Raw genomic sequence first — 113576 nt, 5'->3', positions numbered from 1 at the left:
CGCGATCGTGGACTGCAGGGGAGCACCCATTACGGATACTGCGTTCATGGGACTCACCTCCTGCTGATGGATCACGATCGCCGCAACGCTAGCACGCCCGCTTGCGGTGCGCAATCGTCGGCACGTCAGTTCCAATGAATCCATAGCAGGCCGCTTTCCCGAAATCTCACTGTTCGACGTAACCTTTTGGCCCGTCGCGGACAATACAGTGCATGGGGAACGTTGAATCGGAGGATCGGTCGCTCTGGGCGGAAAGCTTACAGGGCAACGGCGACGCTTTTGGGAAATTGTTCGACCGATACCGTGAGAGAGTCTTCCGTCACGCCTATCGGCTGACCGCCGACCGTCACGATGCTGAAGACGTTCTTGCCGCAGCGTTCCTGGAATTGTGGCGGAAGAGGCACCGGGTGCGCATCGTCGATGGTTCGGTTCTTCCATGGCTGCTTGTGACCACTACCAACGCGGCCAGGAACACGGCGAGATCTACCGCCCGGTACCGGAAGCTCTTGGCGTCAATCGAGCGAACACCGGAGCCCGCTGAGTCCAGTGAGTCGGCGTACTTGCAGAAGACCATCTCCGGGGATGCAGCCAAAGCCTTGGGAACGCTGGGCAAAGTCGATTTGCAACTGGTCAGTCTGGTGATTTTAGAGGGGTATTCGGTTGTTGCCGCTGCAGGGATCCTCAAAATGACTCCTGGGACAGCCAAAGTTCGGATGCACCGGGCGCGTCAGCGGATGAAAAGTGCGATTACCGGACCAGCTGATGCGAAATCCATTCCAGCCTTCGAAGGAGGCAAACGATGAACGGACTCCCTCTCGACGAAGCGTTCAGCAAAGCATTGCGTGCAGAACTGGTTTGCCGAGCGCAGACTGCATCCCCCGTCCGCTCGCGGAAACGAACGCGGCGGCTGTGGATCGGGGGAGTAGCGTTGGCTGGCGCAGGAGTCCTGGGCGGCGTCGGTGCTGCGGCCGCCGGATTCCTCACCATTCCCGGCGGAGACCGCATCACCACACTCGCCCCTGCCGTGACCGAAACGCACACCGGAACGGCATCCGTGACACTTGGCGTTCCACCGGTCGGAGCCAATGCAGTTGGGCTGGAACTAACCTGCCTGACGCCGGGAAGATTTGAATACGACGACGGAGCAAGCAGCACTTGTACGGCCCCCGACGTCGGAACAAGCGCCAGCTGGTCCGGCTACACGATCAAGCTCCTTCCCGGCCAACGCAGCGTGACGATCAAGACAGATCCGGCAAACAGCTGGCGCCTCACAGCCAAATACATTAAGCGGGAAGCAACAGCGTGGGGCGTGAACCTTGGCGGGAATACCTTGGGTGCGGAGAACCAGAACGGCAGTCCTGACCTTGTTGCCGTGATGGCAAGCAATGGTCAGTCCGGGTACGCCTACAAAACGGACCTCGACGAAGCCGACGGGACGGCGGCCATGAAGACCTTCAAGAGCCCGGAGGATGCACTCGCCTGGCAAGCGGCCCGACGGGGAAAGTCATTTGCCGTACCTGTTTACGAGTCCGACGGCAAGACCATCATCGGGGAGTTCGTGATCAAGTGAAGGCACCATCGGGTCCCATGGTGGCGTCGGCATTAGGCGGATTCCTAACCCTCCACAGGGAACGCCACGCCTTCGCCCACCACGCGGAGGCACAGTTCAGTGCCTGGCCTGGTGATGGAAGCGTTCCAGTGGCGGATGGTAATGACTTCGCCACCTCCCGGGTAGGTCCGGGCTGCACCCTCAGTGGCAACGCGCGGAGCGAGCTTGATCCGCACTGTGGTCTCGGGGCCGAAGTAGTCGGTATCGACCACCACTCCGCGGATGGGACCGTCGGGGGCAATCCGGATCTGCTCCGGGCGGAGCATCAATTGGACGAGGCCTTGTGCCGGGGGACGGCGCACGGGTATGCCGCCCAGGGAACACGTGGCCAGGGAGCCCTCCATCCAAGCGTCCAGGATGACGGCATCACCGAGGAACTCGGCCGTCGCCCGGTCGGCGGGACGAGTGTAGACAACGAACGGATTGCCGATCTGCGCCAGTTTCCCGCCGCGCATGATCGCCACTTGATCCGCGAAGGACAAGGCCTCGGCTTGATCGTGCGTCACCAGGATGGTGGTGACTCCGGCTTCGTTCAGGACCTTCGCCACGGCGCGCCGCGTGGCTACGCGGAGGCCGGCGTCGAGCGCTGAGAACGGCTCGTCGAGCAGCATGAGTTGCGGTTCGCGGGCCAGGGCGCGGGCGAGTGCCACCCGTTGCTGCTGGCCGCCTGAGAGCTGGTGTGGTCGCCGCTTTGCCATGTCCGCATCGAGGGAAACCATCTCGAGCAGCTCCTGGACGCGGGTCTTCACGGCGCGGCGGCCGCCGTCGAGCGCTGACTTGTCCAGCCCGAATGCGATGTTCTGCCCCACCGTGAGGTGCGGGAAAAGCGCGCCGTCCTGGGCAACATAGCCGACGTGCCGCTTGTGGGCAGGTACCCAGATCCCGTTTCCGGCTACCTTGTTTCCGTTGAGGCTGATGGAACCGGTGTCCGGGTGTTCAAAGCCGGCGATGAGGCGCAATAGTGTGGTCTTGCCGGAACCGGAGGGACCGACGATGGCGGTTGTTCCGCCCCTGGCCACCGAGAGGTTCACGCCCTTCAGCACGGCCTGCGAGCCGAAGTTCTTGGTGACCTCGGCGATGTCCAGATGTGTGTTGGTGGTGGGAGCCACCGAAGCCGCTACGCGGGGTGACGGAAGCCTTGAGGGGGATTGTTCGGTCACTGTCCGGCTACTTTCTTGGACTGTTGGAAAAGCAAGTACGTCATGGGGGCAGACAACAGGATCATGAGCAGGGCGTAGGGTGCCGCGCCCGAATAGTCGATCTCGCTGCTCTTGCTCCAGAATTCGGTGGCCAGGGTGTGCGTGCCGTTGGGGGAGAGCAGCAGTGTTGCCGTCAGCTCGTTGACGATGGCGAGGAACACCAGCGCTGCCCCGCCGGCGGCGGCCGGAGCTGTGAGGCGCAGCGTCACCTTCAGGAAGGACACCAGTGGGGCCTTGCCGAGCGATTGCGCGGCCTCGTCGAGTTCCTTGGGAGCCTGGGCCAGTCCGGAGCGGATGTTGACCAGGGCCCGCGGCAGGAACAACAGTACGTAGGCGGCAATCAGGACCCCGGACGTCTGGTACACGCCTGGAACCATGCGGATGCTCACGGTCACGAAGGCGAGGCCCACCACGATGCCGGGAAGGGAGCTGGTGACGTAATTGGAGAGTTCAAGCATCTTGCTGAACCAGCTGGGGTGCCGCACGGCCAGATAGGCCATGGGGAAGCCGACGACGATTGTCGCCGCGGCGCCTACGGTGCCATAAGCGAGGGTCTGGAGCAGTGCCGGAAGGAATTCGTCGGCTGACCAGACGCGGGCGCCACCGGCCACCACCCAGCGCAGGACAAAAAAGATCGGCAATCCGAAGGCCAATACGGTGAGGGCGAGCAGCGCGAGCTGGGACGGAAGCTGATAGTGGTGCAGGGGAAGCTTGGTTGGCTTGGCCTGGGCGCCGGAACCGATGCGGGCGTAGCGTGCGTTACCGCGGCTCCTGACTTCGGCCAGGAGCAGGATGAGGCAGAAGAACACCAGGACGCTTGCCAACATGTTTCCGGCCGTGCCGTTGAACGTGGATTGGAACTGGGTCATGATCGCGGTGGTGAACGTGTCGAAGCGGATCATCGCGAACGCGCCGTATTCGGCCAGCAGGTGCAGCGACACCAGGAGTGCGCCACCCGTCATGGCGATCCGCAGTTGTGGCAGGACAACCCGGAAGAAGATGGCCCATGGTCCCAAACCGAGGGAGGCCGCGGACTGCTCAATCGCGGGGTCGAGACGCCCCAGCGTCGCCGCCGCGGGAATGTAGACGAGGGGGAAATAGGACAGGGTGGCGATAAGTACGCCGGACCAGATGCCCTCCAGCGAGGGGACTGCGGTCACCCATGCATAGCTGTTGACGAACGCCGGGATGGCCAGTGGGGCTGCGAGTGCCACGGCCCACCAGCGATGCCCCCGCAGCTTGGTCCGCTCCACGAGCCACGCGCCACCGACTCCCAATACCAGGCAGATGGGGACCGTGAAGACCACCAGCATGACGGTGTTGAGGAGCAGTTCGCCAACGCGGGGCCGGACGATGAGCGCGACGGCGGTGTCCCACCCGGTCGCGGCCGTCATGTAAGCGACGTACCCGAGCGGGATGAGCGAAAACAGCGCGATCAGCACGGCCAGGAGGGATATTGCAGAAACGCCGAAAGGCGGGCGGGGGCGCTTGCCCCTGCCCGCCGTCGTCGTGCTCGCCGAAGCCCCGGGAATTTCCGGGGAGATGCGGGCCGATAGATCAGTGGTCACAGAATTACAGCAGTCCTGCCTTGGTCATCAGGTCGGTGACCTTTGCGGAGTTCAATTTGGCCGGATCCACGGTGGGAGCTTGCAGATCCTTGATGGGAACGAGTTTAGCGTTCGAGTCCACGTTGGAGGCGATGGCGTATTCGTAGGAGGTACCGTTCTTGAGGAGTTCCTGGCCCTGCTTGCCGGTGATGAACTTGATGAAGGCCTGGGCAGCTGCGGAGTTCTTGGAGGATTTCAGCACGCCGCCGCCTGAGACGGACAGGAAGGCGCCCGGGTCCTGGTTCTTGAAGAAGTACGGCGTGACCTTGTTGGAGTTCTCGCCGGTTTTGGCCTGGTCGCCGTAATAGTAATAGTGGTAGATCAACGCGGCGTCGACTTCGCCGGCGTTGACTGCCTTCATGGCGGTGCTGTTGCCCTTGTATGCCTTGAAGTTGTCCTTCATGCCCTTGAGCCACTCCGTGGTGGCGGCCTCGCCCTTCTGCTCGAGGAGGGCCGCAACGATGGCCTGGAAGTCAGCGCCAGACGGCGAAGCGGCCCACCGGCCCTTCCACTCCGGCTTGGCCAGGTCCAGCATGGACTTGGGCAGCTTGTCGTCGCTGATCTTGGTCTTGTCGTACACCAGGACGGTGGAGCGGGCGGCGATGCCGGTCCACTTGTTGGTGGACGGGCGGTACGCGGCCGGGACCTGGTCCACGGTGGCCTTGTCGATGTCCGCGAAGAGGCCGGCGTTCTCAACCTGGGCCATGGCCGGGGAGTTCTCCGTCAGGAAGACGTCGGCCGGGGATGCCGCGCCTTCTTGGATGATCTGGTTGGAGAGCTCGGTGTCGGAACCCTGGCGGACGGTGACCTTGACGCCGGTCTCTTTGGTGAACGCGTCTACCCATTCCTTGGTCAGGGTGTCGTGCTGGGCGTTGTAGACGGTGATTTCGCCGACCACTTTAGTGGAAGTAGCAGCGTCGGCGGAAGCCGAGCCGGTGGCGGCGGAGGAGGCGGTGCCGTTGCCGCAGGCGGCCAGGCTGAGGGCTGCAGTGGCGGCGAGTGCGATGCCGGCCAGCGCATTTGCGCGAATCTTCATGAGGGCTACTTTCTGCGAGCAAATCCAAGGGAGCCCGGGGAAGGAACTGCGGGCTCACAGCTTGAAACTTTAGGTTAGCCATACCTAAATTTCCATTCAGAATGACCCATCGTGACCGGAATCACATGTATTACGCAAGATTTACATGACCTAATGCGCGGAAGCGGCGTGTCGTCGTTTGAGCGAGTGCCTTGCTGCAGTCGATAAGCTGGCTCCATGCCCGGTCTCGCCGAATTCCTGCCGACCTTCCTCGGCGTCGGCGTCCTGATGGCAGCCACTTTGGCACTGCTCTTGGTGTTCCGGACCCCGCACCCTTTCGCGCCTGCACTAGCCATCCTCCGCGGAGCCTTCCAGCTCGCCGCGATCAGCTTTGTTCTGGGCGGTGTAATCACCAGCCCGCTATGGGTGGCCGTCGCACTTCTTGTGATGTTCGCAGTAGCGGCGATGAGTGCCACGCGACGCATTGGCTGGAGCCTGCCACATTTGGGCCTGGTCAGCGGCTCCATGGCCGCGGGCATCGGAATAACCCTCGCCGTTATTTTCGCGACGGGAGCCATCGCGTTCACTCCCCGCTACGCGCTCGCGATCGGCGGGATCGTCATTGGCAACGGCATGACCATCGCAGTCCTGGCCGGCCGGCGCTTCAAGGAATCCGTTTACGAGCACTGGGAGGAAGTTGAGGGTTGGCTCGCGCTCGGCGCCACCCCGAGGCAGGCAACCCTTGATCTTGCCCGCCGGACCGTCTATTCGGCCCTGATCCCGTCAACCGATCAAACCAAGACGACAGGACTTGTCACCCTGCCCGGTGCCTTCGTCGGGGCCATCTTTGGTGGGGTTTCTCCCTTTGAGGCAGGACGCTTCCAGATAGTGGTGCTCGCCGCGATCATGGCGGCAGGTTCCATCACCGCCGTGATGATCATCGGAATCCTCGCGCCGGTACGTGTGCGTCCAGCGACGCTGCGCTGACACTGCCTAACGGGAGCGAGCCGCCGGCCGACAGTAGGAACTGAAGCGCACTCCTACAAGCGCCTCCCTACCTAAAGCAGAAACGGCCCATGATCGTTGTCACCCGCCTGAACGGCACCCGCTTTGCCGTGAATCCGGACATCATTGAACGGATCCACGAAAGCCCGGACACCCATATGGTGACCCTCGACGGCGCTACGTACGTTGTGCGGGAAAGCCTCGCGGACGTCGTGGAACTGATCGCGAACTACCGGGCCTATATTCTTCGGCGGGCACAGGATCTCCCCACCGTGACGGGCTATCCCTTGAGCCTCGTGCGCACGCCGGACCCGGACGGAAAGTAAGCCATGGATCCCTCGACAATAATCGGGCTGTTCCTGGCCTTCGGCTCGGTGGTCGCCATGGTGACCCTCGAAGACGCCAACCTCATGGCCCTCCTGCTTCCCGCGCCCATGGTCCTGGTTTTCGGTGCCACCCTGGCCGTAGGCCTGGCCGGGAACACGTTCCGGGACACCGTGCGGGCGTTCAGGGACCTCCCCAAAGCGTTCAAGGGAAAGACGGACAAGCCGCAGGACAGCATCGACCAGCTGATCGGCTTTGCCGAGAAGGCGCGGAGCGAAGGTCTTCTCTCGCTTGAAGAGGCGGCTGTGGACGAGAAAGATCCCTTCCTGGCCCGCGCCCTCCAAAATATCGCCGACGGTACGGATGCCGAAGAACTGCGCATCCTCATGGAAGACGAGATCGACTCCAAGATGCGCAGCGACCACGTCTCTGCCAAATTCTTCGCCAGCCTGGGCGGCTACGCGCCGACCATCGGCATTATCGGCACTGTGGTATCCCTGACCCACGTCCTTGAAAACCTCTCCTCACCCGATCATCTGGGACCAATGATCGCCTCCGCTTTCGTGGCTACCCTCTGGGGTTTGTTGTCCGCGAACTTCATTTGGCTGCCGTTCGCCTCGCGGCTCAAGCGACTCTCCGAGCTCGAAATCGAGCGGATGACCCTCCTGATGGAGGGGATCCTGGCGGTGCAAAACGGGACCCAGCCCCTCCTGCTCGCCGAACGGCTCCGTGCCATGGTTCCCGCAGACAGGCTCGGCAAGGCGAAAACCGCAAAGAAAAGCGACGACGACGAAGCCCGCCCCGGCAAATTCGCTTCGTCCAAGGCCGCATGAGGTCCCGGCGCCGCCGCGGTTCTCCTCCGGCGGAAGAACACGTCGACGAACGCTGGATGGCTTCCTACATGGACATGGTCACGGTGCTCATGTGTATGTTCATCGTGCTCTTCGCAATGTCCACAGTGGACCAGGCCAAATTCGACAAGCTCCGCAATTCGCTGGCCACGGGTTTCGGCACGGTGGCCAGCCAAAAAGTGGACACCGCCACCGGGACCGTCGTTCCGCCGGAATACACAAGCGCCGACGCCCAGGGATTCTCCAACCTGGACTTGGCGCTCAAGGAAGCTGACCGGCTCACCGCCTTGCGCGACGAGATGAAGTCAAAGCTCGACGCCGCGGGGCTGGGTGCCAATGTGCAGTTCCAGATCAGCGAACGCGGGCTCACGGTGAAACTCGTAGGATCGCAGACCTTCTTCGAACCCGACCGGCCGGAACTCACGCCCCGCGCCAGCCAGGTCCTTGGCATGATTGCACCTCCCATGGCCAAGGCGGCCCTTGAAGTCATGGTGGAAGGCCACGCCGCCAACGGGGTCACCTCGTACCCCTCCACGTGGGAGCTCTCTTCCGCCCGCTCCGTCAACGTCCTGAGGTACCTCGTCGACCATGGGGGCATTTCGGCGGGGCACATCGGCGCCGTCGCGTTCGGATCCGCCCGGCAGGTCAACGACGATTCCACCGAGGCGCTGATGGAACTCAACCGCAGGGTCGACGTCGTCGTCCTCTCGGATAAACCCGAAGTGGTCCGTGCGCTGATCCCCGAGGCACTCAAGGCGAGGGCGGGCGGCCAATAGGGCGGCCGGCTTGTCGCGGCAGGTGACGGGGCGGCGTCGGGATCCGTGGAAATGACCAGCGCGCCGAGGTACGCTCGTGGCATGACCCCGGAAGACATCGCCAGGCTCACGTACTTGCGCAAGGCCCGCGACTTGATCGACCGCGAGTACGCCAAGCCTCTTGACGTGCCGACCATGGCCAGTCATGCGTTCATGTCACCGGCGCACTTCTCGCGGCAGTTCCGGGCCGCTTATGGAGAGACCCCTTACAACTACCTCATGACCCGCCGGATCGAGCGCGCAATGGCGCTCCTGCGCGGCGGAATGAGTGTGACCGACGCATGCATGGAGGTCGGTTGTACGTCGCTTGGCTCATTCAGCTCGCGTTTCACTGAACTCGTGGGGGTGCCCCCGAGCACTTACCGCGCCCGCGAACACCTGGCCGTGGCTGCCATGCCTGCGTGCGTGGCGAAGATCCGCACGCGGCCCAGCCGGAACGAAGCGAGCAAGCGCCGGGAAGCGCTTGCAGTCGCCGGGGGACTGACTAGCTGAAGTCGTAGCCGGCTACATACGGCAGAGGTCCCGCCCCGATGGGGCGGGACCTCTGCTGTGTCCGGACGCCTATTAGCGGGGACCACTGGAAATACGGTCGCATTTGATTTGCGGAAGATACATGCCGTCATAACCGCATTTGAGGATTATTCTGAAGCCATGCCAAATATTCGAGTATCTGAAGCAGCCCGGTTCCTTGGCGTCAGTGACGACACCGTCCGGCGCTGGACCGAGAACGGCATCCTGACCCCGGTCAAGGATGATTCCGGGCGGCTGGCCGTGGATGGGCTGGAACTTGCCCACGTTGCGCGGGACCAGGCCCAACTGCCCGAGGATCCTACCCGGGTGGGCCGTTCGGCACGCAACCGCTTCGTCGGCCTGGTCACCGGCATCACGGCCGACAAGGTCATGGCACAGGTGGAACTGCAATGTGGTCCCTTCCGTGTCGTCTCCCTCATGAGCAGCGAGGCGGTCCGCGAGCTCGGGCTCGAACTCGGCTCGGTCGCCACCGCCGTGGTCAAGGCGACCACCGTCATCATCGAAACACCCCAAGGGAAGAGCATCATATGAGGATCATCCGCAAGCCTTTCGCCGCGCTGCTCGTTGCCGGCGCCCTCGCGGCCAGCCTTGCCGGCTGCGGTTCTGGCAGTACCGCCAGCACCGCGAGCAGCGGATCCGCCAGCGCCAGCGAAACGCTTAAGCTCTCCGGCACGGTGACCGTTTACGCGGCCGCCTCGCTGAAGGCAACGTTCACCAAGCTGGCCAGCGAATTCGAGGCTGCGAACCCGGGCACCAAAGTCGCCCTGAGCTTCGCCGGGTCTTCAGACCTCGTCACACAGATCACCCAGGGCGCTCCGGCGGACGTCTTCGCCTCGGCTGACACGAAGAACATGGCCAAGCTCTCCGACGCCAAGCTGCTCGACGGAACGGCCAAGAACTTCGCAACCAACGCCCTGACCATCGCTGTCCCGCCGTCCAACCCGGCGTCGATCAGTTCCTTCGCGGACCTGGCCAAGCCAGGGGTCAAAGTGGTGGTCTGCGCGAGCCAAGTACCCTGCGGCTCCGCCGCCCAAACCATCGAAAAAGCCACCGGCACAACCCTGAAACCCGTCAGCGAAGAGTCTTCCGTCACTGACGTCCTGGGCAAGGTCGCCTCGGGGGAGGCCGACGCCGGACTCGTCTACGTCACCGACGTCAAGGGCACCGGGGACAAGGTCAAGGGAATCACTTTCCCCGAGTCGGACAAGGCCGTCAACACCTACCCGATCGGTACAGTCGGCACCAGCAAGAACAAGGATCTGGCCGCGGCTTTCATCGCGCTGGTAACGGGAAGCGAAGGCAGGAAGGTTCTCGGCGACGCCGGCTTCGGAACGCCGTAGCCGCCTGGAAAGAAACGAGCAGGATTCAAGAAGCGCCCGTCAACGCCCCGGACTAACGTCGTTGCCATGACTATTTCATTGCAGTACTCACATATCACTGTCAACGATCCCGACGAAGCACTCACCTTCTACCGGGACGCCCTCGGCCTCGAGGTGCTCAACGACGTCGCGCAAGGCGGATTCCGGTGGGTGACGCTCGGCAGCAAGGACCAGCCGGGTGTTGAAATCGTGCTTTCCGAACCGCATGCGGGCCGGTCCAAGGCCGACGGCGACTCCCTCCAGGAGCTGCTCACCAAGGGTGTCCTGGGGCCGATCGTCTTCCGTTCCGACGACGTCGACACCCTCTTCGAGAAGGTCAGGGCTTCCGGCGCGGAGGTCATGCAGGAGCCGATCGACCAGCCGTGGGGTCCCCGCGACTGCGCGTTCCGCGATCCTTCGGGCAACATGGTGAGGATTTCGCAGGCTCCCGCCGCGTAGCTTGGTCTAGTCTTAGCGGTGAAGAGCAGCTGTTCCGGTTCCGCGTTCAACCGGGTTCTGCCGCAAAGGAAGATTCGGGGATCTGAGGCTCACCATGGATGATGGCGCTGAGCTGTGTACGCCGTTTCTGACCCAGCTATCCGTGAGTGGTGCAGCCGTGTCCATGTTCGGCGGGGCAGCGTCGGAGACCCTCGTGTGCGCAAGCGATGCGCTGGCGGCCAAGCTTGATGAGCTGCAGTTTGATTTGGGGGAAGGTCCAAGGTGGGAAGCCTTGCACACCAAGCTCCCGGTTCTGGTCCCCGATGTGCGAAATTCACATCCGTACTCGTGGCCGGTTTTTAGCAAAGCAGTCCTGGAGACCGAAGCGGCGGCGCTGTTTGTGTTCCCGGTGACCCTGGGCGCTTTGGAGCTCGGGGTTGTGGAGCTCCACAATACGAAACCGGGGAGCCTGAGTTACGCCGATTATGCAACAGCATCGGTCCTTGCCAGCCAAACGGCATGGCATTTGTTGCGACGGGTTCTGTCGGTGAACTCGCCCGACACAGACCCCGCCGTGGAAGCGGCGTTGATGTCCCGGCGGGAGATCCACCAGGCCACGGGAATGGTCCTGGCACAGTCAGGGAGTTCCGCTGCCGATGCACTTTTGTTGATGCGTGCACACGCGTTCGCGCATGCGCTGACATTGCGCGAAACAGCCGAGGCAGTGCTGCAGGGACGCCTGAGTTTTGCCCCGGGGAATGACGCGCACGGCAGCGGCGGTCTGCAGTAATATGGCGACATGGTGACCACAAGCCGCGCCGAGCGCGTCAGCGCGGCCTTCGTAAAGATCACGAACACGCTGGTCGCTGACTACGACGTGCTGGACTTGCTCCATGCGCTCGTCGAAGCATCCGTGGATCTGCTCGACGCCGCCGCCGCAGGGTTGCTGCTTGCAGATCCTCACGGCGAGCTGCAAGTCCTGGCCTCCACCAGCGAGCGAAGCCAGCTGGTTGAAATACTCCAGCTGCAGGCGGGCTCCGGTCCTTGTGTTGAGTGCTACCGGACAGGAACGCCGGTGGTCGTGGAGGACATCGCCTCCTTGACCGGCCAATGGGACGAATTCCGGGTGGCCGCCCTTTCACAGGGCTTCCATTCTGTCCACGCGGTACCGATGCGCGTTCAAGGAAGAACCATCGGAGCCATGGGTCTTTTCGGCGAACGGTCCGGCGCGCTGACGCCCGAGGACGTTGCAATCGGCCAAGCGCTGGCGGACGTTGCGACCATCGGCATCCTGCAGGAACGCACCATCCGCGAATCGGCGGTTGTCAACGAACAGCTTCAGCGCGCCCTGAACAGCCGGGTCCTCATCGAACAGGCCAAGGGGGTCATTGCCTACACTGCCGGAGTCAACATGGAAGAGGCGTTCGGGCGCTTGCGCTCATTTGCACGCGCCAACAACCAGAATCTGCATGACACCGCAGCGCGTGTCATCAACCGGACCCTGACTCTGTAAGCGGCAAAGACCGTCCGCCGAGCTAGGGTCTGGTAACCGGGCGAATCCGGAGAAATTCCTGGTGGGACGCTAATTCGATGCCCAGTGCTGCCGCCGAAATGTCCTCGAGAGCATCCATCATCGATTCGAAGGCAGCCCCGTTTCCGGGTTCCGAATTCTCATCGCCGAATTGGAGCGAACGAAAGAACGTAAAGCGCGCCACTTTTATTTTCAGCTCCGCGATGAGTTCGTCGATCTCCGCCAACGGGTAATCCCGCCAAGTTTCGGACTCTGCTGTGGCCGCGGGACGCCGGGCGTGGGAGGTGCGGGTGCTGGGGTCGTCTGGCATGATGTGTGATGTCCTCCTGAAGCGTGCGCCGACAATTGGCGCTGCCAGGGTCCGGGGCAACACACCTAGCCTATCCGACATGCCATCACGCGGAAAGGCTCTGACAAATAGTCCCTTACCCCCGCACTTTCCTTGCCGATAGTGGCAACCGTGAGTGAACAGGAAGATCAATCGGCGGGACGGCAGCGCACCGTGGACGTCTATGACTTCCGCAGGCCCACCACCTTGCCGCGACAGCACAGCCGCGTCCTGGAAGTCGCCTTCGAGACGTTCGCCCGCCAATGGGGAACACAGCTCACGGCCAAGGTCCGCGTGAAGTCCACCGCGACCCTTGAACAGCTCATCATGCAGAGCTACGACGAATACGCCGCATCCCTCCCTTCGGTCACGGCGATGGTGCTGTGCCGCATCGAGGGCAGCGAATCGCGGCTGGTCATGCAGTTTCCTGCCACGGCGGCATTGTCCTGGGTCACCCGCATGCTGGGCGGGGCCAGCGAGACGGCGGTCCCGGATCGTAAGTTCACCCAGATCGAGCAGTCCCTCATCAGCCGCATGGTGGAAGACGGACTGGAGGACCTGAGCTATTCGCTTGGTGCCCTGCTGACCACCCCTGTGCGCATGGACGTCATCCAGTACAACTCCCAGTTCGCCCAGGCCGCGGCTCCGGCAGAGCTCATGATCGTGGCCTCCTTCACCGTGAAGGTGGGCGAAAGCCTTGCCGCAGCCAGCCTCGCGATTCCCGCCGACATCCTCCTTTCCGGGCTCGGCGACGTGAATCCCACTGTCCACAGCCGCGACGCCGAGGCACTGGTCCGCGCCCAGGTCACCCAGGTGCCGGTGGACGTCGCCATCCAGTTGAGCCCCACTCCGGTGACGCCCGCGCAGATCCTGGGCCTCGCCGTCGGGGATGTCATTGCGCTGCCGCACCTGGAGAACCGACCGTTCGACGTCGCCATCAGCGGCACCCGCCTGGCCACCGCAGCACCGGCCCGCAACGGCTCCCGTGCAGCCGCCGTCATCGTCACAATCGAGGAGAACCAGCGATGAGCATCACCCTGACCCTGCACGAGTCCGCGGCCGAGCGTTTGGCGATGCAGCTGCCCACCCCTGCCACGCTGCAGGTCTCCGGCATTGTCCCGCCCCAGGCCGCTGCGCCATATGCACCCCTCGCTGTCACGGCCACTTTCGTGGGCGCCGTGACCGCGGACTTCGCACTCATCCTCACGGACCGCTCCTTCCTGGCCGCTGCCGGCGGCGGGTTGAACGGCGTCGTGTCCGGCGGAGTCGTGTCCGTCGTTGACGTACTGCGCCCCGCGATGGAACACGCAGCCGAGGCGTTCGACGCCGGCGTGCTGGGGGAGTTGCGCGAGGAAGACGCCGCGGGGCTGCTGTCCGACTCCGAAACGGCTGTTTTTGAACTGCGCCAGTCTCTCTCGACCGACGGCGCGCAGGCGTTCGGCTGGTTCGCCGTCCGGGTCCGCGAACACGGGACCGTGCAGGACACCGCCGCCGCGCGGAACGCCAAGTCCGGTACGGTTTCGGCCCGACTCGGACTGATCAGCAACGTCGAAATGGCCCTCACGGTGGAAATCGGCCGCACGCGCATGTCCGTGCGTGACGCCCTTGCCCTGGAACCGGGCAAAGTGATCGAGCTGGACCGCTCGGCCGGCGCGCCCGCGGATGTCCTCCTTAACGGGCGCCTGATCGCCCATGGTGAAGTGGTCGTCGTGGACCAGGACTATGCAGTGCGCATCACCCGCATCCTGGACGTCGCCGAGGGAATCTACTAGATGGATTCGCTCATCCTCGGGTTGCGCGTGCTCGTGGCCCTGGGTGCGGTGCTGGGGCTCATTTGGGTCCTGCAGCGCCGCCTTCTCAAAGGAAAGGCCAAGGGCCGACGCCGAGCCAACACCACCCTGACGGTGGTCAGCCGGCAGACTGTCGGCCAAAAGGCCTCGGTGGTGGTGGTCGACGCCGGCGACAAGCGCTTCCTTTTGGGTGTCACCGAGCACGCTATCAACGTCCTGCACAGCGGCGACGTCCCCGTGGAGGTTCCGGAGAGCTCTCCGGTACCCGAGAGTTTCGCCGACATCTTCCGCGACGCCCGTGGCGCGTCACTTGCGGACAACGGGCCTCAAACCGCTGCACTCCAAGCCGCTGCATTTCAAGGCAGCGGGCTCACGCGCCGGAGCGAGATCCACCGCCGCAGCGAACTGGACAAAGCACAGCCAATGCACGGTTCCATCCTTGCGGTTTCCACCTGGCGGCAGGCCGCCGAGGCCATCAGGGGACGCCGGAATTGATCCTGACTTTTGGGCCTGCCGATGCGCGACGCACCGGCAGGATATTGCTGGCCGTGCGCAGGACGCTTCCCGTAGTGCTTTGCATACTGGTACTGACGGCACTGTTCCTGTGGCTGGGCATGTCCACCGGACATGCTGCACCGGTGAGTCCGACGCCACCCACTCCGCCAGTAGTTCCCACCGCACCGGCCCAACCGTCCAACGGCAACGTCAGCATCAACATCAATGGGCTGGACGGAAAGCCATCCACCGCGGTGGTGACCCTGATCGGGATCACGCTGCTCTCCGTCGCGCCTGCCCTGCTGCTCATGATGACCTCGTTCACCAAGATCTTCGTGGTGCTGGCGATGACCCGCAATGCCTTGTCCCTCCCGTCCATCCCGCCCAACCAGGTGCTGGCCGGGCTGGCGCTCTTCCTGTCCCTGTTCGTGATGTGGCCTGTGATTTCGGAGATCAACAACGTCGGGATCCAGCCCTACCTGAACGGAACGCTGGACTTCAACGGAGCCGTTTCGGCGGGATCCGCGCCGCTCCAGCACTTCATGGTGGCCCACACCCGGCAGGAAGACATTGCCCTCATGACCCGCGCGGCCAAACTGGACAACCCTGCCAACCCGCAATCGGTCCCATTGCAGACCCTCATCCCGGCCTTCATGATCTCCGAGCTCCGGGCGGCGTTCATCATCGGTTTCGTCATTTTCATCCCGTTCCTGGTGATCGACCTTGTGGTCTCGGCCGCGCTGATGTCCATGGGCATGATGATGCTTCCGCCGGTGATGATCTCGCTGCCCTTCAAGATCCTGCTGTTCATCCTGGTGGACGGCTGGGGATTGGTGATCACCGCCTTGATCCAGAGTTATTCGAGCGGCTGATGGATACCAACGCAGTCCTGGACATTTGCCTCCAGGCCCTGATCCTCGCGGCCAAGCTGGCCGCGCCCGCCTTGGTGACCGCACTGGTGGTGGGCCTCGCCATTTCCCTCCTGCAATCCATCACTCAGCTTCAGGAAGCCACTCTCTCCTTCGTGCCCAAGGCAGTCGCCGTGGCCGTGGCCCTGGTGGTGTGCGGGCACTGGATGATCACCGAGGCCGTCTCCTTCACCAACGAGCTCTTTGCCCGGATACCCGCGCTGATCGGCGGAGCGTGAAGTGGAGCTGCCCTTCAACCAGTCCTGGCTTGAGGTCCTCTTGTTGGCCTCCGTCCGGATGACGGCGTTCCTGGTGGTGGCCCCGCCCTTCTCGCACCAAACTATTCCGCTGCGGATCAAAGGGATGCTCGGCATCGGATTGGGGCTCGCCGTTTCCCAACGTCTCTCCGCCGGCTACACCTCCAAGGACACCGCCGGCTTCATCGCGGCCGTGGTCCTTGAGCTCGTGACCGGGTTGGTCCTTGGCTTCCTCGTTCTGCTCGTCTTCGCGGCCATCCAATCGGCCGGCAGCCTGATAGACCTCTTCAGCGGCTTCCAGATGGCCCAGGGCTTCGATCCCCAGATGATGATCAACGGGGCCCAATTCACCCGGTTGATGCAGATGGCCGCCCTGGCCCTGCTTTTCGCCTCGGACGGCTACCAGCTGGTGATCGGCGGCTTGACCGGGAGTTTCACGGCCCTGCCGCTGGCTGGAGGACTGGATTTGGCACAGCCGGTGCACGCGATGATTTCGGCTGTCACCGGGATGTTCCTCTCCGCGGTGCAAATCGCCGGGCCGCTCCTGGTGGTGTTGGTACTCGCCGATATCGGGCTGGGGCTCCTCACCCGTGTAGCGCCCGCCCTGAATGCTTTTGCCCTGGGCTTCCCGCTCAAGGTCCTCATCACCCTCGGGCTTGCAGGGTTCCTGTTCCTGGCACTACCGCGCCTCGTTGCCATGCTCGCCGAGCAAGCGGCGAACACGCTGATGGGGGTGGGCTGATGTCGGATTCGCAAGAGAAAACCGAGCAAGCCACTGACAAGCGGATGCGGGAAGTCCGGTCCAAAGGGCAGCTTTCCCGCTCGCAGGATCTCACAGCCTGGCTCGCCGTCGGATCCGCGGCAGCCATGATCCCGTCCACCATCGAGCGTGCCTCCAACGCTGCGGCGGACCAACTGTTCACTGTCCGCGGCGTGATCGCGAACCCCGAGCCTGCGAAAGCCGTGGCGGCGCTCGAAGCCGGGTTCGGTTCTTTGGCCCAGGTGCTGGGGCCCCTGTTCGTGGTGGTCGTGGTGGTCATGGTGGTAGTGCTCGCCGGATCCGCGTTGCAGGGCGGCATCCACTTCAAGAAGTTCCGCGCCGAGTTTGAACACTTCAACCTTGTCAGCGGCCTCAAGCGGATCTTCGGCGCCCAGGCACTGTGGGGCGGCCTGAAAGCGCTCCTGAAGACCGCCGTCGTCGGGCTTGTCCTCTACGCCGTTGTGCAGGGGCTCATCCCGGTGCTGCTCACTGCCGGGGGACTGCCGGTATCCGGCATCCTTTCGGCAGCGGCCGGAGGCATAGGCTCGTTGATCCAGTTCGCCGTACTGGCGGGCCTGGTGCTGGCCGCCGTGGACATCTTCGTGGTCATGCGCCGCAACCGCAAAAAGACGCGCATGTCCAAGAAGGAAATCAAGGACGAAAACAAGAACAGCGACGGCGATCCCCTCATCAAGTCCCAGCGGCGCTCCCGCCAATTGAGCATGAGCCGGAACCGCATGATCGGCGCCATCGCGGACGCCGACGTCGTGATCGTCAACCCGACGCACGTCGCCGTAGCGCTGAAGTACGACGCCGGCAAAGCGGCACCGCGCGTTGTGGCCAAGGGAGCCGGGGTGATCGCTGCCCGTATCAGGGAAGAGGCTGAAGCGAAATCGGTCCCGATGGTCCAGGACGTGCCGCTGGCGAGGGCACTGCACTCAGCCTGCGAGCTGGGCCAGGAAATCCCTGTGGAGCTGTACCGGGCCGTGGCGGGAGTCCTGGCGTTCGTCATGTCGCTCAAGGCCAGGGGAGCCGCACGAGGGATCCACCGTTTGCCGGACGTGGCGGTAACCATGGCCGGAGCGCCCGCATGAGAGGGCGTCCACGCATGAGACATAGCCCCCGAACTGCACCCAGCAAGCACACTACCCTTGACAGGACACAGCAATGAACAGATTCGCCAGGCTCACCGTGCCGGTGGGAATCGTGGGCATCGTACTGCTGCTGGTGGTTCCGGTACCGGCGCCGCTGCTGGACTTCCTGATCGTCTGCAACATCCTGCTCGCCCTGTTGATCCTGCTCACCAGCATGTTCGTCAAGAAACCCCTGGACTTCTCCGTCTTCCCGTCCTTGTTGCTCGTGGCTACGCTGTTCCGGCTGGGGCTCAACGTCGCGTCCACCCGGCTGGTGCTGGGACAAGGATTCGCCGGACAAGTGATCGACGCTTTCGGCAAGGTCACCGTGGGCGGCTCCATGATCATCGGCGCTGTGGTGTTCCTGATCCTGGTGGTCATCCAGTTCGTGGTGGTCACCAAGGGCGCCGAACGCGTGGCCGAGGTGGGGGCAAGGTTCACCCTCGACGCCATGCCGGGCAAGCAGATGGCCATCGACGCCGACCTCAACGCGGGCCTCATCACGGATGCCCAGGCCCGCAAGCGCCGCGCCGAGGTATCCGCCGAGGCCGACTTCTACGGTGCCATGGACGGTGCCTCGAAGTTCGTCAAGGGCGATGCGATCGCGGGCATCATCATTATCGTCATCAACTTCGTCGGCGGCATTGCCATCGGCGTGCTGCAGCGGGGCATGAATGTGGGCGACGCGTTGAACTCCTATGGCCTGCTGACCATGGGCGACGGGCTCGTCACCCAGATCCCGGCCCTCCTCATGGCCGTGTCCACGGGCATGATCGTCACCCGGTCCAACGCCGAAGAAGACATGGGCCGCACGGCCTCCTCGCAGCTCATGCAGTCGCCCAACGCCTTGCTCATCGCAGGACTGGCCGCGGTGGCCATGGCACTCATTCCCGGCATGCCCATCGTGCCCTTCCTGCTGGTGGGCGCTGCCCTGCTGTTCGGCTCGAGGCGCCTGGCGGCGCAGCAGAAGAAGCAGGGCGAGGCTGACGACGCCCAGGAAGCGGCCACCCTGAGCTCCGAAGAAGACCCCAACGAGCGGCTCATGCAGGACATGCGCGTCCACCCCGTCGAGATCCTGTTGGCTCCCGACCTTGTCGACATGGTCTCCGGCGCCTCGGACGACCTCCTGGCCCGCGTCCGCTCTTTGCGCCACAAGATCGCCATGGAGTTGGGGATCGTGATTCCGCCCGTCCGCACGCGCGACAACGTCGAGCTGCCGCCGGCCACCTATGCCATCCGCATTGCCGGAGTGGAAGCCGGACGTGGCACGGCGCCGTCGGGCAAGTTGCTTGCCCTCGGCGATTACCTTGACGCACTGCCGGGCACCTCCACGGTGGAGCCGGTCTTCGGGCTGGCCGGAAAATGGATTCCCAGCGAGATGCGCCACAGCGCCGAAATGACAGGGGCAACGGTGATCGACCGGGTTTCCGTGCTGGTGACCCACTTGTCGTCGATCGTGTCCGCCAACGCCGCAAGGCTCCTCACCCGCGAGGACGTCAGGGTGCTGACGGAGGGCGTGCGCAAGCAGAGCCCCGCCGCCGTCGAGGAACTCATGCCCGGGCTCATGTCCTTGGCCGAGGTGCAGCGGGTGCTGCAGGGACTCCTCGAAGAACAGGTCCCCATCAACGATCTTCCCCGCATTTACGAAGCCCTTGCCCTCCGTGCCAAGGTTTCCACCGAGCCCGAGGCTTTGGTGGAAACCGCCCGGCAATCCCTGGGGCCCGCGCTCGCAGCCAAGTTCCTGGACGGCACAGTGCTCAATGTGATCATGATCGATCCGCTCCTGGAACAGTCCATGCTCGAAGACATGCGCCCGGCCGAAGGGGGTACCCAGATCGTCATGAGCCAAGCGCGTCTTGACGCCGTCCTGGCCTCTGTGCAGTCTTCGGTTGAGGCCGCAGCAAACGCCGGACGGCAAGCCGTTCTGGTGTGCGCCCCGGCCTTGCGGCCCGCGGTCCGGCGGCTCGTGGCGGCTCCCGACGGCGGTGTTCCCGTGCTGTCCTACCGCGAAGTGACGTCCGCAAACATCCAGATCGAAACCGTGGGGGTGGTCCGCCATGCCGAAGCAATACAAGCTTAAGGGCACCTCCCTGGATGACATCCGGGCGAAAGCCGAGCAACAGTACGGTCCCGGGGCGCGGATCGTCTCCGCCGAGAAAGTCACCAATCCGGGGATCGCCGGCCTCTTCGCAGCCAATCGCTACGAGGCCACCATCGAGGTTCCGGCAGCGGGTTCCACCCAACTAGCTAGCAATAGTTGTCGTTCTGACGGCCCAGAACGACAACAACTGCGAGCCAGTTGGGATGCCCAAGTTGCCGGGGACGCCCGCCCCGGCGGGGAGGCGCATGCGTTGCAGGGGCCCGCTATCGCCGCGCTCCTCGCGCAAGCCGACGCGGCCGAGATGGACCTTTACCGGCCCGAGGCAGCTGTCTCAACCGCCTCCCCGGATTTCGCTGGGATGTTGGAGCAGTTGGGGAAGGAGTTCCAGGTCTCGGGACCAGCGACGCAAGGGATGCTGACCGCGTTGCCAGCCGCCGCCGTCGGGCATACCGCTCCTATGCCCGTACCGGTACCACTTGCCGGCGGCGGCAACCTCATCATCCTGCTTGGCCTCGGCGACGACGCCTTGGGACCAGCGCTGGAAATGTCCATCGCCGAGGGCGGTTCCGATGTCCGGACAGCCGGAGCGTTGACCGCTTTCGGGCACCTCCACGTGGCGGGGCGCCAGGGCGCGACGGCGGCACGCGCCCAAGCGGTGCTCACCGGCCAAACCGTGCTGGTGGCGTACGGACTCGGCAGGCAAGGCGAAACCGGGAGGCACGCGGCGGGCATCGCAGCGCTCGCCGCAGACCAGTTGTGGCTGGTTGTTGACGCCGGGCGGAAAGCTGAAGACACGGCGGCCTGGGTCCGGGCGCTCTCCGCCGCGCTGGCCGCCGAGCGTGTCCACGTCGACGGCCTTGCTGTTTTCGGCGCGTCGGAGACTGGAAGCCCAGAAACTGTAAACGAGCTTGGTCTCCCCATCGGGTGGGTGGACGGCAAGCCCGCCCGCGTTGCCGTGCTCGGAAAGGTAGATTGAGAGCATGCTGGTACTGACACGCAAGCCGGGCGAACAGATCATGATTGGTGAGGACATTGTCATCACCGTCATGGAAGGCCGCGGCGACGGCGTGCGGATCGGGATCGAGGCCCCCCGAGGGGTGTCCATTCAACGTCGCGAAGTGGTCGAGGCGATCGCAGCAGCCAACCTCGCTGCCGCCCAAGCCGGCCCCGAAGCCGAGGAACTCGTTGCGGGGCTGCGTCCGCCTGCCCGGAAACCGGGCAAGGAATAGGCCGGGTTCTACTCCAAGCCCAGGAACTCCTTGAGGAGCGGCAGAGAGCAATCCCTCGTCACTGCCAGGGCCCGTTCGATATTGGCGCTTTCCGCAAGCAGCATCACGTCATCCGCATTGTCGGTTTGCGCGACCGCTACCGGCGCCGCCGGGACCCCATTGTCGGCGGGCTGCACAGAGCCAAGCGGCGGGTTACCGGCCCGTTGTTGCCCTGTCAGGAGAGCCTCGACGTTGGCGGCCGCGGTTGATTCGACTTGCTTGAGCACCAATACCAGCTCACGGTGGTGATCCTGAAGCAGTTCCGGCCAGATTCCGGGCGGGGCCACTGAGGCGATCATCGGCAAGGTGGCGTTCGCCGGGAGCCGCCACTCAATGGCTCGGGCCGAGGACTCGATGTTCCGGGCAAGTGTGTCGAAACGAAGGTTGTCCAGGACCTTTTCCACGTCAGCCGCAGCGAATTTCAACCAATGCGAGTTGCCTGCCCGAACGTGCAGCAACTGTGTTTCGAGCCGGTACAACAGTAGTTCCAGCTGTCTCCGCTCTCGCCACAGCAAAGCCGAAAGCTCATCCGCCCCCACGGTTCCCCATTCCCCGGTTTGGCCTAGGAACATGGTTCCGAGGCCTGTTTTTGTATCTTTTTCATGAGCGTACACGGATTGTTATTTTTCAGATGGTATGTTTCCTGAATACATGTCTGTTCCATGTAATCTTCAGCACGTTGCATCGTCTCAGCAGCTCGCCCATGAAGCCCGTGGAATCAGGCTTGGCAACTCAATAAACAGGTCTCATGGGGGGACTAATTTTGAATCGCGAAGAACGCAACGAGTTGGTGCTTCAGCACTTGCCACTCGTTGGCTATTTGGTGTCTGAGCTCTGCGCGAGAGCTTCTCATTTGTCGCGCGACGATTTCGCATCGGTAGGGTCCGTGGCGTTGATAACGTCTGCCGACTCCTTCGATCCGAACCTCGGAGTCCCCTTCGGCGCGTTTGCGCGCCGCCGGATCGTCGGAGCCTTTGCGGACGAGATGCGGGCCAGCGACTGGGCCACGCGATCGGCGCGTAAACGCATCAAGGAAACCATGTCGGTCCAGGAAACGCTCTCCGGCGTCCTTGGCCGCACGCCTTCGGTGGCCGAAACCGCCTCGGCCCTGGGCGTCGAACGCAGCGTGGTGGAAGCCGCCCTGGCCGACGCCGCACGGACGCTGTCGCCGCTGGACGACGTCGTCGTGGACACCGTCGCGGCGGACACCATCTCCCCGGAGCACTCGGTCCTGGCCGATGAGCGCCTCAAGTACCTTCGCGCCGCCGTCGACGCCCTGCCGGAAAAGATGCGTTACGTCGTCGAGGAGATCTACTTCGGGGGACGGACCGTCAAGGAACTCGCCGAGGAACTCGGTTCCACCCACGCCGCGGTCTCGCAGCAGCGCGCCGAGGGCATCCGCCTCATGCGCGATGGACTGTCCGCCCATTACGCCGACGATCCCGGGCAATCTTTTGAGCCCCAATCGCGCATTACTGCCCGACGCCGGCACGACTACCTCTCGACGCTTGCCACTGCTACTTTGGGCGGAATTACCCGCAGCTTCAGCTCGCCTGATGCTGCCTTGAACCGGGCGGTCTAGACACCGCCTAGTTTGCGGTCGGCACGCGGCGGAGCACGACGGCGGCAAGGACTGCCGCTCCGGCCATCAGTACCAGCCCGATCGCCGCTGTTATGTGGACCCCTGATTCAAAGGCGGCGCGTGCGGCCGCGGTGAGGGCGTCGCCCAATGGTTGGGGCAGTGTGGCCGCCGTGTCCACGGCTCCGGCGAGCGTCTCCCTTGAGCGTTCGGCTGCGTGGCCGGACAATTCGCCTGGAAGCAGCAAGTGGTGTTGGTAGGACGCTGTCAGGATGGAGCCAAGGACGGCTGTGCCCAGCAATGAACCGAGTTCGTAACCCGTTTCGGAGATCGCCGATGCCGCACCCGCCTTGTCGGCAGGAACCGCGCCGAGGATCAGGTCGTTGGAGATGGTCTCCGCCGAGCCAACCCCGATGGCCAGCAGCAGGAGTGCCGTCAAAAGGTACCCGGGCCCGTGGCTGTGGTTGCCCAGTGCGGCCACGAGGTATCCCACTGCGCTCAGCGCCAAGCCCGATGCCACCACCAGGCCCGGGCGTATCCGCTTGACCAGCGGAACCACCACCAGGCCCGCCACGATGGTGGCCAGCAGTGCCGGAACCATCGAGATCCCCGCCTGCATGGGGGATTGGCCTTCCACGAGCTGCAAGTGCTGCGCGAAGAAGTAGATGAAGCCGGTCATGGAGAACAGGGACAAGACGTTGGCGGTGATGGCCGTGCTGAAGACCTTGTTCCGGAAAAGCCGTACGTCCAACATGGGCGATGCCAAAGAGCGCTGCCTCCGGACGAAGACGATTCCCATGGCCAGGCCGAACGCCATGAAGGCCGCGGGTCCAGGGCCAAAACCGTGCACGGCGGCCTCCTTGATGCCATAAACCGCCGGAGCCATGGTGATGATGGAGAGTACGACGCTGGGAACGTCGGGCTTTCCCGGATTGCGGTCCTTGGACTCGGGGATGAGGGACGGGCCGAAGGCGAGCAGGGGCAGCAGTAGTGGCACCCCAACCAGGAAAACGGCCCCCCACCAGAAGTGCTCCACGAGCCAGCCGCCGAAGATCGGCCCGAGGGCGGCGCCGCCGGAGAATCCCGCTGCCCACACTGCCACGGCGAGCCGGCGCCGGTTCGGGTCCGGGAAGATGTTGCGGATCAAGGACAGCGTGGACGGCATGAGCATGGCTCCGAAGATGCCCATGCTGGCGCGTCCGGCGATGAGCCATTCAGCCGACGGCGCGAAGGCGGTGGCCGCGGAAACGGCGGCGAAGCCGGTGCTGCCGGTCAACAGCAGGCGGCGGCGGCCGATCCGGTCTCCCAGGTTTCCCATGGACACCAGCAGGGCTGCGAGCACCAGCGGGTAGGCATCGACGACCCATAGCAGCTGCACGCCCCCGACTTCCAGCGAACGGGCGATTTGCGGCAGAGCAAATGTCAGCGCCGTATTGTCCACAGCCACCAGCAGCACGGGGAACATCAGGAGTGCCAGGGCAGCCCAATCGCGCCACGGGGCGGATTGGATCGAAGGGGTGCGGGGGTGCTGGGTTGTGGACGGGCTGAACATGAATATAACTGTACCGTCTGGACGGTATAGTTTCAATCTGACTCATCGAACTGCCGCATCGAACTAAGGGATGATGGACACCATGCCGCGAAAACCTATTGCCCGGGACGCAGTCCTGGATGCCTTTGAAGCCCTGCTGATCGAGGTGGGGGAGCGGGCTGCCACCCTGGATGCCGTCGCCAAGCGCGCAGGCGTCTCCAAGGGCGGCCTGCTTTACCATTTCCCCAACAAGGAAGCCATGATCAGCTCCTTGCTCGAACGCATGGACGGGCTGGCCGCACTGGACATCGAAGCAATGAAGGCAGCGCCCGAAGGTGCGGCCGCATTCTTCATCAAGTCTTCCCTGTGGGCGGATACTCCTTTGGACCGAGTGTTCGTGGCAGCCACGCGGCTCGCGGAAGTAGCCCATGAAGAAACCCGCAGGCGCTTCGCCGGGATCCAGCAACAATGGCTCGATGTCCTCGCCGAGGAAGTGGGGCCCGAAATGGCCAAAGCGGTCCGGTACATGGGCGATGGACTCTACTTCAACGCAATGCTTGAAGGCGGCGCCGGTGATACGGAAGCCAAGGCCAGCGCGAGGAGCGCCGACGTCGGTGCGCTGCTGGCCGCCGTCGAACGCCTCCGTAACTGAGGGATCGGTGACCACATTTGCGGACACGGGCAGTCCATAGGACAATTGGTAGTTGTGGCAGCCGTCACCGGCAGCCACGATCTGATTCACATAACTGAATACGCCTTTGATCTGCGGCGGGAGAGTCCTGCAGGCATGTGATGCAGGCGCCGTAGGAGCAAATCCTCCCCAGGAATCTCTCAGGCCCCCGTACCGCCGCGGCAAGGCAACTCTGGAAAGCAGCGCGCTGACGCGTGCTCACCGACGGTGCAAGCGGAACAGTGCCACAAGCACGATTTCGCGGAAACTCTCAGGTCCAATACAGAGCGGGGAGGAACCCGATTAGCTGTGGCGCACCCTGCGCCGCCTTATTTATGGAGTTCCTTCGTGACGGTTAGTTCAACCTCCACTACGTTCGTTGACCGGCATATCGGCGCCCGCCGCCAGGCCGACATTGACATCATGCTCAAGTCTGTTGGCTACGACAGTGTCGATTCGCTCGTAGACACCGCGGTTCCCAATGACATCCGCCAGGACGTCGCATTGACGCTCCAGAACGCCCTCAGCGAGGTGGAAGTTCTGGCTGAACTTCGCAAGCTGGCGGCGAAGAACAAGACGGCCGTGCAGATGATCGGCCAGGGCTATTACGACACGGTCACTCCGCCGGTGATCCGCCGCAACATCCTCGAATCCCCGGCCTGGTACACGGCCTACACCCCGTACCAGCCGGAAATTTCCCAAGGCCGCCTCGAAGCCCTGCTGAACTTCCAGACCATGGTCCAGGACCTCGTGGGCCTGCCCATCGCCAATGCCTCCTTGCTGGACGAAGCCACCGCCGTCGCCGAGGCAGTCCTCATGATGCGCCGGGCCAACAAGAACAAGACGGCCCACGACGGCAAGACCGTCCTCGACGCCGACTGCCTGCCGCAGACCATCGCGATCGTGAAGGGCCGCGCCGAGGCGCTGGGCTTCGAGGTGGAGATCGCTGACCTGTCCGCAGGCCTGCCCGAGGGCGAGATCAACGGCATCGTGCTGCAGCAGCCGGGCGTTTCCGGCCGGGTGTTCGACCACTCCGCCGTGATTGCCGCCGCCAAGGAACGCGGTGCCCTGGTCACCGTCGCCGCTGACCTCCTTGCCCTGACCCTGATCACGCCTCCGGGCGAGCAGGGTGCCGACATCGCCGTCGGCTCCACCCAGCGCTTCGGCGTCCCGCTGTTCTTCGGCGGCCCGCACGCCGCGTACATGGCGGTCCAGAAGGGCCTCGAGCGCTCCATGCCGGGCCGCTTGGTGGGCGTGTCCAAGGACGACGCCGGCACACCCGCCTACCGCCTGGCGCTGCAGACCCGCGAGCAGCACATCCGCCGCGAGAAGGCGACGTCCAACATCTGCACCGCGCAGGCATTGTTGGCCATCGTGTCCTCGATGTACGCCGTCTACCACGGCCCCGATGGCCTGAAGGCGATCGCCGAGACCGCACACCACCACGCCCGCACCCTGGCCGCGTCCCTCAAGGCCGCGGGCCTTGAGGTCCTGCACGGCAGCTTCTTCGACACCGTCACCGTCCGGGTCCCGGGCAAGGCCGCAGGGATCGTTGCTGCCGCCGAGGCCAAGGGCATCAACCTGCGCGGCATCGACGCCGACACGGTGGGTGTCTCGGTCGACGAGACGACAACAACGGCGGTTGTCGCCGACGTCGTCGCGGCCTTCGGTGCCACTGTTTCCGGTGACGGCGAGGGCTTCGCGCTGGAGGCCGCCGTCGAGCGGTCTTCGGACTACCTGCAGCACCCGGTGTTCAACACCCACCGTTCCGAAACCCAGCTGCTGCGCTACATCCGCAAGCTGTCGGACCGCGACCTCGCGCTGGACCGCACCATGATCCCGCTGGGTTCGTGCACCATGAAGCTGAACGCCACCGCCGAGATGGAAGCCATCTCCTGGCCGGAATTCGCCTCGATCCACCCGTTCGCCCCGGATTCCCAGACCGTGGGCTGGCGCGAACTGATCGAAGATTTGGAAGCTGACCTGACGGAGATCACCGGTTACGATCAGGTCTCCATCCAGCCCAACGCCGGTTCCCAGGGCGAGCTCGCGGGCCTGCTGGCCATCCGCGGTTACCACCACTCCCGCGGGGAGGCCCAGCGCAATGTCTGCCTCATCCCGGCTTCGGCGCACGGCACCAACGCTGCCTCGGCGGTGCTGGCCGGCATGAAGGTGGTTGTGGTGGCCACCGCGGCCGACGGCACCATCGACCACGCGGACCTGCAGGCCAAGATCGACGCCAACAAGGACGTCCTCTCGGCCATCATGATCACCTACCCGTCCACGCACGGCGTGTACGACGCGGACGTGCGCGAAATCTGCGACTCCGTGCACGCGGCCGGCGGCCAGGTGTACGTTGACGGCGCGAACCTGAACGCGTTGGTTGGCCTGGCCCAGCCGGGCAAGTTCGGCGGCGACGTGTCCCACCTGAACCTGCACAAGACCTTCTGCATCCCGCACGGCGGCGGCGGACCCGGCGTGGGCCCGGTCGCTGCCAAGGCACACCTGGCACCCTTCATGCCGGGCGATGCCAACAAGGCAGCCCATGAAGACGGGTACGGCGTTGCGATTTCCGCCTCGCGTTACGGCTCGGCCGGTGTGTTGCCGATTTCCTGGGCCTACGTGAAGCTCATGGGCGGCGAAGGCCTCACCGAGGCCACGAAGTCCGCGCTGCTTGCCGCGAACTACATAGCCTCGCGCCTGAACGAGTACTTCCCCGTTCTCTACACCGGTGAAGGCGGACTCGTGGCCCACGAGTGCATCCTTGACCTGCGCGAACTGACGGCCAAGACCGGCGTCACCGCGGAAGACGTGGCCAAGCGCCTCATCGACTACGGTTTCCACGCCCCCACCCTGGCGTTCCCGGTCGCGGGCACCCTGATGGTGGAGCCCACCGAATCCGAGGACCTCGGGGAGATCGACCGCTTCATCGAAGCCATGATCACCATCCGCAAGGAAATCGACCAGGTTGCCCACGGCGACTTCGCGGTGGAGAACAGCCCGCTGCGCCACGCACCGCACACCGCGGCCGCCGTCGTCTCCTCGGACTGGAACCGTGAGTACTCCCGCGAGCAGGCCGTCTTCCCGGTCCACCACCTCAAGCAGGACAAGTACTTCCCGCCCGTAGGCCGCATCGACGGCGCCGCCGGCGACCGCAACCTGGTCTGCTCCTGCCCTCCGATCGAAGCCTTCGAGAACTAAAGGACTCCTCACGATGACTGAGAACTACACTGCGCTCTACGAAGAGCACAAGAAGCTCGGCGCTTCCTTCACCGATTTCGGTGGCTGGCAGATGCCCCTGAAGTACTCCTCCGAACTGGCCGAACACCACGCCGTCCGCCAGTCCGCAGGCCTCTTCGACCTTTCCCACATGGGCGAAGTCTGGGTCACCGGCCCGGACGCCGCGGCATTCCTGGACTACGCCCTGGTGGGCAAGATCTCCGCCATGTCTGTTGGCAAGGCCAAGTACTCGCTGATCTGCCAGGAAGACGGCGGCATCATCGACGACCTCATCACCTACCGCCGCGGCGATGCCAAGTTCCTGGTGGTTCCGAACGCGGGCAACGCCAAGGTTGTTGCCGAGGCACTGGCGCAGCGGGCTGCCAACTTCGACGTCGTCGTCGAGGACGCCTCCGCGGCAACCTCGCTGATCGCCGTCCAAGGTCCCAAGGCGGAAGAAATCCTCCTCCGCTTGGTCCCGGCGGAACAGCACTCGCTGGTCACCGAACTCAAGTACTACGCCGCCGTCGAGGTGCCCTTCACCTTTGCCGGGAAGACCACGGAACTGCTGCTCGCCCGCACCGGCTACACGGGTGAGGACGGCTTCGAAATCTTCGTGGACAACGATGCCGCTGCCGCCCTGTGGCAGGCAATCGCGGCAGTTGCCCAGGACGGCGAGCTGATCCCCGCCGGCCTGGCTTCGCGTGACTCTCTCCGCCTCGAAGCCGGCATGCCGCTCTACGGCAACGAGCTCTCCCGCGAAGGCAACCCCTTCTCGGCAGGGCTGGGCCCCGTGGTTTCGCTCGCGAAGGAAAGCGACTTCGTGGGCCGTGCTGCTCTCGAAGTCCTGAAGGCCGAGGGCGCCGGTTCCACCAGCGGCCGCAAGCTGGTTGGGCTCAAGGGCCTGGGCCGCCGCGCCGGCCGCAACCACTACCCGGTCCTCAAGGACGGCATGGTGGTCGGCGAAGTCACCTCCGGCCAGCCCAGCCCCACCCTCGGCTACCCGATCGCCATGGCATATGTGGACGTCGAACACGCCGAGCCAGGCACGGCTCTGGACGTAGACCTGCGCGGCAAGTCCGAGCCGTTCGAGGTTGTCGCACTGCCTTTCTATAAGCGGACCAAATAAGTTTCGGATGGGTGACCGTGGTTGCGTTTAGCCCGTCGGGACCGACATCCTCTGCGGGCTCGGTCGCGAAGACGCCCGCTGGGCGGACGTGACGCTCCCTTAGACGCCCGCTGCCGGATGCCGGTCCCGATGGGGCCGTCCTCGTCACCTTTGGTTATCGAACTGATGGGTGGTTATCGAACAGAAAGGGCGAACAGTATGAACCTCGGCTCACCCTTGGTGCCTCTGTTGCGAACCGGGCACCTGTCGCGTTCGATCGCCCTAGGTTTTTGGAAAATGGGCCACCTGCCGCAGCTTGGCCCACTGGAACTGAATCGGCCCACTGGAACCATGGGTCACCTACTAAACCCGAAAGGGCCAGCGTTCTTTTCCGGAACTGTTGGCCCCGAAAACTGAACTGGCGGACGGCGGGTGACGGGATTCCGGCAGCGTGCGTCTAAGCGAGGAACGAGCGAGCACGCCGAGGAATTCCGTCACCCGCCACCCAACCCGACCACAATTAGATTTAGACCAACGCAAAGGAAAAAACATGGCAAAAGTTGCACCTGAACTCCAGTACTCCGACGAGCACGAGTGGGTTGCCCGCGACTCCGGCGAAGCCGGATCGAACATTGTGTCCGTCGGCATCTCCGCCGTGGCCACCGATGCTCTCGGCGACATCGTGTATGTTGACTTGCCCGAGGTCGGTTCCGCTGTGACTGCGGGGGAGACCTGCGGCGAGGTGGAGTCCACCAAGTCCGTCTCGGACCTGTACTCCCCGGTGACGGGGGAGGTCACGGAAGTGAACTCCGCCGTCGTTGACGATCCTGCCCTGATCAACAACGATCCGTACGGTGCGGGTTGGCTCTTCAAGGTGGCCGCCGAGTCCGACGGTCCGCTGCTTTCCGCGGAGGAATACGCTTCCAAGAACGGTGGCGAGCTGTGAGCGCGGCGACCGGGGCCGCAGGCACCGAGAACATTGCGTTCGAGCAGGTCGTTTCGCCGTCCCTGGACGCGGTGTTGTCCGAGCTGGATCCGGAGATCGCGGCGAAGATCGACGACGAGCTGAACCGTCAGCGTTCGGGCCTGGAAATGATCGCGTCCGAGAACCACACTGCCGTGGCCGTGATGCAGGCCCAGGGTTCGGTGCTGACCAACAAGTACGCCGAGGGCTACCCGGGCAAGCGCTACTACGGTGGCTGCGAGCATGTGGACGTCATCGAGCAGCTCGCGATCGACCGTGTGAAGGCCCTTTTCGGTGCCGGGTACGCGAACGTGCAGCCGCACTCCGGCGCCCAGGCGAACGCCTCGGTGATGCACGCCCTGATCAAGCCGGGCGACACCATCATGGGCCTGAACCTGGCCCACGGCGGTCACCTGACCCACGGCATGAGGATCAACTTCTCGGGCCGCCTGTACAACGTGATCCCGTACCAGGTCCGCGAAGAGGACCACCGGATCGATATGGCCGAAGTGGAGCGCCTGGCGCTCGAGCACAAGCCGGCCCTGATCGTGGCGGGCTGGTCCGCCTATGCCCGCCAGCTGGACTTCGCCGAGTTCCGCCGGATAGCGGACCTGGTGGGCGCGTACCTCATGGTGGACATGGCGCACTTCGCCGGCCTCGTGGCCGCGGGCCTGCACCCGTCCCCGGTCCCGCACGCCCACGTCACGACCTCGACGACGCACAAGACCCTCGCCGGTCCGCGCGGCGGCATCATCCTGACCAACGACGCCGACATCGCCAAGAAGATCAACTCCGCGGTCTTCCCGGGCCAGCAGGGCGGCCCGTTGGAGCACGTGATCGCCGGCAAGGCCGTGGCCTTCAAGATCGCCGGCTCACCGGAGTTCAAGGAACGCCAGGAGCGCGTGCTGGCCGGTGCCCGGATCCTGGCCGAGCGCCTCGTCCAGGACGACGTCACCGCCAAGGGCATCAACGTGATCTCCGGCGGCACGGACGTGCACCTGGTCCTGGTGGACCTGCGCGACTGCGAGCTCGACGGCCAGCAGGCCGAGGACCGCCTCGCTGCGATCGACATCACCGTCAACCGCAACGCGGTCCCGTTCGACCCGCGCCCGCCGATGGTGACGTCCGGTCTGCGGATCGGCACCCCGGCACTGGCAACCCGCGGTTTCGGTGAGGCGGCGTTCCGTGAAGTTGCGGACATCATCGCCGAGGCACTGATCGCCGACGCCGGCGCGGACCTCTCCGGCCTGCGTCACCGCGTGGAGGCACTCGCCGCCGCGCACCCGCTCTACCCGGGCGTCGCGAACCTCAGCTGAGGTTCTCCGACCCCGGCAAGCCCGTCGGGTCCGGCAGACCCCAGTTTTCACGCGTGCTGCTCCTTCGTCGCTTTGACGCACGCTTTCGAAAACCGCGGCCTGTCGGCCCCTCGGAGGGGGCTGGGCATCCGGCAGCATGCGTCTAAGGGAGCGTCACGTCCGCTCAGCGGGCGTCTTCGCGACCGAGCATGCAGAGGATGTCCGGCACCCTCCCAACCCGACCACAACTAACTAAGGAATCCGACATGGCTGTTGGCGTCTTCGATCTTTTCTCTATTGGGATTGGTCCTTCGAGTTCGCATACCGTGGGGCCGATGCGGGCTGCTGCGGTCTTTGCGGGTGAGCTGAGGGAGTCCGGTGCCCTGGAACGGGTGGCGTCGCTGCGCGTTGATCTGTACGGTTCCCTGGCTGCTACGGGCCGCGGGCACGGCACGATGACCGCGGTGCTGTTGGGGCTGGAGGGTTACCACCCCGAGGAGATCCTCCCCGAGGAAGTGGAGGAACGGCTCGCCTCGATCGCCGAAACCGGCACACTGAACCTTTGCGGCGCCGTCGACCCAGAGTCCGGCATGTCGCTGCCGTACGGGGAAGCGGACATGATCCTGCACCCGCTCACGGTCCTTCCCCGGCACACGAACGGGATGAAGTTCTCCGTGTCCGGCGCCGACGGCGAGGTGCTGCACGAGGCCACGTTCTTTTCCGTGGGCGGCGGCTTCATCGTCCGCGAAGGCGAAGAGGACGCAGCCCAGAAGGAACTGGAGGAGTCCAAGAAGGAACTCCCGCTGCCCTTCCGCACCGCCGCCGAACTCATGGGCCGCTGTTCTTCCAAGGGGCTCGGCATTTCGGACATCATGTTCATCAACGAGCGCGCCTCCCGGACCGAAGAGGAAATCCGCGAAGGCCTGCTGCACATCTACTCCGTCATGGAGGCCTGTGTCGAGACGTCCCTCAAGCGCGAAGGCGTGCTGCCCGGCGGGCTGAAGGTCCGCCGTCGGGCCCCGGACTGGCACGAGCGGCTCCTGAAGGAAACCAAAGACCAGGACCCTGACTACCGGGATCCGAAGTACTGGCAGGAATGGGTGAACCTCATCGCCCTGGCCGTGAACGAGGAAAACGCCTCGGGCGGGCGCGTGGTCACCGCGCCGACGAACGGTGCCGCCGGGATCATCCCCGCCGTGCTGTACTACGCCCTGCACTTCGCCCCCGGCATGGACAAGGCCACGCAACAGGACCGCGACGACGTCGTGGTGAAGTTCCTGCTCGCCGCGGGCGCCGTCGGGGTGCTCTACAAGGAGCAGGCCTCGATCTCCGGCGCCGAAGTGGGCTGCCAGGGCGAGGTCGGTTCAGCTTCCTCGATGGCCGCCGCCGGCCTGGCCGAAGTCATGGGCGGCTCGCCGGGACAGGTGGAGAACGCGGCGGAGATCGCGATGGAACACAACCTGGGCCTGACCTGCGATCCGATCGGCGGGCTCGTGCAGATCCCGTGCATCGAACGCAACGCGATCGCCGCGGCGAAGGCCATCAACGCCGCGAAGATGGCGCTCTGGGGCGACGGCACCCACCGGGTGTCCCTGGACGAGGTCATCGTGACCATGCGCGAAACCGGCAAGGACATGTCCTCCAAATACAAGGAAACCGCCATGGGCGGCCTCGCCGTCAACGTAGTGGAGTGCTGACGCCCGCTTCCTGATACTCAAGGCGACGGGTACCGGAAGGCCAGGCGGGGCCCAGCAACGCCGCGGATGCCATGGCCGCGAATACCGACCAAATGCTGTTGCTGCGGCCGGTGGTGAGCGGCGGAATGGGGCGGTAGACGATCATCGGGTCCTCCTGGTTCGGCTTTCGTTACAACCACTTTCCGCCTCCGGGATAGCTGTGGACTTTGGGGAACCTTTGCCGCCGCTGTGAGAAATCGAAGGGGCCCACTTCGAGGCGTTGGAACGGACCAGGCTGTGGCTCCCTGTGGGGGCCGATAGACTTGGGGCTGAACGCCTGCGCCGCACACCGGCGCCTGCTGCCTCACGTACGCAACTGATTGGACACGGCCCCCTTGCGAGAATTTACCGCACGCTTTGCCACCGCCGAGGAAATCGAACACTGGGACAAACACGTCACGGCCAACCCCAACGGCGGCAACCTCCTCCAATCCGAGGCCTTCGCGGACGTGAAGCAACACTTTGGCTGGAAGCCTCTGCACCTTGTCTACGAGACCGAGGAATACAGCAGCTACAACCTGGTCTTGGAGAAGTCGTTTCCACTGCTCGGCAAGCTCTGGTACCTCATCAAGGGTCCTGACGTGGCCGGCGTCGAGGACATTCCCGGGATCATCAAGGCCAACCGGGAATTCGTGAAGCGGGACAAGCTCGGGGTTTTCGCCGTGAAAATCGAGCCGGACATCGTCCTCAGCGGCGAAGCCCGGGACGCGATCGCGGCCACCGGGGCGGTCAAGACCCCCAACCTGCAGCCGAACGACTCCACAGCCCTGCTGGACATCTCTCCCGAGGAGAACCAGCTTCTGCGCAACCTGCATTCCCGCGGCCGGAACGCCGTTCGCCGGGCCATCCGCGAAGGCGTCGAAGTCCACACGATGGAACCGACGGAAGAGAACTTCCGCGCCATGTATGCGCTGATGACCAACACGGTCGAGGCGAAGTCCCAAGTGCGGGTCCGCGAATTCGGGTACTATCGCCAGTTCTGGACCAACTTCATCGAACGTGGCCAGGGCAGGCTCTTGTTTGTCTTCGAAAACGGTGTCCCCTCGGTTGGTGCCTTCGTCATCAACTATGGCCGGAAGGGCACCTACAAGGACGGCGGATCGCTGCAGAAGCGCGCGCAGTACGGCGATTCGCATTTGGTCCAGTGGACCGCCATCAACCAGGTCAAGGAACTGGGTTGCACGGAATACGATTTCTGTGGCACCCCGCCCGCTGACCGGCTCAAAGACACCTCGCACCCCTTCCACGGACTTGGCCTGTTCAAGACCAGCTTCAGCAAGACCGTCACCGACTTCGTCGGCTGCTATGACCAAGTCATCAGCCCGCTGAAGTACAAGCTCTGGACCGCAGCCGGGGAACGTATTGCGCGGCAGGTCTACACCCGCCGCACGGGCCAGCAGTTCTACTAGAATCGCAGCGCCGACCCGTGTGCTGCATGTGCAAAACCCCGTATTTGGAGGAACCCCGCCCCTTGGAGGAACACCCGCGTGACTGACCGCCCCGACAACAGGCCCAACACGGACGGCTTGCCCAAGACGCAGCCGCTCAAGCCATCCCAGGTGCGCCAGAATGTCAATGCCAAACGCATGCTTCGCAGGCTCGTGCAGGGCGAGAATCCTCCCACCGCCCCCATGAGCATCGTCGATCGCCTGGCGGGAAGTCCCTACGCCAACCCCATCATCCACGTGGGCGGTGTTGATGCTTCGGCCCGCAAGACCATCGACTTCGCGCTGCACATGGCAGAATCCATGTTTCGTTACGGAGCCGGTGCCCTGGAAGTCGAGACCAGCATCATCGCGGTCACGGCGGCACTCGGGTTGAAGAACATCGAAGTCGACATCACCAACCAGTCCGTCGCGCTCAACTACGCGCCCAAGGACCAGACTCCCATTACACTGCTCCGGGTGGTTCGCTCCTGGACCAACAACTACGCAGGACTGGCCCAGGTGCACCAGCTCGTCACGGATATCGTGGCCGGCGGGGTGGGCAGGTCAGAAGCGGTGAGCCGCCTGGACGACATCATCCGCAGCAGCAAGCCCTTCCCGCGGTGGATGGTCACCATGGCGTTCGGCGTCTTCTCCGCCGTTTTTGTCGGAGTCCTGGGCGGGGGAGTTGGAGCGTCCGCTCTGGCTTTCGTCTCCAACATGCTCGTCAACCTCGTGGCCCGGCAATTGGGCAAGTGGCGCACGCCTGACTTCTTCGTGACAGCCGCTTGCTCCTTCCTGGTCACGTTCATCGCGCTCATGCTCCACTGGGCCGGGGCGGATATCCCGCCGTCCATCGTCGTTGCGGGCGGCATTCTCCTGCTCCTGCCAACCGGGCGGCTTGTCTCTTCCGTGCAAGATGCCATCAACGGATTCCCCGTGACTGCGGCCGGACGATTCCTGTCAACGATCCTGACCTTCGGCGCGATCGTTGCGGGCATCGCCGTCGCGGTGGTTGTGGGTGACCTCATCGGCAGCGTCGCGATCGACGTCACGCAAACATTCCCCGAAGCGTATCCATTGTGGGGCCAGGCCGTCCTGATCGCCGTAGCCGTGATTGCCATCGGCATCACCGAACAGACCCTGCTCAAACTTCTGCTCCCGACGGCGGCAGTGGGTTTGGTGGGTTACTTCGTCTTGTGGGGGGCTTCCAACTTTGGCTTCGGAGACCGGCTCTCGCCGGCGATTTCCGCCGTGGTCATCGGCCTGCTCGCACGGATGGTGGCACTCAGGCTCGGAGCCCCGCAGCTCGTGGTCGCCGTCCCGGCAGCCCTCATCCTGCTCCCGGGCCTAAAGATATTCCGTTCCATGTATGTATTGACGGTGCAAGAAGCAGATGTACTGGTGGGTTCGGGAGGCATGCTCAACGCCGGAGCAATCGTGCTGGGCGTGGCCGCAGGAATTGTGTTGGGCGACAACCTTGCCCGGCCGCTGACCAAGGGGCTTGCCAGCAACGAGCGACGCCGCGTCCGCCGGCGCTAGGCCGCCGCAGGCCGCCGCCCGCCAGTGTATGCAGGCCCTAGATCTGCCCGATCGGGAGTTTCTTCTCCGCCTGGAAATCGTCCTCCACGCGCCCCTGGGCCCAGTATCCGGAAAGCGATACCTGGGAACGCTCCAGCCCACGCTGCTTGAAGAAGATGTCCCGCAGCCCCTTCATATAGCCTCGCTCACCATGCGCAAACACGTCGACGCGGCCGGGCAGCCACTCCGCATCGCCCAAGGCGTCGAGCAGGATCGAGCTTGAACCGGCAGGGACCCCGGAGCGAAGAAGCCAACGCAACTCCACGCCGTCGGGAGCCGCAATCGCAAGGATGTCGGCATCGCTATCGACTTCGAGGAAGGCAAAGCCTTTGGCGTCGGCCGGCAGGGATTCGATCGCGGCGGCAATGGCCGGGAGCGCGGCGTCGTCGCCCGCGAAAAGGTACCAGTCGGCGTCGGGCGCCGGGTTGTAGGCGCCGCCGGGGCCCGTGAAGACAAGAGTGTCCCCAGGCTGGGCTGCCAGGGCCCACGGGCCTGCAAGGCCCTCGTCGCCGTGGACCACAAAGTCGATTGCCAGTTCCTGCGCAGCTTCGTCCACCCAACGGACGGTGTAGGTACGGGTGTAGGGCCACTGTTCGCGGGGCATTGTCTCCCGGATGGCCCAAAGATCCAATGGCAGCTCATAGTCGACGCCGGGCTGCGGGAACACGATCTTTACATACCGGTCCACGAAGTCGTTGTTCGCATAACCGGCAAACCCGGGTCCACCTGCAATGATGCGCACCATATGGGGCGAAAGCTGTTCCGTGCGCAGCACCGTCAGGTTCACTTGGGGGCGGGTATTGCGGGATGCAGACGACGTCGCGGGCAAAGATGTCATGTAGGCAAGCCTAAGCTAGGGCAGCGGTGGAAGCTCCCAGATGACGGGATCTGCGCCTTGCGCACGGAGCAGGGCGTTGGCCCGGCTGAACGGGCGCGAGCCGAAGAAACCGCGCGAGGCGGAGAGGGGACTGGGGTGCGCTGAGGAGATCACGGGGGCGCCTTCAAGCAGAGGCTGTACTGCTTCGGCGTCCTTGCCCCACAAGATCGCGACGAGCGGACTCTGCTGGCCCGCAACTGTGCGGCGGCGGGCGACGGCTGCGACCGCCGCCGTCGTGATGGCCTCCCAGCCTTTGCCCCGGTGCGAGCCGGCCGCACCGGCCGCCACGCTGAGCACCCTGTTCAGGAGGAGCACTCCTTGGCCCGTCCAAGCCGAAAGATCGCCGTGAACCCGCGGCGGGAGTCCGAGATCGGACTCCATTTCCCGGTAGATGTTCGAGAGGCTGCGGGGGATGGGCCGGGTTGGCCCGGAAACCGCGAAAGAGAGCCCGACGGCGTGTCCCGGCGTCGGGTAGGGGTCCTGGCCCAGGATGAGCACCTTGACGTCGGCAAGCGGCTGCCGGAAGGCGCGAAGGATGTTGGACGCCGCAGGCAACACGTGGGTTCCGCGTGTGGCCTCGGCCGCCACGAAGGTCAGCACCGAGCGCAACTCGTCCTCGACGCCAGAGAGCGCGTCGGCCCAGTCCGGCGCCATGAGGTCCGCCAAAGCCATTCCCGGGAGTGCCTCGAACTCGGCGGAGTGATCCTCGGATTCAAGCTCGAATAACGCTTCTTCGCCTGCCACCCAGTCATTGTCCCTGTCCTGAGGCTCCGGGGAAAGCGGCTCCGCAAGACGGCGGGGCAAATGACATCGATGTTATTCGCCCGTTAGCATGGGCGGGGGACATTTTTCAGTCAATGCGTCGAAGGAGTGTGTCGTGGCAGAACCCGCACGCGAACCGATGGCGTCCGAAGCAACTGGATTGGTGCTCGAAGACCTGTCCACCGGACTCCGCAGCGATTCGCCGCTCGGCGAGCGTGAACAGCAGATGCTCGCCCTGGAGAGGCAATGGTGGAAATACGCCGGGGCCAAGGAACAGGCCGTCAGGGAACTCTTCGATCTCTCCGCGACCCATTACTACCAGCTGCTCAACGCCCTCATCGACACCGAAGAAGCACTGGCGCACGATCCTATGCTGGTCAAGAGATTGCGTAGACTACGTATGTCACGTCAGAGGGCCCGCACAGCGCGTCGTCTCGGTTCTGACGCATAGAGCACCCGCTGATCCCCCAGCAAGCAAGCAGCAAGGACAAGGCTTCACCATGACCAAATTTGCCCGGGATGAATTCGACCGTGTCCCGCAGAGCTCATCGCGCCAAGGTGTCCACAGACTCGTCGCGTCCGCTTCCCGGCCCGCCCTCTGGCCGGTGCTGTTGCTGGGCGGCATCGCGCTGGCCGTAGGCCTCGTTGCGTTCCTCATCCTTCCGAAGCTTGGTTTCACCTCATCGACGACGCCGCAAGCCGTCGTCACCGCGGATGCCCCCAAGCAAAGCGCTACCGCGTCACCATCCGCAAGCGGCGCCGCGCAGGCGTCCGGCCAGCCAAGCCCGAGCGACACACCTTCCAGCACGCCGACGCCGACCCCGAGTACGGCGCCCTTGGACAAGACGGCGGCAGTCGCGGTCTACAACGGCACCACCACCGGTGGCCTGGCTGCCCGCGTGGCCGGCCTCGTTCAAGGCGGGGGCTGGCCGTTGTCCACCGTCGCAAACTGGGGCGGCATGCCCCAGCAGACGTCGTCGGTCTTCTACAAAGGCGCAGCCCAGAAGGGCAATGCCGAAGCGCTCGGTAAATTGCTGGGCATTTCCAACCTTGTGGACAGTGCCGAATTCCAGCAGCCCGTGGTTGTCATCCTCGGCCCCGGGTACAAGTAGCAACTCGGTTACGCCTCAATAACATTGCAGCCACCCACACCCGAGGTTGCGCTACGGCAACGTGACTGTGGTTACAGTAGTTGTGAGCTGGCCCGGAGATCCCGGAAGCCGGCCACTGCTAGTTGAAAGTGTGGGGATCATGGCTTTGGGAACCGTCAAATGGTTCAATGCCGAAAAGGGCTACGGATTCATCACTGTCGATGAGTCCGGTGACGACATCTTTGTGCATTGGTCCGCCATCCAGATGGATGGCTTCCGTGCGCTCGAAGAAGGACAACGGGTCGACTTCGAACTGGGCGAGGGCCAGAAGGGCCCGCAGGCAGAAAGCGTGCGGCTTATCTAGTGGGTGTTGCGGCAACAGGGCTGTCCTGGCCCCTTGGAGGGCGCCGGTCCCGGGCAATTCCTCTTCTTGCAGGCTTTGCAGCCTTGGCCCTTGGACTGGCCGGATGTTCCGCCCCCGTGGCTAACGCCCGGCTCAGCTCGGTTACCCCGAGCGGCGACGGCATCCTGCGCATCGGCGTGATTCTGGACAATACCGGCAGCTCCGCATTCCTCAACGAGTCCGAGTTGGCAGCCGCCAAGCAAATCAATGATGCAGGCGGATACAAGGGCCATCCCGTCGAGTTGCTTCCGGCATCGGCGGCCAGCGGAAGCAGCAGCGCTAGCCAGGGGGCCAGCGCAGCGGCCTTCGCCGCCGATACCGCGGCGCAAGCCAAGGCGTTGCTATCAGCCCATGCCGACGTCGTTGTGGGGCCGACGGATTCGAGCCATGCGCCCCCCGCCATCGATGTGCTGTCTCCTGCCCGGATTCCACTTATCTCGCCGGCCAACACGGCGTCAGGACTCAGCAGCTACAAGAACGGCGGCTTCTACTTCCGCACTTCGGCCGCCGATGCCGCACAGGGCAGCGTCCTGGCGAAGCTTGCCCACGACGCCGGCGCCAAGAGGATTTCCGTCCTGCATGAAGCCGGGGACTACGGTACACGTGTCTCCGGAGCGGTCATGGACGCTGCCCGCAGCCTCGGAATGGACGCCGTGACCAACGCGGAATTCGCGGCCGGCAAAGCAGCTCCCGCCGCGGTGGGCATCAAATCCGGCACGCCGGACGCCGTCGTCGTGGTTGCCCGTGATGGTGCCCAAGGCGCCCTGGCCGAGCTCCTGAACGCGGGGCTGAGCGGCAAGAGCCTGATTTTGAGCGACGGGGCCATCCGCCAATACGGAACCGCACTCGGTGCCGGTGGCCTCAACGGCGCGCGGGGGATTCTTCCAGGTGTCTTCCCGAGTGCGGACTTCCAATCCGATCTGACTGGCATCGACCCCAAACTCAAGGACACGACCTACGCGGCCGAGACGTACGACGCCGTTACCCTCGCAGCGCTTGCGGCCGCAGCGGCGGGCGACGACGCCGGTGGCTCGATCGCGGCCTGGCTCACCACTGTGTCGGGTGGGACGCGTCCGACGTCGGGCGATGCGGCAACGAAAGAACGCACGTCCTGTACGTCATACAAGGACTGCGTCGAGCTGCTGAAGGGGGGCAAGCTCCCGGATTACGACGGCGAGTCCGGCACCATCGGGTTCGACGCCAACGGCGACGTCACCTCGTCGAATTACATGGTCTTCACCTACGGGGCAGACAACACTGCGCGGGTGAGCGGCAAGGAGACGGCCTCACGGACTCCGTGACGGCTTGTGCCCGTAGCGAATTCCCTTGGCGTGGCGAGTAGTTTCCAGCTCTTGCTGCTTGCACTCTCCTCGGGTGAGTGCTAATTATTGATTAGCACTCTCAAGCACTGACTGCTAATTCTTCGCGGCTCCGGCCGCATGGAAATAGCGGGTGCCTGGGAGAACAAAGAAAACCTTGCTGGGGTGAGGTCCGGAACACGCGGCGTACAGAGGCCGAATGCGAAGGATCGTCCGTCGCGGGCACCGCAGTGAAGGCACCTTCTTAACGACTGTCCCGAAAGGACTACCGCCGTTATGGCCAAGATCATTGCATTTGATGAAGAGGCACGCCGCGGTCTCGAGCGGGGTCTGAACATCCTCGCCGACGCCGTCAAGGTCACCCTCGGCCCGCGTGGACGCAACGTCGTCCTCGAAAAGAAGTGGGGCGCCCCCACGATCACCAACGATGGTGTTTCCATCGCCAAGGAGATCGAGCTGGACGATCCTTACGAGAAGATCGGCGCCGAGCTGGTCAAGGAAGTTGCCAAGAAGACGGACGACGTCGCTGGCGACGGCACCACCACCGCCACCGTCCTGGCCCAGGCCCTCGTCAAGGAAGGCCTGCGCAACGTAGCTGCCGGCGCCGACCCGCTGTCGCTCAAGCGCGGCATCGAGAAGGCTGTTGAAGCCGTCATCCGCGAGCTGCTCGCCTCCGCCAAGGAGATCGAGACCAAGGAAGAGATCGCAGCCACGGCTTCCATCTCTGCCGGCGACACCGAAATCGGTAACCTCATTGCTGAAGCCCTGGACAAGGTCGGCAAGGAAGGCGTCATCACGGTCGAGGAGTCCAACACCTTCGGCCTCGAGCTTGAGCTCACCGAGGGCATGCGCTTCGACAAGGGTTACATCTCCGCTTACTTCGTCACCGACGCAGAGCGCCAGGAAACGGTCCTCGAGGACCCGTACATCCTGATCGTCAACTCCAAGATCTCCAACGTGAAGGAACTCGTTGCGGTCCTGGAGAAGGTCATGCAGTCGAACAAGCCGCTGCTGATCATCGCCGAAGACATCGAGGGCGAGGCCCTTGCCACCCTGATCGTCAACAAGATCCGTGGCACCTTCAAGTCCGTTGCCGTCAAGGCTCCGGGCTTCGGTGACCGCCGCAAGGCACAGCTCGCCGACATCGCCATCCTCACCGGTGGCCAGGTCATCTCCTCCGAGGTCGGCCTCAGCCTGGAGAACGCAACCCTCGAACTGCTCGGCAACGCCCGCAAGGTTGTTGTCACCAAGGACGAGACCACCATCGTCGAAGGTGCCGGCGACGCCGACGCCATCGCCGGCCGCGTGGCGCAGATCCGTGCCGAGATCGAGAACTCCGATTCCGACTACGACCGCGAGAAGCTGCAGGAGCGCCTGGCCAAGCTGGCCGGCGGCGTTGCAGTCATCAAGGCCGGTGCCGCAACCGAGGTAGAGCTCAAGGAGCGCAAGCACCGCATTGAGGACGCCGTCCGCAACGCGAAGGCTGCCGTTGAAGAAGGCATCGTCGCCGGTGGTGGCGTTGCCCTCATCCAGGCCGGTGCCAAGGCATTCGCCAACCTCCAGCTCGAAGGCGACGAAGCAACGGGCGCCAACATCGTCCGCGTTGCCATCGACGCTCCGCTCAAGCAGATCGCTTACAACGCCGGCCTCGAGCCGGGCGTTGTCATCGACAAGGTCCGCGGCCTGCCGTCGGGCCACGGCCTGAACGCTGCAACCGGCGTTTACGAGGACTTGCTGGCTGCCGGCGTCAACGACCCCGTAAAGGTCACCCGCTCGGCCCTCCAGAACGCTGCCTCCATCGCTGGTCTGTTCCTGACCACCGAGGCCGTTGTTGCCGACAAGCCGGAGAAGAACGCTCCGTCTATGGGTGGCGGCGACGACATGGGCGGCATGGGCGGCTTCTAAGCCCGCGCCGGCTCACTAGCCACACGCACGACGACGGTCCCCGCTTCAGGTGGGGGCCGTCGTCGCCGTTTAACGACGCTCGCTCACGTATGTCGGGTTTTGGCCGGACGCTCGCTCACGTATGTCGGGTTTTGGCCGGACGCCCGCTCACGTATGTCGGGTTTTGGCCGGACGCTCGCTCACTGCCTCGCGGTCCGGGAGTGTCGGGGCGGTCTGGCAGGATGGAAACCATGACGATTATTGCTGCCGCCGATGGTTCTGCCCTCGGCAATCCCGGGCCTGCCGGCTGGGCCTGGTACGTGAACGACTCTTGCTGGAGGGCCGGCGGTTGGCCGCACGGAACCAACAACCAGGGCGAGCTCATGGCTGTTTTGGACCTCTTCCGGTCCACGGCACATGTTCCCGATGAAGAGCTGAAGATTCTCTGCGACAGCCAGTACGTCATCAATTGCATCACCAAGTGGATGCCGGGATGGAAGCGCAAGGGCTGGCGCAAGGCCGACGGAAAGCCCGTCTTGAACGTCGATCTCCTGAAGGACATCGACCAGGCCATTGTCGGCCGCAAGTACACGTTCGAGTGGGTCAAGGGCCACGCCGGCCACGACCTCAACGAGGCCGCCGACGAGCGCGCCCGTGCGGTCGCCACGGCGTTCCAGCAAGGAACAGCTGCTCCCGGCGGACCGGGCTATCCGGGCGCTGACGAAGCTGCGCGGTCGTTTGCCCGCACGCCAGCAGCCCGCACAGTGCCTGTGGAGGCGCCCTCGCTTTTCGACGACCACGACCACGACGACGCCGATGCCCCGGATGAAGACCTCACGTTGTTCGGCGGTCAGGACCTCTTGGGCGGGTCATCCTTGCCTAACGCGCCGGCGGCGTTCACGGAACAGGAGCCGTTCATCGAGTCCACCTTGTTCGCCGGAGACGACGAAGAAACGGTCCTTGGCCAGGCGGGCGGACGCTCAGACGAAGAAACGGTCATTCTCCTTGAGAAGGAGCTCCTGAGGCCTGACGTCAGGGGAGACCTTGGGCGTACGGGGATCCTGCTCCACCCGGACTTCACCGAGATCGGCAGCTCCGGACGTGTCTGGTCCCGCGACGAGCTCATGATGGCGTTGGAGGGCGATCCAGGCGAAACCGCGGAGGTTGAGATAATTTCCGCAGAGCGCATCTCCGGCAACGCCATGCTGCTCAATTACAGAAGTTATGGGCGAACCGGCTCGGCATTGCGGAGTTCAATCTGGTTGCTGGACGACGGCCGCTGGCGGTTGCGCTTCCACCAGTCGACGCCGGAGAAGTAACGGGGCAGAAGCAGACGGACCCCGCAAAACAACTGAACCGGGCAAAACAACTGAACCGGGCAAAACAACTGAACCGGGAAAAGCGCCTAAACCCTGGAAAGCAACTGGATCCCGGCGGGAAGGCAGATTTGCCGCCCGCCGGGATCTCCTAGCCGTTCTTAGTAGCTGAACCGCTGGGTGTTGCCTTGCTCGGCCTGGAGGTAGCTTGCCGCGGCGGAAGACAGTGCCAGGTTGATGGATGCGAGTGAGGCCTCCACCTTGTTCTGGGTCAACGTCCACTCGGAGACGAGGGCCTGGAAATTGTTGGCCGCTGAGCCCTTCCAGGTGGCTTGGAGCTCGTCCAGTCCGAGTTTCATCGCCTGGACGTCGGCGCTGATGCGATCCACGGTGGCTTTGACGTTGGCGGACTTGAGCTGGAGCAGTTCGGTATCGACGGATATGACGCTCATAGGGCGTTGCCTTTCAACTAAAGGGGTCCGCAGGTGCGGCTGGCTTGTGGTCCACACAATGAGCCTAGAAGCCGTGACATGGCGCAGGCAGAGCCGAATCTTCCTATGTGGACAACTCGCTACATCAAGCCGCCCAGCGTAGAAAACTGTTAGTCGGAGATCTCCGCCTCGGCGATACCCGCATCTTCCGGTACCTCGGACATGTCGTCCTGGAAGGGGAGGCTGACAACCAGGGTGGCCCCGCCGCCGTCGGTCTCTTCGACCCTGACGGTACCGCCGTGGGACCCCACAATTGCAGCGACAATCGCGAGACCGAGCCCGCTGCCGCCTGTCTCCCGCGTGCGTGAAGTGTCCGCCCTGTAGAAGCGCTCGAAGATCCGGGGCAGTTCCTCGGCCGGAATGCCGCTGCCGTGGTCCCGCACCTCGAGGACGGACAGGGGACCGGCGGGCGTGTTCCGCACCCCCACGGCGAGCTCGATCGGCGTTCCTTCGGGGGTGTATCTCAGGGCGTTGCCCACCAAGTTTCCGAGCACCTGACGAAGCTTGGCCTCGTCCCCCTGGACGGGGGCAGGCGCTGCCGCTCCGCCGTCGAGCCCCGTGAGCGAAATCTTCCGCTCGCCGGACGTCGCGAATGAGTCCACGACGGCGTCGTTCGCCAGCAGGTGCAGGTCCACCGGCTTGAGCTGCAACGGCCGTTGTTCGTCCAGGCGGGCAAGCAGGAGCAGGTCTTCCACCATGGATCCCATCCGCTTGGCTTCGCTCTCGATCCTGCCCATGGCGGTGCCCACATCTTCCGGCGTGGCAAGGGCGCCGTGGCGGTAGAGCTCGGAGAAACCGCGAATGGTGACCAAGGGGGTCCGCAGTTCGTGGGAGGCGTCGGCGGCGAATCGCCGCATTCTCGCCTCGGAAGCCGCCCGGGCCGCGAAGGACGACTCGATGTGGGCGAGCATCGCGTTGAGGGAAGCACCCAAGCGACCGACTTCGGTGACCGGGTTTTCGACCTCCACGCGGCGTGAGAGATCACCGGCGGCGATAGCGGCTGCAGTCTTTTCAACGCGTGAGAGGGGGCGGAAGGAACGTGCAACAGTCCAGGTGGCGATGAAGAATGCGAGCACCAGGGTCAAGAGTCCGACGCCGACCACTACGAGCGTGGCGTGTTCCATGACTTTGTCCACCGGGGACAGGGGCAGCCCGACGATCACTACCGCGTTTTGCCCGGTCCGGTTGTCCACGACGTTGACCGCCACCACACGCCAATCGCCGCCGGCGGTGCCGTTCACCTGGAAGGGTGCGTAATTGCGGTTCTTGGCTTCAACCGGGCTGATGGTGGCGATGCTCGGCCGATCCGTCTTGCTGCCGCCGAACGGATACGGCGGCTGGCCCTGGACGTAGAGCGTCAGGGAATAGTCCGTGGGCACGGCAGGGCCCGCCTCAGACAGATTGGCGAAAGATTGCTGTTGCTGCGCGATCTGGACGGCAGCCTTGAGCTTGTCATCCACTTGCCCTTGGAGGTAGCTCTTGACGAGCGTCAGCGTCCCGGCGCCCGTGGCGGCCAAGGCAAGGAGCAGCAGCCCCATGATAATGGCGACCAGCTGCGACCTGAGGGAGGCCGACTTCCAACGGTTGAACAAGGTCAGCGCTTCTCGGCCGTCCGCAGTACGTAACCGACGCCGCGCTTGGTTTGGATCAAGGCCGTGGCATCCGGGTCAATGTCCACTTTGCGCCGGAGGTAGGAAATGTAGGACTCCACGATCGAGGCGTCGCCGTTGAAGTCGTATTCCCAGACGTGGTCCAGGATCTGCGCCTTGGAAAGCACCCGGTTGGGGTTCAGCATGAGGTAGCGCAGCAGCTTGAACTCGGTGGGCGACAGCTCGATGATGGTGCCGCCGCGGCGGACCTCGTGCGCGTCGTCGTCGAGCTCAAGGTCATCAACGCGGATGACGGCGTCGTCGTCTTCCATCGGCTGCGTGCGGCGAAGCACGGCGCGGATCCGGGCCACCACTTCATCCAGGCTGAAGGGCTTGGTGACGTAGTCGTCGCCGCCCACGGTCAGGCCGGTGACCTTGTCTTCCGTGTCGTCCTTGGCCGTCAGGAACAGGACAGGGAAGTGCTTTCCGGCGGCACGGAGCCGGCGGGTGACAGTGAACCCGTCCATATCGGGGAGCATCACGTCCAGGACAGCGAGGTCCGGGGCGTGAAGATCGGCGGCAGCGAGCGCTTCGCGGCCGTTCGACGCCGCAACGACCTCAAAGCCGGCAAAACGCAGCGAGGTGGAGAGAAGCTCACGGATGTTGGGTTCGTCGTCGACGACGAGGAGCTTGGCTTCGGGGCCGTTCTTTTTCATACCATTCATGATGCTCCCAGTTTCTGGGAGTTGACTGGATGCTTGTTGTGAGAATTATCGGGGTGTCGTGGTTGTGGGCCCGGGCTAACTGCCGAGAGCGAGCCCGACGCCGAGTCCCACCATGGTGACGGCAATCCCTCCGTCGAGGATCCGCCAGGACGCCGGCCGCGCAAAGAATCCGCGCAGCAGTTTCGCCCCGAACCCGAGTGAACAGAACCAGAGAATACTGCCCAGCATGGCTCCGGCGCCGAACCACCACTGCAGCCCGGGCCCTTGCGCGTTCGCCACGGATCCCAGGAGCAAGACAGTGTCCAGGTAGACATGGGGGTTGAGCCACGTCAGTGCCATGACAGTTGCCAGCGCCGCCGCCAGCCCGCTTCGACCGGCACCCGAAGGCCCGGGCTCAGCGGACACGAGGGCTTGCGGCTTGAGGATTCGCCGTGCTGCCATCACGCCGTACGTCACCAGGAATGCCGCGCCGACATAGCGGAGAACGACGACGGCGGCAGGCGCCGCGGTGAGCAGGGAGCCGGTGCCGAGTACCCCGGCCGCGATGAGCACGGCGTCCGAGATGGCGCACACTGCAACGATTGCTCCGATATGTTCACCGCGGATTCCTTGCCGGAGGACGAAAGCATTTTGGGCGCCAATGGCAACAATGAGGGCCAGGCCTGTGCCGAGGCCCAAGCCGGCTGCGTGGAAAATGTCGGGGGAGTTCATACTTCGAGGCTAAGTTTCGCCTTCAACATTAGTCCAGCTAAACATTCTTAGGCATCGTAAGATCGTCTTATGGCCAGATTTTCATCCGAACAGCTGTACACCTTCGCCGCTGTGCTCGCGGAAGGTACGCTCGACGCCGCTGCCCGATCACTGAACATCACGCCGTCGGCGGTCTCCCAGCGCCTCAAGGCGCTTGAACAAGCATCCGGAAGGGTGTTGCTTCAGCGCAGCAATCCGGTCCAGGCCACGGAGTCGGGACATGTGGTGCTCAGGCTGGCGCGGCAGCTCGCCCAGTTGGAGGCCGACGCCGAACTGGAACTGGGCCTGCCGGGCGAATCGCCGATGGTCTCGGTTCCGATCGTGGTCAACGCGGATTCCTTGTCCGTCTGGTTCCTCAGGGCACTCACACGGGTCCCTGCGGAGCTGAACGCCGTCTTCGATCTTCACCGGGACGACGAGCAGTATTCCACGTCCATGCTGCGCGCCGGAACGGTGATGGCCGCCGTGACAGCGACTCCCGAGCCGGTGCAGGGCTGCCGGGTGGAGCCGCTGGGGAGCATGCGATACCGTGCTGTCACTACGCCGGAATTCAGGGCGAGGTGGTTTTCCGACGGGGTCGACGTCGCCGCGCTGGGCACAGCTCCGGCCGTGGACTTCGACCGCAAGGACGAGTACCAACATCGTTTCCTGGAACTCCTCGGCGGGGCTGGGCGTGGGATGAAGCCGCCAGGGCCGCGCCATTACGTTCCGTCCAGCCAGGAGTTCGCCGAGGCCATTCGCTTGGGGCTCGGGTGGGGACTGCTGCCCGAACCTCAATGCGGCCGGGAGATAGCCGATGGAGACTTGGTGGAACTCGCGCCCGAGCAACCCTTGGACGTGCCCTTGTACTGGCAACGGTGGCGGACACCGTCGCGGATCCTGGACGCCGTGACTGAGGCGGTCCGGAGCACCGCCGCGGAAGTGCTGCGCAGGGCCTGACAAACCGGCCCGCGGCGTGTGCGCCAAAAGCCAACACGCCGCGGGCGCAGTCCTAAATTGTCGGAGCCCCGTTTCACACTTGAGCCATGGAAAACAAACAAGAATCACGCGTTGAAATTCAAAACGTCGAGTTCCATGTCAGCTACCTGGACACGCACTCTGGACACATCGAGCTCGAGGCGTTCAGCGACCGCTCCGCCGCTGAACGCTTTGCCGATGCGCAGCTCAAAGACGAGGACTCCTGGGCTGTGGTCGACGCCGTCGTGCTGCAAGCAGCGGAGCACCAGGAGCGCACGCAACAGTTGGTTGCCTAGCCCTTAAATTGACCAGCCCCTACGCGGCGGGTACGTCCTTGGCGTCCATGATCCGGTAGGCGTAGCCCTGTTCGGCGAGGAACCGTTGCCGTTTGGCGGCGAAGTCCTGGTCGAGGGTGTCCCTGGCCACTAAGGAATAGAAGCGTGCCGCACGGCCGTCCTGCTTGGGGCGAAGCAATCGCCCCAAGCGTTGAGCCTCTTCCTGGCGGGAACCGAAAGATCCCGATACCTGGATTGCCACTGATGCCTCGGGCAGGTCGATCGAGAAGTTGGCCACTTTGGACACGACGAGGGTCTTGATGTCACCGGCGCGGAAGGCATCGAACAGCTTCTGCCGCACCTTGACTGTTGTATCGCCCTTGATCACGGGAGCGTCCAGGCGCTCGCCGATCTCATCCAACTGGTCGATGTATTGGCCGATCACCAGCAGCGGCTCGCCCTGGTGCAAGGCGACGAGCTGCTCCACCAAGTGGGTCTTGGTCTCCGACGTCGCGCAGAGCCGGTACTTGTCCGCGTCCTCAGCCATCGCGTAGGCCACGCGCTCGTCCCGGGGCAGGTCCACCCGGACCTCCACGCAGTCCGCCGGCGCAATGTAGCCCTGGGCTTCGATATCTTTCCACGGTGCGTCGTAGCGCTTGGGGCCGATCAAACTGAAGACCTCACCCTCACGACCATCCTCACGCACAAGTGTCGCAGTGAGTCCCAGACGACGCCGCGCCTGCAGGTCCGCCGTCATCCGGAAGATCGGAGCCGGCAGGAGATGGACCTCGTCGTAGATGATGAGTCCCCAGTCGTGCCCGTCCACGAGTTCCAAGTGCGGGTAAAGGCCTCCGCGTTTCGTGGTCAGGACCTGGTAGGTGGCGATCGTGACCGGCCGGACTTCCTTGACAGCGCCCGAATACTCGCCGATCTCCTCCTCCGTCAGCGACGTCCGCTTGAGGAGCTCGTCCTTCCATTGCCGGGCCGCGACAGTGTTGGTGACCAGGATCAGCGTGGTGGTGCAGCTGGTAGCCATGGCTGCGGCCCCCACCAAGGTCTTGCCCGCACCGCAGGGCAGCACGACGACGCCGCTGCCGCCTGCCCAGAAGTTCTCCGTGGCAAGCTTCTGGTATGGCCGCAGGTGCCAACCGTCCTCGTTCAAAGCGATCAGGTGCGGCGTGCCGTCCACGTAGCCTGCGAGGTCCTCGGCCGGCCATCCGAGCTTGAGCAGCAATTGCTTGAGCTGTCCCCGCTGGGAGGAATGCACCACCACGGTTTCGCCGTCGATCCTCGGCCCCAGCAAGGGTGCGATTTTCTTTGCCCGGATGACTTCCTCGAGTACGGGGTAGTCGGTGGTACGCATGACCAATCCGTGCTGCGGGTCCTTTTCGAGGCGCAAGCGGCCGTAGCGGGACATCGTCTCTTCGATGTCGATCAGCAAGGAGTGCGGCACCGGGAAACGGGAGTAGCGCAGGAGCGTGTCGAGGACTTTTTCGGCGTCCAGTCCCGCGGCGCGCGCATTCCAGAGGCCCAGAGGGGTGAGCCGGTAGCTGTGGACGTGTTCGGGGGCACGCTCCAGCTCGGCGAACGCCGCAATCGCATGCCGTGCCTCGGTAGCGAGCTCGTGGTCGACTTCCAGCAGGATGGTTTTGTCGCTCTGTACGATCAGCGGACCGTCGCTCACTATTGCTTCCTCACTTGTGCGGCTCGCCCGCGGGCTCCACATCGATGATGCGGTGGATGGACAAGACTCTTTCGGTATCCCTGGCGGCGTCGAACACCCTGACGCGTCCTCCCGACACTGATACCGGAACCACGGTTTCGGTATTGGAATTCCCCAAGCCGTCCACCACGTTCATGGTGACCGCTTGCTTCAGTCGGATGGCCCTCTGCAGGGTTTCGAGTCCCAGTTGCGTTGCCGCCTCGCCGGTCGATTCGCCATGGACCGCGCGATGGTGCCTCAGCACCGCGAGCTGGGCGTCGACGTCGTCGTCCGGCGGTGCAATGCGGGGCGCAGTGTAAACGGGGCGAACGCCCCCGGCCACGGCCGTCGTCCTCTTGTAGCGCACGACGGCGGTCTCCGCCTCCTGCACGGCAGGCGAGAGTCCCAGCTCGCGCAGCACCCTCGCGGTCTCCCGGGGGCTCGCGGCGGAGGTCAGTACCGTGGGGGCGATCCGGACAAGTCCCAGGCTCGCGGCTCCCGGCTCCCGAACGAGCTCGGCGATGGCGGCCTCGTCGTCGCTTTGGATGAAACTGGGGCTGCTGGCGACACGCAGCCGGCCGTGCCTGGAGGCGATGTCCTTGATCAAGTAGCGGAGCGGTTGGGGAACATCGGTGGCGGAGTGGGTGCGCAGGAACGCGAGGATGGTTTCCGCGTCCTGGCCGGCGTCCAACGCGCGGCGGATCGAATCTCCGGAGAAGCGGAAGATCGTGGCCGGGCCCTGGCCTTCGGCGTCGGCGATCAAGAGCAGTTTTTCGCTCAGTTCAGGTGCCAGGTACCCCGGGGCGACGGCGGTCAGGTCGGCTTGGAGCAGGACATGATTGACGGCCGCCGGCAGGTGTTCGCCGAGGATACTGAGGGCCAGCTCGGGCTGTTCGGTGGCGATCGCCGAACCAAGCTGGGTCAGGGCGCCAGAGCCCATGAGCCCGAGGAGTTCGGCCTCGTGCAGGATTCCGCGGACGAGGGAGCTGAACCGTCGAGACATCCGGGGCTGGGCCCATTCCGCGCGTTCCATGACGGCTTCGGCGTTGAGCACAGGAGCCTTGCCGTCCGGTGCTTCTACTTCGAGGGTGAGCTCTTCGAGGATCTCCAGGATCCGTTTGCGGACCAGCGGGGCGTCAGGGCGTTGGGCCTCGGCGGACAGGGCGTTGATGGAACCTGCCGGAGAGCCGGATCGGGGCGCCGTGGTGGCAGGCCCGGGGAGGGTTTGTCCCACGAGGGAAGGAGCGCGCTCGCTCGCGAGCCAGGCGTTGACCAGCCAGAGCCACTGTTCCTGGCGGGGGAGCGTGAGCCATTCCACCGATGGCGGTTGCACCCAGGTGGAACTGTCCACATCGAGCCGCAACAATCCTGACAAGGCACTGAGCTCAAGGATCAGGGCGGTCTCGGACAACCCCAGGCGAAGGCTATCGGCCAGGCGTTTGAGTTCACGCACGCCCACCCCTCCGCTGCGCAGGGTAACCACCGGCTGCTCGCGGACCGCGTACAGGAGTTCACCCACCAAACGGAGTACTTCGGCGATGGCACCCATGGCGGCATTCCGGCGCAGGGCAGCACTCGTCTGGCCCAGCTCCGGTACGGGAGGCTTCAAGGTGAATTGGTCCACGATCGCGCCACCGCGCAGGGAAAGGCCGACGCTGTGCGGGAGCTCAACGTGGCCGGCGTCCAAGGGGACAAGCAAACCGCGGGCCAAAAGCCAGTCCACGGGACCGACGTCGCGGCCTTCATGGATCACTGAAGCCTTGCGCTGGGCCTGGGGAACGGCGCCCATGGCCCAGTTGCCGAACTTGTTCAAAAGGGGACGCGTCCGTACAGGTGCCTCGGAGAGGATGTGCTGAAGGTTCTCCGGCGTCGATGTCCAACGTTGCAACGCCAGCGCCGCGTCCATGGGCGTCGTGGCGGCCAGGATGTTGGCGCCGCTCTGGTGGAGTTCGGCAACGAGATGCACCACGCGCTGGGCGAAGGCCGGTTGCAGCCGCACCAACTCGGTGTAGCTGCGGCCCAAACCCGCCGGGTAGATGCCGATGACGTCCTTGAGGCTGCCCACCGGCAAGTAGAAACGCTGCCGGCCTGGATTGTGCACCGTGGCCGGCGGATCGGCCCGGTGGATGAGGGCCAGTTCCTGGAGTTTGATCAGGATCGGCTCGAGCGCGGCAAGGGTGGCGCCGTTGATGCACTTCTTCAGTCCCGCCGCCGAGACGCTGTGGCCCGTGTCGGTGTTGGTGCACAGGTGGAGCGTCTCAAGTACTTGCATCTCCGGTTTGTTGAGCCGTTCCAGGGCGCGCTGCACGCTGACCCGGGCACTTGCCCGCGCCGCGAGTGCAGCGAAGTCCGGGACCACGGGGGAGATGAGGTCCGGCCGCGCGGCAAACAGGGCCCGCAGCGAATCATCGCTGCGCGCTTCCAGTTCCTTGCTGAGCGCGCGAATAAGGGACATCAATTCAACGTTACAGCCAGCCGGGTCCGCCGTCGGGCTTTCCGGGTGCTCATTGACGACGCCGTGCCCACACAGAGTCAACCACCAACGCGGCCATCAAAATGAAGGCGAGCGGCAGCCCGTAGAGAGCGGTGGACGTGACCCAGGCCGGTGCCACGCCGTTGGCGAAAGCGACGGCGATGACGGCGGCTACGGCCGCCAGGGAAAGGACTGCGACGACTGCGGCAACGATGGTGAGCGGGCGGCGGAAGTCGTGGGGAATCATGGAAGCAACGCTAACAGTCCCGGGCCGCGGCCCCGATTCCGGGCCAGGGTGCAGTTCGGTTGCGGACAAAAGGCGGCAGGACCTGCCTGCGGGGGTCTCAAAGCGCGAATCCGCTGCCGGGCAGGATAACCTTGAAGCAACAGACCAACACGGTCAAGGCAGTTACCCCTATTCCCGCAGTATCCTGCGGATGCGGTGGCGCGCCGGCCGTGTCTCGCAAGTAAGAACGAAGAAGGTTGATTACGTGCCCACCGGCAAGGTCAAGTGGTATGACAAGGAAAAAGGCTTCGGATTCCTCGCAGCAGAGGACGGCCAGGAAGTATTTCTGCCCAAATCCGCACTGCCCGAAGGCGTAGCGGATCTCAAGGCGGGCACCCGGGTTGAGTTCGGCGTCGCCGACGGTCGCCGGGGCGCTCAAGCGCTGGGACTCCGCGTGCTCGATAAGTTGCCTTCCATCGCCAAAGCCAAGCGCATGAACGCCCGCGAGCTCGCTCCGGTAGTCCAGGACCTCGTCTCTGTCCTGGACAACCTCTCCGGCACGTTGTCCGCCGGTAAGTACCCTGAAGGCGCCAAGGGCAAGGCCATTGCCGCAGCCCTGCGCAAGGTTGCCGACGAGCTGGAAGCCTAAACCTGCCATGACATCAACGGCGAAACCCCGCACCGGCCTTCCTGTGTGGCGCGTCGGCAAGCCGGACGCTTTCCTGGCGGCCGCCGTCGACGTCGCCCGCAATGCGGTGGAGACCATCGCCAAGCCGGGTGAAATCGGACCGCACATTGCCGCGCGCTCCGAGGGCGAACGCGTGGTCACGCACTTGTTCGAATCGCGGCTGGCCGGCTACGGCGGGTGGCAGTGGTACGCCGTCGTGACCCGCAACTCGCGCTCCAAAGTGGTCACGGTCAGCGAGCTTGGCCTGCTGCCGTCGGAGGACTCCATCCTCGCTCCTGAATGGGTGCCTTGGGCAAAGCGCGTCCGTCCGGAGGACGAGGCTACCGCGGCCGAAGAGTTAGCGGAGGAAGCTGACGTTCCCGTTGACGCGGACGACGACGGCGGCCCCTCCGATGAGGACGTCGCCACCTCTGGTGACGGACAAGAGAACGACGACGCCGACGACATCGAGGCTGACTAGCCCTTGGCGGACCCGGCGAGTGAATTCCCTGAAGGCGGAAACTGATGTCCACCTTCAAATCGCTCGGTGTCCTTAACTACCGCATTTGGTTCATCGGTGCCCTTATTTCCAATATCGGCACGTGGATGCAACGGACGGCCCAGGATTGGCTGGTTTTCGCCCATCTGAGCAACCACGATGCCGGAGCGATGGGCGTGACCTTGGCCCTCCAACTGGGTCCGCAGCTTTTCCTGGCCCCATGGGCCGGTCTGCTTGCCGACCGCTACAGCCGGCGCAGGCTCCTGGTCATGACACAATCGGCCATGGCGGTCCTGAGCACCGGCTTGGGACTCCTGGTCCTGAGCGGTGCCGCGCAATTGTGGCATGTCTATGTGTTCGCGCTCTTGCTTGGCGTCGTCTCGGCACTTGACGCCCCTGTTCGCCAGACGTTCGTGTCCGAGCTGGTCAAGGACGACTATCTTTCCAACGCTGTCGCGTTGAACAGCGCATCCTTCAACGTCGCCCGCATGATCGGCCCCGCCGTGGCCGGCGTGTTGACGGTGGCGGTGGGGCCGGGCTGGGTATTCATGATCAATACCCTGACCTTCCTCGCGATGCTTGGCGCAATCCGGGCCATTCCCCTTTCTTCTTTGCGCGTCCAACCGCGGGCCGCGGCGGGCAAAGGCCGTATCCGTGAAGGGCTTCGCTATGTCCGCAACCGCCCGGACATTGTGGTTGTCCTCGTCGCGATTTTCATCATGGGCACCTTCGGACTGAACTTCGTCCTCTTCATCGCGGCCATGGTCGGCACGGAGTTCGGCATGGACGCGGGGGCATTCGGGCTGCTCAACTCGGTCATGGCGATCGGTTCCGTCGCAGGAGCATTGCTTTCCGCCCGGCGAGGGAGGCCACGCATGCGGCTCATCTTCGCGGCGGCGGGCGGGTTCGGCCTCGCGAGCGGACTGGCCGCCCTGGCGCCGAACTACACCATGTTCGCCTTGGCACTGATTCCCTGCGGACTGTTTGCCCTGACCATGATCACGAGCGCCAACGGCTACGTGCAGTCCACCACGGAACCTGTCATGCGCGGCAGGGTCATGGCACTCTACATGGCCATCTTCATGGGTGGAACGCCCATCGGCGCACCGTTCGTCGGCTGGGTGTCCAACGTGGCCGGACCCCGATGGGCTGTCGGCGTGGCCGCCGTCGCGGGCGCCAGCACCGCCGTCGTCGGCATCGTGTGGATCATCCGCGCGCGCCAGCTGCGGCTCCGTTTCGATAGCAGCGCCCGCGGGATGCGGTTCTTCCGCATTGAGTCCCAGGGCGCCAGTGGCGCTGTTAAAGAGGACAGCGCGGTTAAAGAGGCTAGCGCCGCCCGGGATCCCCTCCCGGACGACGCCGACCAGTCCTGACCGCGGGAACGCGGCAGTCCCTTACTTCTTCAGTTCGCCCACCACGAAGTCGATGCTGGCGAGCAATGCAGAGACGTCGTCCGGCTCGATGGCAACGAAGGTAGCGATGCGCAGCTGGTTGCGGCCCAGCTTGCGGTAAGGCTCCGTGTCCACGATCCCGTTGGCGCGCAGCACCTTGGCGATGGCCGCGGCATCGATCGAGTCGTCGAAATCGATCGTGGCAATGACATTGGATCGGTCCTCGGCCTTCGCGACGAACGGGGTGGCGTACTCGGACGCCTCTGCCCAGTCGTAGATCCGGCCTGCGGAGTCCGCTGTGCGCCCGGAAGCGAAGTCCAGGCCGCCATTCTTGTTGAGCCACTGGACCTGGGCATCCAACGTCACCAAGGTGGACAGGGACGGCGTGTTGTAGGTCTGGTTGAGCTTCGAGTTGTCGATAGCCGTCTGCAGGTCGAGGAAATCGGGGATCCAGCGGCCGCTTGCCTTGATACGGGCCGCGCGCTCCAGGGCGGCGGGGGAGAAGAGTCCCAGCCACAGGCCTCCGTCGGACGCAAAGTTCTTTTGCGGGGCGAAGTAGTAGACGTCGGCTTCGGCAACATCAACATCCAGGCCGCCGGCTGCGGACGTCGCATCCACCAGGACCAAGGCGCCGTCGTCGCTGCCTTGAACCCGCTTGACCGGAGCGGCCACACCTGTCGAGGTTTCGTTCTGCGGCCATGCGTATACGTCCACGCCGGCTTCCGCGTGGGAAACCGGCCGGGTGCCAGGCTCGGACTTGATGATGGACGAAGCTTCAAGGAAAGGTGCCTTGTCGGTGGCCGAAGCGAACTTGGAACCGAACTCACCGAAGGAGAGGTGCTGGGCCTTCTTCTCGACCAGGCCGAAGCTGGCGACGTCCCAGAACGCGGTGGAGCCTCCGACGCCGAGGATCACCTCGTAGCCCTCGGGCGCACGGAAGAACTGGCTAAGTCCCTCGCGGACGGAGCCCACCAGGTTCTTGACGGGTGCCTGGCGGTGGGAGGTGCCGAGGATCGTTGTCGAGGCGGCGGAGAGGGCCTCGATCTGCTCCGGGCGGACCTTGGAGGGCCCGGCGCCGAAGCGGCCGTCCTTGGGCAGCAAATCGGCGGGGATAGTGATGCTGTTGTCGCTCACGGGATGCTCCAATGGTGAAGTAGCGGCCTAGATGGGTCGTGGCAGGTGGCAAGCTGCCCCTTCGACTCCCCAATTCTGCCTGACGCCGCGGGCGGAGGCAGAACCGAAGCTGTCATAGTCCGCCACGTGGAAAGCACCTGTTCGGCTGGCGCTGGACAACGCCGGAATTATCCGGAGTAATTCCAAATAAGCTAAGCTTGGAGCTGGCGAAAATACGCAAGATACTGCGCTCGAGGAGCTGAGCTGGATGACGGATCTGATCGATACCACTGAGATGTATCTTCGGACCATTTTGGAGCTTGAAGAAGAGAACATCGTGGCTCTTCGCGCACGCATCGCCGAGCGCTTGCGGCACTCCGGCCCAACCGTTTCCCAGACGATCGGACGGATGGAGCGCGACGGTCTGGTGATTGTGTCCAACGACAGGCACCTTGAGCTGACTGAAACGGGCCGGAAACGCGCCACCGAGGTCATGCGCAAGCACCGGCTCGCCGAACGGCTCCTGGCAGATGTGATTGGACTGGACTGGGCCTACGTCCACGATGAAGCATGCCGCTGGGAGCATGTCATGAGTGAGCGCGTGGAACGGCGGCTCTATGAACTGCTGGACCACCCCACGGAATCGCCTTACGGCAACCCCATTCCCGGACTCGAAGCGCTGGGCGGAGTCGCGTCCCACGCCTTTACGGATGGCGTGGTCAATCTTCTTGATGCGATGAACGAATACTCACCTGAAAACAGGGTCACCGTCAGTCGACTGGCTGAACCGATCCAGGTGGAGCCTGAACTTCTGGTGCAGCTGGACGAAGGCGGAATCCGCCCCGGCGCGAGGGTTTCCCTGGAACGTGTGGGGGAGTACATCTCCGTTCGCGTGCCCAATATCGACGGCGCGTTGGAGCTCCCGCCCGAGGTTGCCTCGCACGTGTTTGTCACGGTCGCCTAGCCAGCCCGCCGATGCGGTCGGCAAAGATAACGAAATTATTACCGTGGGGGCTTGATCCCCTATAGTTAAATACTGGCGCCGATACCAAAGCGTTACCTGATCCGAAGCCGAGTTCTGCCAGCGGACCAGGTGGATTAGTCCATTCACTGGCAGAAACGGAGGAACCACCATTGGCTGTCGAAAGACGGCCTTGGGGTGAAGTCCGTAGCGGAAGTGCAAACAGCGCAGGGCCCCTCCGGGTACCTTGCGTTTGGTGCCCTTCGCGCGGACCGGGTCCACGATCTCTCTGGCCCGAATCCGACAGCTAACTTCGCAGGCTTGCCAGAGAGGAAAACCTTGACCACGCAGAACACCAGGGGCCGCAGGCGCGCGTCCGGTCCTACTGCTGTGCTGCGGAGCACAAGCGCCGTCGAGCACGACCGGCCCCGCGATCCCCATCGCGAACTTCGCCGCCGCAAGGGTCCCTTGCGGCAGATGGCCGAGTTCGCCGCCGCGAGCGGAGCAGGACAGAAGGCCGGAGTGGCCCTTGCCGCTACGGGCCTCATTCTGACGGTCGCCTTGCCGGGCGCCGGCGCCATGACGGCCACGCCCGAGTCAAACCAAACCGCCTTGGCAGTGGGCACCCAGCCTGAGATTCCCGCCGCGGCAAGCGCCACGATCGACTTCAGCCGTGCTGCGGTTTCCACCACTGCCGATCCGGACAGCAAGCTCAAGCAGCTGCTGAGTGCGCAGTCCGTCGGCACTATCAAGACGTCTTCCTCCAAGGGCACCCTGGGGGCGCCTCTGGACACCCTGACAACGGCCTCGCCTTTCGGCTACCGCGTGAATCCCATCACGGGCGGCTTGGGAGAGTTCCACCGAGGCCAGGACTTCGTGGCCCAGTGCGGCACCCAGGTCCATGCTGCCGCGGCCGGCAAGGTCACTTTCGCCGGCTGGCATCCGTACGGCGGCGGAAACCGCATTGTGGTGGACCACGGCAACGGCCTGGAAACCACGTACAACCATTTGTCGTCCTTCAATGTCCAGGTGGGCCAGACGGTCAGCCGCGGCGATGTCATCGCATTGAGCGGCACCACGGGCGCCTCCACGGGCTGCCACCTCCACTTTGAAGTCATGGTCAACGGCGACGTCGTTGACCCCCTGGGCTGGCTGTAGCCAATCCGATGGAAGCCTCTCGCATGCTTGTCACGCTCCGTGACCTGAATGTGACATTCAATCAAAACTCATGTACCGTCTAAGACGCATCAACTTTTAGAGAGTTGATGCACTCGAGTGGATTGCCTAGCTCTGCCACTGCTCGAGGTTCCGTTCGCAAAACATCGTCTGGCAGAGGCGGGGGACCCAACTTTTGGTCATCTTCACCGATGGCCTTGGGGTTAAGTCGCACAACTTCCGAGAGGGAGAAGTGTGGCCGGATGACTCCCATCCGAATCCGACAGCTTACCTCGCGGGCATAGGGAGAGGCCTCTTAACGTGTCTTCACGCTCTACTGTTGCGCGCCACCGTGCCGCGGTCACCAAGACCAACTCGCTTGCCGTTATCGCTAAGACTGTCGGCAGCAACGCCGGTGGCGTAGGCCGTCAGGCAGCGGTTATCGCTGCTGCTTCCGGTCTGGTGCTTACTAGCGGTATCGCAGCCAACGCTGCAGAAACCAACGTCCCCCGCGAGTCCACTTCGACCTCCGCCCTGGAAGTCCAGTCCATCGCCCAAGCCAGCATTTCGGCTGACTCGTCCGTCGCCATCAAGTACGAGCGCCCGGTGGTCTCCACCGAAGCTGCTCCGGTTGTCGCAGCTCCGGTTGCCACGCAGGAAGCTGCTCCGGCCACGCAGGCTGCAACGGGTGCCGCTACCGGCGCCTCGACGCTCTCTGTCACCGCTGCTGTTTCACCCGCCACGAAAGTTGCCAGCGGCAAGGGCGCAGCAATTGCTGCCGCAGCTTACGCACAGCTTGGCGTTGCCCAGGACTGCACCGCCCTGGCTTCGAACTCCCTGGCCGCCGTTGGGATCAACTTCCACGGCTGGCCGGCAGACTACCTCTCCCTTGGCCGCACGGTCAGCGCTGCTGAAGCGCAGCCGGGCGACTTGGTCTACTACCAGAACGGTGGCATGGGCATGGCCCACATCGCCGTTTACGTCGGCAACGGCATGGCAGTCCACGGCGGCTGGAACGGTGGCACCACCGCCCTTTACAGCGTCAACGTTGGCTCCGGCCCGGTCTTCATCCGAGTTGGTGGCTAAATAGCTCCGGCTACATAGCTTCACTGAACATCCCCGCTGGTCCGCCGGCGGGGATGTTCTGTTTTAACCAGCATGCGCTAAATCGCTCCGCGGCCGTCTCCAGGGGGCGATTCGTCGAGTAGCCTCCGGGCGCGTGGAAGGTTCCGCCTACGTGTCCGGCACATGAACTTTGACCGACGCTGCGCCGGAACCCCCGCAAGGATTCGTTGATCTGGCCTCCGAGTGTTTACTCTTAGGTTGTCGATCCACAGCCCGTACATGCAGAGGGCAGCCGGCCCTCGCGCCCCTGACGGGTGCGGCCGTGAAGAGGTACGTGCATGCGCACACTCGTTCTGAATGCTGGATATGAACCGCTGGCGGTAGTAACCTTCCGCCGGGCGCTGGTCCTTGTGCTCACCGGAAAAGCGAGCGTAGTGGCCGAAGGCGACGAGCCTGTCGTCGGGCCACAGGAGATTCTCGGACGTCCCTCCGTGATTCTGCTCAATCGCTACATCCGGCCGAGGTACAACACCATCACGGCGGTTACACGCCGCGGCGTCTTGCGCCGCGACGGTCACCGTTGCGCCTATTGCGGGAAAGCAGCGCACACCATTGACCACGTCCACCCCAAATCCAGGGGCGGCGCGGATTCCTGGGAAAACCTGGTGGCAGCGTGCTTGCGCTGCAACAACGCCAAGAGTGACCACACCCCGGCCGAGATGGGCTGGAAACTGAGGTTCACTCCGGCGGCTCCCACCGGGACTATCTGGCAAATCAAGGAGCTTGAGAAACCTGCGCCCGCATGGGATCCCTTCCTCCTGCCCGAATCGGCGGCCTGAACCGGAATTGAGCCTGCTTCCCGGGTAATCTGGGCAGGTGGACTTCGATGCGGTCATATTGGCGGGTGGCAAGTCCTCCCGCCTCGGCGGCGTGCCCAAAGCCCAGTTGAGGTACGACGGCGCCACCCTCCTTCAGCGTGCTGTCGCGGCTTCGCGCGGCGCCGGGAGGGTCGTCGTCGTCGGGCCGGATCCAGGCACTTTGCCGGACGGCACATTGACCGCACGGGAGGACCCGCCCTACGCCGGACCGGCAGCCGCGATCGCCGCCGGACTCCTCGCCCTAGGGCAATACGCCGAAGCACAAGACGGTGAAGGGCAAGACACCGAAGCGCAAGAAGGCCTGAGCCCGTCCCCGGAACACGCGCCCTGGGTCCTGGTCCTGGCCTGCGATATGCCCCTGGCTGCCGCCGCGGTTCCGGTCCTGCTTCGGGAACTTGCAGGCCACGAGGAAGCGGAAGGGGCCATGTCCGTATCCGCCGACGGCCGGAAGCAGCCGCTGCTCGGCATCTACCGGGTATCTGCTTTGCAACGGGAAGTGCTGGTAGCGGCGGAACAAGGTGGCCTGGCCAACGCCGCGGTGTTCCGACTGCTTGCTAGGCTTGATCTGCTGGCCGTGCCTGTCCCCGCAGGGTCCACCGATGACGTGGATACCTGGGACGATGCCGCGGCGCTTGGAGTGGACGGCGACCTGCCGTGACAACAGCTGTACCGGACAGTGGAGGCGGATCGTGAAGAGCCAGGAAGAAACGCTCGAGGAATGGTGCAGGAGCCTGCTGCAAGCATATGAGCTGGAAGACGTCGAGATCGACATCAACGAGATCCTGTCCCTGGCAGGCGTTGCGGCCCATTCAGTGGTCCGGCCGGCGGCTCCCTTGACCACCTTCATTGCGGGCTTCGCGGCTGGACTTGCTGCGGGTTCGGGACAAGCGACTGAAGCTGCATCGATGGACGCCGCCATGGGCCTGGCGCGCACGCTCGCGAAGGACTATACGAATCCCGGAACCGACGCCGGATGACGGATGCCCCCGGGCATGTACCGCATGCCGACCATTTGTGGGCCGAGGCACGGCAACTTGCCTTCGATAGTGCTACGCCCATTCCCGCCGCGCCCATCGCGTTGAAGGACGCCATCGGCAGGACCTTGGCCGCGGATGTCCACGCCCTGCAAGACCTGCCGCACTATGCGTCTTCTGCGATGGATGGCTGGGCGGTCAACGGCAGCGGCCCATGGATCCTCGCCGAACCCGGCCATCGGCTGGCGCCGCACCAAGCGAGTCCTATCGCCACCGGTGGCTTGATCCCGCCGGGGGCCAAGGCCGTGCTGCGGAGCGAGAGCGGGGTCCTGACCACGGACGAAGATGGCTTGCCGCTGCTCGCGCTCGGCGGGAACGCGAAGCCGGGCGAACCCCGCAACGGTCAACACATCCGCAATGCGGGAGAAGAAGCTGCGGCGGGCGAGCTGCTGATTAAATCGGGCGTCGTCCTGAACCCGGCCCATCTCGCCCTGGCTGCCTTGGCCGGGCGCGATGAACTCGACGTGCTGGGCAAGCCCCTCGTGAAAATGCTCCTGACGGGCTCCGAAGTGGTGACCGCGGGTGTCCCGGTCCCCGGGCGGGTGCGGGATACCTTCGGTCCACAGCTTGGCGCCGTCGTGGAGCTCCTTGGCGGGATCCGCGGCGAACAAATCAAGGTGGGCGACTCCTATGAAGAATGGCTCTCGGGCCTTGAAGAACGCGAGCTGTCGCCGGACGCGCCACCCGCCGACGTCGTCATCACCACCGGTGGAACCGGCCGCTCGGGGACCGACCACTTCCGGCGGGCCATTGCGGATCTCGGCGGACGCCTGCTGATTGACGGAATTGCGATGCGTCCGGGACATCCTGGCGTGCTGGCCGAACTGCCCGACGGGCGCTTCGTGCTGGGTCTCCCCGGCAATCCGCTCGCGGCCATGATGGTCCTCTTCACGATCGGTGCACCGCTTCTCGCGGGGCTGGGGCACAGGGCGCTCCCGGAGGTCGGCGAAGTTCCGTGCGGTGCCATGCTCGACGCCGACCCCGGGCGCACGCGCTTGCTTCCCTTCAGGTTCGTGTACGGCCTGGCCTCGCCGGCCCAGCATGCGGGGCCCGGGATGATGCGCGGCCTCGCCAGTGCGGATGGAGTCATGGTGGTGCCGCCGCACGGCGTGCAACTGGGCGAGGCAGTGCCCGCTTTTCCGTTGCCGTGGGGGCCGCCGCTTCCCCTGCCGAAGTCCTCGGAAGACAAGGCCAAGAAGACTCCTGCCAAGCCAGCCCGAAAGGTTTCGTCCGGGCCGGTCGACTGGAGCGCCCTGACGGGCTGAGAGTTTCCGGTGCCGAATGGACGCGGGTGGATTAGAGAGTCAGGCCTTGCAATGATGGGGGCATGAACAGGCATGCACCCGAGCAGGACATCAACGAAGATGACCTCCAGATCCACCCACCCAAGCGCTCCGCTGCGGGCGTCAAGGCAGTCACCGTGGCGTTGGAACGCGGTTGGGCCCAAGCGGGCGTCAGCCGAACCGTCAAGTCAATGCTCCGGGTCAACCAACGGGACGGTTTCGACTGTCCCGGCTGTGCCTGGCCGGAGTCCATCACCGGCAAACGCAGTCCAGCCGAGTTCTGTGAAAACGGTGCCAAGGCAATCGCCGAGGAGAGCACCACTCGCGTGGTCGACGCGGAGTTCTGGGCGCGGCACTCCCTGGCCGAACTCGAGGACAAGACCGAATACTGGCTCGGCAGTCAAGGTCGCATTGCCGAGCCGGTCGTCATCCGCCCTGGCGACACACACTATTCCCCGATTAGCTGGACGGATGCTTTCGCCTTGATCGGCGAGCACGTGAATGCCACGACGCCGGATCGCTGCGTTTTCTACACCTCGGGGCGCACGGCCAACGAGACCGCGTTCATGTACCAGCTGTTCGCCCGCAGCCTGGGCACCAACAACCTGCCCGACTGCTCGAACATGTGCCACGAGTCCTCCGGGAGCGCCCTCAACCCGACCATCGGGATCGGCAAGGGCACAGTCTCGCTGGAAGACATCCACGAAGCGCAACTGGTGCTCGTGGTGGGCCAGAACCCGGGCACGAACCATCCGCGCATGCTCTCCGCCTTGCGTGATTGCAAGAACAACGGCGGCAAGGTTGTCGCCGTCAATCCTCTGCCGGAAGCCGGGCTCTTGAACTTCAAGGATCCGCAGTCGCTCAACGGCGTGGTGGGTGGTGGCACGGACATCGCCGATGAATTCCTGCAAATCAAGGTGGGCGGCGACCTTGCTTTGTTCCAGGCGCTGGGCCACCTCCTGCTGGAGGAGGAGAAGCGGCAGCCGGGAACAGTGGTTGATCGCGCCTTCATCGAGGCGCAGACCGACGGCTTCGAGGCCTACGCCGAGGCCCGGGCCGCGCTGGATTGGGTCGAGACGGAACGCGCCACTGGCTTGAGCCGCAGCGAAATCACCAAGGTGGCCGGCATGCTGGCCGCCTCGAAGGGCACCATCATTTGCTGGGCGCTGGGCCTGACCCAGCAGCCCCACTCCGTGGATACCTTGCGGGAAATCATCAACCTGCTGCTCTTGCAGGGAAACTTCGGCAAGCGTGGAGCCGGCGCTTGTCCCGTCCGCGGCCACTCCAACGTGCAGGGCGACCGCACCATGGGCATCTGGGAGAAGCCTTCCGAGGGCTTCCTGGCAGCCCTGGACAAAGAGTTTGGATTCACGACCCCACGGGCGCACGGGTACGACTCCGTGGAAACCCAACACGCCTTGGAGAAGGGCGAGGTGGACGTGTTCGTTTCCATGGGCGGCAACTTCGCCGCGGCAGGCTCGGACACTGTCGCGCTGGAGGAAGGGCTCAAGAGGGCCGGGCTGACGGTGCACATCTCCACCAAGCCCAACCGTGCCCACGTGGTGCACGGCAAGACCTCCCTGATCCTGCCTACCCTGGGCCGAACGGATACGGACGACAAACACCCGGGCGGACGGCAGATCCTTTCCGTGGAAGACTCCATGTCCGTCATCCACACCACCCAAGGCCGCTTGACTCCGATTTCGGAGCATTTGCTCAGCGAACCTGTCATCGTCGCACGCATGGCACAGGCGGTCCTCGGGGACAACCACCCTGTGGATTGGCGTGCCATGGCCGAGGACTACGACGTCATCCGGGACCACATCTCCAGGGTGATCCCCGGCTTCGAGGACTTCAACGCAAGGGTGCGGACCAAGAACGGCTTCGTCCTGCCCAATCCGCCACGCGACACCCGCACGTTCGCCACGGACATCGGCAAGGCACGATTCACCGTGAGCCCGCTGGAGTACCTTGAAGCCCCGGCCGGCCACCTGATCCTCCAGACGGTCCGCAGCCACGACCAGTACAACACCACGTTCTACGGGCTCGACGACCGCTACCGGGGCATTTCCGAAGGCCGCCGGGTCATCCTGGTCCACGAGGACGATCTCGGCGAACTCGGCTTCGAGGACAGGGACATGGTGGACGTCATCTCCACTTTCGGCGGAACGGAACGCCGGGCGGACAAGTTCCGGCTGGTTGCCTACCCCACGGCCAAGGGTTGCGCAGCCGCGTACTTCCCGGAGGCCAACGCCCTGGTCCACCGGGAACTCGTTGCCCGCGAATCCAACACGCCCGGCTACAAGGCCATGACGGTGCGGTTCGTCAAGCACGGTGAAGCTGCCGAACACAAGGAAGCTGCCGGAACGGTGGGTATCTGAGATGGGACGGGTGACCCAGCGCCGCAAGGTGCACAAATTCGTCCTGGATGGCTCCGCCCAGGCGCTGGAGCACCCGGTCCGCTACCGCGAGGACTTCCTGGCCGTCGAAGAGCCGCTCGAGGTGCGCCTGGGGCACATGTCCTTCTCGGTGACCATGCGGACTCCTGGCGACGATTTCGACCTCGTGGCGGGCTTCCTGGTCTCCGAAGGGGTCATCTGGGACCCGGCCCAGCTCATTTCGCTGCGTTTCTGCGCCGGCGAAGACGAGAACGGCCTGCAGACTTTCAACGTGGTGGAAGCGCAATTGCGTCCCGACGTCGTCCTTCCGGAGACGGGCCGCAACGTCTACACCTCCAGCTCGTGCGGAATCTGCGGCACCGACTCGATCGAAGCAGTGCGCAAATCCTCCCACTTCAACCCCGCGGACGACCCCCTGAGCGTTCCGGTCGAGCTTCTGGCCTCGCTCCCTGACCGTCTCCGCGAAGCTCAAGCGGTCTTTGACAAAACCGGGGGAGTGCATGCCGCCGGACTCTTCCGGATCCACGACGACCGCGCAGGCGGCGCTGCCGAGCTATTGTGCCTGCGGGAAGACGTGGGCAGGCACAACGCCGTGGACAAGGTGGTGGGCTGGGCGTTGCGCGAAGGAATGTTGCCCCTGCGCGGCACCGTCCTGCAGGTCTCCGGGAGGGCATCCTTCGAGCTCGTCCAGAAGGCGGCGCTCGCAGGAATCCCGGTATTGGCCGCCGTCAGCGCACCGTCCAGCCTCGCCGTGGAGCTCGCCCAGGAGACCGGCCTGACCCTGGTGGGATTCAGCCGGGGGACCAGCCTGAACGTCTACGCGGGCAGTGACCGGGTGGCGGTGGCGAGCAGGGACCTGTAGGGATAGCCGCCAATCACTTGGCTATTGTTCGGGAACGACGTAGATTTTATCCATCGAATGGAATCTGTTTCCTCCGGACAGTGGCCTTGCTTAGTAAGCTGCTCGTAACGGTAAGGAAGCAATCAACCCAGCCCACCGCTAAAGGGGACTTCAATTGCACGACGACCGCCGGATCACTGAGAAGCGGCTCGAACGTTTTGTCCGGGAACGGATAGCTCCCGCCATCTATGGCCGCGCACTGCCTCTTGAACTGAGCAGTTGGGATGCCCCTGGAGAGCCGGTTCCAGTCTCCGAAGCACTTCGCCAGGTCTTTGAACCCCAAGAACACGGCGCTGCGTGGGGCAAGGCCTGGAGCACCAAATGGCTTCGGCTTCGTGGCGAGGTCCCGGAGGGTTGGGGAGTCGCCGATGGCACCACGGTGGAGATCGTCGTCGATCTCGGTTTCAGCATCGACACCCCCGGATTCCAGTGCGAAGGCATCGCTTGGCGGCCGGACGGCACCATCATCAAGGCCATCTCTCCGCGCAACCAACATGTCCCGTTGAAGCTTCTCGGTGGCGGACTCTCGGTGGACTTCTACGTGGAAGCCGCAGCCAATCCGGATCTCAGCCAGGGGTGGAGCTTCGCGGCAACCCCGCTCGGGGACAAGTCCACCTCCGGAGACGAGCCCCGCTACCGGCTTGGACGCATAGCCATAGCCGAACTCAACGAGGTGGTGTGGGAGCTCCACCAAGACATCTGGACCCTCAGCGGGCTGATGCACGAGCTCCCCTTCGAACTGCCGCGGCGGCATGAGATCCTTCGCGCCTTTGAGCGCATGCTGGACATCATGGACCCGGACGATGTCGCCGGGACAGCAGTCGCCGGCAGGGAGGCCCTTGCCGAGGTCTTGAGCCGGCCAGCTTACGCCTCGGCCCATGAACTCCTGGCCACCGGCCACGCACACATCGACTCAGCCTGGCTATGGCCCGTCCGTGAAACAATCCGCAAATGCGCCCGCACGTTCTCCAACGTTGTCGCCCTCATGGACGAGAACCCCGATTTCGTCTTCTCCTGCTCCTCGGCGCAGCAATTGGCGTGGATGAAGGAGTTCTATCCAGAGCTGTTCATCCGGATTCGGGAGAAGGTCAAGGCAGGGCAGTTCGTGCCGGTCGGCGGCATGTGGGTGGAATCGGACACCAACATGCCCGGCGGCGAGGCAATGGCCCGGCAATTCGTGGAGGGCAAGAGCTTTTTCCTGCAGGAGTTCGGCATTGACTGCCAGGAGGCCTGGCTGCCCGACTCCTTCGGATATTCCGGGGCCCTCCCGCAGATCGTCAAGGCCGCTGGTTCCCGGTGGTTCCTGACCCAGAAGATCTCCTGGAACCAGGTCAATAAGATGCCGCACCATACCTTCAATTGGGAGGGCATCGACGGCACGCGGCTTTTCACCCACTTCCCGCCCGTGGACACCTACAACTCCGAGCTTCACGGCCGCGAACTCGCCCATGCCCAGCGCAACTACCGGGAGCACGGCCGGGGCACCATATCGCTGGTTCCCTTCGGTTACGGCGACGGCGGTGGCGGACCCACGCGCGAAATGGTTGCCGCAGCGCACCGGACGGCGGACCTGGAAGGCTCGCCGAAGGTGCGCATGGGAACCGCAAGGGAGTTCTTCACGCAGGCCGAGGCCGAGTACCGCAATCTCCCGGTCTGGGTGGGGGAGATGTACCTCGAGCTGCACAGAGGAACATACACGAGCCAAGCCAACACCAAACAGGGGAACCGCCGCTCGGAACACCTGCTGCGCGAGGCCGAGCTTTGGTGCTCGACGGCGGCAGTACGGACTGCAGGTTCGTTCACCTATCCCGCGGCGGACCTCAAGCGATTGTGGCGACTTGTACTGCTGCAGCAGTTCCACGACATCCTGCCGGGCAGTTCCATCGCGTGGGTCCACCAGGATGCGGAGCGGAACTATGCCGCGATCGCCCGGGAGCTGGAAGGCATCATTGCGGGTGCCGCGTCGGCCCTCCTCGGCGAGGGGGACACCATGTTCCTGCTCAATGCGGCCCCGCATGAGCGCACTGGTGTTCCAGCTCTAGCCGCTGCGGAAGCGGTCCACCCGGATAGTCCGGTTAATGTCGCAGAACGCGCCGGCGGCTATGTTTTGGACAACGGCATCGTCCGCGCGGTGCTGGACGCCAACGGATTGCTGACCTCCCTCTCGGATTACGCAACCGGCCGCGAAGCCATTGCGCCCGGGATGTTCGGCAACCACCTTGAGCTCCACCGGGACACCCCCAACGAATGGGATGCCTGGGACATCGACGAGTTCTACCGCCGGAACGTCGTCTCGTTAGTCGAGGCGCGATCGGTGACGCTGGAAAGCGCAGGCTGGGACGCCGTCGTCGTGGTGGAGCGGACTGTGGGCTCCTCCACCATCACGCAGCGCATCTCCCTCGAAGCGGGCGCGGAGTCCCTCGGCATTTCCACCGCGGTGGACTGGCAGGAACACGAGAAACTGCTCAAGATCGGTTTTCCGCTGGATGTCCGTGCTGACCGTTCCGCCTCCGAGACCCAGTTCGGGCACGTATTCCGGGCGACGCACACCAACACGTCCTGGGAAGCTGCCAAGTTCGAATTCTGCGCCCACCGCTGGATCCACGTGGCAGAGCCGGGTTACGGCGTCGCCATCTCCAACGCGTCAAGCTACGGGCACGACGTCACCAGGAGCATCCGCGACGACGGCGGAACCACCACCAACGTCCGTGTGTCACTGCTGCGGGCGCCCAAGTTCCCGGACCCCCAGGCCGACCTTGGTGTGCACGTCCTGGATCTGAGCATCCGGCCCGGCGCCAGCATCGGCGGGGCCGTGGAGGAGGGCTACCGAACCAACCTGAAACCGAGGTTGCTGGCAGGGGCGAACCCCGTGGAGCCGCTCTTCACGGTGTTCAACCAGGCGCTGGTCATCGAAGCCGTCAAGCTTGCCGAGGACGGCTCTGGAGATGTGATCGTGCGGCTTTACGAATCGCTTGGAGAGCGCTCCACGGGCCTCATCACGGCGAACTTCGATTCCAGGATGGTGCAATCAGTGGACCTCCTGGAGCGCCCCGTTGAGGCTCCCGGAGTGACGCCCGGAGCCGGTGCCGCCGAATTGACCCTGCGCCCGTTCCAGTTGGTGACCTTGCGATTCAGCCGCTAGGCCGTCGCGAGCCAGTTGGGGGGTCAGACGTCGTGCTGGAGGCGTTTGACGAACTGCTTGGTGCGTTCCTCCCGCGGCTCCCGCAAGACCTCCGCGGCGGGTCCTCGCTCGACCACCACGCCGCCGTCCATGAAGATGACTTCGTCGGCAACCTGGCGGGCGAAGGCGAGCTCGTGCGTCACGATCACCATGGTCCACCCTTCGTCGGCAAGTTCCTTGATGACGCCGAGCACTTCACCCACGAGTTCCGGGTCCAGGGCAGAGGTGGGCTCGTCAAAGAGCAGCAGTTGGGGTTTGAGGGCCAAGGCACGCACGATTCCCACGCGTTGTTGCTGGCCGCCTGACAGCTCGAAGGGGTACGCGTCCCGTTTGTCTGCTAGGCCTACCCGGGCGAGGAGCCGCTCGGCCTCTGCCACGACTTCAGCCCGGGGCCGTTTCTGGACTTGGAGTGGTCCTTCGATGATGTTCTTGAGCACCGTCATGTGCGGGAACAGGTTGTAGTGCTGGAACACCATGGCACTGCGGTCCCGGAGGGCGGCGATCTCCCGTTTGCCCACTGTGCTGGCGAAATCGAGGGTCAGTCCTGCGCCGGACCCCCTGACCGTACCGGCGTCGGCGTCCCCGAAGGTGACCGTGCCGGCGTCGGGCACTTCGAGGCCGTTGAGCGAGCGCAGGACCGTTGTCTTTCCCGAACCCGAGGGCCCGATCAAGGCGACCACTTGTCCACGGCGGACATCGATGTCGATGCCGCGCAGCACCTTGTTGCTGCCGAAGGCTTTGGCCAGGTCCCGCGCGGACAACACCAGCGCGGAGTTCCCGTGGGGGGCGTTGCTGGGCTCAGTGGGCGACATAACGGTCCAATCTGCGCTCCAGGGCGGATTGGCCCGTGGAGAGGACGAGGCAAATGACCCAGTAGACCAAGGCGGATTCGAGGTACAGGATCATGAATTCCTGGCTGAACGCGGCGATCTGCTGGGCGTTGCGGAAAAGCTCGGTGACCAGGATGAGTGAAGCCAGCGAGGTGTCCTTCACAAGGGAGATGAACGTGTTGGAGAGCGGAGGCACCGATACCCTGGCCGCTTGCGGGAGGATGATCCGCACGAGCGTCTGTGGGCGCGACATTCCGATGGTGTGCCCGGCCTCCCACTGGCCCTTGGGCACCGACAGGATCGCGGCGCGGATGACCTCGGCCGCGTAGCCGCCTACATTGAGCGAAAACGCGATGATGGCGCTCGGCCACGGCTCCAGCTTCACGCCGATGCTCGGGAGGCCATAGAAGATCACGAACAACTGCACCAGGAGGGGAGTCCCGCGGATCACGGAGACGTAGAAGCGCGCGACGCCGGAGAGCAGCCTGTTGGGGCTCAGGCGCAAGAGGGCGACAAGCAGCGCCAACGCCAGGCCAAACGCGAACGAGGCCAGGGTCAAGGGGATGGTTCCTGTGACGGCGCCGCCGATGATTGGCCCGAAGGAACTCCAGACGAGGTCCCAGTTGAAGGTCATCTTTTTGGCCGCCGGCTACTTGGTAACGTCTGCGCCGAAGTATTTCTGGGAGATCTTGGCGAGGGTGCCGTCGGCTCGAAGGTCCGTGAGCGCTTTGTCCACTGCGGCCTTGAGTTCGGTGGATCCCTTGCGGAAGACCATGGCGCTCTGCGTCTTGTCGGTGGTTTCTGCGGCGATCTTCAAGCCGGAGTCCGGGGTGCTCTTGGCGTAGTCGAGGTAGGTCAGCTTGTCGTTGACGGTTGCGTCGACGCGGCCTTGGCGCACGAGTGTGGCGGCCTGCGCCCAGCCTTCGACGGACTGGACGTTTGCGCCTGCGTCAACTGCCATCTTGTAGAAGTTGCTGGTCAGCGACTGGGCGGTGGTCTTGCCTTTGAGATCGGCGAAGCTGTTGATGGAGTTGTTGTCGGACTTGGTCACGACGACGCCATTGGAGATCGTGTAAGGCGCCGAGAAGTCATACTTGGCCGTGCGCTCAGGGTTGATGGAAATCTGGTTGGCAATAGTGTCGAAGCGCTTGGAATCCAGGCCCGCGAAGATGCCATCGAACTGGGTTTCCTGGAAGGTCGCCTTTACCCCGAGCTTGGCGGCCACGGCCTGGGCGATTTCGACGTCGAAGCCCGTGAGGGGTCCGGCCCCGTTCTCATGGAAGCTGAACGGCCGGTACGTGCCTTCTGTGGCGATGATGATCTCGCCCTTGGACTTGATGGCCGACAGCGAGGTGTCTCCACCCGACGTCGACGACGGCGAGGAGCCGCCGCCGCAAGCGGTCAGTGCCAGCGCGACGGCGGCAAGGGTTGCGGACAGTGCTGTGCGGCGGGTAAGCAGGCTCTTCATGAAAGCCATCTTAGTCACGGGACCGTACTGGGTTGCTTCGGGCGGTGTTGCGGCGTACACGGGAGGACGCTTAAAAAGGCTGAGTGGGGGCGGTCCCCAACAGCCCGCCACCACTCATCCCCCCAAAAGTGCTTCCGCACGCGCCACGAACCTTGGAAACCCGTTCATTGATTCAAAGGTCAGGCTGCGTCGCCTTCACACATTCATAATTATGGCACGATATAATGGATTTATGAAAGAGGTTACGCGGTATGTTTTTACGTTACCGTGCGGCGAGTCCGGCTTGCAACGATTTTGGACAGCCAGATGCCTCCCAAGCCAAGCGCGGTCGCCAGGGCGGCAGAGTAGTTGATGAGGGGCCGCAACCACGTGTTGGATAGCGGGATGAGCGGAAAGACCTGCGAAACGATCAGCAACCCAAGTCCCAGGAGCAATGTCGCGGAGGCGGCCCGGAGCAAAACGGGACCCGAACCTCGAATGGATCGCCAGATCCCCGGGATGAGGCATACGGCAACGTAGCCCGGGTAGAACCTGCCCAAAGCCGCGTAGACCTCGAGGGACGGACCCTGATCCAGTCCGGCCAGGCCCACGGTGGAGCCCGAGGTGTCCATCGAGAAGAAGAAGAAGGCCGTGAGGACCGCTGTTGCTCCCAAAACGGCCAAGCCAACGGGGCCACGGATGGCTCGTTCGCCGCCGGGTGAAGCAAAGGCCCTCGCCACCTTGATGCCCATGAGCAGGAACGTTCCGTACAGCATGAACCGAAGCAGTAGGTTACAGAAGTTGAAGTTGCCCAGCCACGCGTCGATCAACAAATAAGGACCCTCGATGCTCAGTAGGATGTCGAGGGAAATCAGTGCGAACAGGACGAACATCATCCGGTTCTCGCCCCGTACGGCGCTGGGAATGCGAATGGCCGTCAAAACGAGGCAAATGGAGAGCGTGGCCCATGCCAACACGGTGGTCATCCCAGGTTCTCCCAGATTCTGTTCGTGTGGTCGAGCTCATGCTCATGGCGGCGCAGGGCCTTGCCGAGGGCCTGCAGTCGCTCTCCGGCCAAAAGTGCCAGTTCGCCTTCGGTCATCCGGTCCAGGGCGTCCCTCCGCGCCCCGGGGGGCCATCCCGCCTCCGCTTCGGTGACGAGACCGCTGGCCACGAGGCCTCCGGCCGGTCCGACGCCGGCCGCCCGGGACGTTGCCAAGGCCAGTTCCGGGGGTAACCGGTTGGCTGTCAGATGCGCGGAGAAGTTCTGCGGTGCGATCCCGGTGGCGCCGCTCACCCGGTGCCGCAGTTCGCCGTCGTCGATCGCGTCCACCCAGTTCCTGACTGAACTCGGGTGTGGGGTCTCCGCAAGGACCAAGGGCGGGACGGCGTCCCGGGGGTCCGAGCGCTCGACGACTGCACGCAGCAGATCCATGGTGGAGACCTGGCTGAGGAGTTCCGCATCAGTGGGGGGAACCGGGGTCCCGCGAAGCGCCGCGTAGGCCTCGAATTGTGCCAATGCGTCGAAGGGGTTCATGTCGAAGGCCCGGCTGATGCTCACGAGCGAACTCTCGGCCACCTTGCCCCGGACCAATTGCTGGGCCAGCGTGGTGCGTTTCACTCCCGAAGAGCGGCAGACATCGGCCGTGCTGGTGTTCGGGGCGATCCCGTGCAGCCAGCGTTGGAACGCCTTGGAGGGGAGGGACATGAACCACTTTCTGATAGACGGCCCGCAGGAGGTTCCTGGAAGACCGTACCTGCGAGGACTGCGAGGTCGATTTTACGATGCGCGCACATTGAATTATGCTTGATTCTCGAACCCGCTGGTCCGCACACCCCCCAAGTACGGACCAGCGGGTTCTTCCATGCCCCGGTCTTTCCGCTCGGTGGCACTTTCCGCTCAAGGGCGGAGCAGTGAGAGGATAGACCAATGACTGCAACGCTTGTCGCCAAAGAGCTCTCCGGCGGCCACGGTCACCGCACCTTGTTCTCGAAGCTCTCCCTCACTGTCGCGCCAGGAGACGTCGTGGGTGTCGTCGGCGCCAACGGCGCCGGGAAATCCACCCTGCTGCGCATCCTCGCAGGAGCTGACCGCCCCCAAGAGGGCTCGGTCAGCCTCGCTCCCAACGACGCTTTTGTCGGTTGGCTGCCCCAGGAACACGAACGCACCCCCGGCGAAACCGTGGCCGCCTACATTGCGCGCCGCACGGGTTGCGCCCAGGCCACGGCCGAGATGGAAGCCGGCGCCGAGGGGCTCGCGGCCGGGACCCCGGATGCCGACGACGCGTATTCCTTGGCTTTTGACCGCTGGATGGCATCGGGTGCCGCGGACCTGGAGGACCGGATCCCCGCGGTCTTGGCGGAACTCGGCCTGGAATCCGGTCCGGATGCGCTCATGACGGGCCTGTCCGGTGGGCAGGCCGCGCGCGTTGCCTTGGCGGCGCTCCTGCTGAGCCGCTTCGACGTCGTGCTCCTCGACGAACCCACCAATGACCTGGACCTCGACGGACTCGCCCGGCTTGAATCTTTCGTCCAGGGTCTTCGCGGTGGCGCCGTATTGGTCTCGCATGACCGGGAGTTCCTGGCACGCTGCATCACCAAGGTGCTGGAACTGGACCTGGCCCAGAACAGCGTGGCGGTCTACGACGGCGGTTACGATTCCTTCCTCGAGGAGCGGGCGGTCGCAAAACGGCACGCCCGCGAACGCTACGAGGAATTCGCCAACACCAAGGCTGATCTCGTGTCCCGTGCCCGGACGCAGCGCGAATGGAGCTCACAGGGCGTCCGCAACGCCATGAAGAAGAGCCCGGACAACGACAAAATCCGCCGGGCTGCGAGCGTGGAGTCCTCGGAGAAGCAGGCCCAGAAAGTCCGACAGATGGAGTCGCGCATCGCCCGGCTTGACGAGGTGGAAGAGCCGCGCAAGGAATGGCAGCTGCAGTTCAGCATCGGCCAGGCTCCGCGCTCCAGCTCCGTCGTCGCAACCTTGCGCGACGTCGTGGCACATCAAGGCGACTTCACGCTGGGACCAGTCAATCTCCAGCTCAACGCCGGCGAACGCATTGGCATCACCGGACCCAACGGCGCAGGAAAGTCCACCCTCCTTCGCCTGCTGCTGGGGCTTCAACAGCCCGACGCCGGAGACGCCTCCATGGGTGCATCCGTGGCGATCGGCGAGATCGACCAAGCCCGCGGACTGCTGGCGGGGCACCTCACCCTGGCCGACGCCGTCGAATCCGTCCTGGTTGACTGGAACTCCGCGGATGTCCGCACCCTGATGGCCAAGTTCGGCCTCAAGGCGGACCACACCTCCCGGACCGTTGATTCCTTGTCTCCGGGCGAACGCACCCGCGCGGCGCTCGCGCTGCTGCAGGCCCGCGGCGTCAACCTGCTGGTCCTCGACGAACCCACCAACCATCTCGACCTGCCCGCGATCGAGCAGCTTGAGGAAGCCCTCGACGGCTACGAAGGCGCGCTCCTGCTGGTCACGCACGACCGCCGCTTGCTCGAAAACGTCCGGCTCGATTCCCGCTGGCACCTTGACAACGGCACCGTGACCGAACTGCACCACACTTCCGGAATGGGGAATCACAAGCCATGAGCATGGATGGCGTCGCCTGGCGCTCGCTCTACAACATCACCCGCGCCAAGAGCGGCTCCCAGCCGTTTTCGCGGGAAACCATCAAGCGCGTACTCGCTTTCGCGAAACCGTACCGCAACAAGCTGATTGCCTTCGTACTGGCCTCCATCGCCGGCGCATTCCTTGCGGTGGCCACCCCGGTGCTGGCCGGCAAGGTGGTGAACGCGCTCATCGCCAAGGCAGGCGTGGAGGTTGTGATCGGGCTGGCCGCGCTCATCGCTGCCGTGGCCGTGGCCGACGCGGGGGTGGGGTTGCTGACCCGGTGGCTGTCTTCCGTGATCGGCGAAGGCGTGATCGTTGACCTGCGGACGCGGGTGTTCGACCATGTGCAGCGCATGCCCATCGCATTCTTCACCCGGACCCGCACAGGAGCCCTCGTCAGCCGGCTCAACAACGACGTCATCGGAGCCCAATCGGCGTTCGCCGGCACGCTCTCCGGAGTGGTCAGCAACGTCGTGTCCTTGGTCCTGACCCTCGTGGTCATGCTCAACACGTCCTGGCTCGTCACGGTCCTGGCGATGGTGCTTCTGCCGATCTTCCTCATCCCCGCACGCCGCATGGGGTCCAAGCTGGCCGACCTCCGGCGTGAAGCCGCGTCCCACAACGCGGCCATGGGAACCCAAATGACAGAGCGTTTCTCCGCACCCGGCGCCACGCTCGTCAAACTGTTCGGCCGCCCGGATGAAGAGTCCGCCGAGTTCGCCCTGCGCGCCGGCCGTGTGCGGGACATCGGTGTCCGCACCGCCATGTTGCAGTTCACGTTCATCACCGCACTGACACTCGTTTCCGCACTGGCCCTTTCGCTCGTTTACGGACTGGGCGGTTGGCTTGCGCTGAGCGGGCAGCTGGCAGCGGGCGACGTCGTCGTGCTGGCGCTGCTGCTCACCCGCCTCTATGCGCCGCTCACCGCGTTGTCGAGTGCCCACGTTGAGGTCATGAGCGCGCTGGTCAGCTTCGAGCGGGTCTTCGAGATCCTGGACCTTAAGCCGCTCATCCAGGAGAAGCCCGACGCCGTCGCCGTGCCTTCGGGACCTGTTGCCGTAGAGTTCGACGACGTCCGCTTCGGCTATCCGTCCGCGGAGAAGGTGTCCCTTGCGTCGCTGGAGGAAGTGGCGACGCTTGATACCCGCGGCGGCGAAGAGGTCCTGCACGGAATCAGCTTCCGCGTGGAGCCCGGGCAAACCGTGGCGCTCGTGGGGTCCTCGGGCGCGGGCAAGTCAACCGTGGCCCAGCTGCTGTCCCGACTGTACGACGTCGACTCCGGGGCCGTGCGATTGGGCGGGCACGGGCGAGGTACCGGCCTGGATGTCCGGGACGCAACGTTCGACTCCCTGAGGGCGACCCTTGGCATGGTCACCCAGGATGGCCACCTCTTCCATGAAAGCATCGCCTCCAACTTGCGGTTGGCCCGGCCAGGAGCGACGGACGAGGAAATGTGGGACGTGCTTCGGCGCGCCCGGCTCGAAGCGATGGTCCGCTCCTTGCCGGATGGCCTGGAGACCGTGGTGGGGGAGCGCGGCTACCGCCTTTCCGGTGGGGAACGCCAGCGGCTCACCATCGCACGCCTCCTCATCGCCCAACCGAGGGTCGTCATCCTCGACGAAGCCACGGCGGCGCTGGATTCCACGAACGAAGCCGCCGTCCAGGCGGCCTTGGGCGAGGCACTCGAGGGACGCACCGCCGTCGTGATCGCCCACCGCCTCTCCACCATCCGGGCGGCCGATGTCATCCTGGTGGTTGAGGACGGATCGATCGTTGAGCGCGGCACGCATGCAGAGCTCCTCGCCGCGGACGGTCGCTACGCCGAGCTGTACAACACCCAGTTCGCGGAGGCGACGGCTGTGGCACAGGAAGCTGTTCCGGAGCTGTAGGCGCGGTGCCGCTCAGCTCCGGGTGTGTTGGCGAACTTCCGGCGCAACTTCCACGCGGTTGCGGCCGGCGGACTTGGCGGTGTACAACGCCATGTCGGCTTCCTTGAGGAGCCGTTCGCTGCTGACCCGGTGGTCGGGGACAAAGGCCGAGAGGCCGGCGCTCAGGGTCAGGGTGCCCGAGGGGTTCCCTGAATGCGCGATGCCCAGGTCCCGCACGGCCTCCAGCGCGCGTGCGAGCCTTGCCTCTGCGCCGGATACCGTCTGGCCGGGCAGCAGGAAGAGGAATTCTTCCCCGCCGAATCGGTAGATTCCATCGCTTTCGCGCCCTTGGGCGGCAAGGGAGGCCGCGACCGACTGCAAGGCCAGGTCACCGGCCTGGTGGCCGTAAAGATCGTTGTATCTCTTGAAATTGTCCACGTCGCAGATCGCCAGGCTGTAGTCGGTGCCGTACCGGGCGCTTGCGTGGTGCAGCTGTTCCAGGTCCTCCGAGAGCTTCAGCCGATTGTGGAGCTTCGTCAGGGGATCGGTGCGCGCTTGCTCCGCGAGCGCGGCACGGTAGCGGGCCAGATCCGTATGCAGCGAAGTCACCCTTTGTGCCACCAACAGCCGGGTATGCAGGGCGAACGGGTCAAGCGGCTTGGCCACGTAGTCATCAGCGCCGGCCTGCATGCCGGCGACTACGTCTTCCCGTGAATCCTTCGAGGTGACAAGGACAAGGTAGGTGTAGGAGTCTTCTTCGGCGCTGCGGATGGCGCGGCACAGCTCCAGTCCGTTGAGCCCGGGCATCATCAGGTCAGTCACGACGACTTGCGGACGGTGTTGCCTGTACAGCTCCCAGGCGGAGCTGCCGTCCGCGGCCACGATGCATTCATGGCCGGACTGCTCCACCGCCGCCTTCGCCACGAGGCGAGAACCGAAATCGTCGTCCGCCACCAGGACCTTCACGAGGCCACCGATAGTGCGTGGTCCAAGGCTTTGTCAACGAGGGCAAGTTCGGCTTCGAGGGCAGCCAGGAGCGCGGGATCGACAGTCTTGCCGCTTGATGAGCTGCGTTCCAATTCCTCGCACATCCCGGCCGCGCGGGCGGCTCCGATGTTGGCTGCGGCGCCTTTCAATTTGTGGGTCACTTGCCTGAAAGCCTCTCCGCTTCCGGTGTCCAAAGCCTGGCGGAGTGCTTGCAGGCTAGGTTGAATGTCTTGTCTGAAGGCTTGGGCCGCGGCAGGCAACAATCCCAGTCCGTCTGACGGGCCGAGATCACGCAACGTTTCCAGCCTCGCGGGGTCGAGGGCGGGCCCGGTATTTTCCTTCGAAGTTCCGGGTATCCATCGCGAGAGAACCCGTTCCAATTTGTCCACGCCCACCGGTTTGGTCAAATAGTCGTCCATGCCGGCCGCGAGGCAGCGCTCACGGTCCTCATCCAGGGCGCCTGCGGTCATGGCAATGACGGGGAGCCGCTTGCGGCCATCGTTCCGTGCCCGGATGGCCTTGGTGGCCTCGAATCCGTCCATGACGGGCATATGGCAGTCCATCAGGACCGCGGCGTACTCGGTGGCTGCAGTAGCGGCAACTGCTTCGCTGCCGTCGGCTACGACGTCGGCCTCGTACCCGAGCTTCGCCACCATGCTGCGGGCTACGAGCTGGTTGACCTCGTTGTCCTCGACGACCAAAATCCGGCCGCGCGAAGGCTGGCTGATGGTCACCGGGATTGCTGGAGAAACCGCGGGAACCGCGAGCGGGCGCGCCGCCACGAGACGCATGAGGCGGTCGTAGAACTCGGAGCTCCGCACGGGCTTCGTCAACCATTCCTGGACCCCGGCGGCCACGAGTTCGGCTTTGTCCACATTCATCGTGGAGGTCAGCATGATGATCCGCGTGGACTCGAGCGCGGCGTCGGTGCTCAGCTGGTGTGCCAGCTCCAAGCCGTTCATGTCCGGCATGCACATGTCCAGCACGGCAATGTCGAAGGGACGTCCGGCGGCGGCCTCTTCGCGGCAACGATCCAAGCCCTGTTGGGCGTCGCCGACAGCCTCCGGATTCATCCGCCAGCCCGACAATTGTGCCTGGAGCACCAGCCTGTTGGTCGAGTTGTCATCCACTACCAGGACCCGGAGCCCCGTGAGCTGGTCGGGCGAGATCGACGGCGGAGTTGCGGCGGGTCCGCTCACCGCCAGGGGAAGGGTGGCCCAGAAGGTGCTGCCGTTGCCCAAGGAGCTGTCCACCCCGATCTCGCCGCCCATCACCTCGGTAAGCCTCCGCGAGATCGCCAATCCAAGGCCGGTTCCGCCGTACCGCCGGGTGGTGGAGGCGTCGGCCTGGGAGAACGACTCGAAAAGCCTGTGGTGATCTGCCGCCTCGATCCCGATCCCGGTGTCCCGGACCTCGAAGCGTACCCGTACGTTCGCGGATTCCTGATCCACGACCTTCACGCTGATGACCACCTCTCCGGAAGGCGTGAACTTCACGGCGTTCGACGCGAGGTTGAGGAGAATCTGCCTGATGCGGCCGGCGTCGCCCATCAGCATCGCCGGAACCTCCGGCCGGCAGTACGCGATCAGCTCGAGGCCTTTGGCCTGTGCGGCTTCGGCGAGGAGGACTGCGAGTTCCTCCACCAGGGTGCGTGGATTGAAGGGCGCGGGGTCAAGATCGACCTTGCCGGCTTCGAGTTTCGAGAAGTCAAGAATGTCATTGATCAAGGTCAGCAGGGCTTCGCCCGCGCCCTTGACGCCCTCGGCATATTGGCGCTGGGTTTCCTCCAAGGGGGTGTCCAGCAACAATCCGGTCAGCCCGATCACGCCGTTCATCGGTGTGCGGATCTCATGGCTCATTGTCGCGAGGAACTCGGACTTCAAGCGGCTGGCTTCCTCGGCGGCTTCCCGGGCTGTCACCAACTCGGCCTGGGCGATCCTGCGTTCGGTGATGTCCTGGGCGATCGTGGCGACTCCATGGATGCCGCCGGTGCCGCGGATCGGGGACATTGTCAGCGATACCGGAACGATGGAACCGTCGATGCGAACCCGCGCTGTTTCGTAGCTGTGGGTTTCGCCACCGGCCCTGATGGCCGCCAGGAGCTCCTTTTCCTCGTCCTGAAGTTCAGCGGGAATGATGAAGGACACATGCCTGCCGATTGCCTCCGCGGCGCCGTACCCGTAGATCCGTTCGGCTCCGGGATTCCAGCTGGTGATGACACCGTCAAGGGTCTTTCCCACGATGGCATCCGCCGAGGAGTTGACGATCGCCCCGAGGCCTTCGAGCTCCGCCGTGCGCTGGGCAACCTTGGATTCGAGATCCCGCGTCAGGTTGATGTTCTCCAGGATCATGAGGATCTGGCGCGTGACGGCGAGTGCCAACACGGTGAGTCCCACGGTCTGGAGGAAGGGGTCGCCGGGGCGCCCGACGCGTATGGGCGCCACCATGACGGCACCGAAGACGGGAACATAGGGGAGGAGTTCCAAGGCGAGGGTGTAGAGGCGCTGCTCCGTCCGGGGACGCGGGGCGTAGGGGACCAGCGGGGCGAGGGCGATCAGAAGGAACGCCGCGATCCAGCCGGCGGCCAGGGGAGTTCCGGTGAGCCCCGTCACGCCGTCCGAGGTCAGGTCCACGTAGGTACTGTCCGTGATCGCCAGGACGAGGAGCCCACCGCCCAGGCAGACCCACCTGAGGCGCTCCCCGGGTGCCCTCCGCATGGTGAGCATGAGGACAATGGAGACCATCACGATATCGGCAACCGGATAAGCGAGGCCGGTGAGATGGACGAGGATGTCCTGCCCTTCGGCCTTGTACATGGATCCGAGCACGGTGGCCCAGCTCATGAAAAGGACGGCGGAGGCGATCACTGCCGCATCCAAGAGCCCGCGCAGGAAAGCAACCCTGGAAACCCGGGGACGAGGGAACAAATAGAGAGCGATCGCGGCCGGGATCGAATAGCCGACGAAAGCGGCGTCGGCTATGGACGGGTAAGGGTAGTTATGGTCCAGCGTGAGCCCATAGAAGGTCCAGATTGATTGGCCGGTTGTCCACACGAGCGTGGCCAGGGCCATGACCCACCAAGCGTGGGAGCTTTCGTCTTTGCGCCGTGCTGCCCTGGCACAACTAAGCGTGGCGAGCAGCGCGGCGGCGAGGATCGCGAGATCCCCGACGGACTGCGCCGCAGACGTCCCTTGGTTTGCGCCGAGGATCATCGCCAGGATGACCACGGCCACCGCGGTGGCGGCGACCGTCCAGGCCGAGGCGGGCTTTCGCAAGGTGTGGCCGCTCATGCCGACTCGCGGGTTGCAACGGCAGGGACCCCGGCGGGAAAGCCGGGCAGGACATCATCGGGGGTATGGAACAGCCAGAGTGCGAGCCTGCGATACGCTTCCCAGTCCCGGTCGCGAACCCGTAGCGACGCCGTGTACTCTCCCTTCGAACTCGACCAGACCCGGACGATATCCAGGGAAATCGCTGCGGCACCCGGGAGTTCCAAGAGGACGCGGCCTGATTCCGGCAGCGCGTCCGCCCCGACCCGGACTGCGGCGCCTCCCATGGAAATGTCGAACAGTTGGCCGGGGATCCCGGCAACCGTGACAGGTACCTTGATGGTGACCCTGTGGGCGCTCCTGCGTGATGTGGCGAATTCGGCGGCCCTGATCCGGAGCGTCCCCAGCACCAAGACCACCCCGGCCAGGACCAGCCAGACGCCCGCGGCAATCGTGGAGCCCGGACTTGTCCGCCAAGGCACCCAACCCAGGACTCCGGCGGTCGCATAGAGAATAATCGCGGCCACGATGACGATCAGCACAATGAGGATCCACGGGGCCCGTCCGCGGAGTCGAAGTTCCGCAGCCCCTTTAGGGGTGACTTGAAACTCCAAAGACTTCCGGGAAACGAGCCACCAAAGGCAAGCCATCCCCACCGGAACCCGGAAAATCCGCAGGGCGAACGCCGTCGGCCAGTGGATCTGGTGGCGCATGAGTCTCTTGGCGCCCCACAAACGGACCCAGAACATGGCTGCGAAGGCAAGGGTGAACTCCACCGGCCCGGCAGTGGAGGTCTGGGCGCCCGAGACCATGACCGCCATGGGAATGATAAAGGCAATCAACGTGGCAATGCCCTCCAGCCACCATAGAGTTCCGTTGATGTATTCGTGGAAGTTTCGCCAGGTCATCCAGCTCTTGGCCGCCCAGAGGCGCTCGTAAGTCAGGATCTGCATCGCGCCCATGCCCCAGCGTCGGCGCTGCAGCAGGTATTGATCCGCGGTCGCCGGGGCCAGCCCCACAGCCAGGGTCTGGTGGTGGTAGACGGTCTTCCATCCGAGGCGGATGAGCTTGAGGGTCGTGTGCATGTCCTCGGTGATCGTTTCGGTGGCCACTCCGCCTACTTCGCGAAGGGCCTTGATCCGGAGCAGCGAGGTTGAGCCGCACCAGAACGGCCCAGCGCCGGGAACGTTGCGCGAAGGCATCAGGACGTTGAAGAACAAACCCTGTTCGCCTGAGATGCCGTCGTCGTCGAAGGCTCCAGAATTGTAGAACGCCTGCGGCCCCTGGATCAGGGCGACTTCCTCATCGGCGAACCATCCCAAGGTGGCGGTCAGGAATGTCGGCAGCGGTACGTGGTCGCAGTCCAGGACGGCGATGATGTCTATTGCGTCCTTGCCGGCCGCTTCCTCGGCGGCCATGAGCTCCAGTGCGTGGTTTATGTTGCCCGCCTTGGCATGGTCATGCTCGGTGCGGGTGACAACACGGGCGCCGAAGGATGCGCACATCTCCGCAACCCACGGGCGCCTTCCGTCATCCAGCACCCACGTTTCGTGCCTCGGCTGAAGGTCGCAGGCGGCAGCGATCGTGGGGGCGAGGACCTCAACGGGTTCGTTGTACGTGGGGATCAACACCGCGACCCTCATGCCATTGGGTGCTTCGGCAACCGGCTCCGGCGCATAACAGTCGATGTTCCACAGCGTGATGGACTTCAGCACGAGCCCCGTGAGCGGAACGGCTTCAAACGTCACCAGCGTCCACGCGATGACAAGATCCCCGCCTCCAAGCGGCATGGTAAATGCGATCCGCCACGTCAGGTAGAGCAACAACGCAGCGATCGCAGCTATCCCACCGGTCCTGGCCATTCTGCGGGAACGCGGAGCCTCGGGCGCGGGAGAACCCAGTTGCGCCGCCCAGCCGGCCATTCCCGCCGTCGAGTAGGCCTTGACCTCCTTAGGAGTGTCACGGAACTGCGTCGGTTCACGGCGGACTCCCGCGCCGGACGCCCCGCCGACGTCTCCCCAGGCGCGTCGGCGCTGTTCAAGAGATTGCATGCGATCCCCCAGCTGGATCAGACAATGCAGCCTGTATCGAGTTAAAACAAACTGTGCGATCACTATAGCCAGTTCTCACCGGATTTTCATGGGAAAACAGGGAAGTTCAGGGCCCTGTCACTCGCAGTGTTGCCCCGGCGCGGGCACGCCTACTTTTTCGCGAGCAGGGGCAGGACGTGGTCCGTCAGGAGTGGAGCCAAATCGTCCGGAAGTTCAGCAGTGAGATCCAACCAGCGGATCTCTGCGATCTCGGCGGAAGGATGGGCATCCCACGTGCCCGGTGCGGTGAAGACGGTAGCCTCGATGTCCGTCGCGGCCTCGTTGGCGGCGACTGCGAGCCAGCTCCCCAAAGGCTTCAGATCGGCCGGGTCGACGTCGATTCCGACCTCCTCGGCCAGCTCACGGGATGCCGTCTCCGCCGCGGTTTCACCCGGTTCGGGCTTGCCGCCCGGGTGCATGAACTTGTCCGTGCCACGCTTTCGCACCGTCAGCAGCCGTCCGGCGTCGTCGTATACGCAGACAGCGCTGACGACTATCAGGTCCTTGGATGGACTGTTGCGGGTCATTGCTCTCTCCTTAGCCGTGATTCGAGCAGCAAATCCTTGGCCGGTCCGTGGACGTCCCAGGCGAAGCTGAAGGCATCCGGCCCGTCCCAGCGGTAGTTGACTTTGTAGTCATCGGGATCGCACCAGTGGCTGTCCTCGTTGGCGTGGTCACGGAAGCTCATGCGGTGGAATGGTTTCCCGTCCGGGAAGTAGACGTCCATTGCGGCGGGAGAGTCGGAGGGCCGCAGAAGGTATTCGCGGAAGGCCGGGCCTGTGTGGGTGGGCCAGGTCATGGTGCCGTCTTCGCGAAGGAGGAGGCCGCCGTCGGGCGTTCCTGAATAGCGCACGACGCCGGCAAACCTACCGCGGGTGCCGCTCGCCCGGTCCCACAGGGACCGTTCCACGGTCCAGCCGCCCAGCAGGTAGGCCCGCAGGTCTTGCGTCGGAGACGATTCGCGCAGCTGGTCTTTCAAGTGCCCTCGATTGGAATCGAACCAACGACACCGGCTTTAGGAGAGCCGTGCTCTATCCACTGAGCTACGAGGGCCTGTGCACGTGCTGGAAGCTCCGGGGAGCCGCTGGCCGGGCACGCATACAAGCATACAAGCTGCCGGGGCGGCCCTCGAACACCGAGGCCGGCGACACAGTCTGCCCGCAACGAGGGAGGAGCTGCGCATGGTTGCGCCGGCGCTAGGCTGGCCCGCATGAGAGAGCAGATGACGGTGGCGGCCGCCCACGGCGACCACCTCCCGGAGCTGGGCACCATCCGCTCGAACATCGGCGGCTGGGCCCAGTTGAGCGTGGTGCAGTATTTCGTTGCCGAATCGGCGGTGATCGAAGGCTGGCGGGGACCCGAACCCTACGATCGCCGGACCGGTTTCATCAGCGACCTTGGCGCGCTCAAATGCGGGATCTACGAGCACCGCGATGTCTGCTCGCCCCTGCATCTGCTCATGAATGCCTCGTTTGTGGTGCAGGGCCTGGGCATGCTTTTCGGGGCGCTGCTGCTGAGTTCGACGCTCCTGTGCATCGCGGCCCGACCCGGCGTGCGGATCCTGCAAGGTGCCACCTACCGCAAAGCGAGGCAAACCGCCGTCGCGGTCCGGGTCCTGGCGGGTATCTCCGGGCTGGGAACCGTGGTTGTTGGTTTCGTGCCGGAAGACCTTGGGTCTCCCTTCCATCTTGTGGGTGCCCTCATGTTCTTCATCGGTGGAGCATCCGCCCTGTTGCTCCTGGGACTGCTTTGGCTGCCGCATACCCCTGTGAGCTGGTTCATCGTGGCGTGCGGAACGTTGACACTGGGCGCCCTCGTGGTCGGCGGCCTGACACGGATGGATGTCCCCGAGCCTGGAACCCTGGAACGCCTGATGGCCTATCCGGTGACGATCGGATTTTCCGCTGCGGGGCTAGTGGTGGCGCAAAGGGTCCGGCAAGTACGGCGGACGGCGGCGCGGCTTGCAAAACGCTGAGTTTTCGCAGGTAGCCTCATGTCAGCGGGTGGGTAGTCTTTGCATTATCATGAGTGCACCCACCGGAATGGCGCCGGGCTGGGGGTTCCACGCAGTCTTGGCGCAGATTAGATTGACCGACACAGCAGAACATAGGACCCATGACTCATCAGCTTGTTCTGCGTCGTCCGGGACACGCAGGCGAAATATTCCCCGTAAGGGCAGCTTCCGGGTTCACGGGTTGCGCCCTTCGGGACTCTTACGGTCCGATCGTCCGACGCCGGCAGGCGACGCAGCGATGAGCGCCCAGACACTGCCCGCCCGGGATTCCACGCTCCCCGATGATGCCTTGAATACTTCCACGGAACCAGTTTTCGATGTTCCGGAACAGATCACCGTCGATTTGTCGGAAGACGGCATTGTTGAGGTCATTCTGCCGCCCAACACTGTGGTCCGTTCACCGGAAGCCCAGGCTGCCGCCGCGGCCGTCCGTGCTTTTGCGGATGGACGGCGGCTGCCGCTGCTGCTCACCGTGACCGGCGTATTGTCCGTCACGAACGACGCGCGCCTGACCTACACGAATTCCGTGGTTGTTTCGGCATGTGCCCTGCTGGGCGAGAGTCCCGTGGATCGGGTGATCGCACATTACCTCCTGCGTTCGAGGTCGGACTCAGTTCCGGCGCGGTTCTTCACTTCCGAGGCGGAAGCCCGCGACTGGTTGAGAGAGCACCACCGTGGCTCATGAGCCCCAGGACCCGCGACTCCTTGCCCTTGTCGAAGGGGTAGTCCGGATTGCGGACGGCGACCTCAGCACCAGGATCCCGGTCTCCGGCCCGCGGGACGAAGTGGCTGCTGTCATTACCGGGATCAACCTCATGGCGGACGATCTTCAAGCCATCTACCAGGAACTCGAGGAACGGGTCGAAAGCCGAACCGCCATGCTGCGCGAGGCCCAAATCGAACTCGAAAGGATGGCGCTCACTGATCCGCTGACCCAGTTGGCCAACCGCACGGCACTCGAAAGGGCGCTGAGCCATGAACTTGTCGAATCGGAGCGCGGCGAACTCCCCCCGGCCTTGCTCGTTTTGGACCTGAACTCATTCAAGGGGATCAACGACACCTTGGGGCACGGCGCAGGGGACACCGTCTTGAAGGTCACTGCCAGGCGCCTGCTCGCCGCGGTCCGCGACACGGACATGGTGGCCAGGCTAGGCGGGGACGAATTTGCCGTCATGCTGCCCAAATCCAATGCGGCGCATGCACGCGGGGTTGCCAAGCGGATCCTTCGAGCCGTGGGGGAGAGCATCGACATCGGTGAAGTCCGGATCATCTGTGGAACCAGCATCGGGCTCCGGGTCGCCGAGCCAGGACAGTCCGTGGACGACCTCGTGATGGAAGCCGATACCGCCATGTATGCGGCAAAGGCGGAGCAGGGGAGCAGCGTCAGGGTTTTCGAACCGGCTTTGTTGTACGCGCGCCGGCTCCAAGGACTCATGATCTCGGAACTTCGTGAAGCCATCCGGACAGATCAGCTGATTCTCCATTTCCAGCCTGTTGTCGAGTTGGCCTCGGGCCGGATCGAGGGCGCAGAAGCTTTGGTGCGGTGGAACCACCCCGAGAGGGGATTGTTGATGCCGGATGCGTTCATCCCCCTGGCCGAGGAAACCGGCATCATCATCGATCTCGGCTATTGGGTTCTTCGGCGGGCAATGCAGCAATTGCGCGCGTGGCAGGACGGCCCGGGCGTGGATGAAGATTTCAGCATGCGAGTCAATATCTCGACAACCGAACTGCAAAGCCTGGACTTGATCGAGCATGTGCGGGAAGTGCTCGCCGAAACCGGAGTGGAGGCATCCAAGCTGGTCATCGAGTTGACGGAATCGATGGCGGTGAACGGCAGCGACATCGACAGATACTCTCTGACCGGGCTCCGGCGTCTCGGTATCCGTTTGGAAATCGACGACTTCGGCACCGGTTATTCGTCCATTAGCTACCTGCGCAGCCTTCCCGTCAACGTGGTCAAGATCGACCGCTCCCTCATCCAGGGCCTGGGCAAGGACGACAAGGAACGGAACTTTGTGGCGGCCGTTCTCCAGCTCATTCATGCGTGCGGAATGCAGGCTGTTGCCGAGGGCATCGAAACGGCAGAGCAGGCGGCTGAGCTTGCTCGACTGGGCTGCGCCAGTGGCCAGGGGTACTACTTTGGCCGGCCCATGGCAGCGGATAAATTCGCGGAACTGTTGCGAGGCACGTGAGCATGCCTCTTCCCGGTAATGGAAGACAGGTAACGGAAAGGCACCGGACCTTAGGTCCGGTGCCTTTCAGTTGTAGCTAGTCGGACGGGGTGGAGTTCGGCCACCAGCCGATGGCCTGGGGTGAACCCTGGGTGGCGGCGTTGGGCCACCAGCCGATGGCCTCAGGCGAACCCTGGGTGGCGGCGTTGGGCCACCAGCCGATGGCCTGGGCTGAATCCTGTGCGAAGTTCGGCCACCAGCCAATGGCTATGGACGAATCCTGCGAGGGGCTCTGGCTGCTGGCGGACACCGCTGCCGAGCCGGTAATTCCTGCGAGCAAGATTGCTGCTGCCGCGAGGAGCGCGGCGAGAGTTCTTTTCATGCGAAAGCTCCTGATGTTTTGTGACTGAAGCGACTGGAGTGAACGAAGTGAAGCACGCTCATTATAAGAGTAACGACACGCCGTGTCATCAATGCATTGTCCATATCTCTCAAAATCGTGCTAATTGCCGGACCGCGTTTTGGCGAAGTGTCTCAGGGACATAATGGAGCTATGCGAGAAAAGAAGGTTGCGCCGTCATACGCTGCCGTGGAGCTTGAGGCGAGGGGACACAGGGCCAGCCACGAGTTCACCAAGGCTGCCGATGGCGCGCGTTCGGCCGCCGACATTGCCCGCGGCGAGGGTGATTCCACGGGGTGGTGGAACATGACTTTCCTTCAAGCCGAGAACCTTCTCGACGCCGGTGACTTCGCTGAGTGCACGGCCCTGGCGAGATCCCTTTCCGAGGCATCGTTGGCTGTAGGCTCGCCCCAGCACAAGGCCCGGGCACTCATTTTGATGGCAAACTCCCTGCGGAGCGAAGGACTTTTGGAGCTGGCGACGGCGGCCGCGGCGTCGGCCGTCGGCCTGGTCGATGATGACGCGGACATGGAAATTGACGTCCACGCACGGCAGGCACTGATCGCGGCGTTTGGCGAGTCAGGAAAACTCGAGGAGGCATGGGAGGAGTGCCTGTCCCTCTCGGAAAGAATCTCCGATGAAATGGATGACCAGTTGGCCGGCAAGGCGTACTGGGTCATTGGCAATGTGGCGTTCCTTTGCGACAAGGTAGCTGAGGGCCTCCAGTACCACGAGCTCGCCGCGGAAACCTTTTCCCCTTCCCGGAACCTTGATGTCTGGGCCAAGTTCAACAAGGCGTCGGCGGCGATGAGGCTGGCGGCGGAAGTGGCAGATGCCGCCACACTGCGGTGCATTGAGCGTGCCGAACTTGCCACGGACGTCGTCGGGGGCAGCGAAGAGGAGATTCTCCTGCTTCGCCTCAACCGCGCTCATTGGAACTACCTGGCAGGAGACGCCAAGGCGGCACTTGAGCTGCTGGACGAAATCAGTGGCAGTGCCGACCAGTTGCCTTCGCAGATCGCCGGAGAGATATTCCTTTTGCTGGCGCGCGCCCAAGCCGATACCGGGAGCACTCAGGCGGCGAAGGAAAGCTTGATCGAAGCGGCCGATCGCTTCGACAAAGCCGGTGCGCACCAGCGTGCCCTCCAAGCGCGGGAGATGCTCGCTCCGGGGCCCGATTCGGAAGACTGATTCTGATCTGGAGTCGCGCCTAAAGGGCGTTGGCCCAGTCAGGCGCTCTTCTTGGAACGCCGCCGGCCAAGTAACACAGCCGCGCCGCCAGCCAAGAGGCTCAGCAGGAACAGTACCCAGCCCACAACGGTGAGCGTGGAAGCCAAAGCCACCTGGCCGGCGTCGGGCGTTGCAGATCCGAGCGCAGCGTCAACCGCCACGTTGCTCCACAAACGGACCACTGCGAACAGCAGCGGAGCTGCCCACAGGGCCCGGCGCAGTGCCTTTCCGGCCACATTGGTGCCGATGAGCAGAAGCCAGGTGAAGCCGAAGATCAGCGGAAACAGGGTTCCGGCGGTTTTGTGGATGTAGCTGAGCTGTCCGCGGGCGTCGTCCGTCATGGCGCCATGCAATTGATGGACGTAGTCGGTAGAGAACCCGCCGATGAGGGAATCGGGCATGGACATACCGCCGGACAACTGGGTCATCTGGTTCAGGGTCAGCAGATGCACGTACCAGAACAGGAAAAGGCTGGCCACAACCCCGGCAATCACGATGAGGCGCCCGTTGTTCTGCGCCTTCTCCGGGGACCGCTGGGTGGTGGGATTGATCACCGACGGCAAGTGGTGCTGGGGAACAGCGGCGTTGGCGCCGTGCTTTTTGATGCGTTGGGCTGGGGTCTTGGCCATGTCATTCATTATCCCGCCACATAAGCTGGACCCATGACCACTGGCAGGCACTCCGCCACAGAACTTGATCCATCGCTCGACGACTACGAACTCGCTGCGGCCCTGGTCCGGGAAGCCGGGCAGCTTGCCCTGCTGATGCGGATGGGCGGGTTGCAAGGGGAACGGAAGACTTCCGTTTCTGACGTGGTGACCGCCGCGGACCATGCGGCTGAGGCCTACGTCCTTGAGCAACTGCGCCGTTGCCGGCCGGACGACGGCATCCTGGGTGAAGAAGGAAGCTCGGTGGCAGGAAACAGCGGCCGCACCTGGGTGATCGATCCCGTGGACGGTACCTACAATTTCCTGCACGGCTCCACCTATTGGTGCTCGGCGATCGCCTTGAAGCACGACCGTCCGGCCACACATGGGGTCGCCTCGGATGCGGACGTGATCCTCGGGGCTATCTATCAACCGGAGTTGGACAAGCTCTGGACCGGCGGCGAAGGCCACCCCGCCACCCTCAACGACGAACGGATCCCGGGGCCGTCGGGCGCTGCCCTCAGTCAACTCGGTGCCGCGACCTACATCCACCCCACCTGGCTGGCCGATCCCCGCGCCGCCATGCCCTGGCACGCTGCAGCGGTGTCCGCAGCGTCATTGCGCATGTTCGGTTCCGGCTCCTGCGATCTCGGCCGGGTGGCCGACGGCGAACTGGGCTGCTGGTTCCAGCACAGCTGCCCCGAGTGGGACTGGCTCCCCGGCAAGGCGATCGTCCGCGCGGCAGGCGGGGACACCGACGTCGTGCGCGTCAACGGCCTGGACTGGTTCCTCGCGGGAGGCCCGACGGCGGTCCGCGAGTTGCGTGCGGCGCTCACCTCGGTGCCGCAATTCGCTTGAGCATGCGCTGTCCTTGGTTGGAGGAGTGGGGCGACCTCATCCTGGGAGGCATCCGGACATTCGGTGTCAGAGCCACCGCCTAGACTGGTAAACACCATGGATATGTTGTTTGACCCGTACGCGGATGGCCCCTTCAAAGCTGCAAGCCAAGCTGCCACCAAGGCCGCTCCGGCCATGCTTTCACGCGCCGGAAGCGGCCCTGCGCAGGGTGGTAATGCGCCGGGCGGCTCTGCGCCTAGCGACTCTGCGTCAGGTGGCGGTGTGTCTTGGGGTGGCTCGCCCGGCGGTGGGCAAGACGGGGGCCACGCGGGCTTGCCGTCTGCGGAGGCATTGCTCGAAGGGTTGAACCCCCAGCAGGAGGAAGCCGTCAAACATGCCGGCAGCCCTTTGCTGATCGTCGCCGGTGCAGGGTCAGGCAAGACCCGCGTGCTGTCGAACCGCATTGCGTACCTGATAGCCACCAGGCGGGCGCACCACGGCGAGATCCTGGCCATTACCTTCACCAACAAGGCGGCCGCGGAAATGCGGGAGCGCATCGAAGCGCTGGTGGGTGCACGCGCCAAGTCGATGTGGATCTCCACGTTCCACTCCTCCTGTGTGCGCATCCTGCGCCGCGAAGCCGCCAACGTGGGACTGAACTCCAATTTCTCCATCTACGACTCCGCGGACTCCCTGCGGCTCATCACCCTCGTAGCGAAGAACTTGGACCTTGACCCCAAGAAGTTCGCCCCCAAAGCCATTCAGCACAAGATCTCGGCCCTCAAGAACGAGCTCATCGACGACGACGCGTTCGCCTCCAGTGCCAATTACAACGAACCCTTCGAACAGGCCGTGGCCGAGGTCTTCAAGGGCTACACACAGCGCTTGCGCCAGGCCAATGCCATGGACTTCGACGACCTCATCGCGCAGACCGTGTACATGTTCCGGGCCTTCCCTGCGCTCGCGGAGTCCTACCGACGTCGGTTCCGCCACGTACTCGTGGACGAATACCAGGACACCAACCACGCCCAGTACGCATTGGTCCGCGAAATAGTCGGCGAGGGTCCGCAGGCGAGCGAGCTGACCGTCGTCGGGGACTCCGACCAATCCATCTACGCCTTCCGCGGGGCGGACATCCGCAACATCGTCGAATTCGAGAAGGACTACCCGGAAGCCCGCACCATCAAGTTGGAGCAGAACTACCGCTCCACCCAGAACATCCTGAGCGCGGCGAACTCGGTTATTTCGCGCAACCCCAACCGCCCGGACAAGAAACTCTGGACGGCCGAAGGCGACGGCGAAAAGATCATCGGCTACGTGGGGGAGAACGAGCACGACGAAGCCCAGTTCATCGCCAAGGAGATCGACCGGCTCCAGGACGAGGAAGGCCTGCGTCCGGGAGACGTCGCCATCTTCTACCGCACCAACGCCCAATCCCGCTCCATTGAAGACGTCCTCGTCCGCGTCGGCCTGCCGTACAAAGTGGTGGGCGGCACCCGCTTCTACGAGCGCAAGGAAATCAAGGACGCCCTCGCGTACCTTCGCGTCCTGGTGAACCCGGACGACGACGTCAATCTGCGCCGCGTCCTCAACGAACCCAAGCGGGGAATCGGCGATCGTGCCGAAGGTGCCGTGGCGGCGCTCGCCGAACGCGAACGCACGTCGTTCATGACCGCGGCACGCAAGGCGGACCAGGCTCCCGGCATGGCCACCCGCTCCGTGAACGCGGTCCTGGGCTTCGTGAAGCTTCTGGATGACCTGGCCGAAGTGGCCTCGGGTTCCGGGGCCGCGGCAGCTTTGGAAGCTGTCCTGGAACAGACCGGTTACCTGGCCGGGCTCCGCGCCAGCACCGATCCGCAAGACGAACCCCGCGTGGAAAACCTCGCCGAACTGGTGGCGGTGGTCCGGGAATACGAGCGCGACAACCCAGAAGGCTCGCTGGGCGAATTCCTCGAGCAAGTCTCCCTCGTAGCCGACGCCGACCAGATCCCGGACGCTCCGGAGGGATCTTCCGAGGATGCTGCCGCGGCCGTGGCCGAGGCCAAGCGGATGGGCGTGGTCACGCTCATGACCCTCCACACGGCCAAGGGCTTGGAATTCCCCGTCGTCTTCCTCACTGGCATGGAACACGGGCTGTTCCCGCACCAGCGGTCCGCAACGGATCCCAAAGAACTGGCGGAGGAGCGTCGCCTGGCCTATGTGGGCCTCACCCGTGCACGGAAGCGCCTTTACGTGACCCGTTCGGAGGTCCGTAGCATGTGGGGCCAGAGCCAATACAACCCCGCCAGCCAATTCCTCGAGGAGATCCCCACCGGCCTGGTGGAGTGGAAGCGCGAAGGCACCTCCCGCCAAGTGAGCGGCTGGGGTAACGCCCCAATCGGCTCCGGGCGTTACGGCGGCTCCTTCTGGGGTGCCGGAACGTCGCGCGGCGCTGCCGCCAGCGGCACGGCGGGCTTCAACGCCGACGTGCCGGCCGCCGTCGTACGCAACCGTGTCCAGCCGCAAAAGGAAGTGGTCGCCGTCGTCGTGGGGGACAAAGTGAACCACACGAGCTTCGGCAACGGCACCGTGATCGGCATCGAAGGCGCCGGTGACAAGACCGTGGCAAAGGTGAAGTTCGACGTCGGCGAGAAACGGTTGCTGCTGCGTTACGCGCCGCTGACCAAACTGGATTCCTAGCCGCTCCCGGCGGCCTGTCGTCCCGGCATGAGGGCGGCCTGGCGCGCCGGAAAACCGCGCCATATAGCGGTTTTTCTACGGTCGATAGAACTGTGTGCTTACTCACTTAACAGGTACTGTAGAACCGGCTGGCCTCCCCGGGGGGCTAAAGTTCGAGAGGAACTTGCGCAATGTGACCGGCTGCTAGACGGCCGTTCGATGCGCACCTATCCGCAGCCGGTTTTCGCGGTCACCGTGGTTTCCGGCTGTACAGAAACTACTTCGACGTAGAAGGACACTAAACCGTGGACCTGTTTGAATATCAGGCGCGCGATATGTTCGAAGCGCACGGTGTACCCGTGCTCGCCGGCATCGTGGCGCACACTCCTGAAGAAGCAAAGGCTGCTGCCGAGAACATCGGCGGCGTGACCGTCGTCAAGGCGCAGGTAAAGGTCGGTGGCCGTGGCAAGGCCGGCGGTGTCAAGGTCGCAAAGTCCGCTGACGAAGCGCTTGAGCACGCCACCAACATCCTTGGCATGGACATCAAGGGCCACACCGTCAACAAGGTCATGATCGCCCAGGGCGCCGACATTGCTGAGGAATACTACTTCTCCGTCCTGCTGGACCGGGCCAACCGCAACTACCTGGCCATGTGCTCGGTTGAAGGCGGCATGGAAATCGAGCAGCTTGCCGTTGAGCGCCCCGAGGCACTCGCCAAGGTCGCCATCGATCCCGCCGTAGGAATCGACCAGGCCAAGGCCGACGAAATCGTTGCCGCTGCTGGTTTCTCCGAAGAACTGCGCGGCAAGGTTGCTTCCGTCATCCTGAAGCTCTGGGATGTCTTCAAGAAGGAAGACGCAACCCTTGTTGAGGTCAACCCGTTGGTCAAGACCGGCGCTGGCGATATCGTCGCCCTTGACGGCAAGGTCACGCTGGACGAGAACGCCGGCTTCCGCCACCCACACCACTCCGACCTTGAGGACAAGGACGCAGCTGACCCGCTCGAGGCCAAGGCCAAGGCGCAGGACCTCAACTACGTGAAGCTTGACGGCTCGGTCGGCATCATCGGCAACGGCGCCGGTCTCGTGATGTCAACCCTCGACGTCGTTGCTTACGCAGGCGAAAACCACGGCAACGTCAAGCCGGCCAACTTCCTGGACATCGGCGGTGGAGCCTCCGCTGAGGTCATGGCCGCCGGCCTGGACGTCATCCTCGGTGACGAGCAGGTCAAGAGCGTTTTCGTGAACGTCTTCGGTGGCATCACGGCGTGTGACGCTGTGGCAAAGGGCATCGTCGGTGCACTGGCCGAGCTTGGCGTCCATGCCAACAAGCCGTTGGTTGTCCGTCTCGATGGCAACAACGTCGAAGAGGGCCGCCGCATCCTGGCCGAGGCCAACCACCCGCTGGTTACCCTGGCAGCCACCATGGACGAGGGCGCCGACAAGGCCGCCGAACTCGCCAACTCCAAATAAGCATCGGGAAGTAAGGCGACTTAAATCATGTCTATCTACCTCAACAAGGACTCCAAGGTCATCGTCCAGGGCATCACCGGCGGCGAAGGCACCAAGCACACCTCCCTGATGCTCAAGGCCGGCACCAACATCGTCGGTGGCGTCAATGCCCGCAAGGCAGGCACCACGGTCCTGCACGGCGGCAAGGACATCACCGTCTTCGGCACCGTCAAGGAAGCCATCGCGGAGACCGGCGCCGACGTCTCGATCGTCTTCGTTCCGCCGGCATTCACCCAGTCCGCCGTGGTTGAAGCCATCGAAGCAGGCATCGGCCTTGTCGTCGTCATCACCGAAGGCGTGCCGGTCCAGGACTCTGCCGAGTTCTGGGCACTCGCCCAGGCCACGGTGGACGCTGACGGCAAGCAGATCACCCGCATCATCGGGCCGAACTGCCCCGGCATCATCACCCCGGGCGAGGCCCTGGTTGGCATCACCCCGGCAAACATCACGGGCAAGGGCCCCATCGGCTTGGTCTCCAAGTCCGGTACCTTGACCTACCAGATGATGTACGAACTGCGCGACCTTGGCTTCTCCACTGCCATCGGCATCGGTGGCGACCCCGTCATCGGCACCACCCACATCGACGCCCTGGCTGCGTTCGAGGCTGACCCGGAGACCAAGGCAATCGTCATGATCGGCGAAATCGGTGGCGACGCTGAAGAGCGCGCAGCCGACTTCATCAAGGCCAACGTGACCAAGCCGGTTGTCGGCTACGTTGCAGGCTTCACCGCCCCCGAGGGCAAGACCATGGGCCACGCAGGCGCCATCGTCTCCGGCTCTGCGGGTACGGCTCAGGCCAAGAAGGAAGCTCTCGAAGCTGCAGGCGTGAAGGTCGGCAAGACCCCGTCCGAGACCGCCAAGCTGCTCCGCGAGGTCTTCGCAACCCTCTAGGACACAACACCAAATCAGGGCCCACGGACGCGAGGGACCCGCCGCGAGCTTGCGAGCGGTGGGAGCGTCTGGAGGGCCCACGGACGCGAGGGTCCCGCCGCGAGCTTGCGAGCGGTGGGAGCGTCTGGGGATCGGCGCCCGTCACCTTCCACGTGAAGGTGACGGGCGCCGTCGTGGTTTAACTGTTGAATGCCCGGGCGGGCGTTGCCACGACACACGCTCGCTCACTTATGAAGGGTTTTCCACCGACGCTCGCTCACATCTGAAGGCTTTTGACCCGACGCTCGCTCACATCTAGTGAGCGAGCGTTTGCGGTTAAGGCCGGATATCAGAGCGAGCGTCCTGGAATTTGGCCGGATATGTGAGCGAGCGTCGCAGGGGGCGTCAGGCGGGAAGGGCTTGTGGCGGGATTCAATAGTTTGTTAGTATGTCAGGACAAACTATTAAGGAGAGCAGATGCCCCTCGTCCGCATTGACGTCAACGAAGGACGCACACCAGAGCAGCTCGACGACCTGAGCAAGCGAATTCACGACGCTATCCTCGCCGAGTATGGCATCCCGGAGCGCGACTACTTCCACATCATCACCGAGCATCCAGCAGGCCAGATTGTTGCGCAGGATGCCGGCCTCGGTTTCGAACGAAGTTCCGGCGTGGTCATGATCCAGATATTCACCCAGGGCGGGCGGAGTCGCGAAGCCAAGCAGTCCCTGTTCGCTGCCATCGCCGCCGGGCTCGGCGAGATTGGCGTCGCCGGCGAGGATGTCTTCCTGGGGTACGTCGAAAATAGTGCCGATGACTGGTCCTTCGGCTTTGGCCGCGCCCAGTATGTCACTGGCGAGCTTGCTGTTCCTGCGCGTTAACTGAGGCGTTTTGGGGCGGATTCAAGCCCTGGTCGCCGCGTAATTTATGCCATTACGTTTCGTTGTAAATATGTCAGTACAAACCTTTGACAGGACATGAATTCTGGTGCAAAGTAGTGGTTGTGGCCCCGCTCACTGCGGGCCGGCAAAAGCACCGGAGCTCTCACCGTCCCGCAAGAAGAGTTCACTACAGAAAGGTCCGCGATCACCGTGACCCACGAACTGCTCACCATCGGGCGCATCAGCGTTGATATCTACCCGAACGACATCGGTGTGGGACTGGAGGACGTGCAGTCCTTCGGCAAGTATCTTGGCGGCTCACCGTCCAACGTTGCCGTTGCCGCCGCCCGCCACGGCCGCCGTTCCGGCGTGATTACGCGCACGGGCGATGACCCTTTCGGCATCTACCTCCACCGCGAGCTGCGCAAGTTCAAGGTCGACGACGCATTCGTCACCCCGGTGCCGGGCCTTCAGACCCCGGCCACGTTCTGCGCGATCCAGCCTCCGCACGACTTCCCCTTGTACTTCTACGGCCGTTTCCCGACGGCGCCGGACCTGCAGATCAAAGCCGAGGAACTCGACCTGGCTGCCATCAAGGACGCGGGCATCTTCTGGTCTACCGTGACCGGCCTCTGCCAGGAACCGAGCCGTTCCGCCCACCTCGCAGCACATGAAGCCAGGCCGCGCACAGGCCTGAACGAGGGCCAGTACACCATCCTGGACTTGGACTACCGGCCCATGTTCTGGGCTTCCGAAGACGAGGCCCGGGCCGAGGTCGCCAAGATCCTGCCGCACGTCACGGTCGCCATCGGCAATGACAAGGAATGCGCCGTCGCGGTTGGTGAAGGAACCCCGGACGAGCAGGCCGACCGCCTGCTGGCCGCCGGCGTCGAGATCGCCGTCGTCAAGCTTGGCCCCGAAGGCGTCATGGCCAAGACCCGCACCGAACGCGTTGTCTCCGCTCCCGTCCCCGTAGAGACCGTCAACGGCCTGGGCGCAGGCGACTCCTTCGGCGGCGCCTTCTGCCACGGGCTGTTGTCCGGCTGGCCGTTGGCCCGGATCCTGGACTATGCGAACGCCGCAGGGGCTATCGTCGCCTCACGCCTCTCGTGCGCCGATGCGATGCCGACGCCGGAGGAAGTCACCTCCTTGCTCGCCGAACGTGGCCGCCTGACCCCTGCCGGCACCGCGGGCGCCGAAGCAGCAGCTTCCCACGCAGCAGTTTCCGAAGGAGCAACACGTTGAGCTTCAATGATGACCCCCGCCGTTACGAGCACTTGAGTGCCATCCGGCTTGAAGATCCCGACGCCGTTGCCCGCGCCGCCGCCGCGCGTCGCCGCCACCCGGGCCTGAAGTACGGCTCCCAGAACTTCATCGTCGCAGCCGACCACCCGGCCCGCGGCGCGCTGAGCGTCGGCGCCGACCCGGTGGCCATGGCGGACCGCCGGGAACTATTGGACCGGCTGCAGATCGCTTTGGCGAATCCCGCCGTCGACGGCGTGCTCGCGAGCCCGGATATCATGGATGACCTGCTCCTGCTCGGGGCGCTTGAGGGCAAGCTTGTCTTCGGTTCGATGAACCGCGGCGGCCTCGCCGGTCTGGTCAACGAAATCGACGACCGTTTCACGGGCCACACCGCAGCCGCCTTGGACGCCCTGGGTGCCGACGGCGGAAAGATGCTTACCCGGATCTGCCTCGGTGACCCGGATACGGCGTCGATCCTGGAAGCGACGGCCAAGGCGGTGGACTCCCTCGCGGCGCGCAAGCTCATCGCCATGGTGGAACCGTTCTTGTCCGTCCGCGAGGCGAACGGCAAGGTCCGCAACGACCTTTCTCCGGACGCGGTCATCAAGTCGGTGGCGATTGCGCAGGGCCTTGGTTCCACGAGCGCCTACACCTGGATGAAGCTCCCGGTCGTGGCCGAGATGGAGCGCGTCATGGCCGCCACCACACTGCCAACGGTCTTGTTGGGCGGAGATCCGGACGCGGGCCAGGACGAGGTCTTCGCCAGCTGGCAGGCAGCGCTTGCCCTGCCCGGAGTCCAGGGATTGACTGTGGGACGAACCCTTTTGTATCCGGCCGACGGGGACGTGGCCGGGGCCGTGGCCACCGCGGCCTCGCTCTTGAAAACGCCAGCGCTGCTGAAGACACCTGCGAAAGTATCGGAGTAAGAGCAATGTCAACGCGCAGAATGACGGTCGCCCAGGCGGTTGTCGAGTTCCTGTCCAGGCAGTACACCGTGGACACAGTCGGCGGGAGCGAGTACCGGGAGCGCCTGATCCCGGGCACCTTCGGGATCTTCGGGCACGGCAACGTTGCCGGTGTCGGCCAGGCCCTCAAGCAGTACCAGCAGCTTGATCCGAGCATCATGCCGTACTACCAGGGACGCAACGAGCAAGCCCAGGCGCACCAGGCTGTCGGCTACGCCCGGCACACCCGCCGCCGCCAGACCTTCGCGATCAGCACCTCGATCGGCCCGGGTTCCTCGAACCTGCTGACCGGCGCGGCGCTGGCCACCACCAACCGGCTGCCGGTCCTGCTGCTGCCGTCCGACACCTTCGCCACCCGGGCCGCGGACCCCGTGCTGCAGCAGCTAGAGCTGCCCTACGCCTACGACATCACGGTCAATGACGCTTTCCGTCCGCTGTCCAAGTTCTTCGACCGGGTGTCCCGTCCGGAGCAGTTGTTCTCGGCGTTCCACCACGGCCTGCGCGTCCTGACGGACCCTGCCGAGACCGGTGCCGTGACCATTTCGCTGCCGCAGGACGTCCAGGCCGAAGCCTTGGATGTCCCGGAGGAGTTCCTCGCCGAGCGTGAGTGGCGGATCCGCCGCCCCGAGGCCGACGACGACGACATCCGCCGCGCCGCCGAGGCCATCCGTGCCGCGAAGCGTCCGCTCATCATTGCGGGCGGTGGGGTCCTCTACGCCTTCGCCAACGAGGAGCTCGCCAAGTTCGCCGAGCTCACCGGCATCCCGGTGGGCAACACTCAAGCCGGCGTCGGCGTCCTTCCGTGGGACCACAAGTTCTCGCTCGGAGCCATCGGTTCCACGGGCACGACGGCGGCGAACGCCATCGCTGCCGAGGCTGACTTGATCATCGGCATCGGTACCCGTTACGAGGACTTCACGACGGCGTCGCGCACTGCGTTCCAGAACCCCGACGTGAAGTTCGTCAACATCAACGTGGCCGCGATCGACGCGTACAAGCACGGCACCGTGCTGCCGATCGTCGCCGACGCCCGCAAGGCACTCGTCAAGCTGAACCAGGCGCTCGGCGGCTACCGGGTCGGCGCGGACCTCGAGCAGAAGATCGCGGCCGAGAAGAAGCGCTGGAACGGAATCGTGGACGAAGCCTTCGACACCCGCCATACGCCGCTCCCGGCCCAGAACGAGATCATCGGCGCCACCAACCGGGCCATGGACGAGCAGGACGTTGTAATCTGCGCCGCCGGTTCCCTGCCCGGTGACCTGCACAAGATGTGGCGCGTCCGGGACCCCTTCGGCTACCACGTGGAATATGCCTACTCCTGCATGGGTTACGAAATCCCCGGCGGCCTGGGCGTCAAGCGCGCCGCGTTGGCCGAGGCCGCTGCGGGCGGCAAGGATCGCGACGTCGTGGTCATGGTGGGGGACGGCTCCTACCTGATGATGCACACCGAACTTGTCACCGCCGTCGCCGAACGCATCAAACTGATCGTCGTCCTGATCCAGAACCACGGCTACGCCTCGATCGGCTCGCTCTCCGAGTCCCTGGGCTCGCAGCGCTTCGGCACCCAGTACCGGGTCCTGGACAAGGAGCAACACTCCTTCGACGCCGGCGAGAACCTGCCCATCGACCTGGCCCTCAACGCCGAGTCCCTCGGGGCGAAGGTGATCCGGATTGAACCGGGGGAGAAGGTCATCGCCGAACTCGAACAAGCCATCCGCGACGCGAAAGCGGCACCGGAAGAGACCGGACCGATCGTCATCCACGTCGAATCGGACCCCATGCTGGACGCGCCGAGCTCCGAATCCTGGTGGGACGTTCCCGTCTCGCAGGTCTCCGAACTCGAATCCACCCAGCAGGCCTATCAGACGTACACCGAACACAAGAACCGCCAGCGCAAGCTGCTCGGCTAGCCCCCTCAAACTCGCTTCAAGCACCAGACAAGGAAGTCCGCACATGTCGACGACGACCACCCTGACCACCATCAAACATTTCATCAACGGCGCAGAAACCGCAGGCGCCGGCGACCGCAGCCAGCCGGTCTACAACCCGGCCACCGGAGCCGTCTCCGCAACGTTGCGCCTCGCGAACCGGGCCGATCTGGACGCCACCGTCGCCGCCGCGAAGGCCGCGGCGGAAAAGTGGGGCGATTTCTCCCTCGCCAAGCGCACTGCGGTGCTGTTCAAGTTCCGCGAACTTGTCGCCTCCCACGTGGACGAACTCGCGGCCCTGATCACCGCCGAGCACGGCAAGGTCATTTCCGACGCGAAGGGTGAGATCGGCCGCGGACTGGAAGTCATCGAGTTCGCCTGCGGCATCCCGCAGCTGCTCAAGGGCGACTACTCGGACCAGGTCTCCACCGGCATCGACGTGTTCTCCTTCCGGGAGCCGCTCGGCGTCGTCGCCGGCATCACCCCGTTCAACTTCCCCGTCATGGTGCCTTTGTGGATGGCGCCGATGGCGATCGCCACGGGCAACGCGTTCATCCTCAAGCCCTCCGAACGGGACCCCTCCGCCTCGATGCTCCTCGCGAAGCTCTGGAAGCAGGCCGGCCTGCCCGACGGCGTCTTCCAGGTCCTGCACGGCGACAAGGAAACCGTCGACGGGCTCCTGACCCACCCGGACGTGGACGGCATCTCCTTCGTCGGCTCCACCCCGATCGCGAAGTACGTCCACGAAACCGCCACCAAGCACGGCAAGCGGGTCCAGGCCCTGGGCGGCGCGAAGAACCACGCGATCATCATGCCCGACGCCGACCTGGACAACGCCGCCGACCACCTGGCCGCCGCCGCGTTCGGTTCCGCCGGGGAACGCTGCATGGCCATCTCGGTCGCGGTCGCCGTCGGCGATGCCGCCGAGCTGCTGGTCAAGAAGGTCGAGGAACGCGCCCTGGCCGTGAAGGTCAAGAACGGCACCGAGCCCGACGCCGAAATGGGACCGGTCATCACCCCGGCCTCCAAGGAACGCATCGTGCGGATCGTCACCGAAGCCGAAGCCGCGGGAGCGGCGATGGTCGTGGACGGCCGTGACTTGGTGGTCCCCGGCCACGAAGAAGGCTTCTGGGTCGGCCCCACGGTGATCGACCACGTCAAGACCGAAATGACCGCCTACACCGAGGAAATCTTCGGACCCGTCCTCGTCGTGGTGCGCGTGGAGGACCTGGACGAAGGCATCAAGCTCATCAACTCCAACCCCTACGGCAACGGCACCGCGATCTTCACCTCCTCCGGCGCGAACGCCCGCAAGTTCCAGCGCTCCGTCACCGTGGGCATGGTGGGCATCAACGTGCCCCTGCCGGTACCGGTGGCGTACCACTCCTTCGGCGGCCGGAAGGCCTCGCTCTTCGGCGACAAGCACATCTACGGACCCGAAGGCGTGTCCTTCTACACCCGCGGCAAGGTGGTCACCTCCCGCTGGCCCGAACCCACCCACGCCTCCGGCGCCTCCTACAACTTCCCCTCCAACTAAGGCTTGAGCAATGACAGAGAACAAACTCATCATCGGCACGGCCCCGGACTCTTGGGGTGTCTGGTTCGCGGATGACCCCAAGCAGACCCCGTGGGAACGCTTTCTGGACGAAGTGGCCGAGTCCGGCTACAAGTGGATCGAACTGGGCCCCTACGGCTACTTGCCGAACGATCCCACCCGCCTCGCCGAGGAGCTCAAGCAACGCGACTTGAAGGTCACGGCGGGGACGGTCTTCACGGCCTTCCACCGCGGTGCCGCGCAGTACGAGGAAGCCTGGGAGCCCGCACGCAAAGTGGCTGAGCTGACCGCTGCCATGGGCGGCGAACACATCGTGGTCATTCCCGCGATGTGGCGCGACGACGTCACTGGCGAAGCCGTGGAGAGCGGGGAGCTGTCGCCGGATCAGTGGAATGATCTGTTCGCGGGCCACAACCGCATGGGCAAGGTGCTGCTGGAAGACTTCGGCCTCAAGCAGCAATTCCACTCCCACGCAGATTCCCATGTCGGCGCCCAAGCGGATATCGAGCACTTGCTCGCCGAGACCGATCCCCAGTACTTGAACCTGTGCCTGGACACCGGGCATGCGGAATACTGCGGAGCGTCCAGCCTGGAACTGATCAAGAACTACCCGGACCGCATCGGATACCTGCACTTGAAGCAGATCAACCCGGACATCCTGAGACAAGTCAACGAGGAAAACATGACCTGGGCGGCAGCCAACCTGGCCGGCGTCATGACCGAACCGCCAAACGGCCTTCCGGACCTGCGTGCAGTCATCGAGGCCGTTGAAGGACTTAACCGCCCGATCTTTGGCATTGTGGAACAGGACATGTACCCCGTGGCCTTCGACGTCCCCATGCCCATCGCCAAGCGCACCCGCAACTACCTGCTCTCGTGCGGTTCCCGCACTGCCGTGCAGTAGCACAGCAGCCCAGACACCTAAGGACAGAAACAATGACTGACATTCTCCGCGTGGCCGTCATCGGCGCAGGCCGCATGGGCGCCGACCACATTAAGCGGCTCAGCACCCGCATCCACGGCGCCGAAGTGGCCGCCGTCGTCGACGTCGACCTCGCCCGGGCGCAGGCCGCCATCGCAGGGATCGACGGCGCCGTCGCCCTCACCAGCGCCGATGAGGCCCTCAACAACGGCGATGTCAACGCCGTCCTGATCGCGACGCCCGGTTTCCTGCACGAGGAAATCCTGTACAAGGCACTGGAGAAGGACTTCCCCATCCTCTGCGAAAAGCCGCTCACTCCGGATGCCGAGAGTGCCTGGAAGGTTGTCCAGGCCGAAACGGCGCTCGGCCACAAGCGCATCCAGGTGGGCTTCATGCGCCGCTTCGACGCCGAATACGCCGCCTTGGGTTCCGTGATCCGCGATCGTGAACTCGGCGAGCTGCTCATGCTGCACCACCAGCACCGCAACCCGGACACTCCCCAGGGCTTCACCAACGAGATGCTCATCAACGACTCCGTGGTCCACGAGTTCGACGCCATCCGCTTCTTCACGGGTGAGGAAATCACCTCCGTGCAGGTCCGCCTGGGCAAGGCGACGCGCAACGCCCCGAACGGCCAGCACGACCCCCAGCACGTCCTGATCGAGACGGAGTCCGGTGTCCTGGCCGACGTCGAAATTTACGTGAACGCCAAGTTCGGCTACGAAGTCGCCACCCAGGCGTCCTTCGAGGACGGCATCGTGAGCATCGGCGGCGACGGCGGTCCTTACGTCCGCAGCGCCGGCCGCTGGGGCGGCAAGGTCACGCCCGGCTTCGAAGAGCGCTTCGGTGCCGCGTACGACGTCGAGGTCCAGGCTTGGGTGGACGCCGCCCGCCGCGGCGAAATCGGCGGCCCCACCGCCTGGGACGGCTACGCCACCGCCGCTTGCTGCGAAGCAGGCGTCGAGGCCCAGAAGTCGGGCGAAAAGGTCGCCGTCCAGCTGAACACCAAGCCTGAGCTGTACAAGTAGGAGTGGCCATGAAGATTGCCCTCGATCCCACCCCGTTCCACCACAGCCATACCCTGCTGGAATTTCCGAGGCTGGCCGCCGATCTCGGCTACAAGTACCTCCAGCTGACCCCGCACGCGGACTTCATCCCGTTCTTCAACCACCCCAAGGCCGACGACGAGCTCGTCGGCCAGCTGAAGAAGGCCTGCAAGGATGCCGGCGTCGAGATCGCCTCGGTGCTTCCCGTGCTGCGTTGGTCCGGACCGGACGAAGACGCCCGCGAGGCCGCTGTCCGTTACTGGAAGCGCGCCATCCAGATCACGGTTGACCTTGGTGTGCAGACCATGAACACCGAATTCAGTGGACGCCCGGAAAAGGCAGAGGAGTCCGAAAGGGCCTTCTACCGCTCCATGGAAGAACTGCTTCCGATCATCGAGCGTGAGGGCCTGGACGTCCTTATCGACCCGCACCCGGACGACTTCGTGGAGGACGGACTCGCTGCCCTGCGCGTCATCCGTGGCGTGAACTCGCCTAACATCGGCATGGTCTACGTTGCCTCGCACACGTTCCACATGGGCAACAAGCCGCTCGACATCATGCGGGCGGCGGGGGATAAGCTGCGCCTGGTCCACGTGTCCGACACCATGGACCACCACGCCTCCCACGGGCTGCGCTACATCACCAACCCGCCAGGCAACGCCGTGCGCGTGCACCAGCACCTCAAGATCGGCGACGGCGACGTCAACTGGGACGAGTTCTTCGGCGGACTCAAGGAAATCGGCTTCCTGGACAAGGACAACACCGTCATGGTGTCGAGTGTCTTCGCGGAGGACGACAACGCCAACGAAGTCTCCCGCTACCAGCTGGAAACCATGGGCAAGTACATCGCGAAGGTCCAATAAGGGCAGACAACAAAGGGAGGCGGCGGGTTTCTCGCCGCCTCCCTTTGTTGTCCTGGCTACTGAAGGAGGGACGCCAGGCAGGTGTTGTACCCGGTCATCACTTCCTCGAAGCTGAGAAGTCGCGGCCTGCCATGAACGGTGGTCTTGGGAAGTGCAGAGAGTCCTTCCGGGGAGCACAAGAGCGGTTCGCAGCTGCGCCCGGCGGCATTCAGGGTGGCGATACCCCAAAGATGAACGGCCGGGGTGACAGTGATGTCGATGGCGTTCAGCGTGTCGGTGAGGAGGTTGCGGACGACCGACCTCCAAGCGGCAACGAAGGATTCGCAGAGCATTTCGATCTTGTCGTTGTCATTGAGATCGTAGCTCCGAAGCAAATCTTCGGAGAGGCTGTCCCATTCCTCGGTGGACCGCACGAGCAGGTGGGCGGCCCGGATACGGGCGCTGGTTTCGTTCAAGGAAGGCATTAGTCTTCTTTCAAGGTGGGCGTCTGTAGGGTCGCCTGCGGCTGGACCGGTTGCGGGTTCTTGCCGGGATTGTGGGCGGTGCGTGCGCTGGCGGCGCGGGCGACGTGGCTTCGGGCGTGCTCCACGGCGGGGGTGAGTTCGGTGAAGAGGTGTTTGTGGTGGCGAAGGGAGTCCAGGACCCCCACCTGGGTGACGAGCCGAAGGTGGCGTTCCTGGATCCCTTTGATCAGCACTGTGATTCCGCGGCGTTCCAGGGCCTGGACGATGTCGGTGATTGTTCTGGCCCCGGTTGCGTCCAGGATCTGCAGTTGTGACATGCGGATGATCACGACGTCGACGTTCCGGATGGCGCTGACCCTCTCCAGGACGCGTTCGGCGGCGGCGAAGAACAACGCCCCGTCGAGCCGGAACACGGCGATGTGCTCGTCCCCTTCGTGGACCGGGCCGGGGATTTCCTCCCGGTGCACCCCGCTGGACCGGACCAAGGCACGCAGGGCGAAGAACGCGGCCGCCGCGATCCCGATTTCCACGGCTTCGATCAGGTCGAAGGACACGGTGATCAGTGCGGTGACGAAGAACACGACCGTGTCGGCGCGGGTTGATCCGATCACGCTGCGCAACGTCTTGAGGGAGACCATGCGTGTCGCGGTGACCATGAGCACCCCGGCCAACGCGGCAAGGGGGATGCGGGAAACCGGGCCGGTGGCCAGGTACACCACGGCCAGCAGGACCAGCGCATGGGTGATGGCGGCGAGGCGTGTCCGGCCGCCGGAGCGGATGTTCACCGCGGTGCGGGCGATGGCACCGGTGGCGGGCATGCCACCAAAGAATCCGGATGCAACGGACGCCAGTCCCTGGCCCAGGAGCTCACGGTCCGCGTCGTAGGGACCGGTATCGGAGATCGACGCCCCGACCCGTGCCGAGAGCAGCGACTCGATCGCGGCCAGGGCCGCGATCGTGGCCGCGGAACCGGCCAGCGCGGTGATCGTCGCCAGGTCCAGCGAAGGCATCATGGGGGCCGGCAGGGAATCGGGCAAGGCACCGATCCGGGTCACGGGCAGATCAAGGAACTGCGCGGCCACAGTGGCAATGATGATCGCGATGAGCGAGCCCGGGATCCGGGGATGGATCCGCGGCGAGGCAACCATGATCACCGCGACCAGAGTTACCACGGCAACCGGGGCAAGAACCGAGGCTGGGGACACAGTGCCGATGGCCTGGATCGCCGAGATGACGGCGTTGCTGCTGGGCCCGGGCTTGGCGCCGAATGCGGCAGGGACCTGCTGCAGGAAAATGATTACCGCGATTCCGACCGTGAAGCCCTCGATCACCGGCCAGGGCAGGAGCGTCACGACCCGCCCGAGTTTGAGTAGCCCGGCGGCCACCACTATCACCCCGGCAAGGACCGAGACAGCGGCCAGTGCACCGAGCCCGTGGGCGGCGATGACCGGGCCTAGAACCACGACCATGGCGCCGGTAGGTCCGGAGACTTGGATATTGGAACCACCGAAAACGGCCGCGATCACGCCGGCGATCACGGCGGTGATCAGTCCGCTGGCCGCACCCGCGCCGGAGCTGACACCGAACGCGAGGGCCAGCGGCAGCGCGACGATGCCGACGGTGACCCCGGCAACCAGGTCTCCTTTCCAGGTACGCGGCAACAGCGCGTAATCCTGGCGCGCGGGCAGGAAGGCCCGGGCCGCGACCAGGATCTTCATCGGGTGCTGGCCGCCGCGGCTGACGCGGGTGCAGTCGCTTCTGAGGACTCAAGCTGCGCCCGGGTGGTGTGCAGCATGTCGTTGAGCAGCAGTCTCGCAACGGAGAGGAGTTCCGCGACCTGCGGGTACGCCAAGGTGTAGAACATCTGCAGCGCCCGTCGCTCTCCCTTGACGAGCTGATATCGGCGCAGCACCGACAGATGCTGGGACAGGTGCGATGCCTCCAGGCCCGTTGCGGACAGAAGCTCTGTCACAGATACTTCGGGCGCCGCCGACAGCAGCTCCAGTACCCGGATCCTGACCGGGTGGGCCAGCCCCTTGAACAGATTGGCCTTCACCTCGTACAGCGGTGCCCGGAAATCCGCGAACTCTTCCATGACTGCCTCCCTGCCCGCCATCACGAGCCTTGCTTGACTATTTTATGGATTCATCATCCAGTGTAGCAAGGGCGGCAACGGAGAGCCCTGCGTGCCAACACAAGGAGGGCCTCATCCGAATCTCGGATGAAGCCCTCTTTTGGAGTTCGAGGAACCCCCTACGCCGTCACCTTGAGCGACGCAGTGAGCGCCGCGTCGGCGTCCCGCAGGACCTTGGCTGCGACCTCGAGACCTTCGATCCGGCCGAGGGAGGTGTCTTCGTGCTCGATGTTGACCAGCATGTTCGGGTCCACTTCATGCAGGGCACGCAGGAACTCGGTCCAGTAGGCGGTGTCGTGCCCGCGGCCGAGGGCAACGAAGTCCCACGCGGAGTTCTTGGGCCACTCGTTGGCCCACTCGTCGCCGCCGAGGTTCGTGCGGCTTTCGTCCGGCGAGAGGCGACGGAAGCTGTTGTCGAGGACCCCGTAGAGGGCTGCATTCGCGGTGTTGATGCGCACGTCTTTCGCGGCCGCCTGGAAAACCAGCGGGCCGAGTTCGCGGACCACGGCTACCGGATCCATCTGTTGCCAGAACAGGTGCGAAGCATCCAGTTCAACGCCCACATGGGTAGCTCCGGTGAGCTCGATGAGCTTGTGCACGTCGGCGGTGTTGAACACGATGTTCTGCGGGTGCAGTTCAAGGGCTACCTTGACGTCGTGGTCAGCGGCCAGGCGGTCTGTCTCGCGCCAGAACTTCGCCGCGATGTCCCACTGGTAGTCCAGCACATCCAAGGCTGCCGAGTTCCAGGCGTTGACGATCCAGTTCGTCACGGTCGCGCCGGGCTCACCGCCGGGCAGGCCGGACATGGTGACCACTCGACTCTGGCCGAGACGCTCTGCAAGCCGGATGGAGCGGCGGATGTCCTCGGCATGCTTCTCGCCGATCTCGCGTTTCGGGTGCAGCGGGTTGCCGTTGCAGTTCAGGCCTGCGATCGCAACGCCGGTCCCCTCGAAGATCCCGAGGTAGTCGTCGCGGGCGGCATCGGACACCAGAATGTCGTCCAGGGTGGGGACGTGGACGGCAGGCAGGAAGCCGCCGGTGTTGATCTCGATGCCCGTGAGGCCCAGATCAGCGATGACCTTGAGGGCCTCGGGAAGCGGCCTGTCGTGCAGGATTGCGTTGTAGACGCCGAGTTTCATAGCGTGATGGTCTTTCCGTTGTTGAGTGCCGATTCCGTGACAGCGCCGAGCAGTTCCATGTTGCGCACGCCTTCGTCGAACGTGGCGCAGCGGGGGAGGGATTCGGATTCAGGCAAACCGGCAACCTCTTCGAGGAACGCGCGGGCCTGGTAGCCGAAAGCGTCGTTTTGGCCGAAGCCGACTTCGGGGGCGTCCATGGCGAGGCCGCCGGCGATGTAGGGGTGGCCCGGGCCGAGGATGACCTGGCGGTAGCCGTTCTCGTTGCCGGAACCATCGTTGAGGAAGAGCTGGATTTCGGAAGGGCGGCGCTGGTCGAACTTGGCCGCACCGTTCTCGCAGAACACTTCGAAGTTGAGGCTGTTGGCGTGGCCGGCGGCAACGCGGGAGACTTCGAAGCTGCCGGCGCCGTTCTCGAACTCGGCATTGAAGGCTGCGTAGTCGTCGTTCTCCACGGCCTCGAAGGTGTCGCTGACAGCGGCGTGGTCGTGGCCCATGACGGCGGCAAGCGGCAGGGGGCGCTTGTCGATGACGGTGCTCAGGCGGCCGCCGCTGATGGACTTGATGTCGCCGCACAGGAATTCGGAGACGTAGGCCAGGTGGCTTCCGACGTCGGCCAGCGCGCCGGAGCCGGGGCCGCCCTTGTAGCGCCAGCTCATGGGAGCCGACGGGCTGAAGCCATAGTCGGTCCAGTAGCGGCCGCTGAAGTGCAGCACCTTGCCGAGGACACCGGTCCGGATCAAATCACGGATGTAGGCAATGCCGGGCGTGCGGCGGAAGGTGAAGCCGATGCGCGCGATGCTCGAAGCGTTGCGGGCGGCATCGGCCATGGCGCGGGCATCCTCGATCGAGTCGCTCAGCGGCTTCTCGCAGAGGACGTGCTTGCCTGCGGCCAGGAGCCCCTCGACCACCTCGCGGTGGAGGGAATTCGCGATGACGACACTGACGACGTCGATGTCGTCGGCTTCTGCGATCGCTTGCCACGAGGTGTCATTGCGTTCGTAACCGAAACGCCGGGCAGCGAGGGACCCGAACTCCGCGTTCACATCGCCGATAGACACGAGGCGCACCGGCGGAAGCACGGGGCTGTAAAGGGCGGACGCTGTGCGGTAGGCCGCCGCGTGTGCCTTGCCGGCCATTCCTGCGCCGATGACGGCGACCCCTAGGCTCTCAGCCATTGATTTCTCCTTCGAAATTAAGCCTGGGTGTCGAGCACACCGGGGCATTTTGGAGCGCTACAATTTAGCACTGGACACAAAGCCTAATCATGTGAGTATGTCCTGTCAATGTTCCGCGAATACCCTTGACAGCAGAGTAGAAAGGTTCCCCGAATCGTGAGTGCGACAAGTCCTAAAACCCGCCGCCCGACCATCTATGACGTAGCCAAGCTGGCTGGCGTCTCGCCGTCGCTGGTGTCCTTGGTCCTCCAGTCGCCGGAAAGGGTCGGTGACAAGCGCCGCCAAGCTGTCCAGTCGGCAATGTCTGAGCTCGGCTACCGTCCCAGCAGGGCCGCGACCACGCTGGCGAGCAATCGGACCAAGAGCATCGGCCTGCTCATTGACGACTACAGGAATCTTTGGTTCGTCGATCTCCTCAGGGGAATGGAGTCGGTACTTTCGGAGCTCGGTTACCACGTCACGCTGGCCGACTCCCAGCCCGGCGAAAACCGCATCAAGGAAGCAGCCGACGGACTTCTTGCCATGCATGTTGACGCGCTTGTCATCGCCGCAGAACCGAGCGATTCCATGCTGGCCAGGACGTGGGTTCCCACGGTGGTGGCCGGGTGGCGCAAGGGGGTGCCGGTCGGTGCCGACCTCATCACCAACGACGACGACGGCGGCGGCGGCGTGGCCGCTGACCACTTGCTGGGGCTCGGTCATACCCGCATTGGCCATCTCTCAGGGTCCGACGGCGCGTCAGCCCATCGGCGTGCCGGTTTCCGGCGGCAGATCCAGGCGGCCGGCGTCGAACTCCTGATTGCCGAGTCCAAAGGTACTTCGGAGGAGGACGGCTACGCCGCGGCTTCTTGGCTCCTGGACCACCACCCGGACACGACGGCGATCTTCGCGGCCAACGACACCATGGCCGTGGGCGCCTTTGCCGTCCTCAAGGCCAGGGGCCTTCGCGTGCCCGGCGACATTTCGGTGATCGGCTATGACAATTCCCCGTTGGCCAAGTCGAGGTACTTGGACATCACTTCCGTCGACAACCGAAGCGACGTTGTCGGCATTAATGCTGCGCACAGGCTGCTCGCCAGGATTGAAGACCCCGCCATCAAGCCCGAGCGCACCTTGATTGATCCCGTCCTCGTGCTGCGAAGTACCACGGCCCGACCGGCCCCGTAGCCCCGATCTCACGGTGTTCGTGGGGGATCATGCGACCATCTCACGTAAAAACATCCTAATGTCAGGACAAAGTATTGACATATGTGAGGCGAGTCACCATGATCTGTGTAGAGGGCTTTGAGCTCCTGCAGAGTGGCAGGGCCGCAACCCCTATCAAAGGAGATAAATCGTGAAGAAGTTTTCTTGGCGGAAGGCGGCACTTGTGGCAGCCGTCGTTCCGATGATGGCTCTTAGCGCTTGTTCCAGCCAAGGCGGAAAGCCGGCTGACACCGCCAACGCCGCCGGAGGCGGGCAAGTCGTCAGCACTCCGCGCATGAAAGTCGCCCTCATCACCCACGCGGCAGCAGGGGACACGTTCTGGGACATCGTCCGCAAGGGTGCAGAAGAAGCGTCTGCGAAGGACAATGTTGAGCTTCTCTACACAAGCGACCCCGAAGCCGGGCGCCAGGCCCAGCTCGTCCAGCAGGCCATCGACCAGAAGGTTGACGGTATTGCTGTCACCCTCGCCACCCCGGACGCCCTCAAGGACGTCCTCAAGAAGGCCACCGATGCCGGCATCCCGGTGGTGAGCCTCAACGCCGGCGAGGGCGTCTCGGCACAGCTCGGGGCTTTCACCCACTTCGGTTCGAATGAGAAGCTCGCCGGCGAGGCCGTCGGAACCAGGCTCGCGGCACAGGGCTTCAAGCACCCGGTCTGCGTGATTCAGCAGCAGGGCCACGTCGGCCTCGAAGCACGGTGTGCCGGCGTCAAGGCGAAGGTGCCCGGAACTGAGATCCTGTACGTCGATGGCAAGGACATGACGGCGGTCCAGTCCACCGCCACCGCGAAGCTCCAGGCAGCCAAGGATGCAGATGTCATCATCGGCTTGGGCGCGCCGATCACCCTCACGCTCCTCAAGTCCGTCACGGACGCCAGCAGCTCCGCAAAGGTGGCCAGCTTCGACCTGAACGCGGACCTCGCCCAGAAGATCGTGGACGGCTCTGTGATCTTCACGGTGGACCAGCAGCCGTGGCTCCAGGGCTACATGTCCGTCGACTCCCTGTGGCAGGCCAAGCGCGGAGGTTTCAAGCTCGGTGGCGGCCAGCCCGTCCTGACCGGTCCCACCATCGTGGACAAGTCCAACGCCTCCGACGTTCTCAAATTCGCCCAGCAGGGCGTCCGCTAGATCCAGGATTCTGGCCGCGCGGCGGGCGACCGCCGCGCGGCCTGACCAACAAGGAGTTCTTCCTATGGCAAACACAGCAACCCTGCCGCCGGCACCGGCTTCGGCCCCCGGCGATGAGCGGATCGGACGCCGTAGCCCGGTCCAGAAGTTTCTGGGCAGGCCCGAAGTCGGCGCCCTCGTGGGGGCGGTCGTCCTCTTCATCTTCTTCGCGTCCGTGTCCCAGACGTTCACGCAGCCGAACGCGCTCGCGACCGTGCTGTATGGTTCCTCGACGATCGGGATCATGGCGGTGGGGGTGTCGCTGTTGATGATCGGCGGTGAGTTCGACCTTTCCACCGGTGTGGCCGTGATTTCCTCGGCCCTGACGGCTTCCCTGTTCAGCTGGTATTTCTCGATGAACGCGTGGGTCGGCGTCGTGCTGGCGCTCGTCGTTTCACTCGGCATCGGCTTCATCAACGGGTGGATCCTGGTCAAGACGAAGCTGCCGTCCTTCATCGTGACGCTCGCTACGTTCCTGATGCTCACGGGCCTGAACCTGGCCTTGACCCGGCTGATCGGCGGCAGTGTGTCGTCCCCGTCGATTTCGAAGCTGGATGGTTTCGAGTCGGCGCACGCGGTGTTCGCGTCCTCGATCAGCATCGGCGGGGTCGAGGTGAAGATCACGGTGTTCTTCTG

107 protein-coding genes, 1 tRNA gene and 4 riboswitches are annotated in these 113576 nt (G+C 64.3%); of the genes, 73 read left to right on the top strand and 35 right to left on the bottom strand.

The genetic code is table 11. The annotated features are described in order from the left end of the window. Positions 1-212: 212 nt before the first annotated feature. Together ABEA18_RS21135 and ABEA18_RS21130 are read left to right on the top strand one after the other, a co-directional pair. Positions 213-803, top strand: coding sequence for an RNA polymerase sigma factor (locus ABEA18_RS21135; protein ID WP_345452492.1), 591 nt, complete (start codon positions 213-215; stop codon positions 801-803). Beyond that, positions 800-1570, top strand: coding sequence for a peptidase M56 family protein (locus ABEA18_RS21130; RefSeq protein WP_345452490.1), 771 nt, complete (start codon positions 800-802; stop codon positions 1568-1570). The genes ABEA18_RS21135 and ABEA18_RS21130 overlap by 4 nt, the downstream gene beginning before the upstream one ends. 44 nt (positions 1571-1614) lie before the next feature. Here ABEA18_RS21130 and ABEA18_RS21125 read toward each other — a convergent pair whose 3' ends face one another. Genes ABEA18_RS21125 through ABEA18_RS21115 form a run of 3 tightly spaced genes read right to left on the bottom strand, consistent with a single transcriptional unit; the run spans position 1615 to position 5451 of the window. Further along, positions 1615-2769 carry an ABC transporter ATP-binding protein gene (locus ABEA18_RS21125; RefSeq protein WP_345452488.1) on the bottom strand — a complete coding sequence of 385 codons (1155 nt, stop codon included), beginning with the start codon at positions 2767-2769 and terminating at the stop codon, positions 1615-1617. Further along, entirely contained in the window at positions 2766-4376 is a 1611-nt protein-coding gene (locus tag ABEA18_RS21120) for an ABC transporter permease (protein WP_345452486.1), read from the bottom strand. Before ABEA18_RS21120 ends, ABEA18_RS21125 begins: the two co-directional genes overlap by 4 nt. A 4-nt stretch (positions 4377-4380) precedes the next feature. Continuing rightward, on the bottom strand, positions 4381-5451 hold the full coding sequence (locus ABEA18_RS21115) for an iron ABC transporter substrate-binding protein (protein WP_345452484.1): 1071 nt from the start codon (positions 5449-5451) through the stop codon (positions 4381-4383). A gap of 216 nt (positions 5452-5667) precedes the next feature. Here ABEA18_RS21115 and ABEA18_RS21110 point away from each other — a divergent pair, with 216 nt between their 5' ends. The 10 genes from ABEA18_RS21110 to ABEA18_RS21065 all read left to right on the top strand — a co-directional run bounded on the left by ABEA18_RS21110 (position 5668) and on the right by ABEA18_RS21065 (position 12265). Next, entirely contained in the window at positions 5668-6417 is a 750-nt protein-coding gene (locus ABEA18_RS21110) for an ABC transporter permease (protein ID WP_345452482.1), read from the top strand. An 89-nt stretch (positions 6418-6506) separates the two neighbouring features. Beyond that, entirely contained in the window at positions 6507-6761 is a 255-nt protein-coding gene (locus ABEA18_RS21105; RefSeq protein WP_345452480.1) for a flagellar FlbD family protein, read from the top strand. Between the two features lie 3 nt (positions 6762-6764). Beyond that, entirely contained in the window at positions 6765-7592 is an 828-nt protein-coding gene (locus tag ABEA18_RS21100; protein ID WP_345452478.1) for a motility protein A, read from the top strand. After that, complete coding sequence (locus tag ABEA18_RS21095) at positions 7589-8386, top strand: OmpA/MotB family protein (protein ID WP_345452476.1); 798 nt, start codon at positions 7589-7591, stop codon at positions 8384-8386. The genes ABEA18_RS21100 and ABEA18_RS21095 overlap by 4 nt, the downstream gene beginning before the upstream one ends. 81 nt (positions 8387-8467) lie before the next feature. Next, complete coding sequence (locus ABEA18_RS21090) at positions 8468-8917, top strand: helix-turn-helix transcriptional regulator (protein WP_345452474.1); 450 nt, start codon at positions 8468-8470, stop codon at positions 8915-8917. A gap of 159 nt (positions 8918-9076) precedes the next feature. Beyond that, entirely contained in the window at positions 9077-9487 is a 411-nt protein-coding gene (locus ABEA18_RS21085) for a TOBE domain-containing protein (protein ID WP_236815599.1), read from the top strand. Further along, positions 9484-10296, top strand: coding sequence for a molybdate ABC transporter substrate-binding protein (gene modA / locus ABEA18_RS21080; RefSeq protein WP_345452470.1), 813 nt, complete (start codon positions 9484-9486; stop codon positions 10294-10296). Before ABEA18_RS21085 ends, modA begins: the two co-directional genes overlap by 4 nt. A gap of 66 nt (positions 10297-10362) precedes the next feature. Continuing rightward, positions 10363-10773, top strand: coding sequence for a VOC family protein (locus ABEA18_RS21075; RefSeq protein WP_059388226.1), 411 nt, complete (start codon positions 10363-10365; stop codon positions 10771-10773). A 142-nt stretch (positions 10774-10915) separates the two neighbouring features. Continuing rightward, positions 10916-11542: a GAF and ANTAR domain-containing protein gene (locus ABEA18_RS21070; RefSeq protein WP_345452468.1), complete on the top strand. Its 627-nt coding sequence runs from the start codon at positions 10916-10918 to the stop codon at positions 11540-11542. Positions 11543-11551: 9 nt separating this feature from the next. Further along, positions 11552-12265, top strand: a complete 714-nt coding sequence (locus tag ABEA18_RS21065; protein ID WP_345452467.1) for a GAF and ANTAR domain-containing protein — start codon at positions 11552-11554, stop codon at positions 12263-12265. A gap of 22 nt (positions 12266-12287) precedes the next feature. On the opposite strand, the gene ABEA18_RS21060 is transcribed toward ABEA18_RS21065, so the two are convergent. Further along, positions 12288-12593 (bottom strand): hypothetical protein, encoded by a 306-nt coding sequence (locus tag ABEA18_RS21060; protein WP_345452466.1) that lies wholly within the window; start codon positions 12591-12593, stop codon positions 12288-12290. Between the two features lie 150 nt (positions 12594-12743). Here ABEA18_RS21060 and ABEA18_RS21055 point away from each other — a divergent pair, with 150 nt between their 5' ends. The 10 genes from ABEA18_RS21055 (at position 12744) to ABEA18_RS21010 (ending at position 21284) form a co-directional block, all read left to right on the top strand. Beyond that, the gene (locus ABEA18_RS21055; protein WP_345452465.1) at positions 12744-13640 is read left to right on the top strand and encodes a flagellar motor switch protein FliM; all 897 of its coding nucleotides are present in this window, start codon (positions 12744-12746) and stop codon (positions 13638-13640) included. Continuing rightward, positions 13637-14383: a flagellar motor switch protein FliN gene (gene fliN / locus ABEA18_RS21050; RefSeq protein ID WP_345452463.1), complete on the top strand. Its 747-nt coding sequence runs from the start codon at positions 13637-13639 to the stop codon at positions 14381-14383. Before ABEA18_RS21055 ends, fliN begins: the two co-directional genes overlap by 4 nt. Beyond that, positions 14384-14896, top strand: a complete 513-nt coding sequence (fliO, locus tag ABEA18_RS21045; protein WP_345452462.1) for a flagellar biosynthetic protein FliO — start codon at positions 14384-14386, stop codon at positions 14894-14896. It abuts the gene before it with no gap. Between the two features lie 119 nt (positions 14897-15015). Then, positions 15016-15768 carry a flagellar type III secretion system pore protein FliP gene (fliP, locus tag ABEA18_RS21040; protein ID WP_345452662.1) on the top strand — a complete coding sequence of 251 codons (753 nt, stop codon included), beginning with the start codon at positions 15016-15018 and terminating at the stop codon, positions 15766-15768. Beyond that, positions 15768-16043 (top strand): flagellar biosynthesis protein FliQ, encoded by a 276-nt coding sequence (gene fliQ, locus ABEA18_RS21035; protein ID WP_059388219.1) that lies wholly within the window; start codon positions 15768-15770, stop codon positions 16041-16043. The genes fliP and fliQ overlap by 1 nt, the downstream gene beginning before the upstream one ends. A 1-nt stretch (position 16044) precedes the next feature. Further along, positions 16045-16803, top strand: coding sequence for a flagellar biosynthetic protein FliR (locus tag ABEA18_RS21030; protein ID WP_345452461.1), 759 nt, complete (start codon positions 16045-16047; stop codon positions 16801-16803). After that, entirely contained in the window at positions 16803-17915 is a 1113-nt protein-coding gene (locus ABEA18_RS21025) for an EscU/YscU/HrcU family type III secretion system export apparatus switch protein (protein WP_345452460.1), read from the top strand. The genes ABEA18_RS21030 and ABEA18_RS21025 overlap by 1 nt, the downstream gene beginning before the upstream one ends. Before the next feature lie 73 nt (positions 17916-17988). Then, positions 17989-20034, top strand: coding sequence for a flagellar biosynthesis protein FlhA (locus ABEA18_RS21020; protein WP_345452458.1), 2046 nt, complete (start codon positions 17989-17991; stop codon positions 20032-20034). Beyond that, positions 20012-21031, top strand: a complete 1020-nt coding sequence (locus ABEA18_RS21015; RefSeq protein ID WP_345452456.1) for a hypothetical protein — start codon at positions 20012-20014, stop codon at positions 21029-21031. Before ABEA18_RS21020 ends, ABEA18_RS21015 begins: the two co-directional genes overlap by 23 nt. Positions 21032-21035: 4 nt before the next feature. Beyond that, positions 21036-21284 carry a carbon storage regulator gene (locus ABEA18_RS21010; protein ID WP_345452454.1) on the top strand — a complete coding sequence of 83 codons (249 nt, stop codon included), beginning with the start codon at positions 21036-21038 and terminating at the stop codon, positions 21282-21284. An 8-nt stretch (positions 21285-21292) separates the two neighbouring features. Here ABEA18_RS21010 and ABEA18_RS21005 read toward each other — a convergent pair whose 3' ends face one another. Continuing rightward, positions 21293-21895 (bottom strand): hypothetical protein, encoded by a 603-nt coding sequence (locus ABEA18_RS21005; RefSeq protein WP_345452452.1) that lies wholly within the window; start codon positions 21893-21895, stop codon positions 21293-21295. Between the two features lie 176 nt (positions 21896-22071). Here ABEA18_RS21005 and ABEA18_RS21000 point away from each other — a divergent pair, with 176 nt between their 5' ends. Further along, a complete protein-coding gene (locus ABEA18_RS21000; RefSeq protein ID WP_345452450.1) occupies positions 22072-22905 on the top strand; it encodes a sigma-70 family RNA polymerase sigma factor in 834 nt (277 codons plus the stop codon). Positions 22906-22912: 7 nt separating this feature from the next. Here the strand turns inward: ABEA18_RS21000 and ABEA18_RS20995 are convergent, their stop codons facing one another. Then, positions 22913-24454, bottom strand: a complete 1542-nt coding sequence (locus tag ABEA18_RS20995; protein ID WP_345452448.1) for an MFS transporter — start codon at positions 24452-24454, stop codon at positions 22913-22915. Positions 24455-24536: 82 nt separating this feature from the next. Here ABEA18_RS20995 and ABEA18_RS20990 point away from each other — a divergent pair, with 82 nt between their 5' ends. From ABEA18_RS20990 to ABEA18_RS20965, 6 genes are all read left to right on the top strand, one after another. Next, a complete protein-coding gene (locus ABEA18_RS20990) occupies positions 24537-25085 on the top strand; it encodes a TetR/AcrR family transcriptional regulator (protein ID WP_345452446.1) in 549 nt (182 codons plus the stop codon). 107 nt (positions 25086-25192) lie between these two features. Next, positions 25193-25290, top strand: a riboswitch (glycine riboswitch). Between the two features lies 1 nt (position 25291). Beyond that, positions 25292-25399, top strand: a riboswitch (glycine riboswitch). A 52-nt stretch (positions 25400-25451) separates the two neighbouring features. Beyond that, the gene (gcvP, locus tag ABEA18_RS20985) at positions 25452-28304 is read left to right on the top strand and encodes an aminomethyl-transferring glycine dehydrogenase (RefSeq protein ID WP_345452444.1); all 2853 of its coding nucleotides are present in this window, start codon (positions 25452-25454) and stop codon (positions 28302-28304) included. Between the two features lie 13 nt (positions 28305-28317). Beyond that, positions 28318-29451, top strand: coding sequence for a glycine cleavage system aminomethyltransferase GcvT (gene gcvT, locus ABEA18_RS20980; RefSeq protein WP_345452442.1), 1134 nt, complete (start codon positions 28318-28320; stop codon positions 29449-29451). A gap of 529 nt (positions 29452-29980) precedes the next feature. Continuing rightward, positions 29981-30376, top strand: a complete 396-nt coding sequence (gcvH, locus tag ABEA18_RS20975; protein WP_345452440.1) for a glycine cleavage system protein GcvH — start codon at positions 29981-29983, stop codon at positions 30374-30376. Continuing rightward, on the top strand, positions 30373-31710 hold the full coding sequence (gene glyA, locus ABEA18_RS20970; protein ID WP_345452438.1) for a serine hydroxymethyltransferase: 1338 nt from the start codon (positions 30373-30375) through the stop codon (positions 31708-31710). The genes gcvH and glyA overlap by 4 nt, the downstream gene beginning before the upstream one ends. Before the next feature lie 245 nt (positions 31711-31955). After that, positions 31956-33386, top strand: coding sequence for an L-serine ammonia-lyase (locus ABEA18_RS20965; RefSeq protein WP_345452436.1), 1431 nt, complete (start codon positions 31956-31958; stop codon positions 33384-33386). Here ABEA18_RS20965 and ABEA18_RS20960 read toward each other — a convergent pair. Further along, positions 33367-33531, bottom strand: a complete 165-nt coding sequence (locus tag ABEA18_RS20960; RefSeq protein WP_345452434.1) for a hypothetical protein — start codon at positions 33529-33531, stop codon at positions 33367-33369. The two genes, ABEA18_RS20965 and ABEA18_RS20960, sit on opposite strands and share 20 nt — an antisense overlap. Positions 33532-33760: 229 nt before the next feature. Here ABEA18_RS20960 and ABEA18_RS20955 point away from each other — a divergent pair, with 229 nt between their 5' ends. Continuing rightward, positions 33761-34834, top strand: a complete 1074-nt coding sequence (locus ABEA18_RS20955) for a lipid II:glycine glycyltransferase FemX (protein WP_345452432.1) — start codon at positions 33761-33763, stop codon at positions 34832-34834. A gap of 78 nt (positions 34835-34912) precedes the next feature. Then, entirely contained in the window at positions 34913-36391 is a 1479-nt protein-coding gene (locus ABEA18_RS20950) for a threonine/serine exporter family protein (protein WP_345452430.1), read from the top strand. Positions 36392-36428: 37 nt separating this feature from the next. Here ABEA18_RS20950 and ABEA18_RS20945 read toward each other — a convergent pair whose 3' ends face one another. Together ABEA18_RS20945 and ABEA18_RS20940 are read right to left on the bottom strand one after the other, a co-directional pair. Beyond that, a complete protein-coding gene (locus tag ABEA18_RS20945) occupies positions 36429-37268 on the bottom strand; it encodes a siderophore-interacting protein (protein WP_345452428.1) in 840 nt (279 codons plus the stop codon). Positions 37269-37283: 15 nt separating this feature from the next. Beyond that, on the bottom strand, positions 37284-38051 hold the full coding sequence (locus ABEA18_RS20940; RefSeq protein ID WP_345452426.1) for a uracil-DNA glycosylase: 768 nt from the start codon (positions 38049-38051) through the stop codon (positions 37284-37286). A 133-nt stretch (positions 38052-38184) separates the two neighbouring features. On the opposite strand from ABEA18_RS20940, the gene ABEA18_RS20935 reads away from it, so the two are divergent. The 6 genes from ABEA18_RS20935 to ABEA18_RS20910 all read left to right on the top strand — a co-directional run bounded on the left by ABEA18_RS20935 (position 38185) and on the right by ABEA18_RS20910 (position 44085). Beyond that, positions 38185-38520: a DUF3263 domain-containing protein gene (locus ABEA18_RS20935; protein WP_028266152.1), complete on the top strand. Its 336-nt coding sequence runs from the start codon at positions 38185-38187 to the stop codon at positions 38518-38520. Positions 38521-38569: 49 nt separating this feature from the next. Beyond that, complete coding sequence (locus ABEA18_RS20930; RefSeq protein ID WP_345452423.1) at positions 38570-39181, top strand: LytR C-terminal domain-containing protein; 612 nt, start codon at positions 38570-38572, stop codon at positions 39179-39181. A gap of 139 nt (positions 39182-39320) precedes the next feature. After that, the gene (locus tag ABEA18_RS20925; protein ID WP_059388209.1) at positions 39321-39524 is read left to right on the top strand and encodes a cold-shock protein; all 204 of its coding nucleotides are present in this window, start codon (positions 39321-39323) and stop codon (positions 39522-39524) included. Positions 39525-39640: 116 nt separating this feature from the next. Then, entirely contained in the window at positions 39641-40864 is a 1224-nt protein-coding gene (locus ABEA18_RS20920; protein WP_345452421.1) for an ABC transporter substrate-binding protein, read from the top strand. A 294-nt stretch (positions 40865-41158) separates the two neighbouring features. After that, positions 41159-42787: a chaperonin GroEL gene (gene groL / locus ABEA18_RS20915; RefSeq protein WP_236815662.1), complete on the top strand. Its 1629-nt coding sequence runs from the start codon at positions 41159-41161 to the stop codon at positions 42785-42787. A gap of 230 nt (positions 42788-43017) precedes the next feature. Then, positions 43018-44085, top strand: a complete 1068-nt coding sequence (locus ABEA18_RS20910; protein WP_345452417.1) for an RNase H family protein — start codon at positions 43018-43020, stop codon at positions 44083-44085. A gap of 158 nt (positions 44086-44243) precedes the next feature. Here the strand turns inward: ABEA18_RS20910 and ABEA18_RS20905 are convergent, their stop codons facing one another. The 4 genes from ABEA18_RS20905 to ABEA18_RS20890 form a co-directional block, all read right to left on the bottom strand. Continuing rightward, positions 44244-44534 carry a WXG100 family type VII secretion target gene (locus tag ABEA18_RS20905; RefSeq protein ID WP_345452415.1) on the bottom strand — a complete coding sequence of 97 codons (291 nt, stop codon included), beginning with the start codon at positions 44532-44534 and terminating at the stop codon, positions 44244-44246. Between the two features lie 149 nt (positions 44535-44683). Continuing rightward, positions 44684-46165 (bottom strand): sensor histidine kinase, encoded by a 1482-nt coding sequence (locus ABEA18_RS20900; RefSeq protein ID WP_345452413.1) that lies wholly within the window; start codon positions 46163-46165, stop codon positions 44684-44686. A gap of 2 nt (positions 46166-46167) precedes the next feature. Continuing rightward, entirely contained in the window at positions 46168-46878 is a 711-nt protein-coding gene (locus ABEA18_RS20895) for a response regulator transcription factor (protein ID WP_059388206.1), read from the bottom strand. 84 nt (positions 46879-46962) lie between these two features. Beyond that, positions 46963-47598 carry a LysE/ArgO family amino acid transporter gene (locus ABEA18_RS20890; protein ID WP_345452411.1) on the bottom strand — a complete coding sequence of 212 codons (636 nt, stop codon included), beginning with the start codon at positions 47596-47598 and terminating at the stop codon, positions 46963-46965. A gap of 69 nt (positions 47599-47667) precedes the next feature. On the opposite strand from ABEA18_RS20890, the gene ABEA18_RS20885 reads away from it, so the two are divergent. Continuing rightward, positions 47668-48576 (top strand): LysR family transcriptional regulator ArgP, encoded by a 909-nt coding sequence (locus tag ABEA18_RS20885; RefSeq protein WP_345452409.1) that lies wholly within the window; start codon positions 47668-47670, stop codon positions 48574-48576. 86 nt (positions 48577-48662) lie between these two features. Next, positions 48663-48890, top strand: coding sequence for a hypothetical protein (locus ABEA18_RS20880; RefSeq protein ID WP_345452407.1), 228 nt, complete (start codon positions 48663-48665; stop codon positions 48888-48890). Between the two features lie 19 nt (positions 48891-48909). Here ABEA18_RS20880 and ABEA18_RS20875 read toward each other — a convergent pair whose 3' ends face one another. The 3 genes from ABEA18_RS20875 to ABEA18_RS20865 are packed head-to-tail and all read right to left on the bottom strand — an operon-like array spanning position 48910 to position 53291. Beyond that, on the bottom strand, positions 48910-50553 hold the full coding sequence (locus ABEA18_RS20875) for a DNA repair helicase XPB (protein ID WP_345452404.1): 1644 nt from the start codon (positions 50551-50553) through the stop codon (positions 48910-48912). 10 nt (positions 50554-50563) lie between these two features. Next, the gene (locus ABEA18_RS20870; RefSeq protein WP_345452402.1) at positions 50564-53026 is read right to left on the bottom strand and encodes a helicase-associated domain-containing protein; all 2463 of its coding nucleotides are present in this window, start codon (positions 53024-53026) and stop codon (positions 50564-50566) included. Between the two features lie 49 nt (positions 53027-53075). Next, complete coding sequence (locus ABEA18_RS20865) at positions 53076-53291, bottom strand: hypothetical protein (RefSeq protein WP_345452401.1); 216 nt, start codon at positions 53289-53291, stop codon at positions 53076-53078. Between the two features lie 244 nt (positions 53292-53535). Between ABEA18_RS20865 and ABEA18_RS20860 the strand changes: the two genes are divergently transcribed. The 3 genes from ABEA18_RS20860 to ABEA18_RS20850 are packed head-to-tail and all read left to right on the top strand — an operon-like array spanning position 53536 to position 55809. Next, the gene (locus tag ABEA18_RS20860; protein ID WP_059388199.1) at positions 53536-53919 is read left to right on the top strand and encodes a cold-shock protein; all 384 of its coding nucleotides are present in this window, start codon (positions 53536-53538) and stop codon (positions 53917-53919) included. Between the two features lie 7 nt (positions 53920-53926). Beyond that, positions 53927-54418, top strand: a complete 492-nt coding sequence (locus tag ABEA18_RS20855; RefSeq protein WP_345452400.1) for a DUF3027 domain-containing protein — start codon at positions 53927-53929, stop codon at positions 54416-54418. 44 nt (positions 54419-54462) lie between these two features. Next, positions 54463-55809 (top strand): MFS transporter, encoded by a 1347-nt coding sequence (locus ABEA18_RS20850; RefSeq protein WP_345452398.1) that lies wholly within the window; start codon positions 54463-54465, stop codon positions 55807-55809. Positions 55810-55830: 21 nt separating this feature from the next. On the opposite strand, the gene serC is transcribed toward ABEA18_RS20850, so the two are convergent. After that, entirely contained in the window at positions 55831-56961 is a 1131-nt protein-coding gene (gene serC / locus ABEA18_RS20845; protein WP_345452397.1) for a phosphoserine transaminase, read from the bottom strand. A 247-nt stretch (positions 56962-57208) separates the two neighbouring features. Between serC and ABEA18_RS20840 the strand changes: the two genes are divergently transcribed. The 10 genes from ABEA18_RS20840 to ABEA18_RS20795 all read left to right on the top strand — a co-directional run bounded on the left by ABEA18_RS20840 (position 57209) and on the right by ABEA18_RS20795 (position 69758). Then, positions 57209-57904, top strand: a complete 696-nt coding sequence (locus ABEA18_RS20840) for an iron-dependent transcriptional repressor DtxR (RefSeq protein ID WP_345452396.1) — start codon at positions 57209-57211, stop codon at positions 57902-57904. Positions 57905-58030: 126 nt separating this feature from the next. After that, positions 58031-58238, top strand: a riboswitch (cyclic di-AMP (ydaO/yuaA leader). A gap of 2 nt (positions 58239-58240) precedes the next feature. Next, a complete protein-coding gene (locus ABEA18_RS20835) occupies positions 58241-59059 on the top strand; it encodes a M23 family metallopeptidase (RefSeq protein WP_345452394.1) in 819 nt (272 codons plus the stop codon). A 145-nt stretch (positions 59060-59204) separates the two neighbouring features. Then, a riboswitch (cyclic di-AMP (ydaO/yuaA leader) is annotated at positions 59205-59372 on the top strand. Between the two features lie 5 nt (positions 59373-59377). Then, entirely contained in the window at positions 59378-60142 is a 765-nt protein-coding gene (locus ABEA18_RS20830; RefSeq protein WP_345452392.1) for an NlpC/P60 family protein, read from the top strand. 317 nt (positions 60143-60459) lie between these two features. Beyond that, the gene (locus ABEA18_RS20825) at positions 60460-60960 is read left to right on the top strand and encodes an HNH endonuclease (protein ID WP_028266173.1); all 501 of its coding nucleotides are present in this window, start codon (positions 60460-60462) and stop codon (positions 60958-60960) included. A 37-nt stretch (positions 60961-60997) separates the two neighbouring features. Then, a complete protein-coding gene (gene mobA, locus ABEA18_RS20820) occupies positions 60998-61657 on the top strand; it encodes a molybdenum cofactor guanylyltransferase (protein WP_345452389.1) in 660 nt (219 codons plus the stop codon). A gap of 31 nt (positions 61658-61688) precedes the next feature. After that, positions 61689-61976 carry a DUF6457 domain-containing protein gene (locus ABEA18_RS20815; protein ID WP_234751566.1) on the top strand — a complete coding sequence of 96 codons (288 nt, stop codon included), beginning with the start codon at positions 61689-61691 and terminating at the stop codon, positions 61974-61976. Beyond that, positions 61973-63298: a molybdopterin molybdotransferase MoeA gene (locus ABEA18_RS20810; RefSeq protein WP_345452387.1), complete on the top strand. Its 1326-nt coding sequence runs from the start codon at positions 61973-61975 to the stop codon at positions 63296-63298. The genes ABEA18_RS20815 and ABEA18_RS20810 overlap by 4 nt, the downstream gene beginning before the upstream one ends. Positions 63299-63360: 62 nt before the next feature. Beyond that, positions 63361-65697 carry an FdhF/YdeP family oxidoreductase gene (locus ABEA18_RS20805; protein WP_345452385.1) on the top strand — a complete coding sequence of 779 codons (2337 nt, stop codon included), beginning with the start codon at positions 63361-63363 and terminating at the stop codon, positions 65695-65697. Between the two features lies 1 nt (position 65698). Beyond that, positions 65699-66577, top strand: a complete 879-nt coding sequence (gene fdhD, locus ABEA18_RS20800) for a formate dehydrogenase accessory sulfurtransferase FdhD (RefSeq protein ID WP_345452383.1) — start codon at positions 65699-65701, stop codon at positions 66575-66577. Between the two features lie 154 nt (positions 66578-66731). After that, the gene (locus ABEA18_RS20795) at positions 66732-69758 is read left to right on the top strand and encodes an alpha-mannosidase (RefSeq protein WP_345452381.1); all 3027 of its coding nucleotides are present in this window, start codon (positions 66732-66734) and stop codon (positions 69756-69758) included. A 23-nt stretch (positions 69759-69781) separates the two neighbouring features. Here the strand turns inward: ABEA18_RS20795 and ABEA18_RS20790 are convergent, their stop codons facing one another. The 5 genes from ABEA18_RS20790 to ABEA18_RS20770 all read right to left on the bottom strand — a co-directional run bounded on the left by ABEA18_RS20790 (position 69782) and on the right by ABEA18_RS20770 (position 73782). Then, positions 69782-70609 carry an amino acid ABC transporter ATP-binding protein gene (locus ABEA18_RS20790; RefSeq protein ID WP_345452379.1) on the bottom strand — a complete coding sequence of 276 codons (828 nt, stop codon included), beginning with the start codon at positions 70607-70609 and terminating at the stop codon, positions 69782-69784. Next, positions 70596-71261: an amino acid ABC transporter permease gene (locus ABEA18_RS20785; RefSeq protein WP_345452377.1), complete on the bottom strand. Its 666-nt coding sequence runs from the start codon at positions 71259-71261 to the stop codon at positions 70596-70598. Before ABEA18_RS20785 ends, ABEA18_RS20790 begins: the two co-directional genes overlap by 14 nt. 15 nt (positions 71262-71276) lie before the next feature. Next, complete coding sequence (locus tag ABEA18_RS20780) at positions 71277-72095, bottom strand: amino acid ABC transporter substrate-binding protein (protein ID WP_345452375.1); 819 nt, start codon at positions 72093-72095, stop codon at positions 71277-71279. A 257-nt stretch (positions 72096-72352) separates the two neighbouring features. Beyond that, positions 72353-73060 (bottom strand): hypothetical protein, encoded by a 708-nt coding sequence (locus ABEA18_RS20775; RefSeq protein ID WP_345452373.1) that lies wholly within the window; start codon positions 73058-73060, stop codon positions 72353-72355. Next, a complete protein-coding gene (locus ABEA18_RS20770) occupies positions 73057-73782 on the bottom strand; it encodes a hypothetical protein (RefSeq protein WP_345452371.1) in 726 nt (241 codons plus the stop codon). The genes ABEA18_RS20775 and ABEA18_RS20770 overlap by 4 nt, the downstream gene beginning before the upstream one ends. Before the next feature lie 222 nt (positions 73783-74004). On the opposite strand from ABEA18_RS20770, the gene ABEA18_RS20765 reads away from it, so the two are divergent. Both ABEA18_RS20765 and ABEA18_RS20760 read left to right on the top strand, forming a co-directional pair. After that, the gene (locus tag ABEA18_RS20765) at positions 74005-75675 is read left to right on the top strand and encodes an ABC-F family ATP-binding cassette domain-containing protein (RefSeq protein WP_345452369.1); all 1671 of its coding nucleotides are present in this window, start codon (positions 74005-74007) and stop codon (positions 75673-75675) included. Next, on the top strand, positions 75672-77585 hold the full coding sequence (locus tag ABEA18_RS20760) for an ABC transporter ATP-binding protein (protein WP_345452367.1): 1914 nt from the start codon (positions 75672-75674) through the stop codon (positions 77583-77585). The genes ABEA18_RS20765 and ABEA18_RS20760 overlap by 4 nt, the downstream gene beginning before the upstream one ends. Positions 77586-77597: 12 nt before the next feature. Here the strand turns inward: ABEA18_RS20760 and ABEA18_RS20755 are convergent, their stop codons facing one another. The 6 genes from ABEA18_RS20755 to ABEA18_RS20730 form a co-directional block, all read right to left on the bottom strand. After that, positions 77598-78530: a GGDEF domain-containing response regulator gene (locus ABEA18_RS20755; RefSeq protein WP_345452365.1), complete on the bottom strand. Its 933-nt coding sequence runs from the start codon at positions 78528-78530 to the stop codon at positions 77598-77600. Continuing rightward, positions 78527-81841 (bottom strand): PAS domain-containing hybrid sensor histidine kinase/response regulator, encoded by a 3315-nt coding sequence (locus ABEA18_RS20750; protein ID WP_345452364.1) that lies wholly within the window; start codon positions 81839-81841, stop codon positions 78527-78529. Before ABEA18_RS20750 ends, ABEA18_RS20755 begins: the two co-directional genes overlap by 4 nt. Next, a complete protein-coding gene (locus ABEA18_RS20745) occupies positions 81838-83871 on the bottom strand; it encodes a glycosyltransferase family 2 protein (RefSeq protein WP_345452362.1) in 2034 nt (677 codons plus the stop codon). Before ABEA18_RS20745 ends, ABEA18_RS20750 begins: the two co-directional genes overlap by 4 nt. A gap of 149 nt (positions 83872-84020) precedes the next feature. Then, complete coding sequence (locus ABEA18_RS20740) at positions 84021-84437, bottom strand: NUDIX hydrolase (RefSeq protein ID WP_345452360.1); 417 nt, start codon at positions 84435-84437, stop codon at positions 84021-84023. After that, positions 84434-84889: a DUF6314 family protein gene (locus ABEA18_RS20735; RefSeq protein WP_345452358.1), complete on the bottom strand. Its 456-nt coding sequence runs from the start codon at positions 84887-84889 to the stop codon at positions 84434-84436. Before ABEA18_RS20735 ends, ABEA18_RS20740 begins: the two co-directional genes overlap by 4 nt. Before the next feature lies 1 nt (position 84890). After that, positions 84891-84963 (bottom strand) — tRNA-Arg (locus tag ABEA18_RS20730). Between the two features lie 157 nt (positions 84964-85120). Between ABEA18_RS20730 and ABEA18_RS20725 the strand changes: the two genes are divergently transcribed. The 3 genes from ABEA18_RS20725 to ABEA18_RS20715 all read left to right on the top strand — a co-directional run bounded on the left by ABEA18_RS20725 (position 85121) and on the right by ABEA18_RS20715 (position 88119). Beyond that, positions 85121-85885, top strand: coding sequence for a DUF998 domain-containing protein (locus tag ABEA18_RS20725; RefSeq protein ID WP_345452356.1), 765 nt, complete (start codon positions 85121-85123; stop codon positions 85883-85885). A 277-nt stretch (positions 85886-86162) separates the two neighbouring features. Next, the gene (locus ABEA18_RS20720) at positions 86163-86609 is read left to right on the top strand and encodes a DUF7793 family protein (protein ID WP_345452354.1); all 447 of its coding nucleotides are present in this window, start codon (positions 86163-86165) and stop codon (positions 86607-86609) included. Further along, positions 86599-88119: a putative bifunctional diguanylate cyclase/phosphodiesterase gene (locus tag ABEA18_RS20715; RefSeq protein WP_345452351.1), complete on the top strand. Its 1521-nt coding sequence runs from the start codon at positions 86599-86601 to the stop codon at positions 88117-88119. Before ABEA18_RS20720 ends, ABEA18_RS20715 begins: the two co-directional genes overlap by 11 nt. A 76-nt stretch (positions 88120-88195) precedes the next feature. Here ABEA18_RS20715 and ABEA18_RS20710 read toward each other — a convergent pair whose 3' ends face one another. After that, positions 88196-88480, bottom strand: coding sequence for a hypothetical protein (locus ABEA18_RS20710; protein WP_345452349.1), 285 nt, complete (start codon positions 88478-88480; stop codon positions 88196-88198). Positions 88481-88651: 171 nt separating this feature from the next. Here ABEA18_RS20710 and ABEA18_RS20705 point away from each other — a divergent pair, with 171 nt between their 5' ends. Further along, positions 88652-89689: a hypothetical protein gene (locus ABEA18_RS20705; RefSeq protein ID WP_345452347.1), complete on the top strand. Its 1038-nt coding sequence runs from the start codon at positions 88652-88654 to the stop codon at positions 89687-89689. A 38-nt stretch (positions 89690-89727) separates the two neighbouring features. Here ABEA18_RS20705 and ABEA18_RS20700 read toward each other — a convergent pair whose 3' ends face one another. After that, positions 89728-90357, bottom strand: coding sequence for a hypothetical protein (locus ABEA18_RS20700; protein WP_345452345.1), 630 nt, complete (start codon positions 90355-90357; stop codon positions 89728-89730). 33 nt (positions 90358-90390) lie between these two features. On the opposite strand from ABEA18_RS20700, the gene ABEA18_RS20695 reads away from it, so the two are divergent. The 12 genes from ABEA18_RS20695 (at position 90391) to ABEA18_RS20640 (ending at position 105657) form a co-directional block, all read left to right on the top strand. Then, the gene (locus ABEA18_RS20695) at positions 90391-91233 is read left to right on the top strand and encodes an inositol monophosphatase family protein (protein ID WP_345452343.1); all 843 of its coding nucleotides are present in this window, start codon (positions 90391-90393) and stop codon (positions 91231-91233) included. A 96-nt stretch (positions 91234-91329) separates the two neighbouring features. Beyond that, entirely contained in the window at positions 91330-93891 is a 2562-nt protein-coding gene (gene pcrA, locus ABEA18_RS20690) for a DNA helicase PcrA (RefSeq protein ID WP_345452341.1), read from the top strand. A gap of 284 nt (positions 93892-94175) precedes the next feature. Then, a complete protein-coding gene (gene sucC / locus ABEA18_RS20685) occupies positions 94176-95342 on the top strand; it encodes an ADP-forming succinate--CoA ligase subunit beta (RefSeq protein ID WP_345452339.1) in 1167 nt (388 codons plus the stop codon). Between the two features lie 27 nt (positions 95343-95369). Further along, positions 95370-96272, top strand: coding sequence for a succinate--CoA ligase subunit alpha (sucD, locus tag ABEA18_RS20680; RefSeq protein ID WP_345452337.1), 903 nt, complete (start codon positions 95370-95372; stop codon positions 96270-96272). 456 nt (positions 96273-96728) lie between these two features. Next, positions 96729-97133 carry a tautomerase family protein gene (locus ABEA18_RS20675; RefSeq protein WP_345452335.1) on the top strand — a complete coding sequence of 135 codons (405 nt, stop codon included), beginning with the start codon at positions 96729-96731 and terminating at the stop codon, positions 97131-97133. Positions 97134-97343: 210 nt separating this feature from the next. Then, entirely contained in the window at positions 97344-98378 is a 1035-nt protein-coding gene (iolC, locus tag ABEA18_RS20670; RefSeq protein WP_345452333.1) for a 5-dehydro-2-deoxygluconokinase, read from the top strand. After that, positions 98375-99304, top strand: a complete 930-nt coding sequence (locus tag ABEA18_RS20665) for a Cgl0159 family (beta/alpha)8-fold protein (RefSeq protein ID WP_345452331.1) — start codon at positions 98375-98377, stop codon at positions 99302-99304. Before iolC ends, ABEA18_RS20665 begins: the two co-directional genes overlap by 4 nt. 20 nt (positions 99305-99324) lie before the next feature. Next, entirely contained in the window at positions 99325-101253 is a 1929-nt protein-coding gene (iolD, locus tag ABEA18_RS20660) for a 3D-(3,5/4)-trihydroxycyclohexane-1,2-dione acylhydrolase (decyclizing) (RefSeq protein ID WP_345452660.1), read from the top strand. Positions 101254-101296: 43 nt separating this feature from the next. Then, complete coding sequence (locus tag ABEA18_RS20655) at positions 101297-102808, top strand: CoA-acylating methylmalonate-semialdehyde dehydrogenase (RefSeq protein ID WP_345452329.1); 1512 nt, start codon at positions 101297-101299, stop codon at positions 102806-102808. Positions 102809-102818: 10 nt separating this feature from the next. Next, positions 102819-103730, top strand: coding sequence for a sugar phosphate isomerase/epimerase family protein (locus ABEA18_RS20650; protein ID WP_345452327.1), 912 nt, complete (start codon positions 102819-102821; stop codon positions 103728-103730). 32 nt (positions 103731-103762) lie between these two features. Beyond that, the gene (locus tag ABEA18_RS20645; protein WP_345452325.1) at positions 103763-104776 is read left to right on the top strand and encodes a Gfo/Idh/MocA family protein; all 1014 of its coding nucleotides are present in this window, start codon (positions 103763-103765) and stop codon (positions 104774-104776) included. Positions 104777-104784: 8 nt separating this feature from the next. Beyond that, a complete protein-coding gene (locus tag ABEA18_RS20640) occupies positions 104785-105657 on the top strand; it encodes a sugar phosphate isomerase/epimerase family protein (protein WP_345452323.1) in 873 nt (290 codons plus the stop codon). A gap of 56 nt (positions 105658-105713) precedes the next feature. Here the strand turns inward: ABEA18_RS20640 and ABEA18_RS20635 are convergent, their stop codons facing one another. From ABEA18_RS20635 to ABEA18_RS20615, 5 genes are all read right to left on the bottom strand, one after another. After that, a complete protein-coding gene (locus ABEA18_RS20635) occupies positions 105714-106121 on the bottom strand; it encodes a hypothetical protein (protein WP_345452321.1) in 408 nt (135 codons plus the stop codon). Continuing rightward, entirely contained in the window at positions 106121-107839 is a 1719-nt protein-coding gene (locus tag ABEA18_RS20630; protein WP_345452319.1) for a SulP family inorganic anion transporter, read from the bottom strand. Before ABEA18_RS20630 ends, ABEA18_RS20635 begins: the two co-directional genes overlap by 1 nt. After that, complete coding sequence (locus ABEA18_RS20625) at positions 107836-108216, bottom strand: ArsR/SmtB family transcription factor (RefSeq protein ID WP_345452318.1); 381 nt, start codon at positions 108214-108216, stop codon at positions 107836-107838. Before ABEA18_RS20625 ends, ABEA18_RS20630 begins: the two co-directional genes overlap by 4 nt. 158 nt (positions 108217-108374) lie before the next feature. Continuing rightward, entirely contained in the window at positions 108375-109394 is a 1020-nt protein-coding gene (locus ABEA18_RS20620; RefSeq protein WP_345452317.1) for a sugar phosphate isomerase/epimerase family protein, read from the bottom strand. Next, positions 109391-110569: a Gfo/Idh/MocA family protein gene (locus ABEA18_RS20615; RefSeq protein WP_345452316.1), complete on the bottom strand. Its 1179-nt coding sequence runs from the start codon at positions 110567-110569 to the stop codon at positions 109391-109393. Before ABEA18_RS20615 ends, ABEA18_RS20620 begins: the two co-directional genes overlap by 4 nt. 156 nt (positions 110570-110725) lie before the next feature. On the opposite strand from ABEA18_RS20615, the gene ABEA18_RS20610 reads away from it, so the two are divergent. The 3 genes from ABEA18_RS20610 to ABEA18_RS20600 form a co-directional block, all read left to right on the top strand. Then, positions 110726-111736, top strand: a complete 1011-nt coding sequence (locus ABEA18_RS20610; RefSeq protein WP_345452315.1) for a LacI family DNA-binding transcriptional regulator — start codon at positions 110726-110728, stop codon at positions 111734-111736. 169 nt (positions 111737-111905) lie between these two features. After that, entirely contained in the window at positions 111906-112901 is a 996-nt protein-coding gene (locus ABEA18_RS20605) for a substrate-binding domain-containing protein (protein ID WP_345452313.1), read from the top strand. A gap of 64 nt (positions 112902-112965) precedes the next feature. After that, positions 112966-113576, top strand: a 611-nt coding sequence (locus ABEA18_RS20600) for an ABC transporter permease (protein ID WP_425550559.1), incomplete at its 3' end; no start/stop codon positions are given.

It is taken from the genome of Arthrobacter gyeryongensis (genome assembly GCF_039543785.1).
Classification (GTDB): Bacteria; Actinomycetota; Actinomycetes; order Actinomycetales; family Micrococcaceae; genus Arthrobacter; species Arthrobacter gyeryongensis.
This window is presented reverse-complemented; position numbering and strand designations above follow the sequence as displayed.

Bases quoted from the DNA above. Each gene is read 5' to 3' on its own strand.
- ABEA18_RS21135 (WP_345452492.1), top strand. From the start codon at position 213: ATGGGGAACGTTGAATCGGAGGATCGGTCGCTCTGGGCGGAAAGCTTA.
- ABEA18_RS21130 (WP_345452490.1), top strand. From the start codon at position 800: ATGAACGGACTCCCTCTCGACGAAGCGTTCAGCAAAGCATTGCGTGCA.
- ABEA18_RS21115 (WP_345452484.1), bottom strand. From the start codon at position 5,451: ATGAAGATTCGCGCAAATGCGCTGGCCGGCATCGCACTCGCCGCCACT.
- ABEA18_RS21110 (WP_345452482.1), top strand. From the start codon at position 5,668: ATGCCCGGTCTCGCCGAATTCCTGCCGACCTTCCTCGGCGTCGGCGTC.
- ABEA18_RS21105 (WP_345452480.1), top strand. From the start codon at position 6,507: ATGATCGTTGTCACCCGCCTGAACGGCACCCGCTTTGCCGTGAATCCG.
- ABEA18_RS21100 (WP_345452478.1), top strand. From the start codon at position 6,765: ATGGATCCCTCGACAATAATCGGGCTGTTCCTGGCCTTCGGCTCGGTG.
- ABEA18_RS21095 (WP_345452476.1), top strand. From the start codon at position 7,589: ATGAGGTCCCGGCGCCGCCGCGGTTCTCCTCCGGCGGAAGAACACGTC.
- ABEA18_RS21090 (WP_345452474.1), top strand. From the start codon at position 8,468: ATGACCCCGGAAGACATCGCCAGGCTCACGTACTTGCGCAAGGCCCGC.
- ABEA18_RS21085 (WP_236815599.1), top strand. From the start codon at position 9,077: ATGCCAAATATTCGAGTATCTGAAGCAGCCCGGTTCCTTGGCGTCAGT.
- modA (WP_345452470.1), top strand. From the start codon at position 9,484: ATGAGGATCATCCGCAAGCCTTTCGCCGCGCTGCTCGTTGCCGGCGCC.
- ABEA18_RS21075 (WP_059388226.1), top strand. From the start codon at position 10,363: ATGACTATTTCATTGCAGTACTCACATATCACTGTCAACGATCCCGAC.
- ABEA18_RS21065 (WP_345452467.1), top strand. From the start codon at position 11,552: ATGGTGACCACAAGCCGCGCCGAGCGCGTCAGCGCGGCCTTCGTAAAG.
- ABEA18_RS21060 (WP_345452466.1), bottom strand. From the start codon at position 12,593: ATGCCAGACGACCCCAGCACCCGCACCTCCCACGCCCGGCGTCCCGCG.
- fliN (WP_345452463.1), top strand. From the start codon at position 13,637: ATGAGCATCACCCTGACCCTGCACGAGTCCGCGGCCGAGCGTTTGGCG.
- fliO (WP_345452462.1), top strand. From the start codon at position 14,384: ATGGATTCGCTCATCCTCGGGTTGCGCGTGCTCGTGGCCCTGGGTGCG.
- fliP (WP_345452662.1), top strand. From the start codon at position 15,016: ATGTCCACCGGACATGCTGCACCGGTGAGTCCGACGCCACCCACTCCG.
- fliQ (WP_059388219.1), top strand. From the start codon at position 15,768: ATGGATACCAACGCAGTCCTGGACATTTGCCTCCAGGCCCTGATCCTC.
- ABEA18_RS21025 (WP_345452460.1), top strand. From the start codon at position 16,803: ATGTCGGATTCGCAAGAGAAAACCGAGCAAGCCACTGACAAGCGGATG.
- ABEA18_RS21020 (WP_345452458.1), top strand. From the start codon at position 17,989: ATGAACAGATTCGCCAGGCTCACCGTGCCGGTGGGAATCGTGGGCATC.
- ABEA18_RS21015 (WP_345452456.1), top strand. From the start codon at position 20,012: ATGCCGAAGCAATACAAGCTTAAGGGCACCTCCCTGGATGACATCCGG.
- ABEA18_RS21010 (WP_345452454.1), top strand. From the start codon at position 21,036: ATGCTGGTACTGACACGCAAGCCGGGCGAACAGATCATGATTGGTGAG.
- ABEA18_RS21005 (WP_345452452.1), bottom strand. From the start codon at position 21,895: ATGTTCCTAGGCCAAACCGGGGAATGGGGAACCGTGGGGGCGGATGAG.
- ABEA18_RS21000 (WP_345452450.1), top strand. From the start codon at position 22,072: ATGGGGGGACTAATTTTGAATCGCGAAGAACGCAACGAGTTGGTGCTT.
- ABEA18_RS20995 (WP_345452448.1), bottom strand. From the start codon at position 24,454: ATGTTCAGCCCGTCCACAACCCAGCACCCCCGCACCCCTTCGATCCAA.
- ABEA18_RS20990 (WP_345452446.1), top strand. From the start codon at position 24,537: ATGCCGCGAAAACCTATTGCCCGGGACGCAGTCCTGGATGCCTTTGAA.
- gcvT (WP_345452442.1), top strand. From the start codon at position 28,318: ATGACTGAGAACTACACTGCGCTCTACGAAGAGCACAAGAAGCTCGGC.
- gcvH (WP_345452440.1), top strand. From the start codon at position 29,981: ATGGCAAAAGTTGCACCTGAACTCCAGTACTCCGACGAGCACGAGTGG.
- ABEA18_RS20965 (WP_345452436.1), top strand. From the start codon at position 31,956: ATGGCTGTTGGCGTCTTCGATCTTTTCTCTATTGGGATTGGTCCTTCG.
- ABEA18_RS20960 (WP_345452434.1), bottom strand. From the start codon at position 33,531: ATGATCGTCTACCGCCCCATTCCGCCGCTCACCACCGGCCGCAGCAAC.
- ABEA18_RS20945 (WP_345452428.1), bottom strand. From the start codon at position 37,268: ATGACATCTTTGCCCGCGACGTCGTCTGCATCCCGCAATACCCGCCCC.
- ABEA18_RS20930 (WP_345452423.1), top strand. From the start codon at position 38,570: ATGACCAAATTTGCCCGGGATGAATTCGACCGTGTCCCGCAGAGCTCA.
- ABEA18_RS20925 (WP_059388209.1), top strand. From the start codon at position 39,321: ATGGCTTTGGGAACCGTCAAATGGTTCAATGCCGAAAAGGGCTACGGA.
- groL (WP_236815662.1), top strand. From the start codon at position 41,159: ATGGCCAAGATCATTGCATTTGATGAAGAGGCACGCCGCGGTCTCGAG.
- ABEA18_RS20910 (WP_345452417.1), top strand. From the start codon at position 43,018: ATGACGATTATTGCTGCCGCCGATGGTTCTGCCCTCGGCAATCCCGGG.
- ABEA18_RS20905 (WP_345452415.1), bottom strand. From the start codon at position 44,534: ATGAGCGTCATATCCGTCGATACCGAACTGCTCCAGCTCAAGTCCGCC.
- ABEA18_RS20895 (WP_059388206.1), bottom strand. From the start codon at position 46,878: ATGAAAAAGAACGGCCCCGAAGCCAAGCTCCTCGTCGTCGACGACGAA.
- ABEA18_RS20890 (WP_345452411.1), bottom strand. From the start codon at position 47,598: ATGAACTCCCCCGACATTTTCCACGCAGCCGGCTTGGGCCTCGGCACA.
- ABEA18_RS20885 (WP_345452409.1), top strand. From the start codon at position 47,668: ATGGCCAGATTTTCATCCGAACAGCTGTACACCTTCGCCGCTGTGCTC.
- ABEA18_RS20880 (WP_345452407.1), top strand. From the start codon at position 48,663: ATGGAAAACAAACAAGAATCACGCGTTGAAATTCAAAACGTCGAGTTC.
- ABEA18_RS20870 (WP_345452402.1), bottom strand. From the start codon at position 53,026: ATGTCCCTTATTCGCGCGCTCAGCAAGGAACTGGAAGCGCGCAGCGAT.
- ABEA18_RS20865 (WP_345452401.1), bottom strand. From the start codon at position 53,291: ATGATTCCCCACGACTTCCGCCGCCCGCTCACCATCGTTGCCGCAGTC.
- ABEA18_RS20855 (WP_345452400.1), top strand. From the start codon at position 53,927: ATGACATCAACGGCGAAACCCCGCACCGGCCTTCCTGTGTGGCGCGTC.
- ABEA18_RS20850 (WP_345452398.1), top strand. From the start codon at position 54,463: ATGTCCACCTTCAAATCGCTCGGTGTCCTTAACTACCGCATTTGGTTC.
- ABEA18_RS20840 (WP_345452396.1), top strand. From the start codon at position 57,209: ATGACGGATCTGATCGATACCACTGAGATGTATCTTCGGACCATTTTG.
- ABEA18_RS20825 (WP_028266173.1), top strand. From the start codon at position 60,460: ATGCGCACACTCGTTCTGAATGCTGGATATGAACCGCTGGCGGTAGTA.
- ABEA18_RS20810 (WP_345452387.1), top strand. From the start codon at position 61,973: ATGACGGATGCCCCCGGGCATGTACCGCATGCCGACCATTTGTGGGCC.
- ABEA18_RS20805 (WP_345452385.1), top strand. From the start codon at position 63,361: ATGAACAGGCATGCACCCGAGCAGGACATCAACGAAGATGACCTCCAG.
- fdhD (WP_345452383.1), top strand. From the start codon at position 65,699: ATGGGACGGGTGACCCAGCGCCGCAAGGTGCACAAATTCGTCCTGGAT.
- ABEA18_RS20790 (WP_345452379.1), bottom strand. From the start codon at position 70,609: ATGTCGCCCACTGAGCCCAGCAACGCCCCCCACGGGAACTCCGCGCTG.
- ABEA18_RS20785 (WP_345452377.1), bottom strand. From the start codon at position 71,261: ATGACCTTCAACTGGGACCTCGTCTGGAGTTCCTTCGGGCCAATCATC.
- ABEA18_RS20780 (WP_345452375.1), bottom strand. From the start codon at position 72,095: ATGAAGAGCCTGCTTACCCGCCGCACAGCACTGTCCGCAACCCTTGCC.
- ABEA18_RS20775 (WP_345452373.1), bottom strand. From the start codon at position 73,060: ATGACCACCGTGTTGGCATGGGCCACGCTCTCCATTTGCCTCGTTTTG.
- ABEA18_RS20770 (WP_345452371.1), bottom strand. From the start codon at position 73,782: ATGTCCCTCCCCTCCAAGGCGTTCCAACGCTGGCTGCACGGGATCGCC.
- ABEA18_RS20765 (WP_345452369.1), top strand. From the start codon at position 74,005: ATGACTGCAACGCTTGTCGCCAAAGAGCTCTCCGGCGGCCACGGTCAC.
- ABEA18_RS20760 (WP_345452367.1), top strand. From the start codon at position 75,672: ATGAGCATGGATGGCGTCGCCTGGCGCTCGCTCTACAACATCACCCGC.
- ABEA18_RS20750 (WP_345452364.1), bottom strand. From the start codon at position 81,841: ATGAGCGGCCACACCTTGCGAAAGCCCGCCTCGGCCTGGACGGTCGCC.
- ABEA18_RS20745 (WP_345452362.1), bottom strand. From the start codon at position 83,871: ATGCAATCTCTTGAACAGCGCCGACGCGCCTGGGGAGACGTCGGCGGG.
- ABEA18_RS20740 (WP_345452360.1), bottom strand. From the start codon at position 84,437: ATGACCCGCAACAGTCCATCCAAGGACCTGATAGTCGTCAGCGCTGTC.
- ABEA18_RS20725 (WP_345452356.1), top strand. From the start codon at position 85,121: ATGAGAGAGCAGATGACGGTGGCGGCCGCCCACGGCGACCACCTCCCG.
- ABEA18_RS20720 (WP_345452354.1), top strand. From the start codon at position 86,163: ATGAGCGCCCAGACACTGCCCGCCCGGGATTCCACGCTCCCCGATGAT.
- ABEA18_RS20710 (WP_345452349.1), bottom strand. From the start codon at position 88,480: ATGAAAAGAACTCTCGCCGCGCTCCTCGCGGCAGCAGCAATCTTGCTC.
- ABEA18_RS20705 (WP_345452347.1), top strand. From the start codon at position 88,652: ATGCGAGAAAAGAAGGTTGCGCCGTCATACGCTGCCGTGGAGCTTGAG.
- ABEA18_RS20700 (WP_345452345.1), bottom strand. From the start codon at position 90,357: ATGGCCAAGACCCCAGCCCAACGCATCAAAAAGCACGGCGCCAACGCC.
- ABEA18_RS20695 (WP_345452343.1), top strand. From the start codon at position 90,391: ATGACCACTGGCAGGCACTCCGCCACAGAACTTGATCCATCGCTCGAC.
- pcrA (WP_345452341.1), top strand. From the start codon at position 91,330: ATGGATATGTTGTTTGACCCGTACGCGGATGGCCCCTTCAAAGCTGCA.
- sucD (WP_345452337.1), top strand. From the start codon at position 95,370: ATGTCTATCTACCTCAACAAGGACTCCAAGGTCATCGTCCAGGGCATC.
- ABEA18_RS20675 (WP_345452335.1), top strand. From the start codon at position 96,729: ATGCCCCTCGTCCGCATTGACGTCAACGAAGGACGCACACCAGAGCAG.
- iolD (WP_345452660.1), top strand. From the start codon at position 99,325: ATGACGGTCGCCCAGGCGGTTGTCGAGTTCCTGTCCAGGCAGTACACC.
- ABEA18_RS20655 (WP_345452329.1), top strand. From the start codon at position 101,297: ATGTCGACGACGACCACCCTGACCACCATCAAACATTTCATCAACGGC.
- ABEA18_RS20650 (WP_345452327.1), top strand. From the start codon at position 102,819: ATGACAGAGAACAAACTCATCATCGGCACGGCCCCGGACTCTTGGGGT.
- ABEA18_RS20645 (WP_345452325.1), top strand. From the start codon at position 103,763: ATGACTGACATTCTCCGCGTGGCCGTCATCGGCGCAGGCCGCATGGGC.
- ABEA18_RS20640 (WP_345452323.1), top strand. From the start codon at position 104,785: ATGAAGATTGCCCTCGATCCCACCCCGTTCCACCACAGCCATACCCTG.
- ABEA18_RS20635 (WP_345452321.1), bottom strand. From the start codon at position 106,121: ATGCCTTCCTTGAACGAAACCAGCGCCCGTATCCGGGCCGCCCACCTG.
- ABEA18_RS20630 (WP_345452319.1), bottom strand. From the start codon at position 107,839: ATGAAGATCCTGGTCGCGGCCCGGGCCTTCCTGCCCGCGCGCCAGGAT.
- ABEA18_RS20625 (WP_345452318.1), bottom strand. From the start codon at position 108,216: ATGGAAGAGTTCGCGGATTTCCGGGCACCGCTGTACGAGGTGAAGGCC.
- ABEA18_RS20620 (WP_345452317.1), bottom strand. From the start codon at position 109,394: ATGAAACTCGGCGTCTACAACGCAATCCTGCACGACAGGCCGCTTCCC.
- ABEA18_RS20615 (WP_345452316.1), bottom strand. From the start codon at position 110,569: ATGGCTGAGAGCCTAGGGGTCGCCGTCATCGGCGCAGGAATGGCCGGC.